The 114865-nt window shown below is 70.3% G+C and carries 92 protein-coding genes and 6 pseudogenes (2 of these 98 only partly in view); 52 read left to right on the plus strand and 46 right to left on the minus strand.

Annotation, left to right across the window (positions count from 1 at the left end):
• The 5 genes from ACFRMN_RS08790 to ACFRMN_RS08810 all read right to left on the minus strand — a co-directional run.
• On the minus strand, positions 1-37 hold the 5' portion of the coding sequence (locus ACFRMN_RS08790) for an ABC transporter substrate-binding protein (protein ID WP_383015429.1). 1283 nt of this gene lie to the left of the window's left edge; only the first 37 of its 1320 coding nucleotides appear in the window; it begins with the start codon at positions 35-37; its stop codon lies beyond the left edge, outside the window.
• Entirely contained in the window at positions 37-900 is an 864-nt protein-coding gene (locus tag ACFRMN_RS08795) for a carbohydrate ABC transporter permease (protein WP_383015432.1), read from the minus strand. The genes ACFRMN_RS08790 and ACFRMN_RS08795 overlap by 1 nt, the downstream gene beginning before the upstream one ends.
• On the minus strand, positions 897-1856 hold the full coding sequence (locus tag ACFRMN_RS08800; protein ID WP_383015435.1) for a carbohydrate ABC transporter permease: 960 nt from the start codon (positions 1854-1856) through the stop codon (positions 897-899). The genes ACFRMN_RS08795 and ACFRMN_RS08800 overlap by 4 nt, the downstream gene beginning before the upstream one ends.
• 14 nt (positions 1857-1870) lie before the next feature.
• A complete protein-coding gene (locus ACFRMN_RS08805; protein WP_383015438.1) occupies positions 1871-2917 on the minus strand; it encodes a LacI family DNA-binding transcriptional regulator in 1047 nt (348 codons plus the stop codon).
• Between the two features lie 184 nt (positions 2918-3101).
• Positions 3102-4559: an MFS transporter gene (locus ACFRMN_RS08810; RefSeq protein WP_383015441.1), complete on the minus strand. Its 1458-nt coding sequence runs from the start codon at positions 4557-4559 to the stop codon at positions 3102-3104.
• A 167-nt stretch (positions 4560-4726) separates the two neighbouring features.
• On the opposite strand from ACFRMN_RS08810, the gene ACFRMN_RS08815 reads away from it, so the two are divergent.
• Complete coding sequence (locus tag ACFRMN_RS08815; protein ID WP_383015444.1) at positions 4727-5182, plus strand: MarR family winged helix-turn-helix transcriptional regulator; 456 nt, start codon at positions 4727-4729, stop codon at positions 5180-5182.
• A gap of 64 nt (positions 5183-5246) precedes the next feature.
• Here the strand turns inward: ACFRMN_RS08815 and ACFRMN_RS08820 are convergent, their stop codons facing one another.
• The 4 genes from ACFRMN_RS08820 to ACFRMN_RS08835 are packed head-to-tail and all read right to left on the minus strand — an operon-like array spanning position 5247 to position 10195.
• Positions 5247-6398 (minus strand): XdhC family protein, encoded by a 1152-nt coding sequence (locus tag ACFRMN_RS08820; protein ID WP_383015447.1) that lies wholly within the window; start codon positions 6396-6398, stop codon positions 5247-5249.
• Positions 6391-8601: a xanthine dehydrogenase family protein molybdopterin-binding subunit gene (locus ACFRMN_RS08825; protein ID WP_383015450.1), complete on the minus strand. Its 2211-nt coding sequence runs from the start codon at positions 8599-8601 to the stop codon at positions 6391-6393. The genes ACFRMN_RS08820 and ACFRMN_RS08825 overlap by 8 nt, the downstream gene beginning before the upstream one ends.
• Positions 8598-9590 (minus strand): FAD binding domain-containing protein, encoded by a 993-nt coding sequence (locus ACFRMN_RS08830; protein WP_383015452.1) that lies wholly within the window; start codon positions 9588-9590, stop codon positions 8598-8600. The genes ACFRMN_RS08825 and ACFRMN_RS08830 overlap by 4 nt, the downstream gene beginning before the upstream one ends.
• Positions 9587-10195 carry a 2Fe-2S iron-sulfur cluster-binding protein gene (locus tag ACFRMN_RS08835; RefSeq protein WP_383015455.1) on the minus strand — a complete coding sequence of 203 codons (609 nt, stop codon included), beginning with the start codon at positions 10193-10195 and terminating at the stop codon, positions 9587-9589. The genes ACFRMN_RS08830 and ACFRMN_RS08835 overlap by 4 nt, the downstream gene beginning before the upstream one ends.
• Positions 10196-10444: 249 nt before the next feature.
• On the opposite strand from ACFRMN_RS08835, the gene ACFRMN_RS08840 reads away from it, so the two are divergent.
• The 3 genes from ACFRMN_RS08840 to ACFRMN_RS08850 all read left to right on the plus strand — a co-directional run bounded on the left by ACFRMN_RS08840 (position 10445) and on the right by ACFRMN_RS08850 (position 13267).
• Positions 10445-11041, plus strand: coding sequence for a TetR/AcrR family transcriptional regulator (locus ACFRMN_RS08840; RefSeq protein ID WP_383015458.1), 597 nt, complete (start codon positions 10445-10447; stop codon positions 11039-11041).
• Positions 11042-11210: 169 nt separating this feature from the next.
• On the plus strand, positions 11211-11549 hold the full coding sequence (locus ACFRMN_RS08845) for a hypothetical protein (RefSeq protein WP_383015461.1): 339 nt from the start codon (positions 11211-11213) through the stop codon (positions 11547-11549).
• A 272-nt stretch (positions 11550-11821) separates the two neighbouring features.
• Positions 11822-13267, plus strand: coding sequence for a glyceraldehyde-3-phosphate dehydrogenase (locus tag ACFRMN_RS08850; protein WP_383015464.1), 1446 nt, complete (start codon positions 11822-11824; stop codon positions 13265-13267).
• 12 nt (positions 13268-13279) lie between these two features.
• Here ACFRMN_RS08850 and ACFRMN_RS08855 read toward each other — a convergent pair whose 3' ends face one another.
• From ACFRMN_RS08855 to ACFRMN_RS08870, 4 genes are all read right to left on the minus strand, one after another.
• Positions 13280-13618, minus strand: coding sequence for an SCO4225 family membrane protein (locus ACFRMN_RS08855; RefSeq protein WP_383015467.1), 339 nt, complete (start codon positions 13616-13618; stop codon positions 13280-13282).
• Between the two features lie 51 nt (positions 13619-13669).
• Entirely contained in the window at positions 13670-14353 is a 684-nt protein-coding gene (locus ACFRMN_RS08860) for a response regulator (RefSeq protein WP_383015470.1), read from the minus strand.
• Entirely contained in the window at positions 14350-16713 is a 2364-nt protein-coding gene (locus ACFRMN_RS08865) for a histidine kinase (RefSeq protein ID WP_383015473.1), read from the minus strand. The genes ACFRMN_RS08860 and ACFRMN_RS08865 overlap by 4 nt, the downstream gene beginning before the upstream one ends.
• 223 nt (positions 16714-16936) lie before the next feature.
• Positions 16937-17887 carry an NADP-dependent oxidoreductase gene (locus tag ACFRMN_RS08870; protein WP_383015476.1) on the minus strand — a complete coding sequence of 317 codons (951 nt, stop codon included), beginning with the start codon at positions 17885-17887 and terminating at the stop codon, positions 16937-16939.
• Between the two features lie 48 nt (positions 17888-17935).
• Here ACFRMN_RS08870 and ACFRMN_RS08875 point away from each other — a divergent pair, with 48 nt between their 5' ends.
• Complete coding sequence (locus ACFRMN_RS08875; protein ID WP_383015479.1) at positions 17936-18559, plus strand: TetR/AcrR family transcriptional regulator; 624 nt, start codon at positions 17936-17938, stop codon at positions 18557-18559.
• Between the two features lie 204 nt (positions 18560-18763).
• Here the strand turns inward: ACFRMN_RS08875 and ACFRMN_RS08880 are convergent, their stop codons facing one another.
• The 3 genes from ACFRMN_RS08880 to ACFRMN_RS08890 form a co-directional block, all read right to left on the minus strand.
• The gene (locus tag ACFRMN_RS08880) at positions 18764-19864 is read right to left on the minus strand and encodes a winged helix DNA-binding domain-containing protein (protein WP_383015481.1); all 1101 of its coding nucleotides are present in this window, start codon (positions 19862-19864) and stop codon (positions 18764-18766) included.
• A complete protein-coding gene (locus ACFRMN_RS08885) occupies positions 19861-20094 on the minus strand; it encodes a hypothetical protein (protein ID WP_383015484.1) in 234 nt (77 codons plus the stop codon). Before ACFRMN_RS08885 ends, ACFRMN_RS08880 begins: the two co-directional genes overlap by 4 nt.
• 100 nt (positions 20095-20194) lie before the next feature.
• A complete protein-coding gene (locus ACFRMN_RS08890) occupies positions 20195-20773 on the minus strand; it encodes a DinB family protein (protein ID WP_383015486.1) in 579 nt (192 codons plus the stop codon).
• Positions 20774-21055: 282 nt separating this feature from the next.
• Here ACFRMN_RS08890 and ACFRMN_RS08895 point away from each other — a divergent pair, with 282 nt between their 5' ends.
• The 3 genes from ACFRMN_RS08895 (at position 21056) to ACFRMN_RS08905 (ending at position 24201) form a co-directional block, all read left to right on the plus strand.
• The gene (locus tag ACFRMN_RS08895; RefSeq protein WP_383015489.1) at positions 21056-22321 is read left to right on the plus strand and encodes an ABC transporter substrate-binding protein; all 1266 of its coding nucleotides are present in this window, start codon (positions 21056-21058) and stop codon (positions 22319-22321) included.
• A gap of 80 nt (positions 22322-22401) precedes the next feature.
• Positions 22402-23304, plus strand: coding sequence for a carbohydrate ABC transporter permease (locus ACFRMN_RS08900; protein WP_383015818.1), 903 nt, complete (start codon positions 22402-22404; stop codon positions 23302-23304).
• Positions 23305-23307: 3 nt separating this feature from the next.
• Entirely contained in the window at positions 23308-24201 is an 894-nt protein-coding gene (locus tag ACFRMN_RS08905) for a carbohydrate ABC transporter permease (RefSeq protein ID WP_383015492.1), read from the plus strand.
• Positions 24202-24240: 39 nt separating this feature from the next.
• On the opposite strand, the gene ACFRMN_RS08910 is transcribed toward ACFRMN_RS08905, so the two are convergent.
• Complete coding sequence (locus ACFRMN_RS08910) at positions 24241-27021, minus strand: AAA family ATPase (protein ID WP_383015494.1); 2781 nt, start codon at positions 27019-27021, stop codon at positions 24241-24243.
• Positions 27022-27208: 187 nt separating this feature from the next.
• Between ACFRMN_RS08910 and ACFRMN_RS08915 the strand changes: the two genes are divergently transcribed.
• Together ACFRMN_RS08915 and ACFRMN_RS08920 are read left to right on the plus strand one after the other, a co-directional pair.
• Positions 27209-28123, plus strand: coding sequence for an MBL fold metallo-hydrolase (locus ACFRMN_RS08915; RefSeq protein WP_383015821.1), 915 nt, complete (start codon positions 27209-27211; stop codon positions 28121-28123).
• 21 nt (positions 28124-28144) lie between these two features.
• Positions 28145-29635 (plus strand): carboxylesterase/lipase family protein, encoded by a 1491-nt coding sequence (locus ACFRMN_RS08920; RefSeq protein ID WP_383015497.1) that lies wholly within the window; start codon positions 28145-28147, stop codon positions 29633-29635.
• Between the two features lie 99 nt (positions 29636-29734).
• Here the strand turns inward: ACFRMN_RS08920 and ACFRMN_RS08925 are convergent, their stop codons facing one another.
• Both ACFRMN_RS08925 and ACFRMN_RS08930 read right to left on the minus strand, forming a co-directional pair.
• The gene (locus ACFRMN_RS08925) at positions 29735-29980 is read right to left on the minus strand and encodes a hypothetical protein (protein ID WP_383015500.1); all 246 of its coding nucleotides are present in this window, start codon (positions 29978-29980) and stop codon (positions 29735-29737) included.
• Positions 29964-30215, minus strand: coding sequence for a DUF6400 family protein (locus ACFRMN_RS08930; protein WP_383015503.1), 252 nt, complete (start codon positions 30213-30215; stop codon positions 29964-29966). Before ACFRMN_RS08930 ends, ACFRMN_RS08925 begins: the two co-directional genes overlap by 17 nt.
• A 387-nt stretch (positions 30216-30602) precedes the next feature.
• On the opposite strand from ACFRMN_RS08930, the gene ACFRMN_RS08935 reads away from it, so the two are divergent.
• Positions 30603-32654: an acyltransferase family protein gene (locus ACFRMN_RS08935; RefSeq protein WP_383015506.1), complete on the plus strand. Its 2052-nt coding sequence runs from the start codon at positions 30603-30605 to the stop codon at positions 32652-32654.
• Between the two features lie 92 nt (positions 32655-32746).
• On the opposite strand, the gene ACFRMN_RS08940 is transcribed toward ACFRMN_RS08935, so the two are convergent.
• On the minus strand, positions 32747-33241 hold the full coding sequence (locus tag ACFRMN_RS08940; protein ID WP_383015509.1) for a hypothetical protein: 495 nt from the start codon (positions 33239-33241) through the stop codon (positions 32747-32749).
• 135 nt (positions 33242-33376) lie between these two features.
• Between ACFRMN_RS08940 and ACFRMN_RS08945 the strand changes: the two genes are divergently transcribed.
• The 3 genes from ACFRMN_RS08945 (at position 33377) to ACFRMN_RS08955 (ending at position 36241) form a co-directional block, all read left to right on the plus strand.
• Positions 33377-33973 carry a GNAT family N-acetyltransferase gene (locus tag ACFRMN_RS08945; RefSeq protein ID WP_383015512.1) on the plus strand — a complete coding sequence of 199 codons (597 nt, stop codon included), beginning with the start codon at positions 33377-33379 and terminating at the stop codon, positions 33971-33973.
• Between the two features lie 215 nt (positions 33974-34188).
• Positions 34189-34755, plus strand: coding sequence for a snapalysin family zinc-dependent metalloprotease (locus tag ACFRMN_RS08950; protein WP_383015515.1), 567 nt, complete (start codon positions 34189-34191; stop codon positions 34753-34755).
• Positions 34756-35065: 310 nt separating this feature from the next.
• Positions 35066-36241, plus strand: a complete 1176-nt coding sequence (locus ACFRMN_RS08955; RefSeq protein ID WP_383015518.1) for an epoxide hydrolase family protein — start codon at positions 35066-35068, stop codon at positions 36239-36241.
• A 12-nt stretch (positions 36242-36253) separates the two neighbouring features.
• On the opposite strand, the pseudogene ACFRMN_RS08960 reads toward ACFRMN_RS08955, so the two are convergent.
• Positions 36254-36598 (minus strand): annotated as a pseudogene (locus tag ACFRMN_RS08960) (SRPBCC domain-containing protein); the annotation flags it as partial.
• Between ACFRMN_RS08960 and ACFRMN_RS08965 the strand changes: the two are divergent.
• Positions 36505-39873, plus strand: coding sequence for a LamG-like jellyroll fold domain-containing protein (locus ACFRMN_RS08965; RefSeq protein WP_383015521.1), 3369 nt, complete (start codon positions 36505-36507; stop codon positions 39871-39873). The pseudogene ACFRMN_RS08960 and the gene ACFRMN_RS08965 sit on opposite strands and share 94 nt — an antisense overlap.
• 80 nt (positions 39874-39953) lie before the next feature.
• Here ACFRMN_RS08965 and ACFRMN_RS08970 read toward each other — a convergent pair whose 3' ends face one another.
• Positions 39954-42299, minus strand: coding sequence for an AbfB domain-containing protein (locus ACFRMN_RS08970; RefSeq protein ID WP_383015524.1), 2346 nt, complete (start codon positions 42297-42299; stop codon positions 39954-39956).
• A 605-nt stretch (positions 42300-42904) separates the two neighbouring features.
• Between ACFRMN_RS08970 and ACFRMN_RS08975 the strand changes: the two genes are divergently transcribed.
• The 10 genes and pseudogenes from ACFRMN_RS08975 to ACFRMN_RS09020 all read left to right on the plus strand — a co-directional run.
• On the plus strand, positions 42905-43990 hold the full coding sequence (locus tag ACFRMN_RS08975) for an ABC transporter substrate-binding protein (protein ID WP_383015527.1): 1086 nt from the start codon (positions 42905-42907) through the stop codon (positions 43988-43990).
• A gap of 176 nt (positions 43991-44166) precedes the next feature.
• Positions 44167-45777, plus strand: a complete 1611-nt coding sequence (locus tag ACFRMN_RS08980; protein ID WP_383015530.1) for a sugar ABC transporter ATP-binding protein — start codon at positions 44167-44169, stop codon at positions 45775-45777.
• The gene (locus ACFRMN_RS08985) at positions 45774-46748 is read left to right on the plus strand and encodes an ABC transporter permease (RefSeq protein WP_383015533.1); all 975 of its coding nucleotides are present in this window, start codon (positions 45774-45776) and stop codon (positions 46746-46748) included. The genes ACFRMN_RS08980 and ACFRMN_RS08985 overlap by 4 nt, the downstream gene beginning before the upstream one ends.
• Positions 46745-47806 carry an ABC transporter permease gene (locus ACFRMN_RS08990; protein WP_383015536.1) on the plus strand — a complete coding sequence of 354 codons (1062 nt, stop codon included), beginning with the start codon at positions 46745-46747 and terminating at the stop codon, positions 47804-47806. Before ACFRMN_RS08985 ends, ACFRMN_RS08990 begins: the two co-directional genes overlap by 4 nt.
• A 101-nt stretch (positions 47807-47907) precedes the next feature.
• Positions 47908-48951, plus strand: coding sequence for a LacI family DNA-binding transcriptional regulator (locus ACFRMN_RS08995; RefSeq protein WP_383015539.1), 1044 nt, complete (start codon positions 47908-47910; stop codon positions 48949-48951).
• A gap of 94 nt (positions 48952-49045) precedes the next feature.
• Complete coding sequence (locus tag ACFRMN_RS09000; RefSeq protein ID WP_383015541.1) at positions 49046-50146, plus strand: aldose epimerase family protein; 1101 nt, start codon at positions 49046-49048, stop codon at positions 50144-50146.
• A 180-nt stretch (positions 50147-50326) separates the two neighbouring features.
• On the plus strand, positions 50327-51265 hold the full coding sequence (locus ACFRMN_RS09005) for an NAD(P)-dependent oxidoreductase (protein WP_383015544.1): 939 nt from the start codon (positions 50327-50329) through the stop codon (positions 51263-51265).
• 299 nt (positions 51266-51564) lie between these two features.
• Positions 51565-52830, plus strand: a complete 1266-nt coding sequence (locus ACFRMN_RS09010; RefSeq protein ID WP_383015547.1) for a glycosyltransferase family 4 protein — start codon at positions 51565-51567, stop codon at positions 52828-52830.
• Complete coding sequence (locus ACFRMN_RS09015) at positions 52827-53795, plus strand: hypothetical protein (RefSeq protein ID WP_383015549.1); 969 nt, start codon at positions 52827-52829, stop codon at positions 53793-53795. Before ACFRMN_RS09010 ends, ACFRMN_RS09015 begins: the two co-directional genes overlap by 4 nt.
• A gap of 160 nt (positions 53796-53955) precedes the next feature.
• Positions 53956-54051, plus strand: a pseudogene (locus ACFRMN_RS09020) (hypothetical protein); the annotation flags it as partial.
• A gap of 22 nt (positions 54052-54073) precedes the next feature.
• Here the strand turns inward: ACFRMN_RS09020 and ACFRMN_RS09025 are convergent.
• Entirely contained in the window at positions 54074-55081 is a 1008-nt protein-coding gene (locus tag ACFRMN_RS09025; protein ID WP_383015552.1) for a LacI family DNA-binding transcriptional regulator, read from the minus strand.
• Positions 55082-55407: 326 nt separating this feature from the next.
• On the opposite strand from ACFRMN_RS09025, the gene ACFRMN_RS09030 reads away from it, so the two are divergent.
• Positions 55408-56181, plus strand: coding sequence for a nucleoside/nucleotide kinase family protein (locus ACFRMN_RS09030; RefSeq protein WP_383015555.1), 774 nt, complete (start codon positions 55408-55410; stop codon positions 56179-56181).
• 137 nt (positions 56182-56318) lie between these two features.
• Here ACFRMN_RS09030 and ACFRMN_RS09035 read toward each other — a convergent pair.
• A pseudogene (locus ACFRMN_RS09035) lies at positions 56319-56600 on the minus strand (substrate-binding domain-containing protein); the annotation flags it as partial.
• Between the two features lie 47 nt (positions 56601-56647).
• A complete protein-coding gene (locus tag ACFRMN_RS09040; protein ID WP_383015557.1) occupies positions 56648-57571 on the minus strand; it encodes an alpha/beta hydrolase in 924 nt (307 codons plus the stop codon).
• Between the two features lie 410 nt (positions 57572-57981).
• On the opposite strand from ACFRMN_RS09040, the gene ACFRMN_RS09045 reads away from it, so the two are divergent.
• Both ACFRMN_RS09045 and ACFRMN_RS09050 read left to right on the plus strand, forming a co-directional pair.
• Positions 57982-58803 (plus strand): serine hydrolase domain-containing protein, encoded by an 822-nt coding sequence (locus ACFRMN_RS09045; RefSeq protein WP_383015560.1) that lies wholly within the window; start codon positions 57982-57984, stop codon positions 58801-58803.
• A gap of 26 nt (positions 58804-58829) precedes the next feature.
• A pseudogene (locus ACFRMN_RS09050) lies at positions 58830-58952 on the plus strand (TetR family transcriptional regulator); the annotation flags it as partial.
• Positions 58953-59038: 86 nt separating this feature from the next.
• Here the strand turns inward: ACFRMN_RS09050 and ACFRMN_RS09055 are convergent.
• The 3 genes from ACFRMN_RS09055 to ACFRMN_RS09065 form a co-directional block, all read right to left on the minus strand.
• Positions 59039-60028, minus strand: coding sequence for an LLM class flavin-dependent oxidoreductase (locus tag ACFRMN_RS09055; RefSeq protein WP_383015563.1), 990 nt, complete (start codon positions 60026-60028; stop codon positions 59039-59041).
• A 150-nt stretch (positions 60029-60178) separates the two neighbouring features.
• Positions 60179-61387 (minus strand): MFS transporter, encoded by a 1209-nt coding sequence (locus ACFRMN_RS09060; RefSeq protein WP_383015566.1) that lies wholly within the window; start codon positions 61385-61387, stop codon positions 60179-60181.
• Positions 61388-61599: 212 nt separating this feature from the next.
• The gene (locus ACFRMN_RS09065) at positions 61600-62661 is read right to left on the minus strand and encodes a hypothetical protein (RefSeq protein WP_383015569.1); all 1062 of its coding nucleotides are present in this window, start codon (positions 62659-62661) and stop codon (positions 61600-61602) included.
• A 269-nt stretch (positions 62662-62930) separates the two neighbouring features.
• Here ACFRMN_RS09065 and ACFRMN_RS09070 point away from each other — a divergent pair, with 269 nt between their 5' ends.
• Complete coding sequence (locus ACFRMN_RS09070; protein ID WP_383015572.1) at positions 62931-63863, plus strand: UTP--glucose-1-phosphate uridylyltransferase; 933 nt, start codon at positions 62931-62933, stop codon at positions 63861-63863.
• 206 nt (positions 63864-64069) lie between these two features.
• Here the strand turns inward: ACFRMN_RS09070 and ACFRMN_RS09075 are convergent, their stop codons facing one another.
• Positions 64070-64744: a ScbR family autoregulator-binding transcription factor gene (locus ACFRMN_RS09075; protein WP_383015575.1), complete on the minus strand. Its 675-nt coding sequence runs from the start codon at positions 64742-64744 to the stop codon at positions 64070-64072.
• A gap of 369 nt (positions 64745-65113) precedes the next feature.
• Between ACFRMN_RS09075 and ACFRMN_RS09080 the strand changes: the two genes are divergently transcribed.
• Together ACFRMN_RS09080 and ACFRMN_RS09085 are read left to right on the plus strand one after the other, a co-directional pair.
• The gene (locus tag ACFRMN_RS09080) at positions 65114-65608 is read left to right on the plus strand and encodes a hypothetical protein (protein WP_383015578.1); all 495 of its coding nucleotides are present in this window, start codon (positions 65114-65116) and stop codon (positions 65606-65608) included.
• A gap of 108 nt (positions 65609-65716) precedes the next feature.
• Positions 65717-66229: a hypothetical protein gene (locus tag ACFRMN_RS09085; protein ID WP_383015581.1), complete on the plus strand. Its 513-nt coding sequence runs from the start codon at positions 65717-65719 to the stop codon at positions 66227-66229.
• 154 nt (positions 66230-66383) lie between these two features.
• On the opposite strand, the gene ACFRMN_RS09090 is transcribed toward ACFRMN_RS09085, so the two are convergent.
• Together ACFRMN_RS09090 and ACFRMN_RS09095 are read right to left on the minus strand one after the other, a co-directional pair.
• Complete coding sequence (locus ACFRMN_RS09090; RefSeq protein ID WP_383015824.1) at positions 66384-67529, minus strand: RNA polymerase sigma factor; 1146 nt, start codon at positions 67527-67529, stop codon at positions 66384-66386.
• Between the two features lie 8 nt (positions 67530-67537).
• Entirely contained in the window at positions 67538-67945 is a 408-nt protein-coding gene (locus ACFRMN_RS09095; protein WP_383015584.1) for a YciI family protein, read from the minus strand.
• 372 nt (positions 67946-68317) lie between these two features.
• Between ACFRMN_RS09095 and ACFRMN_RS09100 the strand changes: the two genes are divergently transcribed.
• From ACFRMN_RS09100 to ACFRMN_RS09110, 3 genes are read left to right on the plus strand one after another with little or no spacing between them, the layout of a single operon-like run.
• A complete protein-coding gene (locus ACFRMN_RS09100) occupies positions 68318-68773 on the plus strand; it encodes a hypothetical protein (protein WP_383015587.1) in 456 nt (151 codons plus the stop codon).
• The gene (locus ACFRMN_RS09105) at positions 68770-69975 is read left to right on the plus strand and encodes an MAB_1171c family putative transporter (protein WP_383015589.1); all 1206 of its coding nucleotides are present in this window, start codon (positions 68770-68772) and stop codon (positions 69973-69975) included. Before ACFRMN_RS09100 ends, ACFRMN_RS09105 begins: the two co-directional genes overlap by 4 nt.
• On the plus strand, positions 69972-71405 hold the full coding sequence (locus ACFRMN_RS09110; RefSeq protein WP_383015592.1) for an amidase: 1434 nt from the start codon (positions 69972-69974) through the stop codon (positions 71403-71405). The genes ACFRMN_RS09105 and ACFRMN_RS09110 overlap by 4 nt, the downstream gene beginning before the upstream one ends.
• A 64-nt stretch (positions 71406-71469) precedes the next feature.
• Here the strand turns inward: ACFRMN_RS09110 and ACFRMN_RS09115 are convergent, their stop codons facing one another.
• Positions 71470-71703, minus strand: coding sequence for a hypothetical protein (locus ACFRMN_RS09115; protein ID WP_383015595.1), 234 nt, complete (start codon positions 71701-71703; stop codon positions 71470-71472).
• Positions 71704-72007: 304 nt separating this feature from the next.
• On the opposite strand from ACFRMN_RS09115, the gene ACFRMN_RS09120 reads away from it, so the two are divergent.
• On the plus strand, positions 72008-72352 hold the full coding sequence (locus ACFRMN_RS09120; RefSeq protein WP_383015598.1) for a LysR substrate-binding domain-containing protein: 345 nt from the start codon (positions 72008-72010) through the stop codon (positions 72350-72352).
• Positions 72353-72354: 2 nt separating this feature from the next.
• On the opposite strand, the pseudogene ACFRMN_RS09125 reads toward ACFRMN_RS09120, so the two are convergent.
• Positions 72355-72648 (minus strand): annotated as a pseudogene (locus ACFRMN_RS09125) (SDR family NAD(P)-dependent oxidoreductase); the annotation flags it as partial.
• 426 nt (positions 72649-73074) lie between these two features.
• Between ACFRMN_RS09125 and ACFRMN_RS09130 the strand changes: the two are divergent.
• Positions 73075-74532, plus strand: coding sequence for a dihydrolipoyl dehydrogenase family protein (locus ACFRMN_RS09130; RefSeq protein ID WP_383015601.1), 1458 nt, complete (start codon positions 73075-73077; stop codon positions 74530-74532).
• Between the two features lie 190 nt (positions 74533-74722).
• On the opposite strand, the gene ACFRMN_RS09135 is transcribed toward ACFRMN_RS09130, so the two are convergent.
• Positions 74723-75292 (minus strand): DinB family protein, encoded by a 570-nt coding sequence (locus ACFRMN_RS09135; protein ID WP_383015603.1) that lies wholly within the window; start codon positions 75290-75292, stop codon positions 74723-74725.
• Between the two features lie 488 nt (positions 75293-75780).
• Here ACFRMN_RS09135 and ACFRMN_RS09140 point away from each other — a divergent pair, with 488 nt between their 5' ends.
• The gene (locus ACFRMN_RS09140) at positions 75781-76935 is read left to right on the plus strand and encodes a site-2 protease family protein (protein WP_383015606.1); all 1155 of its coding nucleotides are present in this window, start codon (positions 75781-75783) and stop codon (positions 76933-76935) included.
• 280 nt (positions 76936-77215) lie between these two features.
• Here ACFRMN_RS09140 and ACFRMN_RS09145 read toward each other — a convergent pair whose 3' ends face one another.
• Complete coding sequence (locus ACFRMN_RS09145) at positions 77216-77587, minus strand: VOC family protein (RefSeq protein WP_383015609.1); 372 nt, start codon at positions 77585-77587, stop codon at positions 77216-77218.
• A 188-nt stretch (positions 77588-77775) separates the two neighbouring features.
• Here ACFRMN_RS09145 and ACFRMN_RS09150 point away from each other — a divergent pair, with 188 nt between their 5' ends.
• The 10 genes from ACFRMN_RS09150 to ACFRMN_RS09195 all read left to right on the plus strand — a co-directional run bounded on the left by ACFRMN_RS09150 (position 77776) and on the right by ACFRMN_RS09195 (position 92928).
• Positions 77776-78768, plus strand: coding sequence for a substrate-binding domain-containing protein (locus ACFRMN_RS09150; RefSeq protein WP_383015612.1), 993 nt, complete (start codon positions 77776-77778; stop codon positions 78766-78768).
• Positions 78769-78836: 68 nt separating this feature from the next.
• Positions 78837-79898 (plus strand): galactitol-1-phosphate 5-dehydrogenase, encoded by a 1062-nt coding sequence (locus ACFRMN_RS09155; RefSeq protein WP_383015615.1) that lies wholly within the window; start codon positions 78837-78839, stop codon positions 79896-79898.
• Between the two features lie 25 nt (positions 79899-79923).
• The gene (locus ACFRMN_RS09160; RefSeq protein ID WP_383015618.1) at positions 79924-81435 is read left to right on the plus strand and encodes a ribulokinase; all 1512 of its coding nucleotides are present in this window, start codon (positions 79924-79926) and stop codon (positions 81433-81435) included.
• A gap of 101 nt (positions 81436-81536) precedes the next feature.
• Positions 81537-82502, plus strand: a complete 966-nt coding sequence (locus ACFRMN_RS09165) for a sugar-binding transcriptional regulator (RefSeq protein ID WP_383015621.1) — start codon at positions 81537-81539, stop codon at positions 82500-82502.
• 35 nt (positions 82503-82537) lie between these two features.
• A complete protein-coding gene (locus ACFRMN_RS09170) occupies positions 82538-84079 on the plus strand; it encodes a sugar ABC transporter ATP-binding protein (RefSeq protein ID WP_383015624.1) in 1542 nt (513 codons plus the stop codon).
• Entirely contained in the window at positions 84076-85095 is a 1020-nt protein-coding gene (locus ACFRMN_RS09175) for an ABC transporter permease (protein WP_383015627.1), read from the plus strand. Before ACFRMN_RS09170 ends, ACFRMN_RS09175 begins: the two co-directional genes overlap by 4 nt.
• Positions 85088-86065, plus strand: a complete 978-nt coding sequence (gene deoC, locus ACFRMN_RS09180; RefSeq protein ID WP_383015630.1) for a deoxyribose-phosphate aldolase — start codon at positions 85088-85090, stop codon at positions 86063-86065. The genes ACFRMN_RS09175 and deoC overlap by 8 nt, the downstream gene beginning before the upstream one ends.
• A gap of 16 nt (positions 86066-86081) precedes the next feature.
• Positions 86082-87542 carry an aldehyde dehydrogenase family protein gene (locus ACFRMN_RS09185; RefSeq protein ID WP_383015633.1) on the plus strand — a complete coding sequence of 487 codons (1461 nt, stop codon included), beginning with the start codon at positions 86082-86084 and terminating at the stop codon, positions 87540-87542.
• Entirely contained in the window at positions 87535-88443 is a 909-nt protein-coding gene (locus ACFRMN_RS09190) for an aldehyde dehydrogenase family protein (protein WP_383015636.1), read from the plus strand. Before ACFRMN_RS09185 ends, ACFRMN_RS09190 begins: the two co-directional genes overlap by 8 nt.
• A gap of 198 nt (positions 88444-88641) precedes the next feature.
• Positions 88642-92928: a trypsin-like peptidase domain-containing protein gene (locus ACFRMN_RS09195; protein ID WP_383015639.1), complete on the plus strand. Its 4287-nt coding sequence runs from the start codon at positions 88642-88644 to the stop codon at positions 92926-92928.
• 94 nt (positions 92929-93022) lie between these two features.
• On the opposite strand, the pseudogene ACFRMN_RS09200 reads toward ACFRMN_RS09195, so the two are convergent.
• Positions 93023-93992 (minus strand): annotated as a pseudogene (locus ACFRMN_RS09200) (SDR family oxidoreductase).
• Positions 93993-94083: 91 nt separating this feature from the next.
• Positions 94084-94716: an NADPH-dependent F420 reductase gene (locus ACFRMN_RS09205; RefSeq protein WP_383015642.1), complete on the minus strand. Its 633-nt coding sequence runs from the start codon at positions 94714-94716 to the stop codon at positions 94084-94086.
• 270 nt (positions 94717-94986) lie between these two features.
• On the opposite strand from ACFRMN_RS09205, the gene ACFRMN_RS09210 reads away from it, so the two are divergent.
• The gene (locus ACFRMN_RS09210; RefSeq protein WP_383015645.1) at positions 94987-95904 is read left to right on the plus strand and encodes a LysR family transcriptional regulator; all 918 of its coding nucleotides are present in this window, start codon (positions 94987-94989) and stop codon (positions 95902-95904) included.
• A 612-nt stretch (positions 95905-96516) separates the two neighbouring features.
• On the opposite strand, the gene ACFRMN_RS09215 is transcribed toward ACFRMN_RS09210, so the two are convergent.
• Complete coding sequence (locus ACFRMN_RS09215; protein ID WP_383015648.1) at positions 96517-97128, minus strand: TetR/AcrR family transcriptional regulator; 612 nt, start codon at positions 97126-97128, stop codon at positions 96517-96519.
• A 142-nt stretch (positions 97129-97270) separates the two neighbouring features.
• Between ACFRMN_RS09215 and ACFRMN_RS09220 the strand changes: the two genes are divergently transcribed.
• A complete protein-coding gene (locus ACFRMN_RS09220; RefSeq protein ID WP_383015651.1) occupies positions 97271-98005 on the plus strand; it encodes an SDR family NAD(P)-dependent oxidoreductase in 735 nt (244 codons plus the stop codon).
• Between the two features lie 33 nt (positions 98006-98038).
• The gene (locus tag ACFRMN_RS09225) at positions 98039-98674 is read left to right on the plus strand and encodes an NADPH-dependent F420 reductase (RefSeq protein WP_383015653.1); all 636 of its coding nucleotides are present in this window, start codon (positions 98039-98041) and stop codon (positions 98672-98674) included.
• Positions 98675-99007: 333 nt separating this feature from the next.
• Here the strand turns inward: ACFRMN_RS09225 and ACFRMN_RS09230 are convergent, their stop codons facing one another.
• From ACFRMN_RS09230 to ACFRMN_RS09250, 5 genes are all read right to left on the minus strand, one after another.
• Positions 99008-99856: a methyltransferase domain-containing protein gene (locus tag ACFRMN_RS09230; RefSeq protein WP_383015655.1), complete on the minus strand. Its 849-nt coding sequence runs from the start codon at positions 99854-99856 to the stop codon at positions 99008-99010.
• 277 nt (positions 99857-100133) lie between these two features.
• Positions 100134-101597, minus strand: a complete 1464-nt coding sequence (gene fumC, locus ACFRMN_RS09235) for a class II fumarate hydratase (RefSeq protein WP_383015658.1) — start codon at positions 101595-101597, stop codon at positions 100134-100136.
• The gene (locus ACFRMN_RS09240) at positions 101594-103270 is read right to left on the minus strand and encodes an NAD-dependent malic enzyme (protein ID WP_383015661.1); all 1677 of its coding nucleotides are present in this window, start codon (positions 103268-103270) and stop codon (positions 101594-101596) included. Before ACFRMN_RS09240 ends, fumC begins: the two co-directional genes overlap by 4 nt.
• A 265-nt stretch (positions 103271-103535) precedes the next feature.
• Positions 103536-104486 (minus strand): LysR family transcriptional regulator, encoded by a 951-nt coding sequence (locus ACFRMN_RS09245; protein ID WP_383015664.1) that lies wholly within the window; start codon positions 104484-104486, stop codon positions 103536-103538.
• A 207-nt stretch (positions 104487-104693) separates the two neighbouring features.
• Positions 104694-105374, minus strand: a complete 681-nt coding sequence (locus ACFRMN_RS09250; RefSeq protein WP_383015667.1) for a TetR/AcrR family transcriptional regulator — start codon at positions 105372-105374, stop codon at positions 104694-104696.
• 108 nt (positions 105375-105482) lie between these two features.
• Between ACFRMN_RS09250 and ACFRMN_RS09255 the strand changes: the two genes are divergently transcribed.
• The gene (locus ACFRMN_RS09255) at positions 105483-106448 is read left to right on the plus strand and encodes an NAD(P)-dependent alcohol dehydrogenase (protein ID WP_383015827.1); all 966 of its coding nucleotides are present in this window, start codon (positions 105483-105485) and stop codon (positions 106446-106448) included.
• Positions 106449-106722: 274 nt separating this feature from the next.
• Here the strand turns inward: ACFRMN_RS09255 and ACFRMN_RS09260 are convergent, their stop codons facing one another.
• From ACFRMN_RS09260 to ACFRMN_RS09270, 3 genes are all read right to left on the minus strand, one after another.
• Positions 106723-107358, minus strand: coding sequence for an SRPBCC family protein (locus tag ACFRMN_RS09260; protein ID WP_383015670.1), 636 nt, complete (start codon positions 107356-107358; stop codon positions 106723-106725).
• 74 nt (positions 107359-107432) lie between these two features.
• Positions 107433-107795, minus strand: coding sequence for a hypothetical protein (locus ACFRMN_RS09265; protein WP_383015673.1), 363 nt, complete (start codon positions 107793-107795; stop codon positions 107433-107435).
• 220 nt (positions 107796-108015) lie between these two features.
• A complete protein-coding gene (locus ACFRMN_RS09270; RefSeq protein ID WP_383015676.1) occupies positions 108016-108174 on the minus strand; it encodes a hypothetical protein in 159 nt (52 codons plus the stop codon).
• Between the two features lie 1788 nt (positions 108175-109962).
• Between ACFRMN_RS09270 and ACFRMN_RS09275 the strand changes: the two genes are divergently transcribed.
• A protein-coding gene (locus ACFRMN_RS09275) for a type I polyketide synthase (RefSeq protein WP_383015679.1) crosses the window boundary here: on the plus strand, positions 109963-114865 show its beginning. 8177 nt of this gene lie beyond the right edge of the window; 4903 of the gene's 13080 nt are visible here — the first part of the coding sequence; it begins with the start codon at positions 109963-109965; its stop codon lies beyond the right edge, outside the window.

Below are 114865 nucleotides of genomic sequence, written 5' to 3' on the forward strand. Positions count from 1 at the left end.
CGGCGCAGGCGCTCAGCCGCTTCATACGCATACGCATCAGCCCTTCACCGCCCCGCTGAGCATGCCGCCCACGAGCCGGCGCTGGAGCAGCGCGAAGAAGAGCAGACTGGGGATGGTCGCGAGGACCGAGGCCGCCGCCAGCGGGCCCAGGTCCGCCACGCCCTCGGTGCCGATGAAGTGGGTCAGGATCACGGACATCGTCTGGTTCTCCGGAGACTTGAGGAGCACGAGGGCGAAGAAGAACTCGTTCCAGGCGGTGACGAAGGAGAACATCAGCGTCGCCACCAGGCCGGGCGCGAGGAGCGGCAGGACCACGCTGACGAGCGTGCGCAGCCGGCCCGCGCCGTCCATCGCCGCGGCCTCCTCCAGGGAGCGCGGCACCGACTTGACATAGCCCTGGAGCATCCACAGCGAGAAGGGCAGGTTCCAGACGACGTACACGATGATCAGGCCGGCGAGGCTGTTGATCAGGTGCAGATTCTTCAGGACCAGGAACAGCGGGATGATCACCAGCACGAACGGGAACATCTGGCTCACCAGGATCCAGACGGTGCCTGCCTGGCTGACCCGCGTTCTGTAGCGGACCATCACATACGCGGCCGGGACGGCGATCGATACCGAGATGACCGAGGCGCTGACCGCCACGAGCAGGCTGTTGAGCGCCGAGTGGAGCAGTGGCTGCGCGTCGAACGCGGCGCGGTAGTTGCCGAGACCGGGGTCGACCGGCAGCCACGTCGGGCTGATCGAGCCCAGCTCCTGGGGCGACTTGAAGGACGTGGACAGCAGCCAGAGGAGCGGGAAGGCCAGGAAGACCAGGAAACACAGCAGCGCCAGGTACTGGCCGGTGCGGCCCGCGGCGCGCAGGGCCCGGACCTTGGGCAGGGCAGACGTCGCGCTCATGCCGCGTCCTCCTTCAGCTTCTTGCGCAGGAACAGGGTGAGCAGGACCGCGATCACGGCGACCATGACCAGGCCCATGGCGGCGGCATAGCCGAACTGCCCGTATTTGAAGGCCTCTTCGTAGGCGAAGAGCATCGGAAGCCGCGTCTGCCCGCCCGGGCCGCCCTGCGTGAGGACGTACACCAGACCGAAGGAATTGAAGTTCCAGATGAAGTTCAGGGAAGTGATCGCGAGGACGACCGGCTTGAGCGCGGGCCAGGTGACCGTGGTGAAGCGGCGCCAGAGGCCGGCGCCGTCCAGCTGGGCGGCCTCACGCAGTTCGTGCGGAACGTTCTGCAGACCGGCCAGGAGAACGACCGTGGTCTGCGGCATGCCCGCCCACACGCCGACGGCTATGACCGCGGGCAGCGCGTAGGAGAGGTCGGCGAGCCAGTCGACGTTCTCGTGGAGGAGGCCGAGCTGGGTGAGCGTCTTGTTCAGGACACCGGCGTCGGAGTGATACACGAGCCGCCACATGATGCCGACGACGACCTCGGGCATCGCCCATGGTACGAGCGCCAGCGTCCGGGCCAGCCAGCGGAAACGCAGATTCTGGTTGAGCAGCAGCGCGAGGCCCATGCCCAGCGCGAACTGCAGCGCCGTCACGGACACCGCCCAGATGAGACCGATGCGGAAGGACTCCCAGAACAGCGAGTCGTGGCGCAGGTCGAGCAGGTTGTCCAGCCCGATGAACTGGGTGGCCGCCGTACGTCCCGCCTGCGCGTCGGTGAACGCGAGCGAGACGCCGTACAGGAGCGGGCCCACGCTGAGCACCAGGATCGGGATCAGCGCGGGGAGGAGCAGGAACCAGGCGTCCCGGTCCAGGCCGAGGGCCTGTTTGCGCTGGGCTGGGGTGCGGGGCGGTGGGGTGCCGCGGCTGCCCGGGACGGCCTTGGCCCGGGAGGCGGTGAAACTCATGGGGACCTCGTCCTCTAGCTATTGGCTGCCGTCGGCGCGGTGGAGGCGCGGACGACGAGGCGGGGAGGGGCAGTGGTGGTGCGGGGGGCTGTGGGGCGCGTGTCGTCAGCTGTGCCAAGGCGCTCCAGCAGGAGTTCGGCCGCGTGTCGGCCGCGCTCGGTGGAACCCAGGTCGACGCTGGTCAGCGGAGGCCAGCCGGCCTGCGCGAGGAGGCTGTCGTCCATTCCCGCGACGGCGACGTCCTCGGGGATGCGCAGGCCCCTGGAGTGCAGGGCACGGGCGACGCCGAGTGCCAGTTGGTCGTTCGCGCAGAACACGGCGTCGGGCCGGCAGGCACTGTCGGCAAGCAGCCGCTCGGCGGCCTCGGCGCCCGAGTCGATGCCGAAGTCGGTGTGTACGACGAGCGAGTCGTCGTACATGAGGCCGCGTTCCGCCATGGCGGAACGGAACCCCTCGTCCCGGTTGCGGCCCGGCACCGTGTCGGAAGGGCCGTTGACGAAGGCGATACGGCGCCGGCCGGTCTCGTACAGATGACGCACGGCCAGGGCGGCGCCCGCGACGGAGTCGGCGCGCACGCTGTCCACGGGCACGTCGTCGGGGAGCGAACCGATGACGACGACCGGTCCGGCCGCGGTGCGCAGCGCCTCGACGTGCTCGTCCGTGATCCGGATCGGGCAGATGATGAGACCGTCACTGGTGCGGTCGCCCAGGCTGCGCAGCACGGCTAGTTCGTCGTCCACCACAGCGTCGGTGGAGTGCAGCAGCAGCCGGTAACCGGCCGCCTTGGTGACGGACTGGATGGCGCGGACCATCGCGACGTACACGGGGTTACCGATGTCGGGCATCGCGAACGTCAACTGCCGTGTCCTGCCGTCCTTGAGGGAGCGGGCCACCGCGTTGGGTACGTAGCCCAGCTCGGCCGCGGCCCGCTCCACCCTCTCGACGGTGTCCCGGCGGGCGCCGAGGCCGTTGAGAACGCGGGACACCGAAGCGATGGACACCTCGGCGCGCTCGGCGATCGACACGATCGTCGGCTGACCGCTGCTCTGTGTCCTCGGCATCGCTTTGGCCCCTTGCGTCCGAATACTTCCGAGTTTCTGTAAACGTTTCCGGCTACTGGAAACGTTTACAGATATTGCTGTCGCGTTTCCCGGCCGTCAATAGACAGTAAATGTGACGCATCTCATAACGAAGGGTGGACGCGAGCTTCCGCCCGCGTCCACCCTCGCGCAATGTCCACCCGATTCACGCCTCGGCGGCGGACTTCTCCGGCTCGGGGGCCGAAGGGGTCTTCTCCGGGCCGGCCGCGAGGTGGCGCACGGCCGGGATGACGGCCGCGATCGCGGCGGAGACCACGGCGATGCCGCAGCCGATCAGCAGGCCGGTACGGAAGCCGTCTTCCGATGTGATGCTCCGGCCGCCGATGCTGGTCGTCATCTGGGAGAGGACGAGGCCGATCACGGCGGCGCCGATGGAGGTGCCCAGGGAGCGCATGAGTGTGTTGAAGCTGTTCGCCGCGGCGGTCTCCGAGAGCGGGACGGAGCTCATGATGAGTGCCGGCATCGAGCCGTAGGCGAGGCCCACACCACTGTTGATCACCATGATGGCCAGCATGATTCCCCACGCGGACCCCATCAGCGCGAGTGACAGTCCGTACCCCGCGGCGATGACCAGGACTCCGCTGAGCAGGGTGACCTTCGGGCCGCAGGCGTTGGTCAGCTTGCCGCCGAGCGGGGAGACGATCATCATCATCACGCCACCGGGTGCCATCCACAGACCGGACGCGAGTATCGACTGCCCCAGGCCGTAACCGGTGGCCTCGGGGAACTGCAGCAGCTGCGGCATCACCAGCATGCCGGAGTACATGGCGAAACCGACGAAGACCGAGGCGACGTTGGTGAGCAGCACCCGGGGGCGGGCCGTGGTGCGCAGGTCGACCAGCGGGTCGGCCGTACGCAGTTCCCACGCGCCCCAGCCGATCAGAAGTACGACGGCGGCGGCGAACAGGCCGAGCGTGGTCCCCGAACCCCAGCCCCAGTCGGCTCCCTTGGAGACCGCGAGCAGCAGACAGACCAGACCTGCGCCGAGGCCGAGCGCACCGGGCGCGTCGAAACGCTGCCCCTTGGCGGCGGCGGGCACGTTCGGGATCAGAAACCAGATCAGTACCGCGATCGCCGTGGCCAGTACGGCGGATCCCCAGAAGAGCACCCGCCAGTTCGCGTACTGGGCGACCGCGGCGGCGATCGGCAGACCGAGGCCGCCGCCGATCCCCATGGAGGCGCTCACCAGCGCGATGGACGAGCTGAGCTTCTCCGCCGGGACGACATCGCGCAGCAGAGCGATCCCCAGCGGCACCATGCCCATCCCCATGCCCTGCAGCCCGCGCCCGATGATCATCGGGACGACGGAGGAGGAGAGCGCGCACACCACCGAGCCCACGATCAGCGGCACCGAACAGACGAGCAGCATGCGGCGCTTGCCGATCAGGTCACCGAGGCGGCCGACGACCGGGACGCAGACGGCTGCCACGAGGAGGGTGGTGGTGATCACCCAGGTGGCGTTCGAGGGCGTGGTGTGCAGAATCTGCGGCAGCTCCGCGATGAGCGGCGTGACCAGTGTCTGCATGATCGCCGCCGTGGTGCCGGCGAGCGCCAGCGTGGCGACCACGCCACCCGAGCGGGAAGCGTGCTGTGGGGCGTCCATCAGGGGACTCCTATGACTGTGCGGCCGGAAAGTGCTTGTGCATCGTACATACTGCGTGCAACAAGCACTTTACGTGCATGGTGCATACGAGTGAGGATGGAGTGCGGGTCGTCGTCCGGACCGCGGTGCGACAATGACGGGCGAGAGAGGCAGGAGGCGTCATACGCATGGTCGGGGCCACGCACGAGGTCGAGTACGAGCAGATGCTGCTCAGCCGCCACACGTTCTTGAACCAGAGAGGCGGACGACGCAAAGACGGCGTACTGGACCGCAGCGCCTACATCCTGCTCAGCCGCATCCGCTTGCAGGGGCCGATGTCGATCGGTGAACTCAGCGACGCCTTCGGACTCGACGCCTCCACTCTGAACCGGCAAACGGCCGCGACAGTACGCGCCGGGCTCGCGGAGCGCATCCCGGATCCCGACGGTGGCATGGCCCGCAAGTTCCGCATCACGCCGGAGGGCGCACGCGCACTCGATGAGGAGAGGGAGGGCATCGTCCGCTCCTTGGACCGGGTCATGGCTGATTGGCCGGAGGAGGACATCGCCGCCTTCGCCGCCTATCTGAAGCGCTTCAACACCGACATCGAACGCCTCGGCGGCAGGCCCTGGCCCCGCGTGTGACGCCGAACGGACCACTGGGCGGCACTTTTCGGAACATGACGGCCTGCCGTACGAGCGAGCCGGATCATGCCGCCGCCGCTCGGGAGCGGATCCCGCCCATCTCCCTTCCGTCCATGTCATGGTGAATGGGCGTCCCCGAACCGGTCAGCGGAACCCCTGTCCCGCCCCGGCGCGCCGCGACGATCTCCGCCGCGATGGACAGGGCGGTCTCCTCGGGGGTGCGGGCGCCGAGGTCGAGCCCGATCGGGGAGCGCAGGCGCGCCAACTCGTCTTCGCTGAGGCCGACTTCGCGCAGGCGCCGGTCGCGGTCCTCGTGGGTGCGGCGCGAGCCCATCGCGCCGACGAACGCGACCGGCAGCCGCAGGGCCGTCTCCAGTAGAGGAACGTCGAACTTGGCGTCATGGGTGAGCACGCACAGGACGGTTCGTTCGTCGGTCGCGGTACGCCGGAGGTAGCGGTGCGGCCAGTCGACCACGAGCTCGTCGGCCTCGGGGAAGCGGACGCGGGTGGCGAAGACCGGCCGCGCGTCGCACACGGTCACGTGATAGCCGAGGAACTTGCCCGCCCGTACGAGCGCCGTCGCGAAATCCACGGCGCCGAAGACGATCATCCGGGGCGGTGGCACCCTCGACTCCACGAACAGTGTCACGCCGCCCGGGCAGCGCGATCCGTCCTCCGCGATCTCGACGCTGCCGGTGCGGCCGGAGTCCAGCATCGCGCGGGCCTCCGCCGCCGCCGTCCGGTCCAGTTCCGGATGACCGTCGAGGCTTCCCTCGTACGACCCGTCGGGGTGGACGAGCAGCGCCCTGCCGAGGAGTTCGACCGGGCCCCGGGCCACCCGGGCGAGTGCCGCTGCCTCTCCTCGGTGCGCGGCCGACACCCCTGCCCTGAACACCGACGCGTCCGCGCGTACCGGCGTGATCAGGACGTCGATGACGCCACCGCAGGTGAGTCCCACGGCGAAGGCGTCCTCGTCGCTGTATCCGAACCGTTCGCGTACCGTACGGCCGTCCTGGAGCGCCTGGACGCACAGGTCGTACACCGCCCCTTCCACGCAACCGCCGGAGACGGAACCGATGGCGGTGCCGTGACGGTCGACGGCCAGGGCGGCGCCGGGACCGCGCGGCGCGCTGCCGCCGACGGCCACGACGGTGGCGACGGCGAAGTCGCGGCCCTCCTCGAACCAGCGGTTCAACTCCTCGGCGATATCAAGCACTCCGGGCTCCCTCCGTCGCCTGACGCCGGGCTTCGTCCGTCGCCTGACGCCGGGTTTCCTCCGCCGCACGCAGGACCCGGTCCGGACGGATCGGCAGGTCCCGGTGGCGTACGCCGGTCGCGTGCCACACCGCGTTGGCGATGGCGGCGGCGACGCCCACGACGCCGATCTCGCCGACGCCCTTGATCCCGATCGGGTCGTCCGGGACGGGGTCGTCCACCCAGTCCGCCTCGATGAGCGGTACGTCGGCGTGCGCGGCGAAGTGATAGCCGGCGAGGTCGGCGCCGACGAGGCCGCCGGAGGCCTGGTCCCTGATCGCCTCCTCGTGGAGGGCCATGGACAGCCCCCAGGTCATTCCGCCGATGAACTGGCCGCGTGCCGTGAGCGGGTTGACGATGGTGCCCGCGGCGTAGATGCCCAGCAGCCGTCGTACGCGCACCTCACCAGTGGTGACATCCACCGCGACCTCGGCGAACTGCGCCCCGAAGGAGTGCCGTTCCTTCTTCGCGAGGGCGCCGATGGCCTCGGCCGTGTTCGAGCGGGCGGTGATCCCCTCCGGCGGAATACCGCCTCCCAGGTCCAGCCGCTCCCGCAGTTCGTCCGCCGCGATCGTCACCGCCCACGCCCAGGAGCGCGTGCCCATCGAGCCGCCGGCGAACATGGCCGGGCCGAGATCGCTGTCCGCGATGCGCACCCGTATTCGGTCGGGCGCCACCCGCAGCGCGTCCGCGGCGACCGAGGTCATCGCCGTCCGCGCGCCGGTCCCGATGTCCGCCGCGTTGATCCGCACGGTGAAGGTACCGTCCGGCTCGGCGGTCACGGCCGCTGTGGAGGGGCGGGCGCCTGACGGGTAGGTGGAAGCCGCCGTTCCGGTGCCGAGCAGCCAGCGCCCCTCACGGCGCAGACCGGGACACGGGTCACGGTCCGCCCAGCCGAACCTGCGGGCGCCCTCCTCGAAGCAGGCGAGCACATTGCGGCTGCTGAACGGCAGCCCGGACACGGGGCCCGTCTCGGGTTCGTTGCGCGCGCGCAGCGCGATCGGGTCCACGCCGCACTTCTCGGCCAGTTCGTCCAGGGCGGATTCGAGGGCGAAGGATCCCGGTGCCTCGCCCGGCGCGCGCATCCAGGACGGGGTCGGCACGTCGAGCCGTACGAGCCGGTGGAGCGTGTGGTGGGCGTCGGCGTCGTACAGTACGCGTCCCAGCACGGCGCTGGACTCGACGAATTCGTGCACGGTCGACGTAAGACTCAGTGCCTGGTGGTCGAAGGCGCGCAGTCGGCCGTCGGCGTCGGCGCCGAGCCTGATCCGCTGCGCCGTGGGGCTGCGGTAGCCGACGAGAGAGAACATCTGACGGCGAGTCAGCACGACACGCACCGGGCGGTGAAGGACGGTCGTGGCCATCACCGCGGCCACTTGGTGCGGGCTGAGACCCTTCGACCCGAAGCCGCCGCCGACATGTTCGGACCGTACCCGTACCGAGGCCGGGTCGAGGGAGAAGAGCTTCGCGAGTTCGGTCGCCACCCAGGTGCTGCCCTGGTTGGAGTCGAGGACGTCGAGCCGCCCGCCGTCCCAGCGGGCCGTCGCCGCGTGCGGCTCCATCGCGTTGTGGTGCTCCTCAGGAGTGGTGTACTCCTCGTCCACGACGACGGCGGACGCGTCGAGCTGGGCCGCCAGGTCCCCCTTCTCCGTCTCCGCCTGGACCATCGGGTTGCTCTCCGGCGTGTACGCGCCGGAGTGTCCGGCGAAGAACGCGACGTCGTGCGGCTCCTCGTCGTAGCGCACCACCAGCGCCTCGGCGGCCTCCCTGGCCTGCTCGGACGTCTCGGCCACGACCAGCGCCACCGGCCATCCCGCGAAGGGGACACGGTCGTGCTGGAAGATCCCGAGGACCGGGTTCGGCCGGCCCAGGATGCCTATGTAGTCGGTCTCGACGCGCGGCGCGTTCCCGTGGTGCAGCACGGTGAGGACGCCGGGCATGGCAAGGACGGGGGAGTCCTCGACGGAGCGGATACGGCCGCGGGCGACGGTCGACAACACCAGCCAGCCGTGCGCGAGTTCGGCGAAGGGGATCTCGCCGGCGTAGCGGGCCGCCCCGGTGACCTTGTCGCGGCCCTCCACCCGGGTGTGGGCGGAGCCGACGGCTCGCGTCACGGCGGAGATACCGGTCGTCGTGGTCGGTGTCGTCGGTGCCGGTGGTGTCATCGGGCCGCCTCCTCGGTGAGTTCGGTCAGCACGGCCACGACGAGGTTGCGCGTCAACGTCACCTTGTATCCGTTCTCGGGAAGCGCCTCGGCGGCGTCCAGTTCGGCATCCGCGGCGGCGGCGAACGCCTCCGCGCTCGCCGGGCCGCCGATCAGTACCCGCTCGGCCGCACGGGCCCGCCACGGCCGGGACGCGACCGCCCCGAACGCCAGGCGCACTTCGCGTACGGCGCCGTCCCGGACGTCGAGCGCGGCGGCGATCGAGCCGATCGCGAACGCGTACGAGGCGCGCTCGCGCACCTTCCGGTACCGCGAGTGCGCGGCGACCGGGGCCGGCGGCAGTGTGACGCCGGTGATCAGCGCGCCGGGCGGCAGGGCGGTCTCGATGTGTGGGGTGTCGCCCACCGGCCGGTAGAACTCGGCGATCGGCGACTCGCCCGGTCCGTCGGCCGTTTCGTACGAGACGACGGCGTCGAAGGCGGCGAGCGCGACCGCCATGTCCGAGGGATGGGTGGCGACGCAGTGCTCGGAGGCGCCGAGGATCGCGTGATTGTGGTGCTCACCCGCGAGGGCGGGGCAACCGCTGCCAGGGGCACGCTTGTTGCACGGTTCGCTGAGGTCGCTGAAGTAGCCGCAGCGGGTCCGCTGGAGCAGATTCCCGCCGACCGTGGCCATGTTGCGCAGCTGTCCCGAGGCCCCGGCCAGGACGGCCTGCGCCAATGCCGGGTAGTGACGCCGTACGTCGGGGTGGGCCGCGAGATCGCTGTTGGTGACGGTCGCGCCGATGCGCAGCCCACCGTCGCGGGTGAACTCGATTCCGTCAAGCGGGAGTTCGCGTACGTCGACAAGCAGCGCGGGCCTTTCCACACCGGCCTTCATCAGGTCGATGAGGTTGGTGCCGCCGCCCAGGAAGCGGGCCTCGGGAGCGGCGCCGAGCAGGGCGACCGCGCCGGAGACGTCGAAGGCACGTTCGTAGCCGAATTCCCTCATGCCGCCGCCTCCTTGACCTCGGCCCCGACCGTGGCCGTCTCGGCCTTTGCCGTCTCGGCCTCGGCCTCGGCCGCCTCCGCCGCCCGCGCGACCGCCCGCACGATCGACACGTAGGCGCCACAGCGGCACAGGTTGCCGCTCATCCGCTCGCGGATCTCCTCGGCGGTGAGCGCGGGCACCCCCGCTTCGGGCCGGACATCGTCGGTCACGGCGCTCGGCCAGCCCGCCGCGTGCTCCTCGATCACCGCGAGCGCCGAACAGATCTGCCCCGGTGTGCAGTAACCGCACTGATAGCCGTCGAGATCGAGAAAGGCCTGCTGTACCGGATGCAGCCGCTCACCGTCGGCCACACCTTCGATGGTGGTGATCGCGCGCCCTTCGGCCGCGACCGCGAGCTGAAGGCAGGAAACCGCCCGGCGCCCGTCGAGGAGCACCGTACAGGCACCGCATTGGCCCTGGTCACAGCCCTTTTTGGTGCCGGTCAGATCAAGATGCTCACGCAGGGCGTCGAGCAGGGTGGTGCGATGGTCGACGGGCAGCGTGTACTTCTCGCCATTGATGTTCAGGGTGATGGCGCTGGACGTCGAGAAGGGGGCTGGGGCCATGATCAGCCTTCTTTCGCATTGCTGATGCGCGTCGAACGAGACGTTCCCGGCAGACGGCCGGGAGGGAGAGGGCACGGGTCGGCCACACTGGCCGGTTGTTCCGCTATGGTGGACCTAAGTGGACAGTTGTCCGTTCGTCATCGAACCTAACGGACAGTTGTCCGGTTAGCAAGGCCGGGCTTGGCCGTGTTTCCGGAGCGCTTGGCTGTGATTCCGGGAGAAGTGCGAGTGCGACCGAAAGGGGGAAGAGTGCGGGAAGAGGCGGCGCTGCGCGCGGACGCGCAACGGAATCGCGAGCGCATTCTGGAGGTCGCGCTGGTCGAGCTGACGCGAGCCGCGGACGCCCCGCTGAGCGTGATCGCGAAGAAGGCGGGCGTCGGGCAAGGGACGTTCTACCGCAATTTTCCCAACCGCGAAGCCCTCGTCCTGGAGGTCTACCGTTACGAGATGCAGCAGGTCGCGGACACCGCTGCCCAACTGCTCCAGACCCGCGCACCCGACCGGGCCCTGAGAGAGTGGATGGACCGCCTGGCCCAGTACGCCATGGCCAAGGCGGGCCTCGCCGCCGCGCTGCGCAACGCCACCAGTGAGCACGGCGGCCTGGCCCAGCTGGGCCACGGCCCGGTGACCCGGGCGTTCACGCTCCTGCTGAACGCGAACGAGGAGGCCGGCACGATCCGCCCGGGGCTGACCCCCGACGACTTCGTGCTCGCCATCGCCGGGCTGTGGCAGCTCGACCCGCACAGCGACTGGCAGCCGCGCGCGACGCGACTGCTGGACCTCGTGATGGACGGACTGCGGGCGGGCGCGCCCGGCACGGCGTCCCAAGGTGACGCACGGCGATAACGCATCGGGACTCAGCACCGCGTCGGCTCTCAACACCGCATCGGGACTCACGCACGGCGCGCACCCCGCCGCGGAGTACGCGAGATCCGGCAGGCCCGGCGGAACCACGCACCGCGCCGTCGCGTCCGTCGCAGGCATGAGCGAACGAACCACGTCAGGGACCACGCGGATGAACTCGGAGCTCCGGGTCGCCGCCGGCTGCCTCCTCGCCGGCCTCGGTGCGACGACAGCGGCGCTCGTCTGGGCACCGCGGGCCGCCTTCAGTATCGACGGTGGATTCGAGGGCCACGCCCGCGATCTGAGCGTGCTCTATGTCGATCTGCCGCTCATCGTGCTCGGTGGCGCTCTGGTTCCGCTCCTCGCCTGGGCGCTGACCACGAGGTGGGTGCACCGTCCTTGGCTCGCGGCGCTCGCGGCCGTGGCCGCGCTGGCGCTCGGGGTGTGGGGGCTCACCGAGTGGTGGAGCCCCCGCCGGCACCCCGACCCCGGGTACGGACCCGGGATCTGACCCCGGCGCCGTCCGCAAGGACGCGGCCGGGACACCGCGACGGTCGCCGGGATCGCCGACCGCCGGGTCGTCCGACATGGCATCAATCCCCCGCGATCCGGAGAGATCTCACCTTCCGCGCTCCCGGCAAGGCGGTCCAGAAGTGCTCAAGTGAACGGCCGGCGCGGCTACGGTCACGCGCACGGGGCGAACGGCTCAGGTGGCACCGTCCGAATGACCAAAACATCGAGGGGTTACCATATGAGCGCCGCCTAGCTCGAAAGATAAAATCTGTGACTGTCGCTGAGGAATCGTTCACCAACTGGAAGAACCGCGAGGAGATCGCGGAGGCGATGATCCCGATCATCGGGAAGCTGCACCGGGAACGGGACATCACGGTCCTGCTCCACAGCCGCTCCTTGGTGAACAAGTCGGTGGTCAGCATCCTCAAGACCCACCGATTCGCCCGGCAGATCGCCGGCGAGGAGCTATCCGTCACGCAGACGCTTCCGTTCCTGCGAGCTCTCACCACACTCGATCTCGGCCCTTCGCAGATCGACATCGGCATGCTCGCCGCGACGTACAAGGCCGACCATCGCGGCCTCTCGGAGGAAGAGTTCACCGCCGAGGCCGTCGCGGGCGCGACAGGTGACAACAAGATCGAGCGCCGCGAGCCGCGCGATGTCGTCCTCTACGGGTTCGGCCGCATCGGCCGGCTCCTCGCCCGTCTGCTCATCGAGAAGACGGGCTCCGGCAACGGCCTGCGGCTTCGCGCCATCGTCGTACGCAGGGGCGCCGGCCAGGACATCGTCAAGCGCGCCTCGCTGCTGCGCCGTGACTCCGTCCACGGTCAGTTCCAGGGCACGATCACCGTCGACGAGGCGAACAGCAAGATCATCGCCAACGGCAACGAGATCAAGGTGATCTACTCCGACGACCCGACGTCGGTGGACTACACGGCGTACGGCATCAAGGACGCCATCCTCATCGACAACACCGGCAGGTGGCGTGACCGCGAGGGCCTGTCGAAACACCTCCGCCCCGGCATCGACAAGGTCGTCCTGACCGCGCCCGGCAAGGGCGACGTCCCCAATGTCGTCCATGGCGTCAACCACGACATGATCAAGCCGGACGAGCGGATCCTGTCCTGCGCGTCCTGCACCACCAACGCGATCGTCCCGCCGCTGAAGGCTATGGCGGACGAATACGGCGTCCTGCGCGGCCACGTGGAGACCGTCCACTCGTTCACCAACGACCAGAACCTGCTGGACAATTACCATCCGTCCGACCGCCGCGGCCGGTCGGCGCCTCTCAACATGGTCATCACCGAGACCGGTGCCGCCTCCGCCGTCGCCAAGGCGCTGCCCGGCCTCAAGGCAAGGATCACCGGCAGCTCCATCCGCGTCCCGGTACCGGATGTCTCGATCGCGATCCTCAGCCTGCGACTCGCGCGCGAGACCGACCGCGAGGAGGTCCTCGACCACCTCCGTAACGTGTCGCTGAACTCTCCGCTCAAGCGTCAGATCGACTTCATCAGCGCCCCCGACGCGGTCTCCAGCGACTTCATCGGCTCGCGCCACGCCTCGATCGTCGACGCCGGTGCCACGAAGGTCGAGGGCGACAACGCGATCCTCTACCTCTGGTACGACAACGAGTTCGGCTACTCCTGCCAGGTCATCCGCGTCGTCCAGCACGTATCCGGGGTGGAATACCCGACCTACCCGGCCCCCGCGGTCTGATACGGACGGCTCTCACCGCCCCAGCGCGCGGGCGCACCAGCCGATGACCACGGCGTTCACCAGGGCGCCGAGACCGATCGCGACGAAGATCATGGAGGTGTGGTCCGGCAGCACGATCACGATCAGACTCAGCGGCGCGGTGGCGATCAGCGGCACAACTCCGGCGAACGAGGCGTCGGGGTTGTCGCCGAGGCTCACCACCACGGCCCAGACGGTCAGGATCGCGCATACGGCGAGGTAGACGCGAGCGAGAACGCTGCCGAGCGCGTGGCGCACGGTACGCAGGACCGGGTGTGTCGACTCGGAGTCGGAGTCGGTCATGACAGTGCTCTCCTCGTGTGCGGTGCTCATGGCTTCAACGCTGCTTTCGGTGGTGGTGGGTGGCGGACGGCCGCGGGGGCGTCACAGGTGGGTGCCGGGCGGGGTCACGCGGACGAGGCCCAGGTCGTACGCGAGGATGGTCGCCCGCACCCGGTCACGTACCCCGAGTTTGCGCAGCAGCGCGTTCACATGGGACTTGACGGTGCCGACGGTGATGTCGAGTTCGGCGGCGATCTCCGCGTTGTTCAGCCCCGAGGCGACCAGGGTGAGGACGAAGCGCTCCCGTGCGGTCAGCCGGTCCAGGCTCGCCGCGTCCTGCCCGGCCCGCGGCCCGGCGGGCCGGTCGGCCGCGTAGTGGCCGATGAGCCGGCGGGTGGCGGACGGGGCGAGAACGCTCTCCCCGCCGGCCACGACCCTGATGCCGTGCAGCAGTTCGGCTGCCTGCACGTCCTTGAGCAGGAAGCCGGACGCACCGGCGCGCAGCGTTTCGAAGACGTAGGCATCGAGGTCGAACGTGGTCAGCACGAGGACGCGAGGCGGATTGTCGCGCCCGGTGATGATCCGGGTGGCGGTGATGCCGTCGAGTCCGGGCATTCGTACGTCCATGACGATCACGTCCGGCGCGAGCTGTTCGGCGAGGCTCACGGCGGCGGCGCCGTCGCCCGCCTCGCCGACGACGGTCATGTCCTGCTCGGCGTCGATGACGGCCGCGAAGCCCGCCCGGACGACTGTCTGGTCGTCGACGACCAACACGGTGAGGGTCATTGGGCTTCCTCCTGGTCGGTGCTCAAGGGCAGACGCAACAGGACCGTGTCCGGCTGTTCGGTGGTCAGGGTGCCGCCAAGGGCGGCGGCCCGCGTCACCAACCGCCGGCGTGCCGCGAGGCGGGTGGCGTGGGACACGCCGGTCGCGGTGAGGGTCAGGACGCGGTCCGCGGCGTCGAGGACGACCACCGCCGGCTCGTCCCCGCCGGCCTGCAGAATGGTCTCGGCGGCACGGTAGGCGGCGATGTCCACCTCTGCCGGCAGCCGTTCCGGCACCCGGTCGGTGAGCCGTATCTCCACCTGGCGGCCGGTGGCCCGGCACTGGCTGACGAGCAGGTCGAGGGCCTGGAGCGTGGGTTGCGGCCGGAGTTCGGCGTGTGGTTCCCCGTCGCGGACGGTTTCGAGCAGCGACCGCATGGCGGTCAAGGCGTCGCGGGCCCGTTCCGCTGTCTGCGCGAGCCGCCCCGCCTCCGCCTCCTCGACCACTTCGGCCGTGCGTGCCAGCACGGTGGTCTCCAGCCCGACGGTGATGCGGCGGCGTTCGGCCCACGCGTCCCGGACCGCTTCCTCCGTCCAGGCCGCGAGACGGTCCTGATCCGTGTCGCGGGCGGCTCGCCGGCTCTTCCCGTACCAGGTGCCGATGGACCAGGCGACGGCAGCCGCCGACGCCGCCGTGGGGGTCGCGGCCCCGACGACCGCCCAGGCCGGGGAGGTGACACCACGGGCCAGTACGGCGGCGATCACCGCGGCCGCGTGTACGACAGCGGCCACTACCGGTACGGCCCGACGCGGTAAGGCCAGGCTCCCGGCCCGCCGCGGCACCGCCACCGTCCTGTTCGGACCGGGCCGGTGCGCGGGGGAGAGGCCATGCTCCGAGGCGCCGGCCGCCACCATGGCGAGCGCCACGCAGGTGGCGAGCATGCTCAGCCCCGGCGGCAGGAGCACCGGCCCCGCGTACCCGCTCGCGGACATCGCCGCCGGCCAGAGCCCGGCGAGGGCCAGCAGCACGATCAGTGCGGTCCGCGGAGCCTGCCGCAGCCACAGCAGGGTGAGCACCTGCGCCGTGGCGAGCAGCGCGAAGAGCGCACCGGCGGAGACCCCCGGCCCGGCGGGCGTCGTACTCTCCCGGATGATCAGGAACGGCAGCAACGGCTGGAGGCACAGCCCCGCGGCGGCGGCGAACTGAGCGAGGCGGTACGTGCGCGGAACCGATGCCGACGGCGCTGTCCTGTTCCGCCCAGGCAGGACCGCGCGCACCTCCCACCCTCCGTCCGGTGTCGGCCCGCTGGTGAGCGTGCCGCCCGCCTCCCGCGCCCGGCCGCGCAGGAAGTTCTGGCCGTTCCCGCCCCCGAGTCCTTTGCCGCGCGGCGTACCGGTGCCGGACGAGTCCGGCGGAGCGTTGCGCACCACGATGTCCGTCTGGGCGTCGCCGTAGGCGCATCGCACGGTGGTGGGGGCGCCGGAGGCGTGGCGAACCACATTGGTCAGCGCTTCGCGGACAATGCCGTACGCGGCGTCGCCGACGGACCCGTCCGGCAGGGCCTCGGCCTCACAGGTCACCGGCTGCCCCAGGGCACGGAAGCCGGCGACGAGCTCCCGCAGTCGCTCCTCCGGCGCCGGAAGATCCTCCGGCGTGGGTGTCGGGGCCCTCACCGCGCTCAGCGCCCGGGTCACCTCGCGGCCGGTCTCGGCGGCGAACTCCACTGCCTTGTCGGCCAGCTCGGGCCGGCGCTCGCGCAGCCCGAGCGCCGCCTCGACCGTCACGACCACCGCTGTGAGGTGGTGCGCGCTGACATCGTGCAACTCCCTTTCCATGCGGCGTCGTTCCGCCGCCGGAAGCCGGTGCCGCTCGTCCTCCGCGCGGTGCAGACGCCGTTCGGCGGCTTGCCGAGCGGTCCGTAGCCGCCGCAGAAACAGCCCCGTACCGGTGGCGGTCGCGTAGAGCAGCGTGGTGAGGACGAGGTCGAGGCCCTGGCCGCCGCCGAGACCGTGCAGGCTCAGGCCGTGCACGAGCTGCCAGACCGCGAGCGTCGCCACGCACAGCAGCGCGGTGACGGTGTCCCGCTCAGTGGCCACCGTGAACAGGGCCAGCGCGACACCCGCGGTGCCGAGCACAGCCACCGCGCCCGTGGGCAGAGGCCCCGCGCCGACCGCGCAGGCGGCGGCGACCAGGATGAGGGCGGGCACCGGGCGGGTGCGGCGGACCGCGAGCGCGGCGGCGACCAGACCGCCTACCAGGGCGGCCGCGAGGAGGTGCGCGGCCGTGGGGGTGGCGCCACGCGACAGCGCGTACCCGGGCCACACGGCGGCCTGGACACCGAGCAGCACGACCGGGAGAAACCGGTTATCAGTTCGTTCCATGAGGTGCACCACGCTACGGTCACGTGCGGACCGTGGGCATCAGGCCTCAGGACGATCACGCCCTCTAACCAGAGATAGAGAGGGCCCCAGATAGAGAGGGCCCCAGAGATAGAAAGGGCCCCCGCGCCGCTGACCTCGACGCGGGAGCCGGTACCGCCGAGGGCTACCAGCTACCAGCTACTTGCCCGTGACCGAATCGTCCCCGCCGGCCACGGGCGTCCGATCAGTTCACCAGCACAATCTTTCCGCGAGCGTGCCGGCTTTCGCTCAGTTCGTGCGCGGCGGCGGCCTCGGCGAGCGGGAACGCCGCCGCGACCGGTACCCGCAGCCGGCCCTCGCCGGCGAGCGTGACGGCGATCGCGAGGCCGTACGACGCCAGCGGGTCGGCGTGGGTTCCCAAGGTCCCGCCCGTGTCGTCGGCCGGCGTGCCGTGCGACAGGTGTACCCCGTGGGCCGCCGCGGTGAGGTCGGCGATCGTCACCACGCGCGCCGCGTCGCCTGCGATGGCGATGAGGTCGGGCAGCGTCCCTCCGGCGCAGTCGAACACCGCGTCCACGCCTGCCGGTGCCAGCGCGCGGATCCGTTCGACGAGCCCCGTCCCGTACGTCGTCGGCTCCGCGCCCAGGGAGCGCAGGAAGTCGTGGTTGCGCTCGCTCGCCGTACCGATGACGGTGGCGCCGCGGGCGACCGCGAGCTGGACGGCGATGGCGCCCACCCCACCGGCCGCGCCCTGTACGAGCACGGTGTGCCCGCCGCCGACCGCGAGCCGGTCGAGGACCCGGGTGGCCGTCTCGACGCTGCCCGCCGCGCCGCCCGCTTCCTCCCAGCTCCACGCGGCCGGTTTGGGCGCCCAGGCGGCCAGGACCGCGAAGTCGGCATTGGCGCCGCGCGCGGTCGAATCGGTCATGCCGAACACCTCGTCGCCGATGCCCACGCCCGTGACGCCGTCGCCGACCTCGTCCACCACGCCCGCGGCGTCGAATCCGGTCCGATAGGGGAACGTCGTGGGCACCACGTCCCGCAGCGTCCCGGAGCGGATGCGCATTTCCCCGGCCGAGACTCCGGACGCCCGCACGGCGACACGGATCTCGCCAGGTCCGGCGTGTGGCGCCGCCACCTCGGCGATGTGCACAACACCGGGCGGGCCGTACTCAGTGAATTGAATCGCTCTCATGCGCCGAACGTAACGGAGCACCCCGTCCGTTTGGCTAAAGTGAGAGTGGTGACGGCTCAAGTGATAACGAAGCTCCGCTCGGACGCCCGCGACAACCGCGAGCGCATCCTCGCGGTCGCTCGCCTGGCCTTCGCCGCCGAGGGCCTTGACGTGCCGATCCGGGAGATCGCCCGGCGCTCCGAGGTCGGGGTCGCGACCGTCTACAGGCACTTCCAGACCAAGGAAGCGCTGCTGACCGAGGCTTTTGCCGAGCAGATGGCCTCTTGCTCGGCGGTCGTGGAGGAGGGCCTGGCGGCGGACGACCCGTGGAGCGGGTTCTGCCTGGTGATCGAGAGGCTCATGGAGATTCATGCCCTCGACCGGGGCTTCGCCCGCGCGTTCACCTCGCGGCTTCCCCAGGCGGTCGAGTTCGCCGCGGACCGCGATCGCACGCTGCGTCTGCTGCGCGAACTGGTGCGGCGCGCGATGGAAGCGGGGCCCTTGCGGGGGGATTTCGTGCTGGAGGACATCAGCCTGGCGCTGATGGCGAACGAAGGCATCCGCGCCGAGTCACCCGGGATGCGGGTGGCGGCGTCGCGACGCTTCGCGGCCCTGATGATCCAGTCGTTCCAGGCGAACCCCGTCCTGACGCCGCTTCCGCCGGCCGTCCGGCTGCCTCTCACCAGAGGCTGAGGGCTGTCCCGCAGTGGTACGGTCCGATCCTTCGTGATCATGGTGTGGGCTTCCAGATGAAGATCACCGGCTGATGGAGCCGGTTACGCCGGGTTGCCCGGGCCTCGACGCGTTTGCACGGCGGGGCGACTGTACGGCGGGGCGATCCGATCATTCGACCGTTGACCAGGCCGTTCCCTTCCGCACACCGCGGCCGGTTCCTGATCAGCCGGGAGCATCGGCGATCTGTACGCGGTGGCTGTCGTTGTCGGAGAGGAACGACGCCAGCGCCCGTCCCTGTTCGGCCGTGGCGGTGCGGTCGGCCGGGGAGAAGCGGCGCAGCGGGGTGACCATCACGGTGCCGGCCGTGACACTCCACGTCGCGGCTACCCGGCCGTCGACCAGGACAACGCGCGCGCCGGTGACCGACAGCCCGCGGTGGGCGTCGTCGATGATCCGGCCGCGGTCGTGGTAGCCGAGGATCGCGTTGTCGAACGCCGGCAGGAACCGCACCGGGGCGGGCGTGTCGGGGTCGGGACGGGGCGCGTCGGGGAGGTCAAGCAGTTCCCGGCCTCGCTCGTCGCGGACGGTCACCAGTTCCTCGCGTATCGCGGCCACCGCGGCCGGCAGCCCGGCGAGGCCGCACCAGGCGCGCAGGTCGGCCGAGGCCGCTGGGCCGAACGCGGCCAGGTAGCGCCGTACCAGCGCCTGGCCCACGGGATCCGAGCCGTCCGGGGACGGCGGGTCGATCTCGCGACCCAGCCAGGACGAGAGCAGGACATTGCGCACCCCTCCCTTTGTCCGCCAGAGCCCGCGCGGCGGCAGCTGCACCATCGGGACGAGGGCGGCGATCAGCATTTCGCCCAGTGCCCGCGTCCCCGGCGTCGGCCAGCGCTCGGCGAGCGCTCGCGCGAGCTCGGTCATCGAGCGGGGCTCGTCGTCGGCCATGACCGCCCGGCCCGCCGCCGCGAGCTCGTCGAGGTCCGTCCCGTGGAGCTCGCGGCGATAGGTTCCGAGTACCCGCTGGCGCAGCATGGCGTCATGGCGGGCCCGCCAGGCCAGCGCGTCGTCGGCGGTGACGAGGTGGACGGTGCGGCGCATCAGATGGGTCCGCACCACGCGCCGCCCGGTCAGCAGGTCCGAGAGCACCGCCGGGTCGAACGCGCGCAGCCGCGACCATAGCCCGACGAACGGTTCCTGGGGTTCCTGCGCCTGCAGACCGCCGAGGTGCGCGACGGCGTCGAGGACCGGTACGTCGGCGCGATCGAGCAGCAACTGCCGGGCCAGCGTGGCGCGGTTGAGCGCTCGGGTGTCGAGAACGGTCATCGGGTCACGCCCGCGACACGCTTCCGCTCGGCGATCCGGTCGGCGACCCACCGTGCCTCGACGATCGCCGGATCCAGTGCCCGGTGGACGATCCGGACGCAGTCGTCGCGGTCGGTGTCACCGGCCTGTCCGAACATCATGGCGCCCAGGCAGTAGGGGCTGACCTGAAAACCGGTCCGCCCCGGCTCGCACATCTTCACGGTGACGCCGTTCCCTTCGAATCCGTACACGTTCCGTACGCGTCTTGATTGACAAGTCCCGAGGACAAGTCGCGAGGCCAGGACCGGACGGCCGGCGGGCAGCCGCCGCCCGGTCCTGGTCCGCCGCCGGTCAGGTCGACTTCTGGCCGTCGATCGTCTCGCGCAGGATGTCCGCGTGCCCGGCGTGCTGGGCGGTCTCGGCGATGAGGTGCATCAGCACCCCGCGCGCGCTGAGCACCGCTCCCGGCTCGTTCCAGGGCGCCTCCGGCAGCGGGTGCGTCGCCGACAGATCGGGCACGGAGGCGATGACCTCCTCGCTCCGGGCGGCGACCTCCTCGTAACGCTTGAGGATCCCGGCCAGCGTCTCGCCGGGCAGCATCCGGAAGTCGTCGCGGTGGTCGATCGCCCACTGCGGGAACTCGCGTGCGGTGCCGGCCGCGATGTCGTCCCAGCTGACACCGTCGGGCAGGTCGTAGCGCATCGCCGACGGGCCCTCGACCATGAAGCGCGTCCATCCTTCCTCCATGGACGCGACGTGCTTGATCAGCCCGCCCAGGCACAGTTCGCCGGCCGTCGGGTGCTGGCCGGCCTGTTCGTCGTCGAGCCCGCGCACCGTGTTGATCAGGGCGGATCGCGCGGTCGCGAGCGCGGCGAGCAGGTCGGCCCGCTCGGCGTCGCGGGCTGGGTCGGGCGCGGTCGTGGGGGTCATGCTGATCGGGTCCTTCCGGTGGTTCTCGTTGTCCGGCACGAGACAACAGTCGCAGGAGAAGCGGTCAGGATGTGTCCGCTTCTCGGGGCGATATGGGGTCATGCCGAAGACATCAGCGCGACTGCTCGCATTGCTCTCGCGTCATCCATTCGGCTGAACTTTCATGAGCCCGCTGAACGGGGTCAACTGACCGCTGACGGGCCGGGCCGCCCGCGGACACATCGGAGACGCTTCACACGCGGGCAATATTGCTTACACACATCGCCGTCACACTGATGAACCATGCGCCACTCAAGGTCCTCCACCACCCGCCTCAGCCGTCGGCAGTTGCTGTCCGTCTCCGGTGCCCTCGCGCTGACCGCCGCCTGCGGCTCCAACACCGGCCGTGGCGGGGGAGCGGGCGGTGGCTCCGCGCTCGATCAGTGGTATCACCAGTACGGCGAGGCCGGCACCGAACAGGCGGTGAAGCGCTACGCGGCCGCCTACCGGAAGGCGCGGGTCAACGTCCAGTGGCGGCCCGGGAATTACGACCAGCAGACGGCCGCGGCACTGCTCACCAACAACGCGCCGGACGTCTTCGAGGGCGGGCCGACCCTGGACCAGATCCGGGGAGGTCAGGTAGCCGATCTCAGTGACCTGCTGACGGGCGTGCGGGACGACTTCAATCCCGCGGTGCTCGCCCCCAAGACGTATCAGGGCAAGGTCTACGGCATCCCGCAGGTCATCGACACGCAACTGCTCTACTACCGCAGGAGTCTGCTGGACAAGGCCGGTGTCCGGGCGCCGCGGACCCTTGACGAACTGATCGACGCCGCGAAGGCGTTGACGACGAAGGACGTCAAGGGCCTCTTCCTCGGCAACGACGGCGGCGCGGGTGTCCTCGGTGCCACCCCGCTGCGCGCCGCCGGCCTGGAACCGGTCACCTCCGGCGGAGAGGTCGGCTTCGACGACCCACGGGCCGCCAAGACCCTCGGCAAACTGCACCGGTTCCGCGCCGACGGCTCCCTCCTGCTCGGCGCTCCCACCGACTGGTCCGACCCGTCCGCGTTCATCCAGGGGCTGACCGCCATGCAGTGGACGGGACTGTGGGCCCTGCCGCAGATCAGTAAGGCGCTCGGCGACGACTTCGGCGTCCTGCCCTTCCCCGGGGACGGCCCCCGGGGCAGGCCGTCGGTCCCGGTCGGCGCCTACGGCGCGGCCGTCAGCACGCGGAGCGGCCAAATCGACGCCGCGAAGGCGTATGTGAAGTGGCTGTGGGTCGAACGCACCGACTTTCAGGAGGACTTCGCGCTCTCGTACGGCTTCCACATTCCCGCCCGGATCTCGCTGGCGAAGAAGGCGGCCAGACTCACCGAGGGCGCGGCGGCCGAAGCCGTACGGTTCACGACCGACCACGGATACGCACAGCCGCTGCTGTGGACCGACAAGAGCCGGACCGCCTACCAGGACGCCCTGAGCCGGATCATCACCGACGGCGCCGACCCGGCCGCACAGCTCAGGCCGGTCATCGCCACGACGAAGGCCGAATTGAAGCGGGTGCGGTCATAGCCACCCGGACAGCTCACAAAAACGGTCCATCTCACAAAAACGGTCCATCTCACAAAAACGGCACGTCACTTGGGCAGCGGCTGCGCGGGCCCCAGAACCGCTACCTGTGGTTCTGGGCCTTCGTCGGCCCCTTCGCCGCCGGGCTCGCCCTCTTCACGTACGTACCACTGGTGTGGAGCGTGTGGCTGAGCTTCTTCGACGCCCACAACACGGTGACCCCGACCGAGTTCGTGGGTCTGGACAACTACACCGAAATCCTCGGCGACCCCTCCTTCACCTCCAGCCTCACCACCTTCGCGGTCTTCTCCCTCTTCATCGTTCCGGCGACATACGCCCTCGCGCTCTCACTCGCGCTGATGGTGCACCGGCTGCGCTTCGCCCAGGCGTTCTTCCGGTCCGTCTTCTTCCTGCCGACCGCCTGCTCCTACGTCGTCGCCGCGATCATCTGGAAGCTCTCGATCTTCAATGGGGTGCGGTACGGGCTGGCGAACACGGTGCTGGGCTGGTTCGACGGCTCCGGCATCGCCTGGCTGTCGACCACCAGACCGCCCTGGTACTGGCTGGTCATCGTGACCGTACGACTGTGGCTCCAGGCCGGTTTCTACATGGTGATCCTGCTGGCCGGGCTCCAGCGCATCCCACCCACCCTCTACGAGGCCGCCGCGGTCGACGGCGCCCGCCCCGGCTGGCAGGTCTTCCGGCACATCACCTTCCCGCAACTGCGCGCGACCTCCGTCGCCGTCGTCCTGCTCCTGGTGGTCAACGCCTTCCAGGCCTTCGACGAGTTCTACAACCTGCTGTCCACGGCCGGCGGTTACCCGCCCTACGCCAGACCGCCCCTGGTCTACCTGTACTACGCCGCACTCGGCCAAGGGCAGAACCTGGGGCTCGGCAGCGCGGGCGCCGTGATCCTCGCGCTGATCATCGCCGTCGTGACGGTGGTCCAGGCACGCTGGTTCGGTCTCGGACGCCGGGAGGACTGACCCATGCGACGACACCCCACGAGCGGTCCGGCACCGCACTCCACGAGCCGCGCCCTCCAGACGAGCCAGGCCTTCCAGCGGTTCGCCCGCGGACTGCGGCTCGTCCTGCTCATCGCGCTCGCCGGGCTCTTCCTCATCCCGTTCTACCTGCTGATACGCAACGGACTGGCCGCCGAGGCGGACATCACCGGGACCGAGTGGACGTTCTTCCCGGACAGCCTGCACTGGGAAAACCTCCGGGAGCTGTTCGACGACAGCAGCGTCCCCATGGCGCACGCCCTGTGGAACTCGGCCGTGATCGCCGTCCTCACCACCGCCGGAACCCTGCTGCTCGCCTCGCTTGCCGGATACGGCCTGGCCCGCATCGAATACCCCTACGCGAATCACGTCTTCTACGCGTTCCTGGTCACCCTCATGATCCCGTCCGCCGTCACGTTCGTCCCCAGCTTCGTCCTGGTCTCCGCGCTCGGCTGGATCTCCACCCTGCGCGGACTGATCATTCCGACCCTCTTCAGCGCCTTGGCGGTCTTCCTCTTCCGCCAGTACTTCCTCGGCTTCCCTCGCGAACTGGAGGACGCTGCCAGGGTGGACGGGCTCGGCTACTGGCGTACGTTCTGGCGGATCGTCGTGCCCAACACCCGGCCGGTCTTCGCCGCCGTCGGCGCGATCGTCTTCATCGGCTCCTGGAACTCCTTTCTGTGGCCGCTGGTGATCGGCCAGGACCGCGACGCCTGGACCGCGCAGGTCGCACTCGCCACCTTCACCACAGCCCAGACCGTCAACCTCCACGAGCTCTTCATCGCCGCCGCCGTCTCGATCCTGCCCCTGCTGGTGGTCTTCCTGGTGCTGCAGCGCCACATCGTCGCGGGCGCCGAGCGCTCCGGCATCGACGACTGACCGAGTACGGCACTCACGCGCAGGTCCCGCGTCCCGTCCTCAGCGGATCGGGAGAGGGCCCTCGATGAGGTCTCGCAGCTGGGAGCGGGCGGTGATGCCCAGTTTGGGGAAGCTGCGGTAGAGGTGCGAGCCGACCGTGCGCGGGGAGAGGAAAAGCCTCTCACCGATCTCGCGGTTGGTCAGCCCACGGGCGGCGAGTCCGATGATCTGCCGCTGTTGCGGGGAGAGTCCGGCGAGCGAGTCGGGGGCCGGGTCCGTGACATCGAGGCCGGCGGCACGCGATTCGGCCCGGGCGCGCTCGATCCACGGGCGCGCGCCCAGGCGACGGAAGGTCTCCAGAGCCTCCGTGAGCGGCGCCCGTGCCTCCGCGATGCGCCGACGGCGCCGCAGCCACTCGGCGAAGTCCAGCAGAGTCTGGGCGCGTTCGAAGGGCCAGTGCTCCAGAACCGGGTCCGCCAGGGCCGCCCGGAAGTGCGGCTCGGCGTCCTCGGGGTCCCCCAGCAGGCCACGAGCTCGGCTGATCAGCGCGCGCAGGCGGGGTGAGGCGTTGTCCGCGAGCGCGCGTGCGGAACGCTCGACGATCGCGGCTGCCTCCTCGCGGTGGCCGGCGCGCACCGCGGCGGCGGCCAGATCGGCGAGCGCCGGGTAGGACGCGTGGTAGTGCACGGGCTCGCCCTGCGCCGTGAAAACCATGCGAAGTTGGTCGTACGCGGTCTCGTAGGAGCCGGCCGCGACCGCCGCGGCACCGAGCGCGCGACGGGCGAAGACGGACACCGCGCGGCTCTCCAGCGGATCGATCAGGGCGAACGCGTCCGCGGCTCGCGAGCGGGCCGCCGACACGTCGCCCTGGAAGGCCAGTACGGTGGCATCCGCCGCGGCCGCACATGCCACGGCGTGGTCGAGGCCGCTGGTCGAACCGACCGCGGTGGTGCGGGCGCAGACCTCGCGGGCCTGTCCCCATCTTCCTTGTTCCACATAGGCCCAGGCGACCGCGCCGCCCAAACCCTCCGGCAGTGGTCCTCGCAGCTCCCAGCGATCGAAGGCCTCGTCGGCGGCGCGGACGGCCAGCGGGGTCTCGTCCAGGAGCCACGCCATGATCGCGAGCGAGGTGAGCCGGCCGGGACCGCGTTCCGCGTCGTCCGCCAACCGCCGGAGCAGGGAGACGAGTTCGGCTCTGTCGTCGAAGGGGTCCGACACGGCTCTCACCCAGGTGCGCAGCCACATGTGTGACGCGTTCTCGGGAAGGCGCCGCAGGACGGCCTGGACGCGGTGTCGCCCCTGGTCCTCGCCGGAGTAGTAGCGGACCACGGCGGCGGTGGCCAGGAGATCCAGAGCGGCGGCGGGCCGCGAGAGCGCCAACCGCTCGGCGGCGTCGGCCAGTCGGGAGAAGACCACGGTGTGGCGCACGGTCAGCGCCGCCAGCCGTCCGACCTGCACCGCGGCGGAGGCCAGCAGCGACGCGTCGTCGGTGCGCGCGCGTGCCGCGGCGGCCAGTTCCTCGACCCAGGCGATGTCACCGGTGAACACGGCCGCCGCGGCGGCTTCGACCAGCAGCCGGGCGCTGTCCTCGCGCCGCGGTGCCAGTTCGGCGGCGCGTTGCAGGGCCTTGGCCGCCGCCGCGTACCCGCCGCGACGGCGGGCCCGGTCGGCGGTCCGCTCCAGTTCCGCCGATACGGCCGCGTCCGGACGCGGGGAAGCGGCGGCGAGGTGCCAGGCACGCCGGTCCGGTTCGTCCCGCAGCAGCTCGGCGAGTACGAGGTGAGCCTCGCGCCGAGCCTCGAAGGACGCGGCGTGATACGTGGCGGCCCGGACCAGCGGATGGCGGAACCGTACGTCCCGACCGGTCCGCCGGACCAGCCCGGCCCGCTCGGCCGGCAGCCACGCGTCGTCCTCGGCGGGCGGAAGCCCGGCGGAGACGGCTGTCGCTGAGTCGACGGTGTCCATGGCGGCCAGGAGCAGCAGCGCTCGCCCGGTGGCGGCGGAGAGGTCGTTCAGACGGGCGGCGAAGATCCGCTCCAGGTGATCGGTGAGCGGGAGCGGACCCGCGGCCGGCGGCTGAGCGGCCGCGCCGTGTGCGGTGGCCGCCCGTGCCAGTTCGGCCAGTGCCAGCGGGTTGCCGCAGGCCTGGTCGAGGATCCGAGCCCTGGTCCGGCCGGTGGGGCTCCCCGGCTGGAAGTCAAGCAGCCGGTCGGCCGAGGCGTTGTCGAGCGGTCCGAGGGTGAGCGCCGGTACGTGCCGGTCGAATCCCGGGAGGTGAGTGCCGACGCGGGCGCCGATCAGCATCGTGACCCGTTCATCCCGCAACCGCCTGGCGGCGAAGGACAGCGCGTCCAGGGAGGCACGGTCGCACCACTGCGCGTCGTCCAGCACCACGAGCACGGGGCCCTGGTCGCCCAGGGCCGACAGCAGGCTCAGAACGGCGACCCCGATGAGCATGAGGTCGGGTGCCGTCGTGGCCGGCCCCTCGCCGAAGGCGTCGCGCAGCGCCGTACGCTGCCGCTCCGGCAGCCCGTCCAGCTCGGCCCGCACCGGCCGCAGCAGCTGATGCAGCGCGGAGAACGCGAGGCTCGACTCCGACTCGCTCCCGTCGGCGCGCAGCACGCGAGCGCCCCTGGCCCCGGCCCGTAGCGCCGCGGAGTCCAGCAGCGCGGTCTTCCCCGTGCCCATGTCACCGACGAGCACCAGAACCGGGTCGGCCGATGCCGAGTCCACCGCACGGAAGAGACGTGCCAGCTCCGCGTCCCGGCCGACGATCAGCGCCCCCGTGTCCGGCTCCGCTCGCGTGACCGCACCGGGATCCCCTGTGTGCTCGTCGTCCACAAAGCCTCCGGGATTCTTGGCTCCCGATCGGAGCCGCCGTGCCGTGCCTCACCCAGGCTACAAGCGGCGGGCCGGGAGTCCGCAGCGCGTGGGCGCGGGTGCGGTCATATGACGGATACCGCCGGTGGCAGGGCCGCTCGTACGGTTCCAGGAAATCCCCTGAACTCATCAAGGATTCTCAGTGGCTGTGGACCAGATCAAGCTCGGCGATGTCACCGTCACCCGGGTCCGGGAATACTTCGGTCCCGTGGAAATGACCCCCGACACCTTCTTTCCGGAAAGCCGGAAGGAGATCTGGGACGACGGCGCCTCCTGGCTGACCCCGCATTTCTTCGATTCCGGCACCAATATCGTGAATTCCGCGATCCAGACCTGGCTGCTGCGCAGTGAGGGCAGGACGATCCTCATCGACACGGGCGTGGGAAATCACAAGGAGCGCCCTTACGCGCCGGTCTGGAGTCATCTCGACACCGGCTTCCTCGCCAATCTCGCCCGGGCCGGCGTCGAACCCGAGGACGTGGACATCGTGGTCAACACGCATCTCCATGTCGATCACGTCGGCTGGAACACCTATCTGGACGGTCGGAGTTGGATTCCCACTTTCCCCAACGCCACCTATCTCATGCCGAAGGACGACTTCGACTTCTGGAATCCCGAGAACGGTCACAAGCCTTCGCTCGGCCGGGGCAACCAGAATGTCTTCGAGGACAGCGTGGCCCCGGTGCACGAGGCCGGCCGGACGCTGCTGTGGGAGAACAGCCACCGGATCGACGCCGGCCTGCGCCTGGACGCGGCTCCCGGGCACACCCCCGGCTCCTGCGTACTGACCCTCACGTCAGGATCGGATCGCGCGGTGTTCGTCGGCGATCTGCTGCACAGTCCGGTGCAGATCCTCGAACCGGACGCCAACAGCTGTTTCTGCGAGGACCCCGCGGGCGCTCGCGCCACCCGCCGCGAGGTTCTGGGCTGGGCGGCCGACAACAACGCGCTCGTGATCCCCGCGCACCTGGGCGGTCACGGCGCGGCCGAAGTGGTGCGTGACGGAAGCAAGTTCGCCATCAAGGGCTGGGCTCCCTTCGCCCCGTACACCGAACAGGGCTGAGGCCCGCAGAAAGGCACGACAGTGAACCACCACCCCGACCCCGTCGTGACCACCGCGCTGGGGGCCGTCCGCGGCCTGCGCCAGGGCGCCACCACCGCTTTCCTGAACATCCCCTACGCCGCCCCTCCCCTCGGTGCCGGCCGCTTCGCGCCGCCGCGACCGCACGAGCCCTGGGACGGCGTACGGGACGCCACCGTGCCGGGACCCAACGCGCCGCAGTCCGAGCGCACGCTCGGCGCCGTGGACATGTCCCCCTACTTCGGCGCCGGTTGGAGCCGCGGGGAGGACTATCTCACCGTCAACGTGGCGACGCCCGCGGCCACGGCCGGCGACCTGCCCGTCATGGTGTTCGTCCATGGCGGCGGATTCGTCGCCGGATCGACCCGGTCCGCGGTGTACGACGGCTCCGCCTTCGCCCGCGACGGCGTCGTCCTCGTCACCCTGAACTACCGGCTCGGCATCGCGGGGTTCCTCGACCTCCCCGGAGCGCCCGCCAACCGCGGCCTGCTCGATGTCGTCGCCGCGCTGCGCTGGGTACGGGAGAACATCGCCGCGTTCGGCGGAGATCCGCACAATGTCACTCTCTTCGGCCAGTCGGCCGGGGCAACCATCGTCGGCGGCGTCCTCGCCACCCCCGAGGCCACGGGCCTCTTCCGCCGGGCGATCCTCCAAAGCGGCAGCGGCCTGGGCGCGTTCACGACCGAGCAGGCCGCCCGTGTCACCAGGGTGGCGGCCGAGACCCTGGGCGTCGAACCCCACGTCGGCACCTTCGCGGAGATCTCCGACGAACGCCTGGTCGAGGCCGCCTCCCGGCTCGCGGGCATCGACCTGCGGACCGCGACGCACAGCGACCCGCTGATCGGACTCAGCCCCTTCAGCCTCGTCCTCGACACACAGCCCGCCGCATCCGTCGCCGCGGGCCTCAGCGCCGACGTCGACCTGCTCATCGGGACCAACACCGAGGAGGGAAACCTCTATCTGGCACCCGCGGGCCATTACTCCACCTCGACCGCCGGGGACGTCGACGCGGCGGCGGCCCGCTCGCACCCGGATCCGGCGAGGCTCGTCGAGACGTACCGCGAGGCACGCCCCGGGGCGTCCTTCGGTGAGCTGCGCTCCGCCATCATGGGCGACGCGCTGTTCGGCGCGGGCAGCTGGGCCCTGGCCGACGCACATGCCGCCCACCCCGAATCCGGCACCTTCCGCTACGAGTTCGCGTGGCGCTCCCACGCCCTGGACGGAGAGCTCGGTGCCACTCACGCGGTGGAGCTCCCCTTCGTCTTCGATCTCACGTGTCTTCCCCAGTTGCACGGGCGGAGCGGCCTGCTCGGCCCCGACAAACCCCCCGCGGATCTCGCCGCCCGCGTGCACGAGACCTGGGTACGGTTCGCCAGGACCGGCGACCCCGGCTGGTACCCGTACGACAACGAGCGCCGGGCGGCGATGCGCGTCGACGCCGAGTGGACCCAGGTCGACGACCCCCGCGGCCAGGAGCGACGGGCATGGAGCTGACTTCGGCGGGCGCGGGCCGCGTGCGCGGCGGGACTTGGCCCTGGAGGACCTTTGGCCAGGCCCAGGAGGACCTTTGGCCAGGCCCAGGAGGGCCCGTGGTCAGGCGTAGGGGGAGCGGTCGTCGCGGCAGGTGACGCCGGGCCGGGTGTTCAGCGACCACATGTGCGTGCATCGCGGGCACTGAAGGTGAATGACCGGTCCATTGCTGGAGATCAGATAGCGCCAGTGCTCACCGCAGTTGCGACGATCGGCGCAGGTCGCGCAGTGACGGGCGTCGTCGCAGACGGGGCAGGTCACCCAGGCGCGGCGGGCGAGGTCCGCCTGGGGGTCAATGGGCAGCCGCACCGCCGGGCTCCTCCCTCGGCAGGACACCCGCCGCCACGAGCAGGTCGTAGATGCGTCGCTGCTCGGCGTCGAGGCCCGAGTAGAGGAGCGCGTACGCCTCGTCCTCGCCGCGGAGCGCGGCCACCGGGTCCCAGTCGGAACCGAGCGCGGCCACGACCTCCGCCCGTCGTCGGGCTTCCTCGAAGGTCAAATCGATCGTGAAGGGTATGAGCCCGGTGTCATTGTCCTGATTCATTGAGAAACTTCCGATGTATCGAGTGGACCCCGCCATCTTTACCAGGCGACCGTGCGGCAGGGAAGGGTGGCCTCAGTCGCCCCGGGGCCACGCGCCACAGGGCCCATCGACGGGCCACCCTCGGATCGGCCGACGAGGGCGGCCCGTTGCCGGTGTCAGGCTCCGAGCCGCGGGCCCGGATCGCTCGCGGCGCTGTGACGTAGGTCACGGCGACCCGAAGGGGGGGTGCCCGGCAGCCGGAGACGTGCCGCCACCGGTCCTGTGATCTGTCTCACCGGAACGCTCGGGGCGCACCGGTCAGTAGAGGGCATGACCACGTTTCCGCCGCCGCCTCCCACGACAGAGCCGCCCCGCCGGGCCACACCGCGAAAGCCGACCGCCGCACACGTGCGGCTGGACATCCAAGGGCTTCGCGCCCTGGCGGTATCTCTTGTCATCCTCTCCCACATAGGAGTGGCCCGGTTCAGCGGCGGCTACATCGGCGTCGACGTCTTCTTCGTGATCTCCGGATTCGTGATCACGTCGATGCTGCTGCGCGAGCTCTCTTCGACCGGCCGGCTGTCGATCGGGGAGTTCTACGCCCGCCGGGCGATGCGCCTGCTGCCCGCCGCTACCGTGGTCGTGATCGCCACCCTCGCCGGATCGTGGCTGTACCTGTCCAAAATCCGGTTCGCCGACTACGTGGGCGACGCCCTCAGCAGTTCCCTCTACACGGCGAACATCCGGCTGGCCCTCACCGGCACCGACTACCTCTCCCAGAGCAGCCCGCCTTCGCCGTTCCAGCACTTCTGGTCACTCGCCGTCGAAGAGCAGTTCTACCTGCTGTGGCCGCTCCTTCTGCTCGTCAGCTGGAGGGCGGCACGGCGGTACGCCTTCCCGCTGGTTCTGCCGACGGCCGCCCTGACGGTGACCTCCCTCGCGCTGAGCGTGCTCACCACCGCGACCTCGCCGTCCTGGGCGTACTTCGGTCCGCACACCCGCGTGTGGGAGCTCGGGACCGGCTCCCTCCTCGCCGTCGCCGCCACCCGGCTGGAAAAACTCCCCGCCCGGATCGCGGCTCCGGCGACCTGGATCGGGCTCGCCTGCGTCCTGACCGCCGCGCTCACCTTCGACGATGACACTCCGTTCCCGGGGTACCACGCGCTGGTGCCGGTCGTGGGAACCGCCCTGGTACTGGCCGGCGGCTGCGCCCCGACCCGGTTCGGTGCGGGGCGACTGCTCGGGCTGCGGCCCGCGGTATGGGTGGGCGGGCTGTCATACGGCTGGTACCTGTGGCACTGGCCGCTGCTGGTCATCGCGCCGACGGCGCTGCGCAGGAGCCCGGAGCTTCCGTTGCTGTTCGCTCTGATGGCCGTTGCCCTGCTGGCGGCGTGGGTGACGTCCCGTCTCGTGGAGAACCCGGTGCGGTTCCATCCGGTTCTGCGCCGCCGGCCGGGCAGCGCGCTGGGCATGGGCGCCGGCCTGTCGGCGGGTGCCGTGTCGCTGGTCCTGGTCGCGGGGACCTTTCCGCCCGCCATCGACTCCGGCGTGGCGGCACCCGTACTTCAGAACGCCCTGCGATCCGCACCGGACGCCGAAGGGCGGCTGACGGAGCTGCTGGCGACCGCTCCCGCCCGCCTGCCGAGCAACCTCACGCCGGGACTCAACGCGATCAAGAGTGAGCGGTCGGCGCTCTACCGTGACGGCTGTCATGCGGACTACACCAGCACGAGCGCTCGGCCGTGCGTCTTCGGCGACCGAGACTCCGACAAGGTCGTGGTGCTCTTCGGCGATTCCCACGCCGCCCAGTGGTTTCCGGCGCTGGACCGCCTGGCACAGGCCAAGCACTGGCGGCTGGTATCGCTGACCAAGGCGTCGTGCAAGGTCGCGACAGTGACCATCGTCAACCAGCACGAGCCCTACCGGTCCTGTGACATCTGGCGGAACAACGCCCTCGCCGGGATCGACAAGCTCCGCCCCTTCCTCGTGATCGCCTCGTCCTCCGACGCGGGCACCCTGGCGGACCCCGAACGTGATCCCCTTCGGGGGTGGACCGCCGGGTACCGCACGACCTTCCAGCACCTCACGGCAACCGGTGCCCGGGTCGTCGCACTCCTCGACACACCCTGGCCCGACGCCGACGCGGTCGACTGCGCCGCGTCCTACCCTCTGCGGCTGACCACTTGTGCCACCACCACGGCCACGGCGCTCCAGGACCCGACCCGCAGAAAGGCGATCCGCGCGGCGGCGGCCTCCAGCGGGGTATCTGTCATCGACCCCGAGCCCTGGTTCTGCTCACCCGCCGGCGACTGCCCGATCGTCGTGGACAACACGCTCGTCTACCGCGACGAAAGCCACATCGCCGAGACCTACGCCGAGGCCATCGCGCCCGTCGTCGGCGACCGGTTGTCCCGGGCGCTCGCGGGGCAGGCCCGTGCCGGAGGTGAGACCACGGGGTGAATCGCGCCCCGTCCAGGGCCAGGGAGCGTTTGTGCTGCTGTCCCACTCGCCGTAGGCGGTCTCACGGCGTACGCCCCGGCGGCCGGAACGGCTCAAGGCCGTGTCCCGCACGGCCAGTTCGCGGTTCGGCCGGCCGAGCGGCCGGGCCAGAACTGCATCAGGTAGATCTCGACGCCGTCGGCCACACCGTCGTCGCCGCAGATCCGCTCCACCTCTTCGCGTCCCGCGCAGTGAACCCTGACCTTCCAGGTTCCCGCTGAGAGCAGGGACAGTTCATGGTCACGTCCGTCCGACCACACGGCGATCTCTCCCGTTCCGGAGACGAACTCCGCCTCGTCCCGCACGTCCCAGGGCACGCGCGTGTCCGGCGCGGGTTCTGTGTCCCACTGCTCAAGGGTCACCGCCGCGGTATGGGTGTGACCCGCGCTGTAGAGGTCGAAGCGTCCCTGGTACGCGGTCAGGAAGCCCCCGCTCGGTGAATCGTCGGGGAAGGGGACCGGCACCAGGGCCTCGTCGGATTCCTGGACACTCCACCCGTGACAGGTGATATGAACCTTCAGTTCATCAACGCGTACTGGCTTCAACACGCCTGGCTCCGGGAGGGGTTGGTGACGTTCCGGTAGGTGACGACAGGCCGGGAAGATCTGCGTTTCCTCTGCGGGGGAGGGCGGTTCGCCCGGCCGCGAGCGTTGATCGTGATCGCCGGCTCTAATGTGTTCGCGGTGAATGACAACTCTCTCCTCGGTAGGACCGTCCGTCTCGTCCCGTTGTCCACCGACCACGCGGAAGCCCTCTTTCCCTCCGCGTCCGACCCTGATGTATGGCGATGGATGCCCCGGCCGCGTCCTGAAACCGTGACGCAGACGCACGCGCTGCTCAGCCGGATGATCGCGGATCCCGCCCGGCGGTGCTTCGCGGTGCAACGCCGTGACGAAGGCACGGTGATCGGTTCGACCAGTCTGTACGACATCGACCTGGCCGACAGCCGCGCCGAGATCGGCGCGACCTGGTTCGATCGTTCCTGCTGGGGAGGTCCATACAACACTGAGTCCAAGCTGTTGCTGTTCAGCCATGCCTTCGATGACCTGCGACTCGCCAGACTCGCTCTGCGCACCGACAATCTCAACGAGCGTTCCCAGCAAGCCCTGACCCGTCTGGGCCTGGTCTACGAAGGAACCCTGCGCAGCCATATGCGGCGCCAGGACGGCACTCGTCGCGACTCGCTCTACTACAGCCTTCTCGCGGACGAGTGGCCCGCGGTTCGGGACAGGCTGCGCGCCAGGGTCATCGCCAAGACAACCGCCCCATCGGGGGCGTGATCACCGGACTCCGCGCGGCCGGCGTTCGCGATTCGCCAACGTCCGGCCCTTGGAGGGTGCGTGGGCGACGACGCCCTCCGGCACTTCCCACGGAGGCCGCGGTCTTCGGCTCGGCCGCTGGATTGACGGATTGGTGTCGGTCCTCCCTGGGCAGTGAGCAGGGGACGTCATGTCATGTTCACGACCATCTCATCTCTCCTGTAAGGAGGTCGACCATGCACGTCCGTAAGTTGACCAGCGGGTTCGTCGCCACCCTCGCCCTGACCCTTTCCCTGATGGGTGGCCAGGCCGTGGCCGCTCCTTCCGCGGACGCGGACAAGGCCCTGGCCGCGCGTGTGGTCACCTACGACGCCAGCGGTTCCGCGGAGTTCAGGTCCGCGGTCGACCGGGGCGCGGCGATCTGGAACGAGAGTGTCGACGCTGTCGAACTGCGGCCGGCCGCGACCGGGCAACGCGCCAACATACGGGTCCTGGCGGACAACGGCTGGCCCCGCGCCATCACCACCTCACTGGGCAACGGAACCGTCTACATCGGACGGCAGGCCGTGGACGAGGGCTACGACACGATACGCATCTCGTCTCACGAACTGGGCCACATCCTGGGCCTGCCGGACCGCAAGCCCGGGCCGTGTTCGAGCCTGATGTCCGGCTCCACCGCGGGAACCGCCTGCACCAACCCCTACCCGAACACCGCTGAGAAGGCGGAGGTCGAGGGCAACTTCGGCGGCGCGTTCGCACCGACGGCCGGAGCGGTGCCGCTCAACGTCATGATCGTGGACTGACACACGGCGCGGGCCCCTGGACTCGACTGGCCGTATGCCCCGGAGCGCGGATCGCGTTCCGGGGCGTGCGGTGCGGTCGCCCGGGCCGGCGAACGCCAGACCGCGCACAGGTCGGCCCGTACGCACCTGAGCCGGACGGCCGGGCGCCCGGACACGACGGCCGACCCGGAGGCCGACGGCTCCGTGTGACTGAGGGAACGGGACAATCCCGGCCTGGCCATCACCGTGCACGCGCTCAACCGGGCCACCCTCGCGGCCTGGTCAGCGCGTTCGCGGACCGGCGCGCGACGCGGCTTGTAGGGTGCGTCCCATGCCGGAAGCCCCGCCCCGTCCCGAGCCGTTCACCCCGCAGACCACCCCCGCGGCACTCGACGACCTCCGCGCGCGGCTGCGCGCGACGCGCTGGCCGGATACGCCCGAGGACGCCGGGTGGTCGCTCGGGACCGACCTCGCCTACCTCCGCGAGCTCGTCGCCTACTGGGCGGACGGCTTCGACTGGTCGGCGCAGGAGGCGGCGCTCGCCCGGTTCCCACGCTTCCGCGTCCGGCTGGGCGGCCTCGGGATCCACTTCGCGCACGTCCGGGCCGCCGCGCCGGCCGGGCCCGTTCTGCCGCTGGTCCTCAGCCACGGCTGGCCGGACTCGTTCTGGCGTTATTCGAAGGTCATCCCGCTGCTCACCGATCCCGGCGCGCACGGCGCCGACCCCGCCGACGCGTTCGACGTGGTCGTGCCCGACATGCCGGGCTACGGATACTCCGACCGCCCCACCGGCCCGCCGCTCAACTCCATCGCCGTCGCCGGTCTGTGGGCCGAACTGATGGGCAACCTCGGCTACGCGCGGTTCGGCGCGGCGGGCGGGGACATCGGCAGCCATGTCAGCCGCTACCTCGCGCTCGACCACCCGGATCGGGTCGTCGCCGTCCACCGCATGGACGGGGGCCTGCCCGTCTTCACCGGCGACCCGGCGGACCTCACGCCCGAAGAACGCGCCTGGTTCGAGCACGTCGCGGCCTGGGGCGCGACGGAGGGCGCGTACGGAGCCATCCACCGCACGAAGCCGCAAACCGCCGCCTTCGGGCTCACCGACTCGCCGGCCGGGCTCGCCGCCTGGATCGTCGAGAAGCTCCGGGCATGGAGCGACTGCGACGGTGACGTCGAACGCTGCTTCACGAAGGACGAGATCCTCACCAACGTCACGCTCTACTGGCTCACGGGGACGATCGGCTCGTCGATGCGCATGTACCACGCGAACGCCGCCATTCCGCCCGCTCAGCTCGCTCGCCGGGTGGAGGTTCCGTCCGGTTTCTCGCTCTTCCGCGGCGACATCGTCCGGCCGCCGCGGGCGTGGCTGGAACGCACGACGAACGTCGTGCGCGTGACCGAGCCCGCGCGCGGCGGGCACTTCGCGCCGTTCGAGGAGCCCGAGCTCTACGCGGAGGAACTGCGCGCCTTCTTCCGCCCTTTCCGGGCGGCGGCGATGGCCTGAGGGCGGCCGCCGAGTACGAAGACGGTACCGCCCGCCGGCCTTGAACTCCCCGCTGACCGGCAGGAACCATCGTCCGATCCGGTCGGGCGATGTCAGCGCGTCCCATACAGCGGCGACTTCGGCGTCATATGTACGCCGCGACAGCACCGTACGAGCCTCACCCGCCGCGACTCCCTTCGTGGTCGGGGCCGTACCCCCAGCTGTTTTCCATCGTTGAAAATGTGCATGCACGACTGTTGTTATGTGTTTGGGGCTGTGGCTCAATGTTCGACTGTGTGCTGCCGCATCCCGCAGGTGCGAGGCACTTCTGTCCCTTCGACGAGGACGACGCCTTGAGACCCTTGAGACGACAACCACTTCGCCCCCGAACGCTGCTTCGAGCACTCGCGTGTGCCGCCGCGCTACTGCTGCCCGTGGGCGCCACCCTGGTCCCGGCAGCCGCCGCCGCTCCGGCCGCCGGTGCCGCCTCCGCCTCCGCGACCGTGACCGCCTTCGCGTCCGACGACCCGGCCACCGAGGTGCACGGTCTGAAGGGGGAGTACTTCCGCATGTCCGCGCCGGGGGCTCGCGACTTCGCCGAGCTCGGTGGCGCGGCACTGGACCCCGAGATCAACTTCCCTGGTCTCACCGGCACGTTCGAGTCCACCACCGGGCGCACCGAGCACACGACGGCCCGGTGGACAGGGCAGATCGAAGCCCCGGCGACCGGTGACTACACCTTCTCCGCGATCGGCGACAACGGGTTCAGGCTCTTCGTCGACGGCGAGGTGGTCATCGACCACTGGCAGCCCGACTGGGACGTCGAGCAGCACAGCGAGCCGATCGCGCTGACCGCGGGAGAACCCCATGAGTTCCGGCTGGAGATGTTCCAGGACACCGGCGGCGCCAACATGTTCCTCCGTTGGGCGAGCCAGGACCTGAAGAAGCAGATCGTGCCGGAGGAGGCGTTCACACCGCCCGCCGACTTCGAGGTCTACCCGGTCGCGCTGAGCGTGGCCGAGGACGGCCGGCGACTCCAGGCGACGTTCGACGACAAGGTCGAGAACATCGGCGGCGTCAAGGACCATCTGAAGATCGAGGCCGACACCTCACCGATGCCGGTGAAGTCGGTGGCCAGAGCGGCCGACAACCCCAAGGCCCTGATCGTCACGCCGCCGGCGCCCGTCCAGAAGGGACAGCAGGTCCGCGTCGTGTATGACGGTGCGGGGGGTCTGCGGGCAGGCGGCGAAACCGTCCCCGAGATCAGCCGTACCGCCAAGAACCGGTCCACGCACCGGCTGACCACCACGTGGGGCGACAAGCTGGACCGTAACCACCCGCTGCCCGAGTACCCCCGGCCGCAGCAGGTGCGCGATCAGTGGAAGAACCTCAACGGCCCCTGGGAGTTCGCCGGAGCCACCGCGGGCGAGCAGCCGCCTTTCGGTAAGCGGCTCGGCGAGCGGATCATCGTGCCGTTCCCGGTGGAGTCCCAGCTCTCGGGTCTTGAGCGGCACGAGGATCACATGTTCTACCGCAAGCTTGTCACCGTGCCGGAGAACTGGTCCATCGGCAAGGGACGCGACGGCGGCAAGCGGCTGAGGCTCAACTTCGACGCCGTCGACTACCAGGCCGCCGTCTGGGTCAACGGCGAGAAGGTCGCCGAACACACGGGCGGCTACACCGGGTTCACCGCCGACATCACGGACGCGGTCAAGGGCAGTGGACCGCAGGAGATCATCGTCGCGGTCACCGATGTCACCGGACCGAATCAGCCGAAGGGCAAGCAGTCCACCAACCCGGGCGGGATCGTCTACACCCCGTCCTCGGGTATCTGGCAGACCGTCTGGATGGAGCCGGTCGCGCCCGCCGCGGTGGACTCCCTGACCACGACCCCGGACATCGACAAGGGCACCCTCGCGGTGACCGTCAACTCCACCGGCGCCTCGGCCGGCGCCCGGATCAAGGCCGTCGCCCGCGACACGAAGGGCAAGGTCGTCGGTACGGTCACCGGACCGGCCAACCGTGCGCTGACCCTGCCGGTCAAGAACCCGCGCCTCTGGTCGCCGGACGACCCGTACCTCTACGACCTCCAGGTGAGCCTGACGGACGGCCGGTCGACTGACCGTGTCGACAGCTACTTCGGGATGCGTTCCCTGCGGGTCGAGAAGGTCGGCGGCTACCAGAAGCTCGTACTCAACGGGAAGCCGTTCTTCTCGCTCGCCATGCTGGACCAGGGCTTCTGGCCCGACGGGCTGTACACCCAGCCCAGTGACGCCGCGCTCTCCTTCGATCTGAAGGCGCAGAAGGACCTCGGCTTCAACGCCGTACGCAAGCACATCAAGGTGGAGTCACCCCGCTGGTACTACCACGCCGACACGCTCGGTCTGCTGGTGTGGCAGGACTTCGTCTCCAGCGACATCAGTGGCGATCAGGGCAAGCAGGCGTTCCTCTCGCAGGGCGAGGAGATGATGAAGCAGCTGCACAACGCGCCCTCGATCGGCGGCTGGATCGTCTTCAACGAGGGCTGGGGCGAGTGGGACCGGGTCGAGACCGGGAAGATCACCGAGGCCGTCCAGGCCGACGATCCGTCGCGGGTCGTCAACGCCCACAGCGGGGTCAACTGCTGCTCGTCCAAGGGTGACTCGGGCAAGGGCGACATCATCGACCACCACGACTACCTGAACAACGACGCGCCGTTCCCCGACCACCGCGCCGCGATGGACGGTGAGCACGGTGGTTTCACACTCCGTACCGCCGGACACATGTGGCCGGGCGCTCCCGCGGCGATCTACAGCGGGGTCGCGGACAAGGCCGCGCTGACGGCGAAGTACGTGGAGAACACCCGTACGTACTATCTCGCCGCGGCCGGCGCCGAACTGTCCGGCTCCGTCTACACCCAGGTCAGCGACCTGGAGAACGAGCTCAACGGGTTCTGGACATACGACCGTCGTGAGATCAAGGTCGACCCGAAACCGGTGCGGCAGATCAATCAGCGGATCATCGCGGCCGGCGCGGCTGCCGGTGACCGCGACCGCCTGAAGGGCGGCGCCGCCTGGTCGCTGGATGAGAACAAGGGCACGACGGCCCGTGACAGCGGCCCCAACAAGGCGTCCCTGACCCTCGGTGAGGGCACCACCTGGGCGCCGGGTGTACGGGGCTCCGCGCTCAGGTTCAACGGCCAGGGGCAGTACGCCGAGACCCGCGGCCCCGTGGTCGACACCACCGAGAACTACTCGGTGTCCGCGTGGGCGACGCTCGACTCGCTTCCCGGCAACTACGCCACGGTGGTCAGCCAGGACGGCCGGCGGACGGAGAATCCCTTCTATCTCCAGTACGGCCAGGGCGCGTTCGCCTTCAGCACCCCGGGTGGCCACCGCGCCCGTCTGGAGATGAAGCCGGAGACGGGGAAGTGGTACCACCTCGTCGGTGTACGTGACGGTGACGACCTGAAGCTGTATGTCGACGGCACGCTCGCGGCGACGGCCCCGGCCGGCCCCGCCGATGTCGGCACCGGGCCGCTCTCCGTCGGCCGTGCCAAGTGGAACGGTGGGAACGTCGACTTCTGGAACGGCTCCGTCGATCAGGTGAGGGTGTACGACAAGGCGCTCACCGCGGCGGAGGTGAGCACGCTCCACGACGGCGAACAGCCGTAATGCAAGCACGGCCCGGCGGTGACCGAGTGGTCGCCGCCGGGCCGCCTCCGTGACCCTCACGGCCCGCGGGGAGGCTCAGATCAGGGCGCCCAAGGACCCTCCACCGCCCAAGTGGTGTCCTCGGTGAACGTGGCCGGGTTGTCCCAGGCGTGACCGCCGCCCGGAGTGGCCAGCCACACCTCGGAGTTGATGTGACGGATATAGCTGCCGGGGAGGTTGGCGCTGGACAGACGCACGCCGCCCGGGCCCGCGACCGCGCAGAAGGTGGCGTCGGCCTTGAAGAGGGCCGAGCCGTCGTCGGCGTCCCGCCGGACACGGAAGTCCCGGTGCCGCAGATACTCGCCGGGGTAGTTGCGGGACTCGAACGAATAGCAGTTGCTGTTGGCGAGACCGGTGACGACCTTCCAGGTCGCGTCGTTCTTGAGGAGTCCGTCGCTGCCGCCGTCGACGACCGCGGTGTAGGCGAGCTGCTCGTAGTGGCGCAGGTACTTGTCGGTGTGGCCCGGGGTGGTGACCCGCAGCGACCGGTACTGCCCGGTGGGCAGGGTGACCGGTGGGACGGGTGTCCGGGAGGCCTGGATCAGCGCCTGGTTCGCCGCCTTGACCCGTGCGGCGTCGGCCTTCATCACCTGGCGGTCGTAGGTGAGCAGACCGTTCACCTCGTTCTCGACGTCCGTGATCTCCGTGTAGACCGAGGCGGAGAGCCCCGCGGGCAGTTGACCGACGCGGATGCTGTCGAGCAGACCGACGAAGCGGTCGTTGAGGGCGGCGAGGCTCGGCTGATCCTCGTAGCTGAAGCCGCCGCCCGGATACCACTCGTGCCCCGGCACCTTGTACCCGAGCCCGCCGAACTCGCCGAGGACCGCGGCCCGGGTGGCGCTGGGGGCGGTGTTTCCGGGGCCGACGTAGATGTGGTTGTCGACCACATCCCCGTTGGCCCCGTCCACCGAGCCGCAGCAGTTGACCCCGCTCATGTTGTTGACCAGGCGGGACGGGTCGTACGCCGTTACCTCGTCGGCGATCCTGGCCTGGTCGTACTGTCCCCAGCCCTCGTTCTGGTTGACCCACATCACCAGGGACGGAGAGCTGCGGTGCTGATCGATGATCGCGCGGTACTCGGCCTCCCACTGGGCGCGGGCCGCCGTGTCGGGGCTCTTCCCGGTGTCCATCGCCGGCATGTCCTGCCAGACCAGGAGCCCGAGCCGGTCCGCCCAGTAGAACCAGCGCTGGGACTCGACCTTGATGTGTTTGCGCACCATGTTGAAGCCCAGGTCCTTGTGGGCCTGAAGGTCCGACCGCAGCGCGGCGTCGGTCGGTGCGGTGTAGATGCCGTCCGGCCAGTAGCCCTGGTCCAGGGTGCCGGTCTGGAAGACGAACTTCCCGTTCAGTACGGGCCGCAGGATATTGCCGACCTTCGCGGTGGCGATCGACCGCATCCCCGCGTAGCTTCCGACGGAGTCGACGGCCGCGGCACCGTCGAGCAGTTCGGCCCGGACGTCGTAGAGGAACGGGTCCTCCGGGCTCCAGAGCCGGGGGTTGGCGAGGGATACGGAGATCTCCGCGCCCGCGGCGCCGGTCGCCGTACCGACCACGTTCCCGCCGCTGGAGACCGTCACCCGGACACTACGGCCGTTCGCCGCGGCGGCCCGCGCCGTCACCCGGAGGGTGCTGTCGCCCAGGTTCGGTGTCATGTCGAGACGGGTGATGTGCGCGGTGGCGACCGGTTCCAGCCAGACGGTCTGCCAGATACCGGAAGCGGCGGTGTAGAAGATGCCCCCGCCGGGATGCGGCTTCACGTCGTTGATCCGCTGCTTGCCGACCGCTTGGCCGCCGGTCTGGGTCGGGTCGTGGACGGAGACCACGACGGTGTTCGTACCGCCGTTCAGCTGGGGCGTGATGTCGTACGAGAACGCGTCGTACCCGCCCTTGTGCGCCCCGACCTGGGTGCCGTTGACCCAGACGGTGGTCTGCCAGTCGGAGGCGCCGAAGTTGAGCTGGACCCGGCGGCCTGTCCAGTTCGCGGGGACGGTGAAGGCGCGCTTGTACCAGAGCTTGTCGTTCTCGGTGATTCTGCGCTGGATGCCCGAGAGCGCGGACTCGGCGACGAACGGAACCCGGATCTGGTCAGCGAACGTCGACGGCTGGCCGGCGTCGCGGCCGGTCACCGCGAAGTCCCAGATGCCATTGAGATTGGTCCAGTCGGGGCGGGTGAGCTGGGGGCGCGGATACTCGGGCAGCGGGTTGTCGAGGGGCACCTGATCGGTCCAGGGCGTGGTCATCGGAGCGGGCTTCGGCGTCCAGGGCGCCGCCTGGGCGGGGGTCGTCGCGCCCCCCACCAGAGCGGTCGCCACCAGCGTCAGCATGCCGGTCGCGGCGGTCAGACGTCTCCACCACGGCCGGCGGCCGGGGATGGGCACACGCTTCATCGGTACGTCTCCTCCACGGATGACGCTCCCCGCGGCCGGACCGGCGTGGGGGAGCGGTGCGGGTCGTCGTGCGGCGGTCGTGCGGGTGATGATGCGGCTCGTGGTGCGTCTTGGGTGCGTCTTGGGGTGCGTCTTCCGGTGGTGCGGCTTGGGGTGCGGTTCCCGGTGGTGCGGGGGCAACTCGCTTGCAACGTTGGAAGGTTGCGGGTCGGCGGTATGACAGCACGCCGTCGAACGAGTGTCCAGAGCTGTCGCGGAACCCGACGTCCGCTGCCCGCCCGCCCGGTCGGAAACCCCCGGCCGGTGCGCGCGGCCGACACATTTTGGAAACGCATCGACAACTCTCTTGCAGCCTGCGCCGCAGCGCCTATATAACGTTGTAAACCGAGCCGCCGACAGGCAGCGCGGACTCTCACGACCGCCCTCGTCACCGCTCGTGGCCGGGCTGTGAGGATGCGGCGTCATCAGCCCTGACGCGGCTGATGACCGTTCAGCGCAACCGTGCAGCACCACCGTTCAGTGCCGCCCCCCGCCCCGTCCGTGCCCTGCCCTGCCCGACCGCACCCGACCGGAGTGCCGTCATCCCGCCAAGGAGCGTCCCGCGCATGATCAACCAGCGCCGATCCCGTACTCTCACCGTGGCCTGCGTGCTCGCCGCCACCGCTACGCTCGCCGTCTCCGGCTGCTCCAAGTCGGAGACCACTGACAACGCGGGCGGTGACAGCGGCCAGGGAGCCCAGGCGGCCAAGACCCCCGATGCCACGTCCGGTTCGGGCTGCTCGCTGCAGACCTATGGCGCGCCGAAGCTGGATCTGAAGGACGCGGTGGTCGGTTTCTCCCAGTCGGAGAAGGAGGCCAACCCCTTCCGTATCGCCGAGACCCAGTCCATCAAGGACGAGGCGGCCAAGGTCGGCGTCAAGAAGCTGCTCACCACCAACGCGCAGTCGCAGCTCTCCAAGCAGATCAGCGACATCCAGGACATGCTGTCCCAGGGCGCCCAGTTCCTCATCGTCGCGCCGCTGAACTCGGACGGGCTGGAACCGGCGCTCAAGGCCGCCGCGGCGAAGAAGGTGCCGGTCCTCACCATCGACCGCAAGGTCAACTCCACCGCCTGCAAGGACTATGTCGCCTTCCTCGGCTCCGACTTCGTGGAGCAGGGCAAGCGTGCCGCCGACGCGATGATCAAGGCGACCGGCGGCAGCGGCAAGGTCGCCATCCTGCTCGGCGCCTCCGGGAACAACGTGACCACGGACCGTACCAAGGGCTTCGTCGACCAGGTGAAGGCCAAGGCGCCCGGCCTCGAAATCGTCGCCCAGCAGACCGGCGAGTTCGCCCGGGACAAGGGCCAGCAGGTGATGGAACAGCTCATCCAGTCCAAGCCCGACATCACCGCCGTCTACGCGGAGAACGACGAGATGGGTCTCGGCGCCGTCACCGCGCTCAAGGCGGCCGGGAAGAAGCCCGGCAAGGACGTCAAGATCGTCTCGGTCGACGGCACCCGCAACGCCGTTCAGGCGCTGGTCAACGGGGAGTACAACGCGGTCATCGAGTCGAACCCGCGCTTCGGGCCGCTCGCCTTCGCCACCGCGCAGAAGTTCTACGCGGGCGAGGAGATCCCGGAGAACGTGATCATCGCGGACCGCGCGTACGACGAGTCCAACGCGAAGGCGTCCCTCGGCGGGGCGTTCTGACCCCTTCGCCGCTCGGCGAAGGGCACTGACTCCTTCGTCGCGCGGTGCGGGGCACTGACTGCTCCGTCGCGCGGTGCGGGGCACTGACTGCTCCGTTCTACGGCCGCCGGGGCGCCCCACCCGCCACGGCGGTCCCGGGCCCACCCCCTTGGAACAGCGGAAGGCCAACAAGACCCATGGCACCACCCGAAGCAGCAGCCCAGCCGCCGGAGGAGACCACCCGGCCGGCGGCCGGCACCGTGCTCGAAGCCCACGCGGTGAGCAAGCGGTTCCCCGGCGTCGTCGCGCTCGACAACGTTTCCTTCTCCCTGCGCGCGGGCGAGACCCATGCCCTGGTGGGCGAGAACGGCGCCGGGAAGTCCACCCTCATCAAGGTGCTGACCGGCGTGTACCGGCCCGATGAGGGCGAGGTACGGATGGCCGGTCAACAGGTGCGGTTCGCCCGGCCGTTCGAGGCGCAGCAGGCGGGCATCTCCACCATCTACCAGGAGGTCAACCTCGTCCCGCTGATGAGCGTGGCGCGCAATATCTTCCTCGGCCGGGAGCCCAAGAACCGTTTCGGCCTCATCGACTTCGGCCGGATGCACCGCGAGACCACGGAACTGCTCGACGGCTTCGGTGTCCACGTCGACCCGCGCCGACCGCTGCACACCCTGGGCATCGGCACCCAGCAGATGGTCGCGCTGGCCCGCGCCGTCTCCGTCAACGCGCGGGTGGTCGTCATGGACGAACCCACCTCCTCCCTGGAACCGCGCGAGGTGGAGACCCTGTTCCGGGTCATCGCCGGCCTGCGCGGCCAGGGCATCGCCGTGATCTACGTCAGCCACCGTATGGACGAGCTCTACCGGATCTGCGACCGCGTCACCGTCCTGCGCGACGGCCGCCACATCCACACCGGAGACCTCGCGGAGCTGAACCGGATGCGGCTCGTGTCGATGATGCTCGGCCGCGACATGGCCGAGGTCCGACGCGACGGCGTGACCGGCTTCGCCGCCGAGGGACATGACGCGGAGCGCACTCCCGTACTCACCGCCCATGGCCTCACCCGCCGCCACCTTCTCCAGGACGTCTCCCTTTCGCTGTACGGCGGGGAGGTGCTGGGCCTCGGCGGCCTCCTCGGCTCCGGGCGCAGCGAGACGGTGAAGGCCCTGGCGGGAGCGCTGAGCCTGGACGGGGGCGAACTCACCGTCGGTGGCCGCAGGCTGCGCAGGCTGACCTCCGCGGGCGCCATCCGGGCGGGCATCAGTCTGCTGCCCGAGGACCGCAAGGCGGAGGGAATCATCCCCGGCCTCTCCGTGCGCGAGAACATCGTACTCGCCGCCATGCCCCGTCTCTCCCGTGCCGGAGTGGTCTCACGGCGCAAGCAGGACCGCGTTGTCGAGATCTTCATGAAGCGGCTGCGGATCAAGGCCGCCGGTCCCGAACAGAAGGTCGGCGAACTCTCCGGAGGCAACCAGCAGAAGGTCCTGCTGGCCCGCTGGCTCTGCCTGGAACCCAAGGTCCTCCTGCTCGACGAACCGACGCGGGGCATCGACGTCGGCGCCAAGGCCGAGGTCCAGGGCCTCATCGACGAACTCGCCCGCGAGGGCCTGGCCGTGCTGCTCATCTCCTCGGACATCGAGGAACTCATCGAGGGCGCCGACCGGATCGTCGTCCTGCGCGGCGGGGCCGTCGCGGGCGAACTGTCCGGTGACGACGTGGGCGAGAGCCAACTGCTCGAAGTGCTCGCCGACCACTCGCCGGTGTCCCAAGGGAAGGCCCCGGCCGCACAGGAGGATCCGCGATGACCCAGGCCACTCTCACCCCCACTCCAGCGCGCCCCCTGGCCCGGCTCCGTGACCCCGCCTGGTACCAGGAGTACGGCGTGTACGCGGCCGTGGCGGTACTGCTGGTCTTCAACGCACTGTTCACCGAGCACTTCATGACCGCCGACAATCTGCGCACCCAGCTCGTCCAGGTCGCGCCCATCGTCATCGTGGCGCTGGGCATGGCCCTGGTCATCGGCACCGAGGGCATCGATCTGTCGGTCGGCTCGACCATGGCGCTCGCGGCCGCCCTGCTCCCGCTCTATCTCGGATACGGTCTCGTGCCGGGGCTTGTCGTGGCCCTGCTCGCGGGGGCCGTCGTCGGAGCCGTCAACGGCTCACTGGTCGCACTGATCGGGCTGCAGCCCATCGTCGCCACCCTGGCCCTGTTCGTCGGCGGCCGGGGCCTCGCCCTGGTCATGGCCGACGGCCAGCTCAAGCAGATCGTCAACCCCGACGTCCTCGCGCTCGGCACCGGATCCTTCCTCGGTGTCCCGCTGGTGGTACTGATCGCCGGGGTGCTCGCCGTCGCCGTCGCCTTCCTGGTGCGGCGCACCACCTTCGGCCGTCAGATCGTCGCCGTCGGAGGAAACCGGTCGGCCGCCTCCCTCGCGGGACTGCCGGTCAAACGGGTCCTGATGGGTGTGTACATACTCTGCGGCGTGCTGGCGGCCCTGGCGGGGATCCTCGCCACGGCCAGGCTGACGGCGAGCGACCCCTCCTCGCTCGGCACCCTCATGGAGCTCTCCGCCATCACGGCGGTCGTGGTCGGCGGAACCCCGCTGAACGGCGGCTCCATCCGGGTCCTGGGCACCGTGGCCGGCGCCCTGCTGATGCAGCTGCTGCGCGCCACCCTCGTCAAGCACGACCTGCCCGACTCCACCGCACAGATCGCCCAGGCGGCCATCATCATCGCCGCCGTCTACGTCGCCCGGGAGCGTCGGTCCCGATGAACGAAACCACACCCGCTCCGCCCGCTCCCGCCCCGGCGCCGAAGAAGACGCCCGCACCGGCCGGCGGCGCGGCTCCCCGCGAGGTGCCCGCCGCCGAGACGCCTCTCAAGCAGCGGCTCGCCGGGCTCGTACAGCGTCAGGGCGTTCTCGCGGTCCTTCTCGCGGTCATCCTCGTCGCCTCGTTCGTCTACCCGACGTTCGCCACCCTCGACAACGCGCGCGGCGTGACCGTCCAGGCGTCGTTCCTCGCCGTGGTCGCCCTCGGCATGACCCTGGTCATCATCACCGGCGGCATCGACCTGTCGGTCGGATCGGTGTTCGCACTGGGGGGTGTGCTCGCGGCCTGGGCCTCGCAATGGGGCTTCTTCACGGCGCTCCTGGTGCCCCTCGTGGTGTGCGGGGCGATCGGGCTGCTGAACGGTTTCCTCATCGCCCGCGCCGGGATGGCCCCCTTCATCGTCACGCTCGCCACGCTGCTCGCGGCCCGCGGGCTGCTCCTCGCCCTCACGGACGAGGGCGCCACCACCTATCTGGTGCCGAAGGACTCCGCGTTCGCCGAGCTCGGGCAGGGCAGCGTCCTGGGGTTCGGTTATCCCCTCCTGATCGCCCTGGTGCTGTTCGGGGCGGGCGGACTGGTGCTGCAACGGACCTCGTTCGGGCAGTCGCTGTTCGCGGTCGGCGGCAGCGGCGACGCGGCCGCGCTGATGGGGCTGCCCGTCGCCCGTACCAAGATCCTTGTCTACACGCTCAGCGGACTGCTGGCGGGACTCGCCGGCGCGCTGAACGCGGCCAGGCTGTCATCGGGCGTCACCATCGTCGGTGTCGGTATGGAACTCGACGCCATCTCCGCCGTCGTGATCGGCGGCACGCTCCTCATCGGTGGCGCCGGGTCGATCAGCGGCACGCTCTGGGGCGTCCTGCTGCTGGCCGTCATCCAGAACCTGATCAACCAGATCGGCTCGCTCAACTCCTCGTACCAGTCGGTGGTGAGCGGCGGCTTCCTTATCGTTGTCGTCGTGGCACAGCGCTATCTGGCGCGCAGTCGCAGAACCACCTGAACCACGCCGGGTTCCGTGTGGCCGTCCGGCCACCGGGACCCGGCCACCCCAGGTCCCCGGACCTCACCGGGGCCGGGTTCCCTGTCGAGTCAAGGAGTGCCGTGAGCGTCAGCCTCAAGGACGTTGCGCAACGGGCGGGCGTGTCCATCAAGACCGTGTCGAACGTGGTCAACAACTATCAGCATGTCACCCCCCAGATGCGTGCCAAGGTGCAGCGGGCCATCGATGAACTCGGCTACCGGCCCAACCTCACCGCACGCCATCTGCGCAAGGGGCGCACCGGCATCATCGCCCTGGCCGTACCCGAGTTCGGCAACCCGTACTTCGCCGAACTGGCCGGCGCGGTCGTCGACGCCGCGGCCCGGCACGACTACACCGTGCTGGTCGACCACACCGGCGGCCTGCGCGAGAACGAGCTCTTGGTCTGCCAGGGGTTCCGTTCGCATGTGATCGACGGACTCATCCTCAGCCCGATCCATCTGGAGACCGAGGACCTCATGGCGCGCTCCGAGACGGCGCCCCTGGTCCTGCTGGGGGAGCGCGAGTACGAGGCCCCGTACGACCACATCGCCATCGACAACGTCACGGCGGCCCGCGCGGCCGTACGGCACCTCCTCGACCACGGCCACCGCCGTATCGCCTTCCTCGGCTCACGCACCGGCCGCGAACGCCAGCCGGCACATCTGCGGCTGCGCGGCTGGCGCGAGGAGCTGGCGGCCGCGGGTATCGCGCCCGACGAGAGCCTGGTGATCGTCACCGACGGCTACGGGCGGGAGGACGGCGCCGCCGCCATGGCCGCGCTCCTCGACCGCGGGGAGCGGCCGGACGCCGTCTTCGCCTACAACGACCTCATCGCCATCGGAGCGATGCGCACGCTCACCGAGCGCGGTCTGAGCATCCCCGCGGACGTCGCCGTCGTCGGCTTCGACGACATCGAGGAGAGCCGGTACGGGACCACCACGCTCACCACCATCGCCCCGGACAAGGAGGCCATCGCCCGGCTCGCCGTCGACAGCCTCGTCGAACGGCTCTCGGGCGAGCCGGTGGCCGAACCCCGCAGGCCCCGCCCCGGCTACCGCCTGGTCGTCCGCGAATCGACCGCGTCCCGAAGGACCCCGGACCCCGGGAAGACGGGACCGGTCTGAAGCGCGGCGGCGGGACCCCGGGGCGTGTACGTACGCGCCGCGGCCCGGGCGGCCCACGCTCCTCCCCGCCATCCGTTCGTCGCAAGGATCCCTGATGCCCACCCCCACTGTGCACAGCAGGCCGTTCGGCACCGCTCCCGGGCGGTCGGAGGTCGATCTCTGGACGCTCGACTCCGGATCCGGAGTCCGGGCCGAGATCCTGACCTACGGCGGCATCCTGCACCGGCTCCTGGTGCCGGACACCGCGGGAGACGCCGTGTCGGTCGTCCGGTCGCTCGCCTCCCTCGATGACTACACAGGGAAGAACCCCTACTTCGGGGCCCTCATCGGCCGTTACGCGAACCGCGTCGCGCACGGCCGCTTCACCCTGGACGGCGCGGAGCACCACATCCCCGCCAATGACCGCGGCCACGCGCTGCACGGCGGTCCTGGCGGCTTCCACACCAGAGTGTGGCAGGCGGCGGCCCACCGTACGGACCACACCGCGGCGCTCCGGCTCACGCTGCACAGCGCCGATGGCGACATGGGATTCCCCGGCGCGCTCGACGTCACCGTGACATACACGCTCGACACCGAAGGCACCCTCGCCCTCGACTACACCGCGACCACCGACCGCCCCACGATCGTCAACCTCACCAACCACGCGTACTTCGAGCTCACTGACGAGGGCGACGTCCTCGGCCACACCCTCCAGGTGGACGCCGACGGGTATCTGCCCGTCGACGAGGGGGGCATCCCGCGTGGCCCCGCCGTACCCGTCCGGCACACCCCGTTCGACCTCACCGTTCCGCACACGCTGGGGGACCGGATCGGCCTGCCCGACGAACAGCTCCGTTCCGCGGGGGGCTTCGACCACTGCTGGGTCCTGCGGGAAGCGGAACCGGGCCGCGCCGGAGACCCGCGCCGGGCCGCCCGTCTCGCCGCCCCCGGCGAGGCAAGGGTCATGGAGGTATGGACCACGGAACCCGGCATCCAGGTCTACACCGCCAACCAGCTCGACGGCACCCTCACCGACCCGGCCGGCCGGCTCCACGAACGGCATGGCGCCGTCTGTCTGGAGACCCAGCACCTGCCCGACTCGCCCAACCGTCCCGGTTACCCCTCCACGTCGCTGCGCCCCGGCGAAGTAGCCTCCAGCAGAACCGAGTTGAGGTTCCCGCATCTCAGGCGGGGGCGAGGCGACAGCGGGGGCTGAGCGCTACCGCCGCCACTCACGACGCCTTCATCGCCCGAAGCCTGTTCACCCTGTGGCTTGGTCCGCATGTCATCAATTCTCTGGATAGAGCGATCGTTCTAGAGTCCTGCTACCTTGTTCTGGATAGAGCGATCGTTCTAATGACTGGCGGGCCGCTCCGCCACCGCTCCGGGCACTCCCATGCCCGAGCGACGCCGGAGGGCCCAACCCGTGAAGAACCAAGGAGAGTTCCGGATGAACAGCCGGATCAGCAAGCAGTCGGTTACGGTCATCGGTCTGGGCCCGATGGGCCAGGCGATGGTGAACACCTTTCTGGAGAACGGTCACGAGGTGACCGTATGGAACAGGACCGCGAGCAAGGCCGAGGCGCTGGTGGCGAAGGGCGCCACGCCGGCTCACACCGTCGAGGACGCGCTGGCCGCCAATGAGCTGATCGTGCTCAGCCTGACGGACTATGACGCGGTGTACGCCATCCTCGAACCGGTGACGGCTTCCCTCTCCGGCAAGGTCATCGCCAACCTCAGCTCGGACACCCCGGACAAGGCCCGCGAGGCGGCCGCATGGGCGGCCGGGCATGGTGCGAAGCACCTCACCGGCGGTGTGCAGGTGCCGCCGCCGCTGATCGGCAAGCCAGGGTCGTCCACCTACTACAGCGGTCCGCGCGATGTCTTCGAGGCTCACGAGGACACTCTGAAGGTCCTCACCGACGCGGACTACCGGGGCGAGGACGCGGGTCTGGCGGCCATGTACTACCAGGCCCAGATGACCATTTTCTGGACCACCATGCTCAGCTACTACCAGACCCTCGCGCTGGGGCGGGCCAACGGTGTCTCGGCGAGGGAACTGCTCCCGTACGCCACGATGATGACGTCGATGATGCCTCACTTCCTGGAGCTGTACGCCCAGCACGTGGACTCCGCGACGTACCCCGGCGACGTGGACCGCCTGGCGATGGGAGCGGCCAGTGTCGACCACGTCCTGCACACCCACAGGGACGCGGGAGTCAGCACCGTGCTGCCGGCCGCGGTCGCCGAGATCTTCCACGCCGGGATGGACAAGGGCTTCGCCGAGAACAGCTTCTCCAGCCTGATCGAGGTGCTCAAGAACCCCTCGGCCTGAGCCGTCGCGTACGGACCGAGGTCATGCTCCCGCTCATGCCCTCGGTCCGTACGGTTCCCGGGAAAGGCGGGCCGGCCTGGCCTGTGCGGGACCCGCCGGGACCCGCCGGGGACCGTTGGGGGCCCCGCCGTGTCACGGCCCTTCGCGATGTCCGCGCCCGCGAGCAGGAGATCGGCCGGCTGCCCGGGCGTACCGGTGGCGACGGGTGCGTACGGATCACCGGACACGGAAACGACGCGGTTGTCTCAAGACCGCGTAACGAGTGGAACGCCACGGTGAACAATGTGGTCCGTACATTCATGAAGATTTCTTTACTCATTCACAACGCCTACGGGATCGGGGGGACCATCACCACGACGTACAACTTGGCCGGTGCGCTGGCCGAGCGGCACGAGGTGGAAATCGTCTCCGTGTTCCGGCACCGGGAGAGCCCGATCCGGACGCCGGACCCGCGAATACGGCTGCGCCCGCTCGTCGACCTGCGGCACGAGAAGGAACACCCGCTGTATCTGAGACCGGCGAAGGTGTTCCCCTCGTACGAGTACCGCTACGGCCAGTACAACGAGCTCACCGACCAACGGATCGAGGAGTTCCTGGGGGCGACGGACGCCGATGTCGTGGTGGGCACGCGGCCGGGCCTCAATGTGCATATCGCCCTCCAGGCTCAGGCCCGGACCGTACGGGTGGGACAGGAACACCTCACCCTGGACAACCATCCGCCGAGACTGCGCCGCGTACTGCGACGGGTGTATCCGCGCCTGGACGCCCTGACCACCGTCACGCACGCCGACGCCGCCGCGTACCGCAAGAAGATGTGGCTGCCGGGCGTCCGCGTGGAGGCGCTGCCCAACAGCGTCCCGGACCCGTCGCTCCCACCCTCGGACGGCACCGCCCCCGTCGTGGTGGCCGCGGGCCGACTGGTCCCGGTGAAGCGGTACGACCTGCTCATCGAGGCGTTCGCGGCAGTGGTGGCCGAACGTCCCGACTGGCAGCTGCGCGTGTACGGCGGGGGCGAGGAGCACGACCGGCTGAGACGGCTCATCGAGGAACTCGGCCTGTACGACAACGTGTTCCTGATGGGCGCCGCGACCCCGATGGAGGCCGAGTGGGCCAAGGGCTCGATCGCCGCCGCGACGTCGAACTTCGAGCCCTTCGGCATGACGATCGTCGAGGCGATGCGCTGCGGTCTCCCCGTCGTCAGCACCGACTGCCCGCACGGCCCGGCCGAGATCATCGCGGACGGCGCGGACGGCCGGCTGGTGCCCGTCGGCGACCGCGAGGCTCTTTCGGCCGCGCTGCTCGATCTCGTACGGGACGACGAGACGCGCCGCCGGATGGGGCGCGCGGCGCTGAAGAACTCCGAGCGGTTCGCTCCCGGGCCGGTCGTGGCACAGGCCGAGGCGCTGTTCGACGCGCTGGTGTCGGCGAGGGCGACCGGTCGTCCGGCCGCCGCGCGCACCACCGGCATCGACCGCGCACTGGTGACCGGCGGCTACGCGGCACGCGACGCCGCCTACTCGGCGGCCGGCACCATCCTCAAGACCGTACGGAAGGCCAAGGGATGAGCCCGGACCGCGACAGAAGCGTCAGCGACGGAAACCCGCGCGACGAGAACGCGCCGGGCGGGAGTGCCAAGGACGGGAGTACCAAGGACGGGAGTCCGCGCGGGGACGGGAGCCCGCGAGGGGACGGGCCCGCCGCCGAGAGACCGCGCCCTCGCGCCGACTGCACGGTGGACGGGGAGAACCGGATCACCGTACGGCTCACCACCCCGGACACGCCGAAGGCCCCGGCCTCCCGGCCCCAACTGCTGCTGCGGCTGCGCCCGTCGAAGGGACAGCCCGAACAGCTCAGGCGCGTCTTCGACCTGGAGCCGGCGCCCGGCCGGGACCGCTGGCAGGCCACCGTCGAACCGGCGCCTGCCTTCGCGGAGGGCCGGTGGGACGCCTACGTCCTGCCCTCGCCCGGCGCCCCGCGCCAGCGGCTCCTCCCCGGCGTCCGTGACCTTCGGGCCCTGGTGACGGGCCGCGCGCCCGACGGGACTTCCTCACCTCTGGCGGTCCTGGTCCCGTACGCCACTCTGGACGGCTACTTCGCCATACGCGCCTGGCTGCGCCCCACCCACGCGGAAGCGGACCGCATCCGTGTCGCCAACGGCGCGATGACGGTGCGGGGCCGGCTCTTCGGCGCCGAACTGGGCACCGGAGCGGCGGTGTTGCTGCGCCGCCGGGGAAAGGGCGGCATCACACGGGAGGTGGAACTGACCGCGGAGGGCGATCACGCCTTCTCCTTCACCGCCGGCTACCGGGAACTGCTGAGCACACCGGGCGCCGGTGCGGGCCCGGCGGTCTGGGACGTGTTCGTACGCCCGTCCGCGGACAGGCCTCCGGTCCGGACGGCCCGGCTCCTGGACGATCTCGCGGACCGCAAGAAGGTTTTCGTGTACCCGGCCACGGCACTCGACGGCCTGAACGCGCGCCCCTACTACACGGTCGACAATGAGCTGTCGGTGGAGATCACGGCAGGCTGACCGGGCGCAGGCGCAGGCGCAGGCGCAGGCGCGGGCGCGGGCGGGTTGCGCGTTCCGGGGGCTTGTGGCCACCCCGGGCGCCGCACACCGCACTGCGCGTACGTCACTTCGGCTGTCGGCGGGCGGGGGGAGCGAGTTCGTCGGCGGTGACCAGCCAGGGGCCGAGGTCGAGGACGCACTCCACGCCCATCCGGCCGTGGCGGACTGCGCCGTGGTCGGTGTGCCCGACACGCGGTGGGGTGAGGTTGGCCGAGCGGACCTGCCTGCCCCGGCGGAGTTCAGATCCCGGTGGTGGGATGTTCCGGGCACCCACAGGAGCGGCGGTGCATCAGCTGGGGTGCGAGTCGCTCGGCGCGCGGGGCGGTGTACGGGTGTGCGAGGCGGTCGAGCAGCATCCGTACGGCCCCTTCGCCCAGAGCCGCACAGGGCTGGGCGAAGGCGGTGAGCGGCGGGGTGAACAGGTCGGCGCCCGGCGGATCCTCATAGGAGACAAGGGCGATGTCCCCGGGGATGGACAGGTCCGCCCCGCGCAGTGCCCGCATGCTGCCGATGACCATGGCGTTGTTGCCGACGACGAGGGCGGTCGGCGGGCTGGGGACGGCGAGCAGGCGCTCCGTCGCGGCACGGCCGCCGGGGATGTCGGAGCGTCCCTCCGCGACGAGGGAGGCATCGTAGGGCAGCCCGGCGCGGTCCAGGCCGGCGCGGTAGCCGGTCAGGCGCTCGCCGGTGGTGCCGAGACCGGCCGGCCCGGTGATCATTCCGATCCGGTGGTGGCCCAGACCGGTGAGGTGCTTGACGAGTGAGGCGGTGCTCTCCTCGTTCTCCGGGCCGATTCGATCGAAACGGTGGTCGACGAGGCGATCCACCAGCACCGTGGGGGTCTTCGAGGCCGCCAGGCAGTCCAGGGTGCGCGCGGGATCGGTGGAGGGGGCCAGCACGATGCCGTCGACGCGCCGCTGGAGCAGACCGCGGACCACCTGGAACTCGCGCTCGGGCTCATCGTGCGAGTCGGCGAAGAGCAGAGTGTGTCCTGAGCGTCCCGCCGCCCGGTCGACGCCGCCGAGTACTTCGGCGAAGAAGGGGTTGGTGATCGCGGAGACGACCACGCCGATGGAATCGGTGCTGGAGGTGGCCAGGGCGCGGGCGAGTGTGTTGTGGGTGTAGCCGGTCCGGGCTATCGCCTGCTCCACCCGCTGCCGGGTCTCCGCGCGGACCTGCCGGGTGCCGTTCACCACGTACGAGACCGTGGCGATGGACACGCCTGCCACGCGGGCGACCTCTGCCATGGTCGTCAAGGGTTTCCTCGGTTCACGGTCGTGGCCACATCGCTCGGTGGCGGCATGTTAACCGCTTGGATCGGGTCGGGCCAGGGCTTGCTAAGCGCTTAACCCGAGGTCTAGCGTGGCGGACGTACCGGACACCTCTTCCTGTCCCGGACGACCTCCGAATTCCCCCTGTTCCCCTCCGCGTTCGCTCACCACCGCGCCGGGTCACCTCGCGCATGACCGTATGGGAGTCGTCACATGAAAGCCGCCGCCGTCGCCAAACCCTGGAGTGGCGAGCCCGGCGACGTCCCGGAACCCGCTCCCGGCCGGACGGCACGGTGGTCCCGGTGACGCATCCTCACCACACCGACTCGCCCGGGCAGGGCACCCGCGACGTCCCCGAGGAGACGGCCTTCTCCACACTGCGCGACCGAGCCCGCGCGCTCGCGGAATCCGGGCAGCGGGCGATTCTGGGGATCGTCGGGGCACCCGGTTCGGGAAAGTCGACCCTGGCTTCCCACTTGGCCGCCGCCCTCGGCCCCGACTCGGCCGTTGTGGTGCCCATGGACGGCTTCCACCTGGCCAACAGTGAACTGAACCGGCTGGGCCGTCGGCAGCGGAAAGGCGCACCGGACACCTTCGACGCCGCGGGCTACGCGGCGCTTCTCCGCCGGCTGCGCGACCGCACGGAGGACTGCGTGTACGCCCCCCAGTTCCACCGCGAGTTCGAGGAAGCCATCGCGGGCGCCGTCCCCGTCCCGGCCGGGGTGCCCCTGGTCATCACCGAGGGCAACTACCTGCTGCTCGACGACGGGCCCTGGGCGGGCGTCAAAGCACTCCTCGATGAGGCGTGGTACGTCGCCACCGATGAGGAGATCCGGCTGAACCGGCTCATCCAACGGCACGTCGCCTATGGCAAATCCCTCGCGGAGGCCCGCGCGTGGTCGCTCGGCAGCGACCAGCGCAACGCCGACCTTGTCGCGGCCACTCCGCACCGAGCCGACCTGGTGTTCTCCCCGCCGCCTCTTGACCGGATGCCGCTTGAACCGGTGACGATCGACCAGGTGCCGAACCGCACGGAGCCCGACTTCTCCGCCGGGCACCATCCCTCGGACGAGTAAGCCCGAGGGTGGTGCGGCGTCACCGTCACCCGTGCTCGGTCACGGTCCTCGCTCGGCGCGAGCGACGATGGTGGGGTGACGGCACGGTCATCGGGCTGTTGCCCGGATTCGGGGAGGCCGCGACCGCATGAGTTGCGGTGACGGAATTCCGTCGGGACCGTTACCGCCCGGGGTGGCCGGTCCGGGGTCTTGAGGCGGGCCAGCAGCAGATCCACAGCCGTTTCGGCCAGGGTGGCGGCGTTCTGGGCTACCGCTGTGAGCTGCGGGTCGAACAGCTCGGCCCACTCGAAGTCGTCGTAGCGGACGAGCGCGAGGATGCGGAACGGATCGGCTACGGCGGCGGATCGGCAAGGCGGCGTACCGGGGAGCGAAGTCGCCTTGGTCCCGGCGCGGCGGCGACCGGATCCACGGGGCGGCATACGTACGGCCGCGGGAAACCGTCCGCTGCCGTACGTACGCCAGACCCCTACTGGGTCTTGGCCAGGTGGGTCCGGAAGAAGTCGGTCAGCTTGGTGACGGCGGGGCCGACGTAGGGCTCCTTGTCGTAGAGGTCCACGTGGCTGGCGCCATCCACCCAGTGAAGTTCCTTGGGACCGCGGGCGCTCTGGAAGGCTTCGACGCTCATCCAGGAGGTGGCGGCCTCGCGGCCGACGATGAGCAGCAGGGGGCGCGGCGCGATCAGACCGACGAAGCGGAACGCGTCGAAGAAGGCCATGCGGTCGACGCTGGACCAGGTGAAGGACCGCGCCGAGCGTGGGTGCTGGGCGCGGGGCGTGCGGTAGTACTCGAATCCCTCCGCGCCGTGCTCGCCGCCCATGGCCTCGGCCTCCTCGGAGGTGTCGGGGAAGAGCGGGAAGGTCGGGACGCCCCCACCGCGGGCCTCGGCGGTGCGGGAAGCCGCGGCCGCGTCAAGCATGGTCTGGAAGACGGCCGGGTCCTGGGCGCCGTCCGCGCCGACGCGGAACTGGCGGGCGATGTCGACGGCGGAGACGGCGCCGACGGCCTTGACGCGGTGATCGGACGCGGTCGCGGTCAGGACGTATCCCCCCGAGGCGCAGATGCCCAGTGCCCCGATCTGATCGGGGTCGACCTCGTCGCGGGTGGTGAGGAAGGAGACCGCGGCCTTGATGTCCTCGACCCGGTGGGCCGGGTCCTCCAGACCACGCGGCTCGCCCTCGCTCTCGCCCTGGTACGCGGCGTCGAAGGCGAGGGTGACGAAACCCCGGTCGGCCAGACGCCGCGCGTAAAGGCCGGCGGTCTGCTCCTTCACGCCGCTGCCCGGGTGGCTGACGACGATCGCGGGGCGGGGGCCTCCAGGCTCGCCATCCGGTGTGTACAGGTGTCCGGCGATCTTGATACCGTCGCTGGGGAAGCTGATGTTGGTCCTCATGGTGGTGCTCCAGTCACGTAAGTAAAGTGGGGGAGCGGGCTCGCGGTGGGGCGGGCTCCGGTGGCCGCCTTGCTCGCGGCCACACATCAACGATGAAGTCGGTGGTCCGGGGGTGCCAGGGACGACGTTGCCTATGGAAGCCAGTACCTGGCTCGTCGTTGGTTCGCGCCGGCCCCTGGAGCCGGGAACCCTTCCGAGCCGGGGGACCCTTCCATGAGGACGGACGTAACCTTCGCCGGCGTCGGCCTGAAGCCCGTCGGCTACCTCCGCGCCCCCGACGGCGACGCCACCGGTCCGCGTATCGATCGCGGTGTTCATGGGCCCGACCGGGTTTTCCGCACACCGGCCAACACGGCCGGCGGTCCCTCGCCGCCGGCCCCGAAACCCGCACAACCTGAAAGAGTACAGCGATGACGATTCCTACCTGTGTCCTGGCCAGTGAGGGCCTACGCTCACACACCACACGCGGTCATGATCCGGACAAGTTCGCGGAGATGGGGTCGCTGACGAAGGTGGTGACCGGCACCATCCTCATGCGACTCGCCAACGCCGGCGTGGTGAGCGTGGACGATCCGATCGACGCGTGGCTCCCTGCCGCACCAGGAACGAAAATCACGTTGGCCCAGCTGGCCGACCACACTTCCGGATTGCCGCGCCTCCCGCCGGACGTCGGATTCCGCGATCCCTACAGGTCCTTCACCGATGACGCCCTGCGTGACCTCCTGCCGAGCCTCGACACCCTCACCGTCCGCCCGCCCGGCGAGACCGAGGAGTATTCGAATTTCGGCTACGCGATCCTCGGAGCCGCACTGGCCGCGGCGACGGAAAGCCGTTACGAGGATCTTGTCGCCCAGCACTTCCTGGCTCCGCTCGGCCTGGAACCCGGATCGATGACACCCCATCCTCCCCAACACCGTTCACTGCGAAGGGGGTTATTGGGCCGCACGATCACTCCGTGGACGCTGAGCGGTGCGATTCTTCCCGCTGCTGGGCTCTGGGCCACCCCTCGAACCATGACGGCCCTGCCGCGGTTGGTCACCGACCGTCTCCTCGGCGACCCGGCACCGACCTGGAGGCGAATAGGGCCGATGGTGTGGCACAACGGCGCTACACGCGCCTCCTCGGTGTTCGCCGGAGCACTTCCGAACGGGCGGTGGATCCTCATGCACCGCCTGCACGGATCCCCGTCCAAAACCGACAGGGCCGCTCTTGGGTGGTCCAGCGCCGGGTGACACAACGAGAAGCCCGCCCGCCAGGCGGTCGCCGACTGGACGCCCTCATCGAGGGCCTCGCCCTCCACCGTGCCCTGGACAGCGAACCGCACGACCGCGCCCTCACCGTGGAGGCGATCACCCGTATCACCGCGGACACACCGCGCTGAGGCGGTCACCCGTACGGCACGGAAATCTGACGCCGTGCCGCGCGGGGCTCCACTGACGCGCCGGGAGCCGGCTTGCCGGCCACCGGTCAGCGATGGCTGAGGACGCGAGCGAGCTGGGTGAGCGCGGCCGGCCCGTCGGCCTCGACCGGCGTGAGGACGACGCTGGTCGCCCCCGCCCGATACCGGGCCGCAACGCGTTCGCGGACCTGGTCGGGTGTTCCGGCGAGGGTCAGCTCGGCGACCCACTCCGCCGGCATGGTGGCAGCGAACTCCTCCGGGCCGGTACATTTCTGGCGGTGACGGGCGAGTTGGTCGGCGAACGGCATAGCGGCCAGGTGAGGCGCCCAGTCGGGCTCCCCGATCCATGTCAGGCCCGCACGCGCCCGCTCCAGAGCGGCGTCGGAGTCGTCGTCGACCACGGCGACGTCATAGGCGATCACCTCGACACCCGCCGTGCCCGGCGTCGTGCCCATGTGACCGAGGGCCGCGGCGATGTACGCGGGCGGGCACGGCTCGGCCAGCAGGACACCATCGGCGGTCCGCCCGGCGACTTCCAATGATTTGGGACCCCGCACACCGAGTACGACCGGCGGAACGATGTCAGGAGTCTCGCCGATGACGACTCCCTGGATCGTCACGTACCGGCCGTTCATGGGCCCCGGCTCACCGCGCAGCAGTGCGCTGACCGCGGTGGCGTATTCACCGATGAAGGTGAGCGGGCTCGCCGTCCACGCTCCCGACTGGCGCATCCACACCGGCATGCCATGCCCGATACCCGAGATCAGCCGTCCCGGAAAGAGCTGCGCCAGGGTCGCCAGCTCCATCGCGGCGAACGCGGCGTTGCGCGCGCCGGCGGGCATGATGCCGATCCCGACGACGATGCGTTCGGTGGCGGCCAGCACCGCACCAGCCTGGGCGACCCCGCCGCGGAAGCCGAGATCTTCGACCACCCACAGTTCGTCGAAGCCAAGTTCCTCCGCCCGGCGTGCGAAGGGCAGCACCTGTGCGGCCGGTAGATCGCGGGGAAGCATGACACCTACGCGCTCTCGGGCCAGTGGTGTGCTCGGCACAGTCATGAGAGGCAACCTTCCTTGGGTCGAGCGGCCGCTCGGTGGGACCGCCCGTGGGGATGTTCTTCGGTCAGATCAATCGTCAACGGCGCCGGTCGATCGGTGTGGTCGGAACCACGCCGTGAACCGAACCCCCTCCTCGGCCCACGGCGCCAGTCACCGGCGGCGCTTTTGCAGCACACCGGCGAGCAGCACGACGAGCAGCCCGGCGGCGGGTACGACCAGCAGGCCCATGCGCAGACTGGTCGCATCGGCGATCAGCCCGACGATCGGTGGGGAGAGCAGGAAGCCCAGACGCATGAGCCAGGAGACGATGGTCAGCCCGGAACCCGGGCGGAGGCCGGGCAACTCGTCCGCCTCGTGCATCGCGGCGGGCACCAACGTGGCCACCCCGAGCCCGGCGGTGGCGAATCCGAGAATCGTCCCGGGCACCGTCGGAACGGCCAGTGCCAGGCCCATACCCGCCGCGGCGACGAGACCGCCGACGCGGGCCACGGCGCGCTGACCGAACCGGTCGACGAGCCGGTCGCCGATGAGGCGCCCGATGAACTGGGCGCCCACGAGCGCGATGTATCCCGAAGCCGCCAACGCGACCGACGCGTTCAGCGAGTCCGACAGGTAGACAGCGGCCCACGAGCTGCCCGCATCCTCCACGAGCGCGCCGGCCGTGGCGATCAGCACCAGCGCGCCCAGCACGGGAAGGGTCCGCGGTCCTCTCCTGGAGCTTCCCTTCCGCCCCACGTCAGGGACATCGTCGTCCTGGTCCACGGCGGGCTCGGTCTCATGGCCGGGCAGACAGAACCTCGAAGCGGTCAGCGCGGCGATCGCGAACACGACCGCCGAAACGCCCAGATGCACTCCCCGCGACAGCCCGAGCGCGATGGCACCGGCGGCCATCGCGCCACCGGTGACGGCACCGATGGACCAGATCGCGTGGAAGGAGTTGATGATGGAACGCCCGTAACGGCGCTGGACCCGGAGGCCGTGCTCGTTCTGGGCGACATCGGTGATCGCGTCCATCGCTCCCGCCAGGAACAACGCGCCCGCGAACGCCAACACCGAAGAAGTCAGCCCCGCTGCCAGAATCCAGAACCCGGTCAGGATTGTGCCGGTCACCGCCACCCACGCCGAGCCGAACCGGCGAATGAACACCCCGGCCGCGAGCCCGGCCACGATCGCACCGGTAGGGAACGCCGCGACCGCCAGTCCGTAGGCGGCGTTACCCATCCCGAGTTCGGCCTTGATCTGCGGATATCGCGGCAAGAGATTGGCGAACAACGCCCCGTTGGTGAAGAACAGCACACCCACCGCCACACGGGCCCGCCGTTCGGTCAGACCCGGCCGGGGCGACATGACAAGACTCATGCGCACGAGCCTATAGCCAAAGCGTACGAACGTACACTCCCCGTTGCGGGCACCTCCTCACGACCCGCGACCGACCGTCGGAATCCCGGACCCACGCGGCGGCGGCAGAGGCCGGTGGTCGTATCGACCACTCCTATCCATCAGCGGGAGCAGATCAGGGCCGGGAAGTTCGCGGCCGAGGGACCTCTGGGGCGCCGCGGGGCGATGGGGCTTCACCCCCCTGCCGGCAGGCGCAGATCCGTACAGCCGTGGCGCTTGGCCGACCGCTCCGCGAACTCCCGGAACGCGGGCAGCCCGAAGGTCTCCTCGCCCTTCTCTCCGGGGAGCCACACGGTGGCTGCCTCGGATGGCACGAGCCCGGAGAACAGGGCGCGCTCGGCATCGCCGGGGCACCGGGCGCTCGCCCACATCGCGCCTCCGGCGACTCCGGCCTCCGCGCGCGTGCTGAGGCTGTCATGGCCCGGCTTGGGCAGCGCGTACGGGCCGAAACGCGCAGAGAAGGAATACGTCGCGTCGAAGTAATGCGAGGCCCCGACCTCACAGCGCTCGTACAGGCTACTGGCGCCGGCCACGGTCTCCTCGACAGTATCCAGCCGCTGGTCACGGGCGAAGGGAAGGCCCGCACAGGTGCCGTCCGCTCCCGCGATCGACTCGGGCCCGGAGTGCGCGGGCAGCGCCCGCAGGGCCTTGCCTCCCTCGGCCTCGCAGCCCCATCGCGCCGCGGCCTTGACGGCCGTCGCCGTAGCGAACCGGCCCCAGTACAGGTCACTGTCGAGCCACCCGGTGTCCTGCTCCAGCCGTTCCTCGGAGAAATACGAGCCGACCGTCACTGAGACGAGGTCCTCATTCCCCCGGCAACTGAGCAGGACCCGGACCGAATCGCCGTCGGCCGCACCTCGCCATCCACCGGTCAGCGGCACGGGCAGCAGGCTGCCATTGAAGGGCGGCAGGATCCGCTCCAAGTCCTGGTCCGGGTACGTGTCGGCGCGAAGCAGCGCTACGGTCACCTCCGTCATCGCTTCGCCGAGCATGCAGAAGCGCGCGTCAGGACCGAGGGCACTGTCGGTCCGCAGCTCCGCGTAGGGCCCCAGGCCCTCGAACAGAGAGCTCTTCTCGTAGGCCAGCACACCCCCGCAGTAGGTCTCCATGGCCTCCTCAAAGCGCCAGCGGGCCGCGGTGTCACTCTCCCGCCACCAGATCCAGGCCGCCAGCAGCCCGAGGATCAGTACCCCCGCTGTCCACGCCGTCCACCGGACCACTGTCGTACGTACCATGCCCGACCTCACTCCCCCTTGTTCTCCCGACCAGCCCATCCAGTGGTCGGCATTGACGTGCCCCTGTCCCGTTCGAACGCCCAGGCTATGACGAGGCACGATGCGTCATGACACCACCATCGACACATACGCGTTGGACGATCCCAGATGGCAGGACATCGTCCGGAGCGGCTTGACGTCGGCCTCGGCCAGGGGCAGTCGCGCGCGTTGGTAGCGTCGGCGTGTGCCGTGCCGGCCGGTGCGGATACCGTTCTACCGAGAGAGACTTGATGTCCCCGACGATCCGCAGGGCCGTGATCCCCGCCGCCGGACTGGGTTCCCGTCTGCTGCCCCTGACCAAGGCCACCCCCAAGGAAATGCTGCCGGTCGGCGACAAGCCGGTGATCGAGCACACCGTTCGCGAGCTGGTGAACTCCGGCATCACCGACATCACCATCGTCGTCTCCGGCGGCAAGAGCCTGATCCAGGACCACTTCCGGCCCAACCCCGCGCTCTGCGCGCAGCTGCGGGAAGACGGAAAGACGGGGTACGCGGACGCGGTGGAGGAGGTTGCCGAGCTGGCCCGCCGCGGCCACATCACCTACCTCGACCAGCACGGACCGTACGGCAACGGCACCCCTGTGCTGAACGCCGCCCGGTCCTTCGGCGACGAGCCGGTGCTGGTGCTGTGGCCCGACGACGTGTTCGTCGCCGAGGTGCCCCGCGCCCAGCAGCTGATCCGCGCCCACGAGCAGACCGGCTGTCCGGTACTGGCCCTCATGCCGATGGACCCCGACCACTCCCAGCGCTACGGCGTGCCGATCGTCAAGGAGGACCTCGACAACGGCCTGCTGCGCATCACCGGCCTGGTCGAGAAGCCCGAACCGGCCGACGCGCCGTCCTCGTACGCGGCCATCGGCGGCTACGTGATCACCCCTGGCATCATCGACGAACTGCGTGAGCAGACCCGTCTCTGGTACGACCGGCGGGAAGGCGAGATCTATTTGACCGACGCCATCAACGCCTACGCGGCCAGTCGCGCGGTGTACGGGCAGGTCATCTCCGGCAGTTGGTACGACACCGGCAACCCGGCCGACTACCTCGTCGCCCAGATGGCCTTCGCCCTCGCCCATCCCGAGTACGGGCCCGTCCTGCGCGGCCTGGTGGACGAACTCGACGGCGGCCGCCCCGACTTGGCCGCGAACATCACGGCAACGCTCTGAGAGTCACTTGAGGCGCGGGCCGGACCGGTGTGTCGCGGGTGATGTGCGTGGTGCGCGCCGGTCCGGCGCGCCGGTCTCCCGCGAGGCACCGCTCGTCCGGTCCGGCCTCTGCCCCGGCGGTGTCCTTCGACGGTGCGGGGACCCCAGCCGTCATGACGGGGATCCCTGTCATGACGGCGGGCGGGTGGCAGCGCCGAGCGGGCTCGTCAGCCGTCCTGGCTCGGTGTCCGCTCCTCTTCGGACGGCTGGGGCCGCAGCTCGGCGAAAATGACCCCGCCCCGGCTCGGGGTGAGGTCCAGGGCGGCGAGCACGGAGGGCAGCGTGAGGCTGGGCAGCAGGTGCCGCAGCAGGGCCGAGGTCCGGGCCAGCAGATCCTGGTACTCGCATACGGCCTGCGACATGGCCTGGACACCGGCGAACGCCCCCACCGTGACATCCGCGGTCTCGGCCGTCGTGACGTGGGGCAGTAACTCGCCCTGGGCCTTGGCCTTCTCCAGCAGTTCGCCGACGATCTCGCCCCAGCGCAGGAAGGGGCCGCTGCGGTCGACCCCGTGAGCCAGCTGGTCGAGTGACAGCCGGACCCCCGCCCGGACCATGGGGTCGGTCTGCAGCCGGTAGGCGTGCAGCAGCACCGTGTCCACGAACTGCTGGGTCTTGCAGGCGCGGTCCGGAACGGGGAGCCACTGATCCTGCTCACGCAGCACGCCCTGTGCCAGGTGTTCCTTCGAGGGGAAGTGGAAGTACAGCGCGCCCTTGGTCACCCCGGCCTCGGTGAGTATCTCGCTGATGGTGGCCGCCTGGTAGCCGCGCGCCTCGAAGACCTTGGCCGCCGCGGTCAGGATGGTGTGGCGGGTACGGATCGCTCGATCCTGCTTCGCCATGTGGGCCTCCTCCGAATCGATGAGCCCCAAAGGGCCAGAAAAAACCGTCCAGAATGTATCTTACTGGGCGGTCTCCTTGGCCGTGCCGGTTTCGGATTCACACGAAACCGGCAGAGCGGAAGGACGGAACACGGTCATCGGCGAGCGGGGGAGGGGGAAGGAATGAGCGGACGCGGGTGCGGTGACGCCACTCGGTTCGAGCCGTCGCGGCCGGCCTTGTGGGTACGCCCCGAGTGCATGTTGCACTCATCCCTGGAGGCAGGGCCGCGCACTGTCCGTATGTGGCAGAATATTCCCAAAGTCGTTGTGAATGGGGGGAGTTGGGGATGAACTGAGTGCGGGACATCGTCCGGACGGTGGTCGCAGAGCATGCGGCGCACGAACTGCCCCTCGTCGAAGGACTGCTGCGTTTCGACGACGAGCGTGCGGTCCGGGGTCCTCGGTGGACAGGGGCGGCGCGGGGAGCCGCTCGGGTTCGGGTTCGCCGAGGCGGCCGCGCTTGTCACCCCTGTCGTCTGGCTGGTGCTTGACCAAGTCGCCCGCCGCGGGCTCGATGTCGCCACCGAGGGCCTGATGGAGCGGTGGAGCAGACGGGTGCGTGGGATCCTGCGTCGTGGGGCGGGCGAACCCCCGGTGGAATTACCGACGTTGGGCCGCGCCGAGCTGGCCCTCGTACGGGAACGGATCCTGGAACGGGCGGTGGAGCGGGGGATGGACCGCGCGGAGGCCGAGGCGCTGGCGGACGGTGTGATCGCCCGGCTGGGCTCCTGGTCGACGGCCTGCTGGGCAGAGACGCGTCCCCCTTCTGGCCCGGGGCGGCCTCCATGGTCACCTACTCCCTGTTGTCAGGACTCCTGCTGGTAGCGCTGGTGCATCTGGCGCGTGCGGACCTGTTGCGCCGCCGGGAACTCCATGCCGACGTGCAGGCAGTCGCATGGGGCGCCCACCGGCGGCTCATCACAGCGCTCCGCCGTGGAGAACCAGAGATTCACCGAACTCTTCGACGCCACGCCGACGGCGCGGGTCGCGAAGGTACGGGAATGGCAGGCGACGGCATGGCTCACCAAGGGCGGTCTCGACCGGATCGAAGGCATCGGCGGTGCCTTCACCGCGCTCGGCGACGCCCTCACCGAGGCTGCCGAACAGAAACCGGACGCCAACGGGAAGATCCGTCTGGACGAAACGAAGTTCAGTCGTCTCTGCGGCACTCTCGGCGGACGGGCCGAGCAGGCGCAGACGTACTTTCCCGTCCCCTTCAAGGAATTGCGGCAGAACTGGTCGGATGCGCTGCGCCGGCTCCGGAGCGACAGCCGGACCTGCCAGGACGCGCTGGCCACGGGTGAGGACGCGAAGTTCGCGACGAACGCGGAACGTAGCCGGCGCTTCCAGGAGTCGCTTGACGGCATGTCCCCCGCCATGAGCACCCTCACGGACGTGCTGGGGAAGCTCCGTACGATGCTGCCGCCGTCCAAAGACGGATCCTGAAGTGGTGTTGACGTCCTCGCGTACCCGACGCGGATCGGTGACCCTGTCCGTCGAAGAATGCCGGCGAGGTCGCTGGTCAGCAATCGCGCTCGCTTCCGGCGCATGTTGTCGCCGCGAGCTTCCCCGCCCGTAACCCGTCGTGCGGCTGGTTGTGTCAGCGTGAGCGGCGGGCGTTGAGCCGGGCGGCCTGGCGCGTCAGATGGTCGCGCTCGGCGAGGTTCGGTGCCTTTTGGGCCGCCTCGGCGTACAGCCGTGCCGCCGTCCCAAGGTCGCCGTCGCGCTCGTGGAGGTACGCCGCCACCGCGGCGTACCGGGGCAGTGAGTCGTCCAGCGCCGCGAGCGCCGCCAGGCCGGCGCGCGGTCCGTCGGCCTCGCCGACAGCCACCGCGCGGTTGAGCCGGACGACCGGGCTGTCGGTCAGGCGCGCGAGCTCGTCGTACCACTCGACGATCTGCACCCAGTCGGTCTCCTCGGCGGTGGGCGCGTCGGCGTGGAGTTCCGCGATGGCGGCCTGGGCCTGGAACTCGCCCAGCCGGTCGCGGGCGAGGGCCGCCTGAAGGATCTCGACACCCTCGGCGATCGCCTCGGTGTCCCACCGGCCGCGGTCCTGCTCGGCGAGCGGCACCAGGCCCCCGTCGGGCGCGGTCCGGGCCGCGCGCCGGGCGTGGTGGAGCAGCATGAGGGCGAGCAGCCCCGCCACTTCGGGGTGGTCGATCGCGGACGCGAGCTGCCGGGTGAGCCGGATGGACTCGGCGGCGAGGTCGACGTCGCCGGAGTAGCCCTCGTTGAAGACCAGGTAGAGCACGCGCAGCACGGTGGAGACGTCGCCGGGCTGGTCGAACCGTACGCCGGAGACGGTGCGCTTGGCCCGGCTGATGCGCTGCGCCATGGTCGCCTCGGGCACCAGGTAGGCCTGGGCGATCTGGCGGGTGGTCAGTCCGCCGACGGCGCGCAGTGTGAGCGCGACCGCGGACGACGGCGTCAGCGACGGGTGGGCGCACAGGAAGTAGAGCTGGAGCGTGTCGTCCACCGCGGGCGCGGGCCCGGGCGCCGGCTCCTCATCGAGGAGGTCCTCACGGCGGCGGCGGGCGGTGTCCGCCCGGGTCGCGTCGAGGAAGCGGCGCCAGGCCACGGAGACCAGCCAGCCCTTCGGGTCCCGCGGCGGCGCGGCCGGCCAGACACGGACCGCCTCGACCAGCGCGTCCTGCACGGCGTCCTCGGCCGCCGCGAAGTCGGCTCCGCGGCGGACGAGGATCCCGAGCACGCTCGGCGTGAGGCTCCGGAGCAGGGCCTCGTTCATCTGAGAGGTCACTCCGTGACGGTGGGCGGCGCGGCCAGGAACGGGCGCATCTCCAGCCACTCGTGGATCGGCTTCCCGCCCGCGCCGGGGGCGGCGGACAGTTCCCCGGCCAGCTCGATGGCGCGCTCGTAGCTGTCGACGTCGATCACCATCCAGCCGGCGATGAGGTCCTTGGTCTCGGCGAACGGGCCGTCGGTGACCGGCGGGCGCCCCTCACCGTCGTACCGGACGAACGTCCCCTCGGGAGAGAGTGCCTGACTGTCGACGAACTCGCCGGTCGCCTCCAGCCGGTCCGCGAAGTCGTGCATGTACCGCACATGGGCCGAGATCTCCTGCGGCGTCCACTGGTTCATGGGCACGTCGTTGACCGGAGCCGGAGCCCCGCGGTAGTGCTTGAGCAGCAAGTACTTGGCCATCGTGTCTCTCCTTGGTGCTGGTGCGCCCCATTGTGGTCGCGTTCACCTCGGGGACGGAGCCAGTCACGCGTTCTCGACATCGCCGCCCGTTTTTTCGCTCTCGTGGACGAGTCCGGGGGAGCCGTCGCGTGGCGATCCGGGTCTGTGGAGTGGCGCGAGCGCGAGCTCGACACGCCTCGGGGCTGTGAGTTCGAGTCTGTCTGTACACCGTTTCGAGCGGGTGGTCCGGGATCGACGGTAGGCTCGATCAACCGCGGTTAATGTGAGGGTTGAAGTGGGGCATGACAGGCCCTGGCCGGCCGTCACAGGAGAGAGCGGAGCATGGAATCACCCTTGCGGCGTACCTGTCGGCTACTGGTGGAGAATCTTGACGTGCCCTCGACCGTCACCAGCGTCCGCGACCTCCTGCCGCATATCGAGGAGGTCTCCGGACGGCCCATCCGCCTGGAGCCGCTGGAGACGACGGTCACCAACACCGCCGAGCCGTGCGGTATGTGGGTCCGCACCACAGACGCGGACCACATCTTCTACGACCCGCGGACCAGTCCCGCCCACGCGGACCACATCATCGCCCACGAGCTCGGACACATCCTGCGCGGGCACGACAGCCTGGCCGCCGCACCCGAACAGCCCGTCACCGAACGGTTTTTCAGCACGCTGGACCCGGAGACCGTACGCATGATCCTTGGCCGCACCACCTATGAGTACAAGGACGAGGAGGAAGCGGAGACCATCGCCTCGCTCCTCCAGCAGAGCATCCACCGCCCCCGGCCGGACGCCGCGGACCGGGTGGCGCGCACCCTGCTCAACAGGAGGCACCTGCGGTGAAGGAGGTCCTGCACCCCATTTCGCTGACGTTCGCCGTGCTCGGGCTCGCCCTGCTGCTGCTCCGGGCCCGGAGCTTCCGCGGTGATCCGGCCCTCGCCGCGCTCGCCGCCGTATTCGCCCTGTCCGGGGCTTCGTTCGCGGTGTCCTTCGCTCCGGTGTGGACACGGGTCGACCGGGCACTGGACGTCCCGAACGCGTCGGCCCTCATCGCGCACATCTGCGTCATCACCATGATCGGGTGTCAGCAGGTCATCCTGGCCTGCTGGGGACCGCCAGAGCGGGCCCGCCGCACCATCCTCGTCTGCGGCGCGGCCTGTGCCGCCGTGATCGTCGCCCTGGTGGTCCTGTTCGCCAATCTCACCCCGAGCGCGTCGCGGCCGGTCGGCTTCACCGCGTACTTCGTGCACACGGACGTCTACCGGGCCTATCTGACCCTCTACATCGTGGCGTACGCGGTGGGCGAGGTGTGGCTCGCGCGAACCTGCTGGCGGCATGCCCGCCGTACCAGCTCGGTGTGGGTGGCCCGCGGCCTGTACACCGTGGCCGCCGGATCAGTGATCACCCTCGGGTACAGCGGGATCCGTATCGGGGGAGTGGTCGCCTCGCTCGCCGGCGGACACCTGGACGACCTGGACGCGATCGCGTGGATCTGCGGTGATCTCGGCGCCGCCGTGGTCCTCCTGGGCTGGCTCGTGCCCACCCTCGCGCTGACGACCGTCCGGGTGCGCACCCGCCTCCGCGAGCGCGACCAGTACCGGCAGCTGGGGCCGCTGTGGGAGGCACTGCACTCCCAGGCCCCCGGCATCTCCCTCGACACGCCCCCCAGCCACGACGGTTTGAGGGACCTCGGTGTCGATCTGGGATGGCACCTCTACCGGCGCGCCGTCGAGATCCGCGACGGCCAGCGCATCCTGCGCCCCCACCTTTCCCCCGCCGCACGGTCCGACGCGGAGACACGCCACCGGGCAGCCGGACTCACCGGCCAGGACCTCACGCTCGCCGTCACCGCCGACCAGATCCGCCACGCGCTGGACGCGATGGCCTCCGGGCGCTCCCCGCAGACCGATCCCGCCGACTACGCCGAAATCCACGGCGCCACCGGCACCCCGGACGACAACCTCCGCGCCCTGCTCCGTATCGCCAAGCACTTCTCGTCCCACCGCACCGCACCCGTGCCCGTCACTACAGGAGATCACCGTTGAGCGACCTCACCCACCAGTCCGCGGTCGACCAGCTGCGCGTCCTCTCCAGCCGAGAGGCCTCAGCCCGCGAGCTGGCCGAACTCCACCTGGAGGCCATCGCCGCCGACCCGGGCTTCAACGCAGTGGTCACTGTTGATCCCGACGCGGTACGGGCCGAGGCGGACGCGGCGGACAACCAGCGGGCCCGAGGCGGCCAACTGCCGCTGCTCGGCCTCCCGGTCGTCGTCAAGGACTCGCTGGAGACCCGCGGTCTCCGCACCACGTGCGGCCTGCCCGAGCTCGCCGACCACATCCCCGACCGCGACGCGGACGCGGTCACCCTCCTGCGCCGCGCGGGCGCGATCATCCTCGGCAAGGCGAACGTGCCGCCGAACTGCCAGGACATACAGACCTCCAACACGCTTTTCGGGACCACCCCCAACCCGCACGACCGCCTCCGTACGGCCGGCGGGTCTTCCGGCGGACCGGCCGCCGCGGTCGCGGTCGGGCACGCGCCGCTCGCCCTCGGCAGCGACCTGGCCGGATCCGCCCGACTGCCGGGCCACTACTGCGGCGTCTACGCCCTGCGTCCCAGCCACGGCACCGTGCCCACCCGCGGCCACATCCCGCGCCCGCCCGGCTGGGCCACCAGCAGCGACATGCTCACCCTCGCGCCCATCGCCCGTACCGCGGCCGATCTCGACCTCGCCCTGGACGTCCTCGCCGCACCCTCACCCAGGGACGCCACCGCGTGGCGGCTCCGCCTCCCGCCGCCGCGCCACGACAAGCTGCGCCACTACCGCATCGGATGGTGGCCCGACGACCCGTTCTGCGCCGTCGACAATGAGACGCGTCAACTCCTCGACCATGTCGAGCAGTTGCTCCGCCGGGCCGGCGCCCGGCTCGACGCGACGACCCGACCGGTCGACCTGGCCACCAGCAACACCCTCTTCAGCACGCTGATGTTCGCCACCGCCTCGGCCACAGCACCGGAAGACGCGTTCGCCGCGGAGTGCGCACAGGCCGACGAACTTGCCACGGACGACCAGTCCTCGTACGCCGCCCTGCTGCGCGGACGCACGAGCCGTCACCGGTCCTGGCTCCTCGCGCACGAACAGCGCACACAGCTACGGGACGTCTGGGGCACCTACTTCGAGACCCACGACGTGCTGATCACGCCCGCCGCGCCGACGGCGGCCGTCGAGGACCAGACCGGCCTGCCGCCGGCGGAGCGGCACATCCTGGTCGACGGCCGGCGGCGGCCGTACTACGACCAGACCACATGGACGAATCTCTCCAGCCACGTTCATCTCCCCTCGGTCACCGTGCCGATGGGGCGTACCCGAGACGGCCTGCCCATAGGCGTCCAGATCATCGGGCCGCACCTCGAAGACCGCACCGTCACGCGCGTAGCCGCGCTGCTCGCTGATGCGAGGGGCCGGGACCGATGACCGACGGCTGCCGGGCGGTTACGAGGCGCGCGGGTCAGTCGCGGCCGGCCGCCGGAGCCCCTGTTCAGGCGAGGTGGTTGGTGGTGTCGGTGTCGTCGTCAGCGGTGGGCAGTTGCCGGTGTCCTTCGGAGTGGTGGTTGACCCAGCCGCACACACCGCAGCTGTAGCGGCCGTCGAGTCCGGCGATGTGTGTGCCGCACTGCCGGCACTCGGCGTGTGTGATCTGCGGACCCTCGTCCGGCACGGGGGCAGGGCCGGCTTCACCGTCCCTCGCGGGCGAGTTGCTGCGTGCGTTCATGGGGGGAGGCTACCGCTGTGCGGAACGGAGGTAATCACGAACGCGCTTCCCTCCGGCCCGGTTGTCGGTACGCGCTCATACAACTCCTGCGTACCAACCCCCCAGTCCGCCACCCCGGCAGGCGTTCTGCCCGGCGAGCCCTTCTCCATCCGGCAGGTCCGCGGTCCCGCACACCAAGCGCTGCACTTCACGACGGAGTACGCGAACGGCCTGCTGCCCCTGCGGGGCGCCGCCCCCACGGCGCTGTGGACGGGCGCCCCACACCGCTACCACGACACCATCGGGGGACGCGAACGAAACACTCGTGGGTCTCCAGTGGGTTGGGTTTCCGCGCTCCGGCAGCCCCGCCTGGTACGACGAGTGGACCGCGATCCTGCGGAGCCACGGCCTCGATCTTGGTCTTGATGCTCCGCCGGGTCAGACGCTGATCGCTGATGTGAAGCTGGCGGCGGTCGGCGCGGGCCGAGCCTTCGCGCTGGCGCCGTCTCACTGGCAGCAGCCGCTGCCTGACCGTGTGACGTGGTCACCGCTGGTCGGGCATCCGTTGGTGCGGCGGACCCGGGCGGTGTGGCCGGCCGATTCGAGACGGCGCGACCTGGGCCGGTTCATCGCCGCGCTGGATGCCTGCTCGGTGGGCCCGAACGGGTAGATGCCCGCGTTGTTGACGAGAATGTCCACCCGGCCGCCGCCCAGTTCCACGGCCTCCTGGGCCAGCCGCCGCACCGACTGCTCGTCCCGCAGATCGGCGGCGACGAACTCGGCCTTGCCACCGCGGTCACGGATGGCGCTCACCACGGACTCGCCGCGGGCTAGGTCCCGGCCCGAGACCAGCACGTGCGCGCCCCGCTCGGCCAACAGCACGGCGGTGGCGGCGCCGATGCCGCTGGTCGCTCCGGTCACCAGTGCGACGCGTTCAGTCAGATCGTAAGAACCCATGAGGTCCATGAGGTCGTCCTTCCCTATTCGAAAACTTCCCGGGGCGGCGTGCGGCGGTGCGCGTGTGCTGCCCCCTCACCTCGTCGGTGAGCTGATGTGCAGGGAAGCCGTCCGCTGCCGTCCGGGATTCCGTTCTCGTCATCGGCGATTCCTCTAGCCGCCATAAGTTCACCAGCGCGTTTGTGCGGCCTGGACCGACGGGAGGTGCCCGAAAAACCGCCAGGGGCTGGTCGCGGGCGTGCGTGCGGCCAAAGGTGGCGCTTATCGGCGCTCCAGACCATGCCTGCGGCCGGGGTGCGATGGTCGGCGCGGGCCGCGCGGTTACATGACCAGGGTCGCGCGCCGAGAGGCTTCGCGCCGGTCGGGAGCCGATACCGGCAGCGATTGGTGATCAGCAGCGATTGATGATCAGCCCTGAGCCCATGCGAGGGAACAATGGACGGAACACGGGAAAACCAGGGAAGCGGCACGTACGACGTGGTCGTGCTGGGCGCCGGTCCGGTCGGCCAGAACGTCGCGGACCACGCCCGCGCCGCCGGCCTCACCGTCGCGGTCATCGAGCGTGAACTTGTCGGTGGCGAATGCTCCTACTGGGCCTGCGTTCCCAGCAAGGCGCTGCTGAGGCCGGTCATCGCGATCGCCGACGCCCGCCGTGTGGATGGCGCCAGGCAGGCGGTCACCGGCCCACCGGACAGTGAGGCGGTGTTCGCGCGCCGCGACCACTACGTCACCGACTGGGATGACACCGGGCAAGCCGAATGGGTCAAGAGCATCGGCGCCGACCTCTTCCGCGGCCATGGCCGGATCGACGGACCCCGCCGTATCACGGTCACCAGGGACGACGGCGCACAGCACACTCTCACCGCCCGCCACGCGGTGGCCGTCGCCACCGGCAGCCGACCGCTTCTGCCCGACATCCCCGGCATCGAGGAGGCCAGGCCCTGGACAAACCGGCAGGGCACCGACTCCAGCACCGTGCCCGGCCGGCTTGCCATCGTCGGCGCCGGCGGGGTCGGCATCGAGATGGCCACGCTCTGGCAGGGCCTGGGCTCCCAGGTCACTCTGATTGCCCGCCGCCACCTGATCCCCCGTATGGAACCCTTCGCGGGCGAGCTGGTCGCACGCGGACTCACCGAGGCGGGTGTGGACGTGCGGACCGGTACGCGGGTCACCGCCCTGCGGCGCCCAGACCCCACCGGCCCCGTGACCCTCACTCTCGGTGACGGCAACGAGGTGCAGGCCGACGAGGTGCTGTTCGCCACCGGCCGGACCCCCGGCACGGACGACATCGGCCTGGACACAGTCGGGCTCACCGCCGGCTCATGGCTGGACGTGGACACCACCTGCCTGGTCCGCGGCGTCGACGGCGCATGGCTCTATGCGCTCGGCGACGTCAACCACCGTGCTCTGCTGACCCACCAGGGCAAGTACCAGGCGCGGACCGCGGGCGACGCCATCGCCGCCCGCGCCGCCGGCCGCCCCGTCGACGACGAGCCCTGGGGCGACCACGCCACCACCGCAGACCAGCAGGCCGTGCCCCAGGTCTTCTTCACCGATCCAGAGGCGGCAGCCGTGGGTCTGACCGCCGAGCAGGCGGTCGAGGCCGGCCATCGGGTCAGGACCGTGGACGTCGACTTCAGCGCCGTCCAGGGCGCCAACCTCTACGCCGACGACTACCGGGGCCATGCCCGGATGGTCGTCGACCTGGACCGGGAAGTCCTGCTCGGGGTGACCTTCGTCGGCCCGGGGATCAGCGAGCTACTGCACTCGGCGACCGTCGCCGTGGCCGGCGAGGTCCCGCTCAAACGGCTTCGGCACGCGGTCGCCTGCTTCCCGACCGTCAGTGAAATCTGGCTCTTCCTCCTCGCCGCCTATCACCGCGATCGCGACTGAGCCGCACGACGCTGCCGGCACCACCCAGCGCCCCGGGCCCGGTCCTCCGCGATGGAGGGCCCACGCGTGTCCCTGGCGGCGGTCGTCCTGGCTGACGCGGTCAACCATTGTCCTCCGGTACATCCTGGTGCCCGGAAACGTCACGCTCAACTGGCCAACTCGCGCCCGCTCATGTGACCCTCGGCCCTCGTCACTGGCCCACCCTTCCGTCGACGCACTCGCGCAACAGGTCGGCGTGCCCGCAGTGACGGGCGTACTCCTCGATCCTGTGCACCAACAGCTCCCGAACCGCGATCCCGTCCTTCCCCACACGCTCGCCCAGGTCCGGGTGTTCGGCCAGCGCGGCGTCGGTCGCGGCCTGCTCACGCTCCAGATCGACGTACGCGGCGTCGACCACGGCCTGCTCGGCGACGGCTCCGTCGAAGTCCGCGTCACGCTCGCCGTACAGTTTCGGCAGCGGGTCACCGTCGCTGATCCAGTTGCGCCAGTCCCGTTCCACCTCGGCGAGATGCCGAAGCAGGCCGAGCAACGACATCGTCGACGGCGGAACCGACCGACGGGCCAGTTGCTCCGCGTCCAGGCCCAGGCACTTCATCCGCAGGGTCATGCGGTAGTCCGTCAGGAATTCCCGCAGCGTCGGAAGCTCGCCGTCCGGACTGACTCCTTCGCTGTTGCGGGGGTCGTCGTCCGGGTCAACCCACATGTCGGGGTAGACGGTTGCCTGGCTCCATCGTGCGGGTTGGTCACTCATGCGTTCCATGTTCGTCCGTGAGGGCCCAGGCTCGCCAGTGATTTATGTTTGGAAGTGTTCTTTACGGTTGGCACGTGGAACAAGCTGGTCGCCGACCGCGTCAATGGCGTCGACTCAATCGCGATCTGTCGATGCCCCGTCCCGCTCACCGACCGGCCGGGATGCGCCGATCAGTCCGTTCTCCGAGGTGAAGACGGCGGACCCTGACGGACCCATGACGGCGTTACGCGGACGACCTCTCCGTCGGCGGCGTCCGGCTCACCGAGATCGCCGAACCCTTCGCCACCCCCGCCCGCGTTCCGCACGTGGACGAGGTGGGTGAGCGGCACAGTGCTGACGGCAGCACCATGGGAGGACAGCGTGCCGGCGCCGCTTGCGCCGTGCTCGCCGCACACCAGGAGGGCGTGAATACCGCTCGACGGCGCGGCCCGGTGCTTCGGCGGCGTTCCGCCCGCGGTGGGCACCGGACGGCACGCCGATCACACAGGGAGAGCAACGTGCGAGCAACCTTCTCACTGGGGCGGATCGCCGGGGTGCGGGTCGGGGTTCACTGGAGTGTCCTGGTGATCTTCTTCCTCCTCGCGCTGGGCCTCGCACAGGGTCGCTTCCCGCAGGTGGATCCCGGGCACTCGGCCGCGTTGTACTGGGGGGCCGCACTCGCCACATCCCTGTTCTTCTTCGTCTCACTCCTCGCCCATGAACTGGCTCACGCCATCGTCGCCCGGCGAAACGGGGTACAGGTCGACGACATCACGCTCTGGCTTCTCGGCGGCGTCGCCCGGATGAGATCCGAGGCGTCGAACCCTGCCGCGGAAGTGCGTATCGCGGGGGTCGGCCCTTTGGTCAGCCTCCTCCTCGGCGTGCTCTTCGGGCTCTTCGCCTGGCTGCTCCATCTCGGACGTGCCCCGGGACTGCTCATCGAGGCGGTGTCCTGGCTGGCCGCGATCAATATCCTCCTTGCCCTGTTCAACGCCATCCCGGCCGCTCCTCTGGACGGAGGCCGGCTGCTGCGCGCACTGCTGTGGCGTCGGACCGGAGACCCGCTGCGGGCGACGATCAACGCGAGCGCCGCGGGGCGCGCCTTCGGCTGGCTGCTCGTCGCGGCCGGTTTTCTCCTGTTCGTCGTGACCCGCACCTTCGAGGGACTCTGGCTGTCACTGATCGGCTGGTTCCTCATCGCCGCCGCCACCGCGGAGGGACGGCAGGCGCATTTCCGGACCCTTTTGGCAGGCATCCCGGTCCGGCAAGCCATGACTCCCGACCCGGTCACCGTGCCGAGTGGGCTGACCGTCGCACAGTTCCTCACCGACCCCCGCTACCGTTATCGGTTTTCGGCTTTCCCCGTGGTCGGTGAAGGAGGCGAGGCGGCGGGGCTGGTCACCCTGAACCGTGCCAGGCACGTACCCGCGGAGCAGCGGGACTCCCACATGGTCGCGGAGGTGATGCTGCCCTTGGAACAGGTCACCACAGCGGCCCCGGACGCCCCTTTGGCGGACCTCCTGCCGCGTATGCGGCCCGGCGCGGAGAACCGGGTCCTGGTACTGGACGACCACCGGCTTCTCGGCATCATCTCCGCCAGCGATATCAGCCGAACGGTCACCTGGCTGATGGCCTCCCATCAGCACACAGGGGAATGGCGAAAACCGCGGTAATGACGCGATCTTCAGGTCAGGGTCTGCGGTTCCCCGTCCGCCGTGTTCTCGCTTCCGAGGTGCCGGCACCGCAGGTGAACGGTGACAGGCACGGTGGAGTCGGGGCCGGATCCGGCGGCCGGGGCGTGGTCCAACAGCCGTCCGGCCGGACGGCTGTTGGACCAAGTGCACTCCGAGGACGGTCAGGGTGCCCAGGAGGGCGAAGACGAGGTGGCCGGAGGCGGCCGTGACTCCGGCGGCGGCGGAGCACCACAGGGTGGCGGTGTTGAGGCCGTGTCCGTCAGCCGTGACTGGTGTCGATGACGCAGAAGCGGTTGCCCTCGGGATCCGCGAGCACGACGAAGTCGGCGTCCTCGGGATAAGAGTCCCAGTCGACACGTTCAGCGCCCAGACAGATCAGTCGGGCCACCTCGGCCTCCTGATCGGCGGCGTCGCGGGCATAGAGATCGAGGTGGATCCTCGGGTGCTCCTGCGCAGGCGTCGTGCTGAGGTCGAGCGCCAGCGCGGCACCGGAGCCATCGGCCGGCACCAGCACCACCCAGTCGTCTTTCACCTCGCCATCACGAGGGACGTAGCCCAGGGCCTGACTCCAGAATTCCGCGGCCCGCCGCACATCAGCGGCCCCCATCACGATCGTTCCGATGCTCAGCATCCGCCGATTCTGGCAGAGCCGGTACGGCCGCGTGCACGGGCGGGTCTTCCCGCGTCACCCCTCGCATACGGCGGATCACGCCAGGTCAGTGGGGTCTCTGCTCAGGAGAGCAAAAAAAACCGCATGTGTTGCCGTGAGGTTAATCCCGGACCTACTGTCCCTCGCCAGGACCACATTTGGAGGCCCACATGCGTATGAAGCGCGTCTTCGGGATCTTTATCGCGACATCGACCCTCGCGTCACTTGCCGCCTGTTCCGTCTCCACCACCCCCGGTGGCACGGAGAGCGGTGGCAAGAAGTCCACGGGCAGCCTGTCCATCGGCTTCAGCCAGGCGACCCAGCAGTCGCCCTTCTACGTCCAGTTGCGCACAGGCGCCGAGCAGGCCGCCAAGAAGGCCGGGGCCAAGCTGAACTTCGCCGACGCCGGTGACGACGTGACGAAGCAGAACAACGACATCCAGGACCTGATCACGCGCGGCGTCGATGTCCTGCTGGTCAACCCCGTCGACCCCAAGGGCGTCAAGGCGGGGCTGGCGGCGGCCAAGGCCGCCGGCATTCCGGTGGTGACCGTGGACCGCCCGGTGCCCTCGGGTGCCGCCGCGCATGTCGGCCGCGACAACAAGGAGATGGGCCGGCTCGTCGGCGCGGAGGTCGCCAAGGCGCTCGGCGCCAAGGGCGGCAAGGTCATCGAGATCAAGGGCGACGCAGGCGGCGCGGTGGCCCGCGACCGCGGCGCGGGGTTCCACGAGGCCGTGGCCGCCAACAGCAAGATCAAGATCGTGTCGGGCCCTTACTGCGACTACATCCGCTCCAAGGCCGTCACCGCCATGCAGGACCTCCTCCAGACGAACCCCGACGTCAAGGCGGTCTACGCGCACAACGACGACATGGCTCTCGGCGCGCTCCAGGTGCTCAAGGAGAACAACCGCACCGACGTCAAGGTCGCCGGGGTCGACGGTCTGATGGAGGCGGTCAAGTCCATCGCGTCCGACGGCCCGTACCTCGCCACCGCGCTCAACGACCCGATCTCGCTGGGTGCCACCGCCGTGACGACCGCGCTGGACGTCCAGGCCGGCAAGAAGGTCCCCGCCTCCGTCGACGCCGGAACCGGCCTGATCGACCGCGCCAACGCCGCCACCTACACCGGCTCCAGCACCTTCGCGCTCACGGGCAAGGAATGACCCCGCGCCCCACGCCACCGGCCGGACCCGACCGCGTGCCCGGCCCCACCCGAGAAAGCGATACGAACATGCCGCAGACCATGCGAGCCGCCCTGCTCCACGCTCCGGGCGACATCCGCGTCGAGGAGGTTCCCGTACCGGAACCCGCGCCCCGGGAAGCACTCGTCCGCGTCGCCGCCTGCGGGGTCTGCGGCTCGGACATACCCCGGATGCTGCGGCCCGGCGGCGCCTACCACCTCCCGCTGATCTGCGGCCACGAGTTCTCCGGCCATGTCGTGGCGCTCGGTACGGAACTCGCCGCGGCCGGCACGGTCAAGGAGGGCGACCTCGTCGCCGTACCGCCACTGATCCCCTGCCGCCGCTGCGCCCCCTGCGCCCAGGGGCACTTCAGCCTCTGCGAGGACTACGACTACTTCGGCAGCCGGCGCGCCGGCGCCTACGCCGAGTACGTCACCGTCCCCGAGGGCAATCTGATGGTTCTGCCCGGCGATCTTGATCCGCGCGCCGCCGCCATGCTCGACCCCGCGGCCATCGCCCTGCACGCCGTCTGGCGCACCAAACTGCGCACCGGCCACCGGGTCGCCGTCGTCGGCGCGGGACCCATCGGTCTGTTCGCCGTCCAGTGGGCGCGGCTGGCCGGAGCGAGCGAGGTGCTCTCGATCGACGTGAGCGAGGAGAAGGCGGCCATGGCCCTGGAGGCCGGCGCCACTCACACCGCCGCCACCCCGGCGCGGGCCGCCGAACTCGCGGGCCCCGGGTACGACGTGATCATCGAGTCCGCCGGGGTGCCGGCCACCGCCGACCAGGCGGTCACGCTCGCCGCCCGGCACGGACAGGCCGTCTTCATCGGCATCCCGCACGACCCGGTCGTCCTGCCCAAGTCCACCTTCAGCAACTTCCTGCGCCGGGAGATCACCCTGCACGGCGCCTGGAACTCCTTCTCCGCGCCCTTCCCCGGCGACGAGTGGCGCACCGCCGCCCGTGCCATGGGAGACGGCAGCCTCCGCTGGAAGTTCATGATCACTCACGAGCTGGGCCTCGACGACGTGTCGAGCACCCTGCACCGGCTCGGTGAGCGTTCCATGTTCAGCTCCAAGGTTCTCTTCCTGCCGAACGGAGACCGTCTGTGACCGTCCTGCCGAACGGAGTCCGCCCATGACCGCGCTCCTCGCCATCGATCTGGGGACCGAGAGCGCCCGCGTCGCCGTGTACAGCGCCGGGGGCGAGGTGCTCGGCCGCAGTCAGAGCGGCTATCCGACCTCCTTCCCGGACCCCGGCCGGGCCGAGCAGGACCCCGAGGACTGGTGGCGCGCCGTGGTGTCCGCCACCCGCGCCGCGCTCGCCGAGGCGGGTTCGCCTCCGGTGGCAGGCGTCGCCGTGGCGACCACCGCTTCGACAGTGGCCGTACTGGACGGCGCGGGGCGCCCGCTGCGTCCCGCGCTGCTCTGGATGGACAGCCGGGCCAGCGCCGAGTCGGAGCTGACGGCCCGGTCGGACCACCCCGTGCTGCGGTACGCGGGCGGTTCCGACGCCGTCGAGTGGCTGGTGCCCAAGGCGATGTGGCTGGCCCGTCACGAGCCCGGGGTCTACCGGGCGGCCCGCCACATCACCGAGGCCGTGGACTATCTCGTGTGGCGGCTGACCGGCGAATGGACCGGTTCACGGATGAACGCCGTCTGCAAGTGGAACTACGACCCGCGCGGCGCCGGGCTGCCCGACGATCTCTACGCCGAGTTCGGTGTGCCCGATCTGCGGGACAAGCTTCCCGGCCGGATCGTCCCGGTCGGCGACCCCGTCGCGCCGGTACGGGCCGCGGCCCGCGCGGAGCTCGGGGTCACCGGCGGGGCCGTGGTCTGCGCCGGAGGCATCGACGCCCATCTCTCCCTGCTCGCCGTCGGCGGCGCGCGGCCGGGCCGCGTCTCGGTCGTCTCCGGTACGTCCACCGCCTTTGTCACGGAGATCGACGAACCCGTTTTCCCGCCGACCGTCTGGGGCCCCTACCCGGACGCCCTCAACACCGGGCGCTGGCTGGTCGAGGGCGGTCAGGTCACCTCGGGATCCGTACTGACATGGGCCGGGGAGCAGCTTCTCGGCAGGCCCCGCGCGGAATTGCCGGAACTGATCAAGGAGGCCACAGCGCTGGAGCCGGGCGCCCACGGGCTGACGGTTCTCGACTACTTCATGGGCAACCGCACCCCGCTGCGCGACCCCCGGTTGCGGGGCGCCGTCCTCGGGCTGACCCTCGGCAGCCGGCCGGCGGAGGTCTACCGGGCAGCCGTCGAGGGTGTCGCCTACGGCACCCGGCAGGTACTGGAGTCGTTCGTCGACGGCGGGATCGCGGTGGACGAGGTGTTCGTCTCGGGCGGCATCAGACACAATCCGCTCTGGCTGCGCACCACCGCCGATGTTCTGGGCCGTCCGCTGCGTCTGGTCAGCGAGGACAATCTGACCCTGCGGGCCTGCGCGGTCACCGCCGCCGTCGGCTCCGGCCAGGCCGCCTCGCTCACCGAGGCCGCCGCTGGGTTCGCTCCGCGGGTACGGATCGTGGAACCCGACCCCACCCACCGCGATGTCCTCGAACGCGGCTACGCGGACTACCGCGCCGCCACCGAGGCCACCCGTGCGATCGCCCACCGGCTCAGCGCGCCGGACCGTCAACCGGGCTGACCCGGACAGCTGACCCGGGCGAAGGACCAGCGGCGGATCCCGGCAGCGGACGCGGATCCCGGCAGCGGACGCGGATCCCGGCAACGGACAAGGAGGTCCGGATGACCAACATCGAGGACGAGGCCCTGCTCTACCAGGTCGCCTCCCTGTACTACGAGCAGAACAGGACGCAGGAGCAGATCGGCGAGGAACTGCACTTCACCCGCTGGAAGGTCGGCCGGCTGCTGGCCGACGCCCGGCAGGCCGGGATCGTACGGATCGAGGTCGTCCACCCCAAGGCCCGGATGCGCGGCCTGGAGGAACGGCTCCGGGACGTCTTCGGGCTGCGCGACGCCGTCGTGGTCGCCGCCGACCGGGGCGACGACGAGGAACGCCTGCGCGCCCGGGTCGCCGAGGCCGGGGCCGACTACCTCGCCCGGCTCCAGCCCGCGCCCAAGCAGTTGGGCGTCTCCTGGGGCCGTACGCTGGACCTGCTCGCGGCCCGGCTGCACCCGGGCTGGGCGACCGGCGTCCATGTCGTCCAGATCAACGGCGGGCTCAGCCGCTCCCGTACCCCCACCTCCGCACAGGACATGGCGGGACGGATCGCGCACCTCGCGCGGGGCACCCTCAGCGTGCTGCCCGTGCCGTCCATCGTGGAGCAGGAGGCCACGCGCCGGGTCCTCGAACAGGACAGCGCGGTCGCGGACGTCCTCACCCAGGCCGCCGCGGCGGACACGGTCCTGTTCAGCCCCGGCGCCATCGGCGCCGACTCCGTCCTGGTCAGCTCCGGCTATCTGACGGCGGAGGACCTGGCGGGGCTGGCCGCCGCCGGAGCGGTCGGGGATGTCGCAGGGCGGTTCATCGACGCGCGGGGCGCGATCGTGGACCGCCGGCTGGACGACCGTACCCTCGGCCTCCCGCTGGACCATCTGCGGCACAGCGCCGTATCGGTGGCCGTCGTCTCCGGCACCGCCAAACACGCGGTGTGCGCGGCGGTGGTCTCCAGCGGACTGTGCAACACCCTCGTCACCGACCATCACACCGCGTCCCATCTGCTCAACCCGAGCCAGTGCGAGGAGCGATGAGAGCGGAGACTCCCGACATCCGGAAAGGAGGAGGCATGAGCCATCGGGACACCGAGGGCGAGACACCGCGGCTGTCCATGCGCGGCATCGTCAAGCGCTTCCCCGGAACCCTCGCCAACAACGGCGCCGAACTGATCGTGCGCGCCGGGGAGACCCACTGTCTGCTCGGTGAGAACGGTGCGGGCAAGAGCACCCTGATGAAGATCCTCGCCGGCTCCTACCGGCCGGACGAGGGCGAGATCCTGCTCGACGGGAAGCCCGTCGAACTGACCAGCCCACAGGCGGGGATGGCCGCCGGGATCGCCGTGATCTACCAGGAGCTGGATCTCGTACCGGATCTGACGGTCGCTCAGAACCTGCTGCTCGGCCACGCGCCCTCGTACGGGCCCTTCGTACGCCGCAAGGAGCGCGCCGAGCTGGCCCGCGCCGCCGTGGCCAGGGTCGGCGGGGAGTTCTCCGTAGACACCCTCGTACGTGATCTGCCCATCGCGGCACAGCAGTTGACCGCCATCGCCAAGGCGCTGACCGCCGACGCGCGGGTCATCGTCATGGACGAGCCCTCGGCCACCCTCGGCGAGAGCGATCTGCGCAAGGTGTTCGAGGTGATCCGCTCGCTCACCGCGCAGGGCCGCTCCGTCATCTATATCTCGCACCGGCTGGACGAGGTGATGGAGATCGGCGACCGGGCCACGGTGATGCGCGACGGCCGGTCGGTCGCCGTGCGGGAACTGGCCACCACCACGGCCGACGAACTGGTCGCCGACATGATCGGTACGACCGGGAAACTCACCGGCACCACGGAACGGCCCCGTCCGCAGGGGCCCGCCCTGCTGGAGATCCACTCCGTGCGCGGCCCGGGGCTGATCGATGTCGCCGGGATCGAGGTGCGGGTCGGCGAGATCGTGGGACTCGCCGGGCTCGGCGGAGCCGGCCGCACCACGCTGCTCAAGGCGCTGTTCGGGGACACCGGAGCCGCGGTGTCGGTCACGCTGGACGGCGCCGCCGTACGGCTGAGCAGCCCCGCCGCCGCCGTACGGGCCGGGCTGGCCCTCGTACCGGAGAGCCGCAAGGAGCAGGGGCTGATGCCGGGCCTGTCGGTCGGCCGCAACGCCGCCGTCACCGCCCTCGGCCGGCCGCCCTGGCTCGCACCCCGCGCGCTCGGCCGACGGCTGGCCGCGCCGGTGCTCAAGGATCTCGGGGTCCGCTTCTCCTCGGCGGACCAGCAGGTCGGCAAGTTGTCCGGCGGCAACCAGCAGAAGGTGGTCCTGGCCAAGTGGATCACCAAGGGCGGGATCCGGGTTCTGCTGCTCGACGAACCCACCCGCGGTCTGGACGTGGGAGCCAAGGCCGATCTCTACCGCCAGGTCCGCCAGCTCGCCGATCAGGGCGTGGCCGTCCTCCTCGCCAGTAGCGAACTGGGCGAGCTGACCGCCAACGCCGACCGGATCTGGGTACTGCACGAGGGCCGCAACGTGGCCTGCTTCGACCCCCGTACCGCCGACGAGACCACCATCGCGCACACCGTCATCACCGGCGCGACACCTACCGGAGCGACACCCCCTGGAGCACCATCATGAGCACACCCACCACGGCGGCCGAGCCGAAACAGGCCACCGACGACCGGAGTCCGGGTGCCGGATCCACCCGCATGCGCGGTGCCGACCTCGTCGTCAAGTTCAATCTGGTGCTGGTCTTCCTGGCGTTGTGCGTGGTCGCGAGCCTGCTGGCGCCGGAGTTCCTGACCACCCGCAACATGTCCAACCTCCTCCAGCAGTCGGCGCTGACGGGCATCGTCGCCGTCGGGATGACCCTGGTCATCCTCACCGCCGGGATCGATCTGTCGGTGGGCAGTGTGGCCGCGTTCGGCGGGATGACCGTCGCGCTGCTGATCGACAAGGACATCAACTTCCTGCTGGCGATCGCCATCAGCCTCGCCGCCGGCGCGCTGTTCGGCGCCATCATGGGCGGGCTGTCCGCCTATCTGTCGCTGCCCGCGTTCATGACGACGCTCGCCGGGCTGACCGCCGTGCGCGGGCTGACCTATCTGCTGACCGACGGCGAGCCGGCCGGCGGCGACCTCCCGCACACCTTCCAGCTGCTGGGCGGCGGGTTCATCGGCTACATACCGATCGTGGGCCTGATCTTCGTGGCCGTCGCCGTCGCCGCCGGGCTGGTCCTGCGCGGCACCACCTTCGGCGAGTACATCTACGCGGTCGGCAGCAACAAGGAGGCCGCCCGCCTCTCCGGTCTGCCGGTACGCGGTGTGATCACCGCGGTCTTCGCGATCTCCGGCGCGCTTTCCGCGCTGGCCGGGGTGCTGCTCACCTCACGGCTCACCATCGGCCAGCCCACCGCGTTCAACGGTCTCGAACTCGACGCCATCGCCGCGGTCGTCCTCGGCGGCACCAACCTGTTCGGCGGGCGCGGCGGGGTGATGGGCACCTTCGTCGCCGTACTGCTGCTGTCGGTCCTGCGCAATCTCTGCAATCTGATGGGCCTCGGATCGTTCTTCCAGATGGTCGTCACCGGACTGATCCTCGTGGTCGCGCTCATCCTCAACATGCTGATAGAGAAGCGAGGTTCCCGTGCCTGACACCGCCGCCGTCCCCGCCCCGTCCACCGCACCGGCCTTCGCCACCAGCAACGCGGCGCTGCGCGCCTTCCTGTACGGTCTGCCCGGCGTCGACGAGGCGGGAGTGCACGCCCGCGTCGCCGACCTGGCCACCCGCTCGGTCAAGACCACCGCCAAGGCGCGCGCCATCGATCTCGCGATCCGGATGGTCGACCTGACCACGCTGGAGGGCGCCGACACCCCCGGCAAGGTACGGGCCCTGGCCACGAAGGCGCTGCTGCCCGACCCGGCCGACCGGCGCGTGCCCCCGGTGGCCGCCGTCTGCGTCTACCCCGACCTCGTACCCGTCGCCGTACGCGCCCTGCGGAACACCTCCGTCGGCGTCGCCTCCGTGGCCACCTCCTTCCCGGCGGGCCGCGCCCCGCTGGAGGCCCGGCTCCTCGACACCCGGGCCGCTGTCGCCGACGGGGCCACCGAGATCGACATGGTGATCGACCGGGGAGCGTTCCTGGCCGGGGACTACCGCAAGGTGTACGAGGAGATAGTCGCCGTCAAGGAGGTCTGCGCCCGTCCCGCCGGCGAGGCGGCCCATCTGAAGGTCATTCTCGAAACCGGTGAGCTGGCGGGGTACGACGACGTGCGCCGCGCCTCCTGGCTCGCCATGCACGCCGGGGCCGACTTCATCAAGACCTCCACCGGCAAGGTCGCCCCCGCCGCCACGCCCGCCGTCACCCTGATCATGCTCCAGGCGGTACGGGACTTCCGCGCCGCGACCGGCCGGCAGGTCGGCGTCAAGCCGGCCGGTGGCATCCGTACCACCAAGGACGCCCTGCGCAACCTCGTGCTGGTGAACGAGATCGCCGGGGCCGACTGGCTCGACCCGCGCTGGTTCCGTATCGGCGCCTCCAGCCTCCTCAACGACCTGCTGATGCAGCGGACCAAGCTGACGACCGGCACGTACCCCGGTCCCGACTACTACTCCGCGGACTGAAAGGGACCAGGCACAGATGTCAGAAACCACCGGCCCCGCCCCCGGCGCGCTCGTCTACGCGCCCGCACCCGAGTCGAGGGCGGCGGTCCAACCGCGTTCCGCCTACGGGCTCTTCATCGACGGCGAGTTCACCGACCCCGGCGAAAAGACCCTGACCACCGTCAACCCCGCCGACGAGCAGCCGCTTTCGCAGGTCACCATAGCCACCGACGCGGACCTGGACCGCGCGGTCACGGCGGCCCGGCGCGCCTTCGACGGCGTGTGGTCCCGTACCACCCCCTCGGAACGCGGCAAATACCTCTACCGGATCAGCCGGATCATCCAGGACCGCGCCCGCGAACTGGCCGTCCTGGAATCACTCGACAACGGCAAGCCCATCAAGGAGACCCGGGACGTCGACATCCCGCTGGCCGCCGCCCACTTCTTCTACTACGCGGGCTGGGCCGACAAACTGCCCTTCGCCGTGCCGGGCTCACCCAGCCCCCGGCCACTCGGTGTAGCCGCCCAGGTCATCCCGTGGAACTTCCCGCTGCTGATGCTCGCCTGGAAGATCGCCCCGGCCCTGGCCGCCGGGAACACCGTGGTCCTCAAGCCGGCCGAGACCACCCCGCTCACCGCCCTGGTCTTCGCGGAGATCTGCCGGCAGGCCGAACTGCCGCCCGGCGTCGTCAACATCGTCACCGGCGCGGGCGACACCGGGCGCGCCCTGGTCGCCCACCCCGGTGTGGACAAGGTGGCCTTCACCGGTTCCACCGGCGTCGGCCGGGAGATCGCCCGTACCGTCGCGGGCACCGCCAAGCGCGTCACACTCGAACTCGGCGGCAAGGGCGCGAACATCGTCTACGCCGACGCCGCGCTCGACCAGGCCGTGGAAGGCATCGTCACCGGAATCTTCTTCAACCAGGGGCATGTGTGCTGCGCCGGCTCTCGGCTGCTGGTCCAGGAATCCGTCGCCGAGGAGGTACTTCACCGGCTCAAGGAGCGCGTGGCCACGCTGCGGCTCGGCGATCCGCTGGACAAGAACACCGACATCGGCGCCATCAACTCCGCCGCCCAGCTCGCCCGGATCCAGGACCTCGCCAGAACGGGACGCGAGGAGGGCGGCGAAGAGTGGTCACCGGCCTGTGAACTCCCCTCGCGTGGCTACTGGTTCGCCCCGACCGTCTTCACCGGCATCACCCAGGCGCACCGGATCGCCCGCGAGGAGATCTTCGGCCCCGTGCTCTCCGTCCTGACCTTCCGTACCCCCGAGGAGGCCGTCGAGAAGGCGAACAACACCCCGTACGGGCTGTCCGCCGGCATCTGGACGGAGAAGGGCAGCCGAATGCTGTGGACGGCCGGCCGGCTGCGCGCCGGTGTGATCTGGTCCAACACCTTCAACAAATTCGATCCCGCCAGCCCCTTCGGCGGCTACCGCGAGTCCGGTTACGGGCGCGAAGGCGGACGGCACGGACTGGAGGCATACCTCAATGGCTGACCCGGCCACCACCCCGGACCAGGCACTCGCGCCCGCTCCCGTACCCGCGCGGCTACCGGTACACAAGACCTACAAGCTCTACGTGGGAGGCGCCTTCCCCCGTTCCGAGTCGGGCAGGAGCATCCCCGTGACCTCAGCCGACGGCGACCACCTCGCCCACGCCGCGCTGGCCTCCCGCAAGGACGCGCGGGACGCGGTCGTCGCCGCCCGCAAGGCGTTCGGGCCGTGGGCCGCCCGTACCGCGTACAACCGGGGCCAGATCCTCTACCGGATCGCCGAGATGATGGAGGGCCGCCGCGAGCACTTCGTCCAGGAGACCGTGGACGCGCGGGGCATCGCCCGCGCGAGGGCGCGGGAGCTGGTCTCGGCCGCCATCGACCGCTGGGTCTACTACGCGGGCTGGACCGACAAGATCGCCCAGGTGCTGGGCACGGGCAACCCGGTCTCGGGTCCTTACGACAACAACTCCGTCCCCGAGCCCACCGGTGTCGTCGCCGTCCTCGCCCCCCAGGACGCGCCGCTGCTCGGGCTGGTCGCGGTCCTCGCCCCGGTGATCGCCGCCGGCAACACCGCGGTGGTGGTCGCGAGCGAACGCGCCCCGCTGCCCGCCCTCGTCCTCGCCGAGGCGCTGGCCACCTCCGACCTGCCCGGCGGAGTCGTCAACATCCTCACCGGCCGTACGGCGGACCTGGCCCCCACCCTCGCCGCACACGCCGACGTCAACGCCATCGACCTGGCAGGGGCGGGCGACCTCGCGACAGAACTGGAAACCGCGGCGGCGGCCACCCTCACCCGCGTACTGCGCCCGGACCCCTCTCCCGACTGGGCCGCGCTGCCGGGACTCACCCGGATCACACCGTTCCTGGAGACGAAAACGGTGTGGCAGGCGGCCGGACGGTAGGAGGACCCGCCGCCGGTGCCACGGGTCGACGGCGAGCGTCTCCCCGGCCGCCGGGGCGATGTCGTGATCGCCGGCACCGCCGCGGCGGCCGGCTCCGCGTTCACTCCCACCTGGAATGGAGGTGCCCGCACAGACGCCAACGGGAATACTCTGTGGGGGAGTTGACCCAAGGGGGCGCGCGGTGACGCGGAGGTCGCGATGACGAGTACGGGGACGAACACGGGGGCAGGGTCACGGAGCCCCGAAGAAGCACTGGCCGCCGCCGTGGTCCGGGTCAAGGGCCCAGGCGGCGAACTCGCGGGCGCCGGCTTCCTCGTCGCCCCAGAACTGGTGTTGACCTGCGCCCACGTGGTGAACGACGCCCTTGCCCGGCCTCGCGAGGACGAGGTGGCGGCGGGCACCGAGGTGTTCGTCGACCTGCCCTTCGCCGAGGGCGGCGGCGCGGCGGAGGTCGAGCGCTGGGTGCCGGTACGGGCGGACCAGACCGGCGATATCGCGGTCCTCCGGCTCCGTGCGGCGATCCCTGGGGCCCGCCCGCTGAACATGGCCGACACCGAGCGGGTGTGGGGCCACGACGTACGCGTGCCGGGCTTCCCGCGCCGCTCCCCGGGCGGCGTCTGGCACTACGGACGGCTGCGCGGCGGCACCGCGGAGGGCTGGGTCCAGCTGTCGCAGGCGGACCCGCACGGCGTACCCGTCGAGGAGGGGTTCAGCGGCAGCCCGGTCTGGGACGAACAACTGCGGGCCGTGGCCGGCATGGTCGTCGTGATCCAGCCCGGTGGGGTCAGGCAGAGCTTCCTGATCCCCACCCGCACGCTCGTCGCCGAACTGCCCGAACTGGCGCCCGTGGTCCGCCCCGCGTCACCGTACCGCGGCCTGGCCACCTTCCAGGAGGCCGACGCGAGCGTCTACTTCGGGCGGCAGGACGACATCGCCGACATCACCGCCCTGCTCCTCGGCTCCCACCCATGTGTCACCCTCGTCGGTCCCTCCGGCTGCGGCAAGTCCTCGCTCGCCCGCGCGGGCGTCGTGCCCCGGATGCGCGAGCGGGGTCATACCGTCCTGGTGGTGCGCTCCGGTGAGGGCGCCTCCCTGCGGGCGGCGCTCGCCTCGGAGCTCGTCACGGCCGTACGTCCCCGACTGCGCGGAGCCGCGAGGGCTCAGGAGGTGGGCCGACTGGAGGACCTTCTCGCGGAGCGCGGTCTCATGGACGCCCTGCGGATAACCGGAGGGGAGTGGGAGCGGCCGTTGCTCGTCCTGCTCGATCAGGGCGAAGAACTGCTCGCCGGACCGGAGCACGAGGTCGAGGAGGCCGTCCGGCTGCTGTTTCCCGAGCACCAGCCCGACGGACCGCGGGTGTGTGTCACCCTCAGGTCCGACTTCACGGACGCGGCCCTCAACCATCCGCTGCTCGGCCCGGCACTCGGCCGCGGCCAGGTGCGCCTGCTCGCCCCGATGTCCCGCGCGCAGCTGGAGCAGGTGATCCGCAGGCCCCTTGAGGTGACCCCCGCCGTGACGTACGACGACGGGCTCGTGGAGCGAATGCTCGACGACGCGGGTGACGGCGCCGGCGCGCTGCCACTGCTGGGCTTCGTCATGGCGCAGCTGTGGGACGGGCAGGCCGCGGGGCGGCTGAGATTCGATACGTATCGTGAGGTCGGCGGCGTTCAGGGCGCGTTGGGCCGGTACGCCGAGACCGTCTGGCGGCAGTGTGTCCGCGAGGCCGACGAGACCGAGGCCATGCGGCTGCTCACCGAACTCGTCCGGTTCCTGCCGGGCGGCGAGGGCCCGATACGCAATGCCCTGAGCCGGGAGGAGGCGGGCGCGGGGCGGTGGCGGATCGCGACCGCGCTCGCCGAGCGGCGGCTGCTCGTACTGCGCGGCGGTGACGGGGACGCGGTGACCGTCGAATTCGCCCACGAGGCACTGATCGGCGCCTGGGAGCGGCTTGAGGCACGGGTGCGACAGGACCGGAAATTCCTGGCCTGGCGGGCAGAACTGCGGCACGACGTGGAGCGTGAGCAACTTCTCGATGGTGAGCCGCTCACGGAGGCGGAACAGTGGGTGGAGCTTCGGGGACTCGAACTGACCGACACGGAGCGGCGGTTCATCGACCGCTCGATCGACAGGCGGCTGGCTCGGGAGGAGCGTTCCCGGCGGCGGGCGCGGCAGAAGCGGCGGTTCATCGGCGGCCTCGCCGTCCTCACGGTGCTCGCGGTCGTCGCCTCCGGGCTCTTCCTGTGGCGCAACGCGGAGCTGGACGGGCAACTGCGGCGAGCGGCGTCCGAGCAGTTGGCGGTGCGGGCCGAGCAGCTTGACGACGTGTCGGTGGTGACATCGGCGCTGTTCTCGGGGGCGGCCTATCGGACGGCACAGGAGCCGGAGGCCCGAACCGCGTTGATCAGCCAGTATCTGCGGCTGCGCCATGTGGAGCGAGTGGTGTGGGACAACCACGCTCCGGTCCGTGATGTCGCGATGAGCGAGGACGGCAAGCACATCAATGTGGGCATGACCTCCGGCGACGCTGTCGGCCTGACCCTCGGCACGGACGACGTGGACGAGCGCGGCCTGCCGACAGGATCGAGGATCGTCACGCTCTCGCCCGACGGGCGCGTCTTCGCGCGGGCGTCCCTCAACGGGAAGGTGTCCCTGGGAATCCCTCCGGAAGGCGGGGGCGACTGGCGCACGGTGGTCCTGCGGGACGGTGACGCCGTACGGGAGAACGCTCGCGCCGCCACCGACCTCCGCTTCGACGGCACCGGGCGCAGAGTACTCGCCGCACTGCCCGGCGAAGGGGTCCTGGCCTGGGAGTCGGAGAGCGGCCGGCGCGTGGGCAAGGCGCTGCGCGCACCGGAGGGATGGGAGACGGCCGACGCGTGGTTCGGCCCGGAGGGAACGGTGATCGGCCGGATCACCCAGGAAGGCGCGGCCGAAGGGGCCGAGGGCCGCCTCGTTCGCTGGAACCTCGCCAACGGCCAACGGGACTCGGCTACGTGGGGAACGGACCGGACCGGTGCCGTCACGGTGAGCGGCGACGGCCGGACGCTGGTGCGGTGCACCCCGGACGGGCTCCTGCAGTCCTGGGACCTGACCGGCAGGCCGAGAGTGCGCCATCAGTACAGCACGCGGCAACTGGGCCTGGTGTGCCCGCTGTACGTGCCGCGCCTGGACCAGACCGGTCGCTTCCTCATCAATCCGGTGCAGCGCTTCGGTACCTCTTTCGGCAGGTTCCGGTTCCTGGTTTTCGACCTGGTCGAGGGGCGCCCCGGCACCCTTGAACTGCCCGCGCCCGCACAACAGGACGAGTCGTTCACCGGCGGCTCACAGCCGATCGCCGTGGCGCTCACCGGGCCGCCCGGGAATCTCCGGGCCGCGGTCGGCGTCGGGGCGACGGTGATGGTGGCGCGTGTTCCGGAGCCGTCCGCGTTCGACACCGCCATGCTCACCGCGCGGATCAGGACCGTGGACGCCGACCGCAACCGCGTCATCAACGTGGACGCCGACGGCAAGGGGCTTCGCCTGTGGGACCTGCGTACGCACAGGCTGCTGGCGGCGATGCGGCCGTCCCGCCCGCTGGCCGCCCAGTACAGCGTGTACAGCCCGGACGGCACACGGTTCCTCACACCGGCGGCGGACGGCCGTACCGTCCTGGTCTGGGAGGTGGGCGGGAGCACACTGAAAGAGCTGGACCGGATCGATCTGCCACGACCGCCGGACATCGACCCCACAGGCCCGGACCCGCGCTCCGGGCGCACGCCGGCGTGGGTCAACATCACCTTCGACGGCCAGGACCATGTGGTGATCTCGGCGTTGTCGTACGTCGTGCGATGGGACCTGGCGCACGGCCGGGAAGTGGGCACGGCCTACCGGCCCAGGGCTCAGGAGTCGGTCGAGGTCTCGTTCGCGGCCGCCGGCACCTGGGCGTCGGCACGTCCAGGTCACGGGCAGGCGGCGGTGCGCACACCCAGCGGGGATTACGACATCGTGATCTGGGACTTCGAAAAAGGGCGGGAGGTCGATTCGATCGACGTCAAGGAGTTCGGCGCCGTAAAGCAGTTGGGCTTCGACCCGACGGGACGGTTCCTCGCGGTGCTGACCTACGACGGCGGTGTCCGGGTGTGGGACATGGACAAGGACGGCGAGGACAGGTGGCTCAAGCCACTGGCGTACCGGGGTGTCCAATGGCTCTCCGCCTTCACCTCCGAGTCCACCCTGAGCACCCAGAGCACGCTGAACGAGTACACCGCCTGGGATGTTCGCAGCGGCACCGAGCGCTACCACTTCACACCGGGATACGGATCGACCGCCGATCTGACCGAGAACGGCGCGTTCATGGGTCTGGTCGACGGGTCGGACGGCTACCTCCTTGAACTCGACCCGGAGCGATGGCTGGAGAAACTGTGCGCGGTGGCGGGGCGCGGCCTCTCGCAGGGGGAGAAGTCTCTGGCCCCGCCGGGCAGCAGAACGGACCAGGTCTGCGACTGAGCCGGCCCGTGAATTCGAACCCCTCAGCTCGGAGCGGGATTGGCGCGGGATCCTCTGCCACCGAAGTTCCTCGGATCCCGGCCCCCCGACCCCTCTACATCGCCGAAGAGGGCGCGCGGACCGCGGCGCCGGACGTGAAATAGCGGCCGTTGTCCATATCGGCGAGCAGGCCGGGCTGGGCGGGTTTCCAATCGAGGGTCCGGCGGGTGATGAGGTTGGACGCTGGGTAGCTCTGCGTGACGATATTCGTGAGGAACTCGAAGTACCCCGGCGTCATCAGGGCATCGTTGGGAACGCTCACGGCGGGCAGGCCCAGACGGCTGGCGATGGCCTCGGCGATCTCGCGGAACGGGATGGCCCCGTCCCCAACCGCGTGCCAGTATCTGCCGGCTGACCCCTTTCTCCAGCGCCAGGCGGAACAAGGTGGCGGCATCGCGGATGTGCACGGCGTTCCACAGGTTCGCGCCGTCGCCGTGGTAGCCGACGAACCCCTTTTCCTTCGCGAGCGCGATCAGCGTGGGAAGGAAGCCGGCACGATCGGTCGTGCCGTGCGCGATGTTGGCGATCCGCACGACCGAAGACCGCACCCCCTGCTCGGCGAGGTCGACTACGGCCCTTTCCACGACGTTGCGGATCCGCAGGGTGCCTTTGTGCTCCTCGCCGGCCGGGAGGGCCGGGTCCTCCTCGGTGGCCGGCCGGCCCAGGTGCTGCCCGGGTGAGCCAATGCTCCCCGCCGTGACCAGCGGCTTTCCGGTTCCCGCGAGTGCCTCGCCGTACGCGAGCATGATCGGGAGCTCCGCAGCGGCCACGGCGTCGAGCCCGCCGGAGGGCAGCAGATCCTGCCTGTGGGCGACGTGGATGACGCCGTCGGAGTCCGCGGCTGCCTCCTTGAGCCCGTCGAGATCCTGGAGGTCGCCGCGACGCACCTTCGCGCCGAGTGCGGACAGGGCCGCCGCGGAAGCGTCCGACCGGGCCAGGCCGGTGACCTCGTGCCCGGCGGCGATGAGCTCGGGGATGATGTACGAACCGGAATGGCCGGTCCCCCCAGCGACGAATACGCGCATCTGACTGTCCTTGTGAGGGTAGGTGCAGGGTCTTTTCGTGCCGTAAGTGAACTGGCGTAATGCGGCACGAGAGGCAGTGGTAGGGGTGCGCTCAGCCGAGAAGGGCGATGCCGAGGGAGAAATTGGCGTGCTTGACGGAGTGGTTCATGAGGCCCAGCTCCAGCAGGCCGACATTCTCCAGTGCCCGCGCCATGAACAGTGCCCCGGTGTCCCAGGGGCGCAGCCCCAGGCTCTCGACGAACGCCGACACGCGTGCCTTCGCCTGCGCGTCGTCGCCGGCGATGAACACGTCCAGAGGGCGGTCTTCGGCCGGGCCGGCCGCCAGAACGTGGGAGAACACAGTGTTGAACGCCTTGACGACATGCGCGTCGTCGGGAGCCGCCTTGGCGATCTCCTGTGCGCCGGAACTGTCGTCGGGGACGACGAAGCTCTGCAGGTCGGGGGCTACGGGGTTGGTGATGTCAACGATGATCTTGCCGCGCAGTGCGTCCCCGTACTCCCTCACCACCGCCGCGGCACTGGCGTACGGCACGGCGAGGACAACGATGTCCCCGGCGGGAGCGGTGCCGGCCGTCCCGACAGTGGCGCCACCGAGCGCAGCGGCCAATTCCTTGGCCTTGGCCCGGTCGCGGCCGATGATCTCGACTGCGTTGCCGCCGGCGAGCACCCGGGCGGCCAGGGCGCGGGCCACGTTCCCCAGGCCGATAATGCTGATGTCGCTCATGGAGTTCCTGCTTTCTGGAGCTGGATAGGACGCCATGCCCATCCCGTCGTTGTCAACGGTTGTGTCGTCGGCGCCGTCGAATGACGCGAAGGGAGGGGTGCTCCATTCCCGATGTGTTCGTTCTGGCGCCCGGGTCCTCCGTGTCGAATTCTTGTGCCGAATTCGCTCGGACCATTAGGTACCTATTCAGGTTGCCATTGGCCTGAGTGGGCGTCCAAGACTCTTTCAGCCGTGGTGATACCCTGGAGGTATCACCAGCTGGGAGGCGCCGTGGATCTGGACCTGCGCAAACTGCGTTACTTCGTCGCCGTGGCCGACCAGTTGCACTTCGGCCGCGCCGCCGATGAGCTTCACATCGCACAGCCGGTGCTCAGCCGGCAGATCCGTGCGCTTGAGCAGGATCTCGGCACCTCGCTGTTCACCAGGGATCGCCACGGCGTAGAGCTGACAGACGCGGGCCGGCAACTGCTGGCCGACGCCGGTCCGCTGCTCGCCTCAATCCACGCGGTCCGCCGCCGGGTGTCCGCGGCCGCCGCCGCCGGCGGCAAGCGGCGGCTGATGGTCGGTTTCCGGGCCGGCGTTGCAGTCACCCCGGCGGCCCGTGCGTTCGAAGAACGGCACCCGGACGTGGTCGTGGACGTGCAGCGGATCGAAGGGGACGACCAGGCTGCGATGCTGCTCGACGGCCGCATCGACGTCGGCTATGTGCGGCTGCCCATCGACGAGGCCGGCCTGCGCGTCACCCCGCTGTACACCGAGCCGCGGGTAGCGGTACTGCCCGCCGGACACCGGTTTGCCGGCAAGGAGCAGGTCACCGAGGCCGACCTGGCCGGCGAACCACTGGTCTGGCACGGTGACCCGAGCACGCAGCCCACCAAGCGCCCGCTCCCCAATGCCGGGTACTCGGTGCGCGGGGTGGACGAGACGCTTGAGCACGTCGCGGCCGGACGGGGCATCTCCTTCCTGGCCCGTTCGGCGTCCGTGTTCTACTCACATCCGGACGTCGTCTATGTGCCCATCCCGAATCTGGCTCCCGACCAGGTGTGCCTCGCAGTGGCGGCATCTCACACCTCCCCGGTAGTAGAGGACTTCGTCACTGCGGCTCAGTCGACGGCCGAGGTCACGGCAGAGTGCGGGAACTATGAGATGTGGCAGCTTGGAGGCGATGTCGTCTCAAGGCACGCCTGAGTAGTTCGACTGGCCCCGCTCACCATGCGCTGGAGAGTGAAGTGGCCTGACGTAGTGGTGCCGTTGCCGGTGTCCTCTGAGCCGGCCGTTCTTCGGCCGGCAGTTGCCCGAGGGGCCCCGAAGCACCTGAGACCGACTGGAAGTACGTGCTGCGGACGCGGTTCATGTCGGCTGATCGCCGGCGGTCCGCCGTTCGTGGTGTCGGGAGCGGTCCATGGGATCCAGAACCCGACGGCGGGTTACGGCCGGACGTGTTGGCTGCCCGCCTGTTGGCCTTCGTTTCGGGCTGGCGTGGCCCAGATGGGCCACCCGCATCTTCACAACCTCCCAGCTGCGTACGAGTTCTTCATGCGCCACCGCGTACGGACTTATGCGATCAGCCGACTGTTCGAACCGGCGGCCCGTCAGCGCCCTGGGCCGGGATCACGGCCTCGAACTCCTGAAGCCTTCGGGGTCGCCGTCTCCCCGCCGCTTCTCCTGCGGCCTGCGGCAGGCGGGCGGGCAGCGTAAAAGCCAGCAGGTCTGGGCGAGGTGCCGGGCGGCTGGTGTCGTGAACCAGCGGGTGCAGCCGCCCGATCGGCAGCGCGTCCAGCCCGGCCGCGGAGTGCCAAGTTAACTCGACACTTCCTCCCGTCGCCGGCCATCGCTGGCTGTGGCGGGGATGGCGTTGTCGATGAGGACGGCGGCGATGGCGGCGGCGGTGGGGAAGGCGTCGGCGTTGAGGACCCGGGTGCGGGCCGCGGCGCCGTCGATGAGCAGCGAGAGCTGCTCGCCGAGCTGTTCAGGGTCGGCGGCGCCGGCTTCGCGGGCGGTGTCGGCGAGCCGCGCGGCGACGGCCTTCTTGTAGTCGCGCGCGTACTGGGATGCGGGGTGCTGGGGGTCGTGGAGTTCGATGGCGGCGGCGATGTAGGGGCACAGGGGGGTGGTGGGGGGGACGTCGAAGGCGGCGAGGAGCCGTTCGCGGGGCGTGAGGTCGGTGCGGTCGAACACGCCGGACAGAACGGAGGGGTCGAACCGGCGCAGGTACTCGGCGACGAGTTCGTCCTTGCCGGTGAAGTGCTGGTAGGCCGTGCGCTTGGACACCTCGGCCGCCGCGCAAAGCTGGTCCATGCCGGTGCGGTTGATGCCCTGCTCGCGGAACAGCTGCTGGGACGCGCTGAGGATGCGCTCGCGGGCGCCCCGGCCGCGGCGGCGGCCCGTGGGGCCCTTTTCCAACTCCGTCATGGATCCACCGTACCGCAGCTAGGTAACGACCGGTGTACATAGTTTGCGTCCCGACCATTCGCCCCGTACGGTACGTACACAGAGCGGTGTACATAACACCGCGTCCCAGGTGCACACGGCACCACCGACTCAAGGAATGACTATGGGAAAGCTCGACGGCAAGGTAGCGGTCATCACCGGCGGCACCACCGGCATGGCGCTGGCCGGCGCGAAGCTGTTCGTCGACGAGGGAGCGCACGTCTTCATCACCGGCCGCCGCCAGGACGCCCTGGACGAGGCCGTGAAGCAGATCGGCCGCAACGTCACCGGCGTCCAGGGCGACGCCGCGAACCTGGACGACCTGGACCGCCTGTACGACACCGTCAAGCGGGAGAAGGGCAGCATCGATGTGCTGTGGGCCAGCGCCGGCGGGGGCGAGCCCGCACCGCTCGGCGAGATCACCGAGGCCCAGTTCGACACCTGGTTCGGGCTCAACGCCCGCGGCACCCTGTTCACCGTCCAGAAGGCCCTCCCGCTCTTCAACGACGGCGGCTCCATCCTCATGACCGGCTCCAACGCCTCCCTCGGCGCCTTCCCCGGCTGGAGCGTCTACGCCGGCAGCAAGGCCGTCCAGCAGGCCTGGGCCCGCATCTGGCTCAACGAACTCAAGGACCGCCGCATCCGCGTCAACGTTCTGACCCCCGGTCAGGTCGCCACCGCGAAGCAGGAAGAACTCTTCGACGAGGCCACCAAGCGCCAGTTCGAGTCCCTCATCCCCCGCGGCCAGATGGGCCGCCCCGACGAGATCGCCACTGCTGCCCTGTTCCTTGCCTCCGACGACTCCAGCTACGTCAACGGCATGGAACTCGTCGCCGACGGCGGCACCACCGCCATCTGAACCGAACGACCCACGACCAGGGCAGGACATCTTATGAGCAGCATCAGCATCATCGGCACCGGGAACATGGCCCGCACCATCGGCGCGCGGGCGATAGGGGGCGGCAACACCGTCGAGGTCATGGGCCGCGATCAGTCCAAGGCCGCTGACCTGGCCAAGGCTCTCGGCGACGGCGCCACGACCGGGGAATGGGGCACCGCCCCGGCCGGGGACATCGTCATCGTGGCCCTGTTGTACGACGGCGTCGTGCCGGCCGTCGCCCAGTACGGAGACGCTCTCGCGGGCAAGGTCATCGTCGACATCAGCAATCCCTTCAATTCCACGTTCGACGGGCTGGTCCACCGCGAGGAGACCTCGATCGCGCAGGAAGTCGCCAAGGCCGCCCCGGCCGGCGCCGGCGTGGTGAAGGCGTTCAACACCATCTTCCGCCATGTCCTGGAGAAGGGGCGGCCCGACGTCTTCATCGCTGGCGATAATGCGCAGGCCAAGGCAAGTGTGGAGGTGTTCATCGAGACCCTTGGGCTGCGCCCGCTGGACGTCGGCGGCCTGAAAATGGCGCACTGGCTGGAAGGAGCGGGCGTGGTCACGGTGGGCCTCGCCAACCACGGTGTGGGGAACTTGGACTTCGCCCTCAGCATCACCGAACTTCCCGTCCGAGCGAACGGTTGACGGATCATCGAAAGGAGAGCGCCCGCCGTGGAGCCCGCCGCCGCATCATGGCGATGGGCAGTAAGCGGCACCCAGGGCCATCCGAGGTGGGCCTACCTCCTGGTGATGTCGAGCCTGCTGTCCATATCGAGGTGGAATCTCCTGTACGGGTTGGCGGGGGACTAGGCCCCGTCCGGAGCGTTGGAGGGGCCTCACCACCTGGTCATGCGGTCAGATCTGTACCGACTGCGTCCGTCGGGTTCGAGGTGCGCGGAAGGGAGCAAGAACGGAAAGCAGGACGCCAGGCACGCCCCCATCGATCGTCGGTCAGCGGGCGCGTGCGCCCGCTTGTGGTTACCGAGGCCGGTAAGCGGTGGCCAGCACGGAGACGGTGACCTGGTCGGGCACGAGACTGAGATCGCCCAGGTCCGCACGGTCCAGATGGCGTGCGCTTGGCGTCATCCCCAGCAGGTCAAGGGCCTCCGGTCTGGTCAAGGACGTGACGTACTCCACCAGTTCGGTATCCGCGGCCTCGAAGAAGGGGGCCAGCGCCTTGTGCAGGCGACGCTCCTTGGCCGGGTCAATCGCGATCATTCCGGGCACCTGGCTGCGCAACTCGGGCAGGTGCCGTCCGGTCGGCCGCACCACGACCAGCCGACCACCCGGGCGCAGCACCCGGTGAAACTCGGATGGGTTGCGCGGGGCGAACACGTCCACAATGACGTCGGCCATCCCGTCGGCCAGCGGGAGGGGACGGAAGACGTCCCAAGTGGCGGCGGCCGCTCGCTCATGGGCACGGGCCGTCGCGCGCAAGGCGCGCGCCGAGGTATCCAGGCCCAGACCGCGGGCATCGGGCAACCGCTCAAGTACGCCGGCCAGGTAGTAGCCCGTGCCGCACCCGACATCCACCACGGTGCTCTGCTCGGGCATGCCGTCCGCCGCCAGCTGAGCCACGATCCGGCGGATCGACCCGTACCTGCCGGTGGCCAGAAACCGGTCCCGGGCTCGGACCATGGCCGCGTCGTCGCCGCTGGTGGCGCGGGTGCCCGTGAGGAGGCTGACATAGCCATGACGGGAGATATCGAAAGTGTGGCCCGCCGGGCAGCGCAGCGCGCCGCAGTCGGGGTGGAGACAAGCGCCGCACGTCGGACAGCGCAGGAGATCGAGGAACGATGCGAGGGCAGGGGGAAGCGAAACAGGCACAAGGCACTCCTGGCAGCGGTGAAGGGAAGGACCGTGCCTGCAAGCGCGCTCAGAAGATCGCCGTCCCAGTAACGGATCGGCGTAGGCCCTCGGTGCGGACAGCACCGGAAGGCGGGGCACGCGGCAGGCACACCAAGGAGGGCGATGCCGTCCGGCATCGCCCTCACGGCCTCCCGGTCAGTGGAAGCAGCAGTGCGGAATGCTCATGAATGCCACACCACGATTGTACGTTCAGCCGAAACGGGAACCTGGACCTGAACCTGCTCCTGGGGATCGGTCAGACCATCTGCTCCGGCTTCACGATGCGGTCAAACTGTTCGGCGGTGATATAGCCGGTGCCGAGAGCCGCTTCGCGCAGTGTGGTGCCCTCCCGGTCGGCCTTGTGCGCGATGGCCGAGGCTCGGTCGTAGCCGATCACCGGGGACAGCGCGGTGACCAGCATGAGCGAGCGGTCCACGAATTCGCCGATCCGGTCGCGGTCGAGGTCGATTCCTTCGACGCAGAACTCGCGGAGTTTGCCGCAGGCGTCGCCGAGAATCCTCGCCGAGTGCAGGAAGTTGTTGATGATGACAGGGCGCATGGCGTTGAGTTCGAAGTTGCCCTGTGTGCCGGCGAAGGCGACTACGGAGTCGTCTCCCAGGACCTGTATGCAGACCATCACCATGGCCTCGCACTGCGTCGGATTCACCTTTCCGGGCATGATGGAGCTGCCCGGCTCGTTGGCGGGGAGAACGAGTTCACCGATTCCGCAGCGTGGCCCGGAGGCCAGCCACCGGGTGTCGTTGGCGATCTTCATGAGCGGTACGGCCAGCGCCCGCAGGCCGGCCGAGGCCGCCACCATGGCGTCCAGTCCGCCCTGCGCGGCGAACTTGTTCGGCGCGGTCCTGAACGGCCGGCCGGTCAGCTCGGCGATCTGTGCCGCGATCTGAGTACCGAAGCCGTCGGGGGCGTTGAGGCCGGTGCCGACGGCGGTGCCGCCCGCGGCCAGCTCGTACAATCCGGGCAGTGTGGCGCGGACCCGTTCCAGCGCGTCGTCCAGCTGATGCGCGTATCCCGACCATTCCTGACCGACCGTCAGCGGAACGGCGTCCTCCAGGTGGGTCCGGCCGATCTTGACTACGTCGTGCCAGGCGCGGGCCTTGGCGTCGATGGCGTCGCGCAGTTGCCGTGCCTGCGGGATCAGATGGTCTTCGATCTCCAGTACGGCTGCGATGTGCATGGCCGTGGGAAAGGTGTCGTTGGAGGACTGCCCCATGTTGACGTCGTCGTTGGGGTGGATCGGGCTCTTGGAGCCGAGTTCCCCGCCGACGAGTTGGATGGCCCTGTTGCTGATCACCTCGTTGGTGTTCATGTTGGACTGGGTACCGGAACCGGTCTGCCACACGAAGAGCGGGAAGTTGTCGTCCAGTTGCCCGCTGATCACCTCGTCCGCGACCCGGGCGATGAGATCGGCCTTCCACCCGGGCAGCCTGCCCGCCCGGCCGTTCACCAGCGCCGCGGCCTTCTTGACGCGGCCGTACGCATGGTAGACGGCCTTCGGCATCCGGTCGTCGCCGATCGAGAAGTGCAGCAGCGACCGTTGGGTCTGGGCGCCCCAGTAGCGGTCGGCCGGCACCTCGATCTCACCCATGGAGTCGGTCTCCCGGCGGGTGCCCGTCGTACTCAGCCCGACCGGCACGTCGAGGATGCGCGGCGGGGTCTGCTGTCGTGCGCCGTCGGCTTGCCGGTGGCGGGCGGTCATGACGGCCCGCCGTCGTGGTAAACCGGCTGCCACATCGCGTTCTGCACGGCCTGCACCGGGTCGCCGATGTCGGCGGCGGCGACCCCGTCGGCCTGGGCGGCTTCCACCACGGCGACGGCCACCGTGGCCGAGGAGGCGCGCAGGTCGGCCACCGGGGGCAGCAGCGCGGCCCCGGGCCCGCTGACGTCCACCTGGCGGGCGACCGCCTCGGCGGCGGCGAGCAGCATGCCGTCGGTGACCCGTCTGGCGCCGGAAACGATGGTGCCCAGCCCCAGGCCGGGGTAGAGAAGCGCGTTGTTGGCCTGGCCGATGGTGTGGGTGACGCCCCCGTACTCCACCGGCTCCACCGGTATGCCGGTGGCCACCAGCGCCTTCCCCCTGGACCAGGCGATGATGTCGGCGGGCATGGCCTCGATGCGCTCGGTCGGGTTGGACAGCGGGAAGATGATCGGCCGCTCGACCGCCTTGCTCATCGCCTCGACGACCTCGCGGGTGAACGCGCCGTGCGCGGTCGAGGTACCGATGAGGATGGTCGGGCGCGCCTTGCGTACGGTGTCCAGCAGGGAAGGGGCGCCGTGCGGATCGGAGGCCCAGTCGGACACGTCCGCGGCGTGCCGGGCGTAAGGCCGCTGGTAGTCGCGCAGTCCGCTCATGTCGTCGATGAGCAGTCCCTGCTTGTCGATGAGCCAGATCCTGCCGACGGCCTCCTCTCGGGTCGCGCCGTCGCGCACCATCGCGTCACGCAGCTGGTCGGCGATCCCGACGCCCGCGGTGCCCGCGCCGAACATCACCACCCGCTGCTCCCGCATCGGGACGCCGGTGATGCGCAGCGCCGAGAGGACGGCGGCGATCGTGATCGCTCCGGTGCCTTGCAGGTCGTCGTTGAAGATCCGCATGCGATCCCTGTACGTCTCCAGGATGCGGCGGGCATTGCCCGGGCCGAAGTCCTCGAAGTGCAGCAGCGCATGGGGGAAGAGCCGGGAGGCGGTCTCCAAGTAGGTCCGGATGAAGGCGTCGTACTCGGCGCCCTGCCGCCGGGAGTGCCGGTTGCCCAGATACAGCGGATCGTTCAGCAGGGTCTCGTTGTCCGTTCCCACGTCGAGCGAGACCGGGATCACCCGGGTCGGATCCACCCCCGCGGCAGCTGTATAGACGGCCAGCTTGCCGACCGAGATCTGAATGCCGCCCACGCCCCAGTCGCCGATCCCGAGGATCTCCTCGGCGTCGGTGACCACGATCAGGTCGACACTGTCCGGGCCCAGACCCAGTCCAGCGAACGCCTCCTCCGTCTCCTCGGGTGCGTCGATGGACAGGAACAAGCCCCGCGGCCGGCGGTACTCGTGGCTGTACTGCTTGATCGCCTTCCCAACGGTCGGGTCATAGACCACCGGCAGCAGCTCGGTGAGGTGATCCATCAATACCTTGAAGTACAACGTCTCGTCGCTGTCGTGCAGCTCCTCCAGGAAGACGTTCCTCGCCAGGTCGTCCGGCTGCTCCCGCAACTGCCGGAAGGCTCGCTCGGCCTGCTCGTCCAGGCTCAGCACGGCCGTCGGGAGCCGTCCGGTGATGCCCAGAGCCTTGCGCTGCTCCCGCGTGTAGGCGACACCGCGATTCTGGGCGGGATCGTCGAGAACGCTGAGGCCACGGGCCTGTCGGTGTGTGCTCTGGGACATGGAACCCTCCAGCAGGTCTGTCCGCGCCCAGGAACGGACTCCCCGGGCCGGGTTCCCGAAACAACCCCCAAACTCCCAGCCTAAATACTCCAGCCGTTGATCGCGATCTGACCGGCCGTCCCCAATTCGTCAGACTGACGCGAAAGGGGAGACCCGCCCCAGCGGGCCCGGACTTGGCCGGATCGTGAGGTCCGGCCCCGGCCGGACCAGGGCGCTCGTGGTGGCGGCCGGCCCCCGGACGCGGTGTCTCTCTTGGTTGGTCGATTCAGGTGTACTCGGGCTGCACGGGCCGGCTCCACTTCGGCGCCCAGATGCCGTTGTTGGGTCGGCCGGGATAGGCGGAGGTGAGATGGCGACGCAGGGCGGACAGGGAGGGGTGTGAGTTGTCGGGGCGCCAGAGCAGTGAGTGGGGGTAGACCGGGGTTGGGTCCTTGATGGGGATGCGGCGCAGGTCGTTGCCGACGGGCCAGACGAGTGGGGTCTGTTCGCTGACGAAGGTGCCCAGTGTCGTGGAGTTGGCGATGGTGCTGAGCAGGGGCTCGATTCCGAAGTCCGGGCCGACTGAGTCGATGATGATGCCGAAGGTGGCCGCGAGCTCGTCGTAGTAGGCGGCCCACTCGGTGCCGGGCAGGTTGCCGGGCATCCAGATCCGGCGGCCGACGAGTTGGGCGGGCGTGATCGCGGGGGCGTTCGCGAACTCGTGCCCCGGTCCGGTGAACAGGTGCAGCGGTTCGTCGAAGACGGGAGTGGCTTCCACTCCGCGGGGGAGCTGCCGGCCCGGCATGGTCACGGCACGGAACGTCGCGTCGATGGTTCCGTCCCGGAGGGCGGCGATGGCCGTGTCGGAGTCGAACAGCGTCACGACGTCCAACTCGGTCTCGGGATGGGCCAGATGGAAGCCGCGCAGCAGACCCGTCAGGGAGAGCTGGCGGCCGATCACATCGACGCGCACCGCCCGGCTGCCTGGCTGCACCGAGGCGACGGCCTGCTCGGCGGCCTGGAGGAGCCTGCGGGCGTGGGGCAGGAACGCCTGCCCGTCGATGGTGGGCCGCGCTCCGCGCGCGTCCCGGGTGAAGAGCTGGACGCCGAGCTCCCTTTCCAGTGCGGCAACGCGTTTGGACACCGCCTGCGGAGTGATCGAGAGGTCGGTGGCGGCCTCCTGGAACTGTCCCGCGTCCACGATGGCGACGAAGGTGCGCACGGCAGTGACGTCCATGCCGCTCATCCTAGGCGGACAACCAACCGTTGATCGTGCCCGTCGTGATCGTTGTTTGATGTGAGTGTGACCTGATGGCTTTTATGACTCGGTCAACCTGTGGTTGATCAGTCAACGTACCCGACGGTGCCACTCCACGGCTCCGGCCCGAGCGCCCCCTCGTGAGGAATCCCATGCCGGATAAGGACGCGGCAGGCGCCGTTCGTATCAGGCTCTGGAGGGCCGCTGTCCCTGGGAGCCGTCGGCCGTGAGCGGAAGACTGCGCAGTGACAGAGTGCTCGGCGTCGGCAGCGCTCCGTGAGCCGCCTCGGCGCGGAACGACTGGAGCAAGTACGCCACCAGACGCCGGGACGCCGCACGGTCACCCGGCAGTGCGGTGACCAGACCGCAGTGGGACAACAGAGCCACGGCAAGGTCGGAGGGGTGGAAGTCGGCCCGCAGCGCGCCCGCCGCCTGAGCCCTGCGGACCAGGGTCATGAAGCCCCGCTCGGCCTGTTCCCGTTCCCGCGCGTGTGCTCGCGTGCTGTCCGGAAAGGCCGCGACGAACGCGGCCGGGAAGCCCCGTTCCTCCCGTTGCAGTTCGCAGACCGTCTCGACCAGCCGCTGGAAGCCCTGCCACGGATCGGGGTCGGCCAGTGCCTCGGTGAGCGCCCGGGCGCAGGTGTCCATCTGGTGCGCGAACGCGGCCCGCACCAGGGCGTCCCGCGTCGGGAAACGCCGGTACAGCGTCGCCACCCCGACCCCCGCCCGTCGGGCCACGGTCGCCATGGGCGCGTCGATGCCGTGCTCGGCGAAGACCACGCGGGCAGCCGAGAGGATGCGCCGCCGGTTGCGCCGGGCGTCCGCCCGCAGACTGTCCTGCCCCGCGATCCGAGAGGATTCCCCCACCACTGTCTCTCACCTCCGGTCAAGTGGACGATCTCGTCCGTTTGTCAGCCTACGCTCGGCGCCATGATCCCCCGCACGGCCACTGGTGGCGAAGGTGAGAACGCAACGATGGACGACCGCACGATGAAAGCCGTACTGTTCGACCGCTTCGGCGGCCCCGAGGTGCTGTACGTGGGGCGGGTGCCACGTCCCGGACCGGCACCCGGCGAGGTCCTTGTGCGCGTGCGCGCGTTCAGCGTGAACGGCGGCGAACTGGCGGCCCGTTCCGGTCAGGCCCGCCTCCTCACCGGCCGGAAGTTCCCGCAGCGCGTCGGGCTGGACTTCACTGGCGAGATCGCCGCACTCGGCGCCGGCGCGACCGGCGTAGCGGTCGGCGACCAGGTGTGGGGCGTCCTGGGCCGCAGCTCCGGATTCGGCAGCGCTGCCGAGTACGTGACGGTACGGCCCGAGCGGCTCGGCCGGGTCCCGGACGGGCTGGACCTCGTGGCCGCCGCCGCGCTGCCGGTGGCCACCACGGCCGTCACCGCCCTCCGTGACAAGGCCGCACTGCGCTCCGGCGAACGGCTGCTCGTACGGGGCGCGGCGGGCGGCGTCGGCAATGCCGCCGTCCAGCTCGGACAGGCGTACGGCGCCGAGGTCACGGCCCTGGCCCGCGCTGCCAACCTCGACTTCGTCCGTACACTCGGTGCCCACCACGCCGTCGACCACCGGACCGTGTCCCCTGCGGAACTGGGACTGTTCGACGTGGTCCTCGACACGGCGGGCACCGACCTGCGTACCGTACGGCGGATGCTGAAGCCCGGCGGACGCATGGTCAGCATCGCCTTCGACCCGACGCGGCCCGCCGCCTCGCTGGGCTACATCGCGGCCAGCGCCGTCCACGGACGCGGCCGGGTGCGTTTCTTCAGCGGCAACCCTGGACGTGCGCTCTTCGACGACCTCGCCCGCCAGGTGACGGAGGGGAAGCTGCGGCCGGCGGTGGACACGGTCTTCCCGCTGGAAGAGACAGCGGCGGCACACCGGGCGCTGGAGGCGGGCGGGGTGCGGGGCAAGTACGTGGTCAGGGTCGACTAGAGATTGTTGGGAAGGTGCTGGTCGCAGCCACTTGCTGAGGACTGCGACCAACACAGCCCGGCGGGGTCTCCTGGATCGAGGTACAGCCCTCCCGCCGGCGCATCGACGACTGGTTCACCAGCAACCAGAAAGACACCGGCATCCGCCTCCACGGCGTCGCCGACACGCCCTCACGCGAAGTCCCCGACCGCGTCTGCCAACGCACCGGCCCCATGTCCCGCGCGGAAAAGACCCGGGGAAAGACCCGCTGTGAAGCCCGGGCCTGGTGCGTCGTTCAGTGTGGCTTGTGGCCGGCGCGGGCTTCGGCGGTGGCCTTCAGGTCGCCCAGCCATCCTTTGAGGCCCTCGTGGAGGATCTTGGTCGCGGTGGGGACGTCCGCTTCGACCTGGTCTCCGGCGTGGGTCTCTTCGGTGCGCACGAGGACGCCGCCCTTGACCTTGGTGAAGTTCCACACGTGGACGCCGTCGATACGCAGTCCCTCACCGATCGCGGGGCCGGTCCAGCGGATGCAGGAGCCGCGCTTGAGCTGCTCGACGGTCGAGGTGATCTCCAGGCTGGTGGCGGGAGTCGCGGGATTGGGGGGTATCGGGGTCGTCCACCGGAACGCCGAACCCTTCCGGAAGGGGCCGTGGTCGAGACGTTCGATGGTCTTGACCGGGGCCTGCCAGGACGGCCAGCGCTCCACGTCGGTCTGCAGCTTCCAAACGGTGCTCAGTGGCGCGTGGATCACGGTCTCGATCCTGGAGCGGACCTGGGCCTTGGGGTCGACGCCCTCTCCGCGGCAGGTGAGGGACGTACCGGGCTGAGGGGTGGCTCCGGCGGGCGCGGCGGCGGTGCCGAGGACACCGGCGACGACGAGCGGGACGGTGAACAGGGTGGCGCGGACGCTGGTGCTGCGGATACCGGACATGGCGTGCTCCTTGTCAGTTGCTGGGCGGGCGTGGCGTGCTGAGCGGGAGTTTGACGGTGATTCGGGCGGTGGTGTCACCGTGCGGGAAGGTGCCGACGGGCTCGGTGGAGGGTCACGATGAGGGCGGCGGACGCGGCGACGATCAGTCCGACGAACACGGGGTGCATGTCCTTGGACAGGCTCGGCGCCCCGTCGGGCCGCGTCAGCCATACGACGAGCGGGATCGCGAACGTAACGGCGACAAGCGTGGCCGCCCGGCGCACCGCCCGGTCGGGGGCCCGGCGGAGCGCACCGACCAGCGCGATCACGACGGGAACGCCCGCGATGAGGGCGAACTGACCGACAACCATGAGGGGGACCGCCCAGGCGGAGACGGTCACGGACAGCGGAACGCGCCGGCTTGTGCGGGTGGGGTGTGACTCGACTGTGGTGGTCATGAAGTTCTCCTCGTCGCGCTGGGCTAGATATCCGTGCGTTCGTTAGAAGTTATAACGCAATGCGAGCTGAGAGGTCAACAGTTTCGCGATAGCCTCTAACGGCATGGTGTGGCTGTAGCGTCTGGAGCAAGCTGCGGTCGGTGGGGCGAATGAGTTTGGCCCGGCGGTCGGCGGGGCCGGATCAACGAGTGGCTGTGACCGGCGATCTGGTGGATAGCCCCTACTGGTCAGCTGGTCGTAGCGCTCGCGTGGTCAGCTGGTCGTAGCGCTCGCGGTAGTCGATCTCATCGAACTTGATGTGCCCCTCGGCATCCAGCTCCAGGACGCCACGACGAACGTGCGGGAGCCGCCGTGCGTCAGGAAGTTCTGGTGAACGCACGGGCGCCGCAGGATGGCGTCCATGGCCGCATAGGTACGCCGCGCCCTTGTCGCCCTGGTTCTTGGCCCCTGCCACCACTTCGTTGTGTTCCAGCCGCTGCCTCGCGACGCGTGGGCGGGGGAGACCGCCGCTCGGACGCCGATGGCCCCTCGGCGTCGTGCGTTGCCTCGGGGTGGATGACGACGACGTAAAGAGTGCGTGTGGGTGCGTAACCTTCTGGTTCCGTCCGGCCGCAGGACCAGGAGCGCCCGATCCGGCACGAGACCACCACGCCCGCGGATGGTGACGCGGCTGTCGGGCCGTGGCGCCGATTCGGGTGTGCGGGGCGTGCGAGGTGAACCCCGGTGAGCGGGCATGGACCCAAAGCGGGCAGGAAACGGAGCGTGAGGTCGGTGAAACGGGCACAGTGTGTTTGTGGACGCTCGTACTCCGGAAGCGGTGCCGGTGCATCGAAGGCGCCGGCGCCAGGTGTCGCGGACGCGAACGACGCGGAGCAGTGCCAGGTGGCGGGGCGTTGGTGAGTTCGGCGGCATATGCGGGGGCGTATTCGCTGCGCGGGGCAGCGGATCTTACGGACCGGCGTGGAAGTGTTATTTCGCTTCCAATAACCACAAGCAAAGAGGCTGGTGCGGGCAACGCCCATTCCGATAGTCTCGGGCCAGGCACAGGATCGCGGGGTATCGCATTCATTGACCTTGTGCGATCCACCCGCACACTCAATCCGGCTTCTCGCGGCGTCGTTCCCTCGGCCCACTGTATTGAGCTCGATGCCCAGTGGCCCGGTGGCTCACGATTCAGGGTCCGGTGCTTCAGTCGTGCTACTTCGGCTGCCGCGTGGAGATCAAATGGGCTGTTGACTCGCCCAATTCGCGCCGGCCGTCCCGCGGCACTCGACATATGCTCGCGAACCTCGACGCCGACTGTGTTTCTTCGAGGTAAACAGGGCGTTGTTGGTAATACATTTCCACGCCCTTCGTAATCTATTCAGCGCCCCTGTGGGCGTGACCTCACCGGTTACCTCGCCGTCATCTCTCACCATTCCGGCCGGCGGGATGGTGAGTGGCGTCACAGTCGTGGCAGTTGTCCGGCCGGGTGCTGAGGCCGCCGCGCCCAAGCCCGTGGGGCGCCTCTGACCAGCAATCGAGTGCTGTCGCCCCCGGGTGCGCGGATTATTGCGGGCATCGCCGACGGAGTTTCGGCCATCCAGCTCACGGCCAGGCTTATTCTCGGCCAGCAGGGCATCGAGTTCCGGCCGGGTTCCGTCGCCGCTGTGCAAATCACCGCTGTCCAGCCGGACGCTCCCACGCCCCGTGCCTACGTCCACCGGTGTTCTCGACGTAGGCGTACGGCCTCCCGGGGTTCGGGGGGATTTCATCGAGTTGAACCCGCGGTTCACCAATCGAGACGGCATTTCGGGCATTCCGTGCGGCCTCCTCCGCATCCGGTCGGTGATCCGATTTTGTCTCCGTATACAATCGGCGTTTCGGGGCGGATATATACGAGGGCCGGGGCATGAACAAGAGCGGAAGCCGGTCATTCCTGGAGGCGCGCGGGCCGGGTAAATTCCGGAAGTTCGCGCGGTAAATTCTGAGAGTCCATGAGCCCCGATCCGCGCCTGCGTGGTCTCGCCGGGCATTCCCTGGCCCGGGCGTGATCCGTCAACGCAGCCGGCCATGCATTGGTTGACAATTAGCGAAGCGCTGGCTTGAATTGCGGCCGTTATGGCTGCGGCGTCGCCGAGAAAAGCGTTTCGATTCTGGTGGACGACTGACGAGAGCAGAGGCTGCCATGTGCGAATCAGAACGAGTGGACACCGGCGCTGTCGCCGTCATCGGAGCCGCGCCCGCGGCACCGGTGCGGGCGGAGCGCGATCCGGGTGTACTGGCCGATCCGGGTGTACTGGCCGAGCTGACCGGTGTGCCCCTGCCCGCGGACCGGACGGCCGAACTGGAGTCGGCGTGGGCGGCCTGCGAGGACGCGGGCATCGGAGCGGACGACCCGGCAGGCGTTGGTGTGTACCTGGCCGCCGACGGCGCGGGTGCCGACGGCGCGGGTGCGGACGACGCGAGCGAGACGGCACGCGTGCTCGGCTTCCTCGGCCCGCGCCGGACCGGGCACGACCCCGTCGCCGAGGCAGTCGCCGCCGTGCGGTCCGGTGAGTGCGACCTCGCGCTCGTCGGTGCGGACGGGGCCTTCGCCGTGCTCACGCGCGGGGACAGCGCGCGGACCGCGACCTTCGCCTACCGGCTCGGAACCGACCACGAGTGGCCCGACGGCGTTCCCGCACTGGTCGAGGCCGCACTGCGCTCGGGCCGGCCCGGGCCCGGCCGCGCCGCCGCGCCGGACGAGTCCGCCGTCCCCGTTCCGATCACCCTGTCGGCGCACAGCGAGGACGCGCTGCGGGTGAGGGCCGCCGACCTGCACGCGCTGCTCGACACCGAGCCGACCCTCCCGCTCGTCGACGTCGCTTTATCCCTCGCCTTATCCCGCTTATCCCCCTTATCCGGCGCCACGACCCGGCCCGCGCCCGCCCGGCGCTCCGTGTTCGTCGGCGGGGACCGCGCGCGGCTCGCCGACGAACTGCTCGCCCTCAGTGAGGGCAGACCGGTGCCGGGGCTCGCGACCGGGTATCCCGCGCGGGCCGCGGCGGACGATGTCGCCTTCGTGTTCCCCGGGCACGGCCCGCAGTGGCTGGGCATGGCCGACGAACTGCTGGCCGCGTCGCCGGTCTTCGCCGAGCACCTGCACGCCTGCGCGGAAGCTCTCACACCGTTCGTGGACTGGCCCGTGATGGATGTGCTGCGCGGCACGGCGGACACGCCGTCGCTGGAACGGCCGGACGTGGGGCAGCCCGCGCTGTGGGCGATGATGGTGTCCCTGTCCGCGCTGTGGCGGTCCTGGGGTGTGCAGCCCAGCGCTGTGATCGGCTCCAGCATGGGCGAGATACCGGCCGCGACGGTCGCGGGCGCGCTGTCCGTCGAGGACGGTGCGAGGGCCGTGGCTCTGTTCAGCCGGGCGCAGGTGCACCTGCTCGAACGCGGTGTGATGCTGTCCGTGCTGGCGTCCGCGGACGACGTGCGTGAGCGGCTGGCCCGCTACGAGGGGCTTGACCTGGCCGCTGTGCACGCCCCCGGCTCGGTCCTGGTCTCCGGGACCGAGGACGAGGCCAACGAACTGCTCGCCGAGCTGGCCGCCGACGGCATCAGAGCCAGAGGCATCGCGATCCGTCTCGCGGCGCACGGCCGCCAAGTCGACTCGGTGCTCGACTCATTACGCGCCGACCTCGCCCCGATCATGCCCCGCCCGACGGAAGTGCCGATCTACACGGCCACCACGGGCACCAGGGTCGACCCGCTCGCGCTCACCGCGGACCACTGGTGCCGCAACATGCGCGGCACCGCGGACTTCGAGAGCGCCACGCGCGCCGCGCTCGCCGCGGGCCACCGCCTGCTGCTGGAGTCGAGCCCGCACCCCGTCCTCACCAGAGCCGTGCAGGAGACCGCCGAGGACGCCGCCGTGGAGGCCGCCGTAGTCGGCACGTTGCGCAAGGGGCGAGGCGGCGCCGACCAGGTGGTCGCCGCACTGGCCGAACTGCACGCGCACGGCGTGCTCCCCGACTGGGAGGCGGTGTTCGCGGGCCGGGACGCGCGCGCGGTGCCGCTGCCCGCCTACCCGCTGCACGCGGCGCCCGCGGCCGTCCTCGCCCCGTCGCTGGCCGACCGGCTCGCGGACGCCCCCGACCGAGTCGAACTCCTGCTCGACCTGGTCCGCGCGCAGGTCGCCGCCGTCGTCGGCGGGGACGTCGAGTCCTCCGCTCACGACGACGCGCCGCTGCTGGAGCTGGGCGTCGACTCGGCGGGCGCGGTGGCGCTGCGCAACCTGGTGAACGCGGCCACCGGTCTGAACCTGCCCGTGTCGGCGGTGTTCGACAACCCGACGTGCCGGGGCCTCGCGGAGCTCATCAACCGGGTTCTGCTCGGTGGGCCGGCCGAGATCGACGAGCCGATCGCTCCCGCGGCGGCCGGGGACGACGAGCCGATCGCCGTCGTGGCGATGAGCTGCCGCCTGCCCGGCGGCGTGCGCAGCCCCGAGGAGCTGTGGGAGCTGCTGTCCGCGGGCGGCGACGGCGTCACCGCGTTCCCCACCGACCGGGGCTGGGACCTGGACGGGCGCTACGACGAGGACGCCGAGCGGGCGGGCGGCTACTACCAGCGCGAGGCCGGTTTCCTGCACGACGCCACCCAGTTCGACCCGGAATTCTTCGGCATCTCGCCACGCGAGGCACTGGCGATGGACCCGCAGCAGCGGCTGCTGATGGAGATCGCCTGGGAGGCGATGGAGCGGGCGGGCATCGACCCGACAGAGCTCCGGGGCAGCCGGGCGGGCGTGTTCGTGGGCGCGATGACGATGGACTACGGGCCGAGGCTGCACGAGGCGCCCGCGGACCTGGAGGGCTACCTGCTCACCGGCAACACCGGTAGCGTCGCGTCCGGCAGGCTTTCCTACTCGTTCGGGCTCGGGGGGCCCGCCATCTCCGTCGACACGGCGTGCTCGTCATCGCTGGTCGCCCTGCACCTGGCCGTACAGTCGCTGCGGCGTGGCGAGTGCCCCCTCGCGCTGGCCGGCGGCGTCACGGTCATGCCGTCGCAGGGCCTGTTCGTGGAGTTCAGCAGACAGCGCGCGCTGGCCCCCGACGGTCGGTGCAAGGCGTTCTCGGCGAGCGCGGACGGGTTCGGCCTCGCCGAGGGCGCCACGATGGTGCTGCTGGAGCGGCTGTCCGACGCGCGGCGCAACGGGCACCCCGTGCTCGCGCTGATCAAGGGCACCGCGATCAACCAGGACGGCGCGTCCAACGGTCTCACCGCCCCCAGCGGCCCCGCGCAGCGCAAGGTGATCCGGCAGGCGCTCGCCGACGCGGGCGTGTCGGCCGCCGAGGTCGACGTCGTCGAGGCACACGGCACCGGTACGCGGCTGGGCGACCCGATCGAGGCGGACGCGCTGCTCGCCACCTACGGGCGGGAACACCCGGCGGACCGGCCGCTCCTGCTCGGCTCGGTGAAGTCGAACATCGGCCACACGCAGGCGGCGTCCGGCGTCGCGGGCCTGATCAAGATGGTGCTCGCGCTGCGCCACGGCGAGCTGCCCAAGAGCCTGCACATCACCGAGCCCACCCCGCACGTGGACTGGTCGTCGGGCGCGGTGTCACTGGTCACCGAGACCACGCCGTGGCCGGAGGCCGCGCACCCCCGGCGGGCCGGTGTGTCCTCGTTCGGTATCAGTGGCACCAACGCCCACGCCGTGCTGGAGCAGGCGCCCGACGAGATTCCGGCCGACCCGCCGTCGACGTCCGAGCCGGTTCCGCTGGTGTTCTCCGCTCGTACGGAGGACGCCCTGCGCGCCCACGCCGCCCAGCTCGCCGCCGTCCTGGCCGGGCAGGCGCCCGCCGACATGGCGGACGCCCTGCTGTCCCGGTCGGTCTTCGACCACCGGGCCGTGGTGGTGGCGGGCGGCGCAGACACACTGAAGGAGGTGGCCCGAGGCGCGGAATCCGCCCGCACGGCGGTCGGCGTCGCGCGGCCCTTGGGCAAGGTGGCGTTCGTCTTCCCCGGCCAGGGCTCGCAGTGGCTGGGCATGGGCGCGGCGCTGGCCGAGTCGTCGCCGGTGTTCCGCGACGCGCTCGACGCGTGCGCCGACGCGCTCGCCCCGCACGTGGACTGGTCGCTGTGGGACGTCCTGGCCGACGGCGCCGAACTGGACCGGGACGACGTCGTACAGCCCGCGCTGTTCGCCGTGATGGTGTCGCTGGCCGCGCTGTGGCGCTCCTACGGTGTCGAGCCCGACGCGGTGGTGGGGCACAGTCAGGGCGAGATCGCCGCCGCCCACATCGCCGGCGCGCTGTCACTGGCCGACGCCGCCAAGATCGTCGCGCTGCGCAGCAAGGCGCTGCTGGCGCTGGCGGGCCGGAGCGGTCTGGTGTCGCTGGCGGAGACGCTGGACGACGTGCGCGAGCGGATCGCCCGGTGGGACGGGCGGATCACCGTCGCCGCCGTCAACGGCCCCCGCTCGGTGGTCGTGGCGGGCGACACCGACGCGCTGAACGAACTGATCGAGTCCTGCGACGAGGGCGCCCGGGCCCGCCGGGTCCCCATCGACTACGCGTCCCACTCGCCGCACGTCGAGCCCATCCGGGACGCGCTGGCGACCGTATGGGCCGGGGTGGAGCCGATGCCCGCGCGGGTACCGATGCTGTCCACCGTCACCGGCGAGTGGCTGACCGGGACGGACGCGGACGCGGACTACTGGTACCAGAACCTGCGGAACACCGTGCTGTTCGAAGACGCGACGCGCGGCCTCCTCGACTGGGGCGCCGGTGTGTTCATCGAGTGCAGCCCCCACCCGGTGCTCACCTACGGGGTGCGCGAGACGCTGGACGCGACCGGCGGCGAAGCCGTCGTCATCGGTACGCTGCGCCGCGACGACGGCGACCTCGACCGGTTCCTGCTCTCCGCCGCCGAGGCATACGTGGAGGGCCTGCCCTTCGACTGGCGCGCCGCGGTGCCCGCCGGGCGGCCCGTGGACCTGCCGACGTACCCGTTCCAGCGCAAGCGCTACTGGCTCGACGAGACGGCCCGCCCGACAGCGGGCGGCGACCCCGCGCTGGAGGAGTTCTGGTCAGCGGTGGAGCGCGGCG

The sequence above is a fragment of the Streptomyces sp. NPDC056835 genome (genome assembly GCF_042789485.1).
GTDB lineage: Bacteria > Actinomycetota > Actinomycetes > Streptomycetales > Streptomycetaceae > Streptomyces.

What these genes read in the sequence shown, in the direction of transcription:
- ACFRMN_RS08795 (WP_383015432.1), bottom strand. Translation starts at nt 900, where the DNA reads ATGAGCGCGACGTCTGCCCTGCCCAAGGTCCGGGCCCTGCGCGCCGCG.
- ACFRMN_RS08800 (WP_383015435.1), bottom strand. Translation starts at nt 1,856, where the DNA reads ATGAGTTTCACCGCCTCCCGGGCCAAGGCCGTCCCGGGCAGCCGCGGC.
- ACFRMN_RS08805 (WP_383015438.1), bottom strand. Translation starts at nt 2,917, where the DNA reads ATGCCGAGGACACAGAGCAGCGGTCAGCCGACGATCGTGTCGATCGCC.
- ACFRMN_RS08810 (WP_383015441.1), bottom strand. Translation starts at nt 4,559, where the DNA reads ATGGACGCCCCACAGCACGCTTCCCGCTCGGGTGGCGTGGTCGCCACG.
- ACFRMN_RS08815 (WP_383015444.1), top strand. Translation starts at nt 4,727, where the DNA reads ATGGTCGGGGCCACGCACGAGGTCGAGTACGAGCAGATGCTGCTCAGC.
- ACFRMN_RS08825 (WP_383015450.1), bottom strand. Translation starts at nt 8,601, where the DNA reads ATGACACCACCGGCACCGACGACACCGACCACGACGACCGGTATCTCC.
- ACFRMN_RS08830 (WP_383015452.1), bottom strand. Translation starts at nt 9,590, where the DNA reads ATGAGGGAATTCGGCTACGAACGTGCCTTCGACGTCTCCGGCGCGGTC.
- ACFRMN_RS08835 (WP_383015455.1), bottom strand. Translation starts at nt 10,195, where the DNA reads ATGGCCCCAGCCCCCTTCTCGACGTCCAGCGCCATCACCCTGAACATC.
- ACFRMN_RS08845 (WP_383015461.1), top strand. Translation starts at nt 11,211, where the DNA reads ATGAACTCGGAGCTCCGGGTCGCCGCCGGCTGCCTCCTCGCCGGCCTC.
- ACFRMN_RS08855 (WP_383015467.1), bottom strand. Translation starts at nt 13,618, where the DNA reads ATGAGCACCGCACACGAGGAGAGCACTGTCATGACCGACTCCGACTCC.
- ACFRMN_RS08860 (WP_383015470.1), bottom strand. Translation starts at nt 14,353, where the DNA reads ATGACCCTCACCGTGTTGGTCGTCGACGACCAGACAGTCGTCCGGGCG.
- ACFRMN_RS08865 (WP_383015473.1), bottom strand. Translation starts at nt 16,713, where the DNA reads ATGGAACGAACTGATAACCGGTTTCTCCCGGTCGTGCTGCTCGGTGTC.
- ACFRMN_RS08870 (WP_383015476.1), bottom strand. Translation starts at nt 17,887, where the DNA reads ATGAGAGCGATTCAATTCACTGAGTACGGCCCGCCCGGTGTTGTGCAC.
- ACFRMN_RS08880 (WP_383015481.1), bottom strand. Translation starts at nt 19,864, where the DNA reads ATGACCGTTCTCGACACCCGAGCGCTCAACCGCGCCACGCTGGCCCGG.
- ACFRMN_RS08890 (WP_383015486.1), bottom strand. Translation starts at nt 20,773, where the DNA reads ATGACCCCCACGACCGCGCCCGACCCAGCCCGCGACGCCGAGCGGGCC.
- ACFRMN_RS08895 (WP_383015489.1), top strand. Translation starts at nt 21,056, where the DNA reads ATGCGCCACTCAAGGTCCTCCACCACCCGCCTCAGCCGTCGGCAGTTG.
- ACFRMN_RS08905 (WP_383015492.1), top strand. Translation starts at nt 23,308, where the DNA reads ATGCGACGACACCCCACGAGCGGTCCGGCACCGCACTCCACGAGCCGC.
- ACFRMN_RS08930 (WP_383015503.1), bottom strand. Translation starts at nt 30,215, where the DNA reads ATGAATCAGGACAATGACACCGGGCTCATACCCTTCACGATCGATTTG.
- ACFRMN_RS08950 (WP_383015515.1), top strand. Translation starts at nt 34,189, where the DNA reads ATGCACGTCCGTAAGTTGACCAGCGGGTTCGTCGCCACCCTCGCCCTG.
- ACFRMN_RS08955 (WP_383015518.1), top strand. Translation starts at nt 35,066, where the DNA reads ATGCCGGAAGCCCCGCCCCGTCCCGAGCCGTTCACCCCGCAGACCACC.
- ACFRMN_RS08965 (WP_383015521.1), top strand. Translation starts at nt 36,505, where the DNA reads ATGTTCGACTGTGTGCTGCCGCATCCCGCAGGTGCGAGGCACTTCTGT.
- ACFRMN_RS08970 (WP_383015524.1), bottom strand. Translation starts at nt 42,299, where the DNA reads ATGAAGCGTGTGCCCATCCCCGGCCGCCGGCCGTGGTGGAGACGTCTG.
- ACFRMN_RS08975 (WP_383015527.1), top strand. Translation starts at nt 42,905, where the DNA reads ATGATCAACCAGCGCCGATCCCGTACTCTCACCGTGGCCTGCGTGCTC.
- ACFRMN_RS08980 (WP_383015530.1), top strand. Translation starts at nt 44,167, where the DNA reads ATGGCACCACCCGAAGCAGCAGCCCAGCCGCCGGAGGAGACCACCCGG.
- ACFRMN_RS08985 (WP_383015533.1), top strand. Translation starts at nt 45,774, where the DNA reads ATGACCCAGGCCACTCTCACCCCCACTCCAGCGCGCCCCCTGGCCCGG.
- ACFRMN_RS08990 (WP_383015536.1), top strand. Translation starts at nt 46,745, where the DNA reads ATGAACGAAACCACACCCGCTCCGCCCGCTCCCGCCCCGGCGCCGAAG.
- ACFRMN_RS09000 (WP_383015541.1), top strand. Translation starts at nt 49,046, where the DNA reads ATGCCCACCCCCACTGTGCACAGCAGGCCGTTCGGCACCGCTCCCGGG.
- ACFRMN_RS09005 (WP_383015544.1), top strand. Translation starts at nt 50,327, where the DNA reads ATGCCCGAGCGACGCCGGAGGGCCCAACCCGTGAAGAACCAAGGAGAG.
- ACFRMN_RS09010 (WP_383015547.1), top strand. Translation starts at nt 51,565, where the DNA reads ATGAAGATTTCTTTACTCATTCACAACGCCTACGGGATCGGGGGGACC.
- ACFRMN_RS09015 (WP_383015549.1), top strand. Translation starts at nt 52,827, where the DNA reads ATGAGCCCGGACCGCGACAGAAGCGTCAGCGACGGAAACCCGCGCGAC.
- ACFRMN_RS09025 (WP_383015552.1), bottom strand. Translation starts at nt 55,081, where the DNA reads ATGGCAGAGGTCGCCCGCGTGGCAGGCGTGTCCATCGCCACGGTCTCG.
- ACFRMN_RS09040 (WP_383015557.1), bottom strand. Translation starts at nt 57,571, where the DNA reads ATGAGGACCAACATCAGCTTCCCCAGCGACGGTATCAAGATCGCCGGA.
- ACFRMN_RS09045 (WP_383015560.1), top strand. Translation starts at nt 57,982, where the DNA reads ATGACGATTCCTACCTGTGTCCTGGCCAGTGAGGGCCTACGCTCACAC.
- ACFRMN_RS09055 (WP_383015563.1), bottom strand. Translation starts at nt 60,028, where the DNA reads ATGACTGTGCCGAGCACACCACTGGCCCGAGAGCGCGTAGGTGTCATG.
- ACFRMN_RS09060 (WP_383015566.1), bottom strand. Translation starts at nt 61,387, where the DNA reads ATGAGTCTTGTCATGTCGCCCCGGCCGGGTCTGACCGAACGGCGGGCC.
- ACFRMN_RS09065 (WP_383015569.1), bottom strand. Translation starts at nt 62,661, where the DNA reads ATGGTACGTACGACAGTGGTCCGGTGGACGGCGTGGACAGCGGGGGTA.
- ACFRMN_RS09070 (WP_383015572.1), top strand. Translation starts at nt 62,931, where the DNA reads ATGTCCCCGACGATCCGCAGGGCCGTGATCCCCGCCGCCGGACTGGGT.
- ACFRMN_RS09075 (WP_383015575.1), bottom strand. Translation starts at nt 64,744, where the DNA reads ATGGCGAAGCAGGATCGAGCGATCCGTACCCGCCACACCATCCTGACC.
- ACFRMN_RS09080 (WP_383015578.1), top strand. Translation starts at nt 65,114, where the DNA reads ATGCGGCGCACGAACTGCCCCTCGTCGAAGGACTGCTGCGTTTCGACG.
- ACFRMN_RS09090 (WP_383015824.1), bottom strand. Translation starts at nt 67,529, where the DNA reads ATGAACGAGGCCCTGCTCCGGAGCCTCACGCCGAGCGTGCTCGGGATC.
- ACFRMN_RS09095 (WP_383015584.1), bottom strand. Translation starts at nt 67,945, where the DNA reads ATGGCCAAGTACTTGCTGCTCAAGCACTACCGCGGGGCTCCGGCTCCG.
- ACFRMN_RS09115 (WP_383015595.1), bottom strand. Translation starts at nt 71,703, where the DNA reads ATGAACGCACGCAGCAACTCGCCCGCGAGGGACGGTGAAGCCGGCCCT.
- ACFRMN_RS09130 (WP_383015601.1), top strand. Translation starts at nt 73,075, where the DNA reads ATGGACGGAACACGGGAAAACCAGGGAAGCGGCACGTACGACGTGGTC.
- ACFRMN_RS09135 (WP_383015603.1), bottom strand. Translation starts at nt 75,292, where the DNA reads ATGGAACGCATGAGTGACCAACCCGCACGATGGAGCCAGGCAACCGTC.
- ACFRMN_RS09145 (WP_383015609.1), bottom strand. Translation starts at nt 77,587, where the DNA reads ATGCTGAGCATCGGAACGATCGTGATGGGGGCCGCTGATGTGCGGCGG.
- ACFRMN_RS09150 (WP_383015612.1), top strand. Translation starts at nt 77,776, where the DNA reads ATGCGTATGAAGCGCGTCTTCGGGATCTTTATCGCGACATCGACCCTC.
- ACFRMN_RS09155 (WP_383015615.1), top strand. Translation starts at nt 78,837, where the DNA reads ATGCCGCAGACCATGCGAGCCGCCCTGCTCCACGCTCCGGGCGACATC.
- ACFRMN_RS09160 (WP_383015618.1), top strand. Translation starts at nt 79,924, where the DNA reads ATGACCGCGCTCCTCGCCATCGATCTGGGGACCGAGAGCGCCCGCGTC.
- ACFRMN_RS09165 (WP_383015621.1), top strand. Translation starts at nt 81,537, where the DNA reads ATGACCAACATCGAGGACGAGGCCCTGCTCTACCAGGTCGCCTCCCTG.
- ACFRMN_RS09170 (WP_383015624.1), top strand. Translation starts at nt 82,538, where the DNA reads ATGAGCCATCGGGACACCGAGGGCGAGACACCGCGGCTGTCCATGCGC.
- ACFRMN_RS09175 (WP_383015627.1), top strand. Translation starts at nt 84,076, where the DNA reads ATGAGCACACCCACCACGGCGGCCGAGCCGAAACAGGCCACCGACGAC.
- ACFRMN_RS09185 (WP_383015633.1), top strand. Translation starts at nt 86,082, where the DNA reads ATGTCAGAAACCACCGGCCCCGCCCCCGGCGCGCTCGTCTACGCGCCC.
- ACFRMN_RS09190 (WP_383015636.1), top strand. Translation starts at nt 87,535, where the DNA reads ATGGCTGACCCGGCCACCACCCCGGACCAGGCACTCGCGCCCGCTCCC.
- ACFRMN_RS09195 (WP_383015639.1), top strand. Translation starts at nt 88,642, where the DNA reads ATGACGAGTACGGGGACGAACACGGGGGCAGGGTCACGGAGCCCCGAA.
- ACFRMN_RS09205 (WP_383015642.1), bottom strand. Translation starts at nt 94,716, where the DNA reads ATGAGCGACATCAGCATTATCGGCCTGGGGAACGTGGCCCGCGCCCTG.
- ACFRMN_RS09215 (WP_383015648.1), bottom strand. Translation starts at nt 97,128, where the DNA reads ATGACGGAGTTGGAAAAGGGCCCCACGGGCCGCCGCCGCGGCCGGGGC.
- ACFRMN_RS09220 (WP_383015651.1), top strand. Translation starts at nt 97,271, where the DNA reads ATGGGAAAGCTCGACGGCAAGGTAGCGGTCATCACCGGCGGCACCACC.
- ACFRMN_RS09225 (WP_383015653.1), top strand. Translation starts at nt 98,039, where the DNA reads ATGAGCAGCATCAGCATCATCGGCACCGGGAACATGGCCCGCACCATC.
- fumC (WP_383015658.1), bottom strand. Translation starts at nt 101,597, where the DNA reads ATGACCGCCCGCCACCGGCAAGCCGACGGCGCACGACAGCAGACCCCG.
- ACFRMN_RS09240 (WP_383015661.1), bottom strand. Translation starts at nt 103,270, where the DNA reads ATGTCCCAGAGCACACACCGACAGGCCCGTGGCCTCAGCGTTCTCGAC.
- ACFRMN_RS09245 (WP_383015664.1), bottom strand. Translation starts at nt 104,486, where the DNA reads ATGGACGTCACTGCCGTGCGCACCTTCGTCGCCATCGTGGACGCGGGA.
- ACFRMN_RS09255 (WP_383015827.1), top strand. Translation starts at nt 105,483, where the DNA reads ATGGACGACCGCACGATGAAAGCCGTACTGTTCGACCGCTTCGGCGGC.
- ACFRMN_RS09260 (WP_383015670.1), bottom strand. Translation starts at nt 107,358, where the DNA reads ATGTCCGGTATCCGCAGCACCAGCGTCCGCGCCACCCTGTTCACCGTC.
- ACFRMN_RS09265 (WP_383015673.1), bottom strand. Translation starts at nt 107,795, where the DNA reads ATGACCACCACAGTCGAGTCACACCCCACCCGCACAAGCCGGCGCGTT.